Below are 115,343 nucleotides of genomic sequence, written 5' to 3'. Positions count from 1 at the left end.
CCCACTGCGTCTCGTGGCCGATGCGTTCCTGCTCGGCCGTCACGTCGAAGTCGAACCCTTCGGTGTCTGACAAGTGGTTGATCAACCAACCATCAATCGCCGATCAACCACCAGTCAACCACGAACCGGCGGCTCCGGTTCGAGCGCCGCGCCGCCGAGGATCGTGTTGGCGTCGGCGCGCGCGTTGTCGAGCTGCACGACGCTCGCCTGGCGCGCGGCCAGCGCATCGTGATGCTCGATTGCCGTGAGAATCGCCTTGTGGCGCGGCAGCGAAAGGGCGTGCGTATTCGGATGCCGGCTCGTGAGCTTGATCGATTCCGAAAGCGCGAGAGAGAGCATATTGCCGATATACGCGAGCATGTCGTTATGCGTGGCCGCCATGATCGCGCGGTGAAATTCCAGATCGGGTTCGAGCAGTTCGGCCGCGGTGCGCGCGCGCTCCATGCGCGCGTAAGCGGCGCGGATACGCGCGACGTCTTCCTCGCTGCCCGAGATGGCGGCGAGTGCGGCGGCGGCGGGCTCGATGATCTGGCGCACGGTCATGAGCGACTGGAAAAACGCGCCTTCGGGAATGCTGTTGACGGTCCAGTAGAGCACGTCCGGATCGAGCATGTGCCACTCTTCGCGCGGGCGCACCACGCTGCCCACGCGCGGCTTGGACACGACAAGGCCCTTGGCCACGAGCACGCGCGTCGCCTCGCGCAGCACCGGGCGGCTCACGCCGTACGCTTCGCAAAGCGTGGGCTCGGGCGGCAAGCGCTGGCCCGGCGCGAGCCGGCCTCCGACGATTTGCATGCCCAGTTCCTGCACGATGCGCCCGTGCATGCTCTTGCGATTCTGCAGATTGCGATAATTCATTTTTTCCCGGCTGGTGCGGCCTCGCCGGTTACCCCCTCGTTTGTGGTCAGTGCGCGCCGTTGGAGCGCATCGCGCGGTACTCCCGCCGCACGATGTCCATCAACTCCGGCACCGACGTTTGTGCGCTGCGCTGCTCGAACGTCACGCGGCCGCGCTGCATGAGCATGATGCGGTCGGCAATATCGAGTGTCTGCGCATAGTTGTGCATGATCATAATAATTGAGAGTCCCCCTTTTTCCTTGAGGCGCAACACGAGATCAATGATGAGTGCAGCCTCGCGCGCGCCCATCGCGGCGAGCGGTTCGTCGAGCAGCAGGATCTTCGCGTCGGAATGGACCGCGCGCGCCACCGCGATGGCCTGGCGCTGGCCGCCCGAAAGCCGCTCCACGGGCAGATCGACCGAAGGCACATGCACGCCGATATCGTCGAGACACTGCGCTGCGAGTTCGCGCATGCGGGCATGATCGAGCAGACGGAACGGGCCGCGCCGCACGATTTCGCGGTTCAGGAACATGTTGTGATAAATGCTGAGCGAATTCGCAAGCGCGAGATCCTGATACACGCATTCGATGCCGAGCGCGCGCGCGTGATCGACGGAGCGCAGCAGCATTTCCTGGCCATTCACGTAGAGCGTGCCGCCCGTCTGCTGATGAAACCCGGTGAGGATTTTCACGAGCGTGGACTTGCCCGCGCCGTTATCGCCGAGGATGCCGAGAATCTCGCCTTGGCCGAGCGTAAACGACACGCCGTCGAGCGCCGTTACCGCGCCGAAGCGTTTGACGAGCTGGTCGCCGCGCATCGCAAGCGCAGCGCTTCCCGCCGCGTTTGCCGATGCATTTGCCGACGCATTAGCCGACGCATTAGCCGACTCATTAGCCGACGCATTAGCCGACGCATTAGCCGACGCATTAGCCGACGCATTGGCAGACGCATTGGCAGACGCATTGGCAGACGCTGCGTCGGGTTGCCGCTCGACCGGCTCGACCATTAGCTGCTCCCTTTGCGCCGGATCCGTCCGACGTGAATGTTGAAGACCATTGCGGCGAGAATGGCGGCGCCGAGGATGATGTTGAACGTGAACGCGTTGATGCCGATGAGCGTGAAGCCGTCGTTGAGAATGCCGAGCACCGCCGCGCCGATCAGACCGCCGATGATCGTGCCCGAGCCGCCCGTGAGCGGCGTGCCGCCGATCACGGCGGCGGCGATGGCGAGAAAGGTGATCTGATTACCGCCGGCCTGCGGATCGATGGAGGTGATGCGAAAGCCTTCGAGAATGCCGGTGAGGCCCGCGAGCATCGCGGCGATGATGAAGTTGCCGAGCCGCAGCCGGCTCACGTGAATGCCGGCTTCGCTCGCGCCGAGCGGATTCGCGCCCGCCGCCTGTGTATGCAGCCCCCAGCGCGTGTGGCGCAGCAGGACATGCATGGCGATCGCGAGCCCGAAGGTCCAGAGTATTTCGCTGTAGCCCCATGCGCCCATGACGTTCGCGAAGGCCGTCGACCCGGGCGCCTCGACCGGCGTGCCGCGCGAGACCGTGAGCGTGATCCCGTTGACCAGAAAGAGCGTGCCGAGCGTCGTCACGAACGAGGGCAGACGCAACCACACGGTGACCGCGCCGTTCACGAAGCCGACGAGCGCCGCCGCGGCGAGCCCCGCGATCAGCGCGAGCCACATGGGTGCGCCCGCATCGTTCGCGAACACCATCATAAACGGCGCGAAGGCGAACACCATGCCCGCCGAAAGATCGATATCGCCGCCGATCATCAGCATGATTTCGCCGAATGCGATGATCGCGACCGGCGCGACGAATTGCGAGAGATTGACGAGACTCGCATTCGTCAGAAGGAAATCATGATTGGCGAACTCGAAGTACGCGGCGAGCAGCACCGCGACCAGCAGAATGCGCAGCTCCGCTGACCAGTGTGCGAGCAGGAGCCCGCGCGGCCGCGCGGGCCGCGCCGGGACTTCGACTTTGCGGGGTTCGTCCACAGCACCCATCACGATTTGATCGGGCCTCTCATTTGAAGGATCTGCGCCTTGGTGCTCTTGCCTTCATAGCGCGTCGACGTGTTGAGGTACGGCTCGACCGTGTCCTTCGTCACGAATTTCAGGCCCGTGTTGACGTTCGCCGGTCCCACGAGACCACCCGATGCAAGCGTCACGAACGCCTGCATCACCGTATAGAAGCCCTGTACGTACGGCTGCTGGTCGATGGTGAAGTCGAGGAAGCCTTCGTGGATGAGCTGGACGGTGGTCGGCAGCAGGTCGAAGCCGCCGCCGTGCACGCCCTTCGCGGGCAGGTTCTGTTCCTTCATCACCTCCGCGACGCCCTGCGTGCTGCCCGCGTCGACCGCGAACATGCCCTTCAGATCCTGGTGGCCGAGATAAAACGCCTTGATCTTCGAGAGTTCCTCGTTGACGGTCGCGCCCGTCGCCACGGTCTGGATGTCGATCTTTTTGCCCGACTTCTTGATCGCGTCGGATGCGCCGTCAAGACGCGGCTGGATGTTCAACTGACCCGGCGTCGCGATGAAGAGGCCGACAAGGCCGCTGTCGATGAGGCTCACGATGCGCTCGCCCATCTGATAGCCGGAGAGATACAGGTCCTGGCCGATATACGAGAGACGCGGGTTGCTCTTGCCGCGCGGTGCATCGGCGTTGTAGGCGAACACGGGAATGCCCGCGTCGAGCGCCGCCTGGATCGGCTTGTCGAACGCGGTGGGGTCGACGATGGGGACCGCAATCGCGTCGGCCTTGGCGGCAATCGCGGCGTTCACCGCGCGCACCATTTCGCCCGCGTCCGAGGTGGCCGAACCGGTCCACTGATAATCCATGCCGAGCAGCCCGCACGCGTCCTGAATGCCGTATTGCGTAGGCACGAAGAACGGATTCGTCGTGACGTGGTTCACGAATACGATCTTCCACTTCTTGTGCGCGGGGAATGGCGCCTCGGCAGCCTGTGCCGTCGAAATCAATCCGCCCGTGCCTGGCGTGCCGAGCAGCGAAAGCGCCGCGCCGAGTCCCGCGCCCTGCAACAGGCCGCGTCGGCCCGCACTGACGTTGTCCTGCTGGTTTTGCCCGCCTTCCCGTTCTTGCGCCATGTCTTCCTCCGGTTGTTTTCGTGGATCCAGTGCATGCACATTCACGACGGCACCGGGCGGCGCGCTGGCGTCCCTGGAGACGCCGCGGATTGAAGTATGTGGAGACCGTGCCGGACGGTACGTCGAAGATGGTAATGCAGCGTTTTCACGGGGCCTAATGCAGGTATACCCGTAATAAGTCGGACTATTGTCTGGCGCGGCAGGACCGCTTTGCGGGCGCCATACGCACCATACGTGCCATGTGCGTCGCACGGCACGCATGCCGTGGGCCGCCGATGCGCGAGCGGACCAGCCGCGCCGATCCGTATGGCCAATGGTGCGGCGACGTAGCTCATGCGCGTGGTGGCGCCGAAGCGAGCTTCGCCTGGTCGAGCGGCGCGGCGTTGCGCGTTCGCGTGCCGCGGTTCATGGGCGCGCCCATGCCGGTCCCCGCCGACTTGCGCCGCGCCGCGTGCCGCTCGGTCGCGCGTTGAAGCAGACAAAACGCGCAGAGCAGCGCGCCGATCACGATGCGCGTCCACCACGAACTAAGCGTGCCGTCGAACGTGATGAGCGTCTGGATCGTCCCGAGAATCCCCACGCCGAACACGGAGCCGATCACATAGCCCACGCCGCCCGTGAGCAGCGTGCCGCCGATCACGGTGGCGGCGATGGCGTCGAGTTCCATGCCCTGCGCCTGCAGTCCGTAGCCCGAAAGCACGTAGAGCGTGAATACGATGCCGCCAAGCGCGGAGCAGAAGCCCGAAAGCGCGTAGACGCCGATCTTCGTGCGCGCGACGGGCAGACCCATGAGCAGCGCGGAGCGCTCGTTGCCGCCGATTGCGTAGACGTTGCGGCCGAAACGCGTGAAGTGGGCGATGACGATGCCCGCCGCGAGCATGGCGAGCGCGATCAGCGCGCCGGTGTTCAGCGAGCCGCTGCCGATGGGGATGCTGAACTCCGAGAGCGCATGAAAATCCGCGCGGTTGATCTGGATGGACTGCGTGGTGATCAGAAAACAGGTGCCGCGCGCGAGGAACATGCCCGCGAGCGTGATGATGAACGGCTGCAGCCGGAAATAGTGGATCAGTGCGCCCATGCCGGCGCCGTAGAGCGCGCCGCAGGCGAGCACGATCGGCACGATGACGGCCACGGGCCAGTGCAGCCGCTCGGACATCACGGCGCAGAGGATCGTGGCGAGCGCAACGACCGCGCCCACCGAAAGATCGATGCCGCCCGAGATGATGACAAACGTCATGCCGATGGCGACGATCAGCAAGAACGCGTTATCGACCAGCAATCCGAACAGCACCTGCAGCGAGAAGAATCCGGTGTACATCACCGAGCCGAAGCCGAACAGGGCGACGAACAGCAGCACCGTGACGGCGATGGGCAGCACGCGCGGATCGGCGAAGCGCGCGGCGCTGCGGCGGCAGGCGGCGAGCGGTGCGAAGGGCGGGGAGAAGCGGCTCATGCGGTCGGTTCCTCTCTTTCTCAGGCACGCGCACGCGCTCGCGTGCGGCGTACATTGGCGGCCCGCCGCAGTTGCCGCGCGGCAAACGCACGGGCCGCCTGCGACTGGATCAGCGTCACGAGCAGCACGACGACGGCCTTGACGACGAGCGTGGCCTCGGGCGGCACGCCGATCGAATAGGTCGTATACGTGAGCGTCTGGATGATGAGTGCGCCGAGCACCGTGCCCGCGAGGCTGAAGCGCCCGCCCGCGAGCGAGGTGCCGCCGAGCGTAACGGCGAGGATCGCGTCCAGTTCGAGCAGCAGGCCCGCGTTGTTGCCGTCGGCGCTGCGCACATTCGAGCTGATGAGGACGCCTGCGATAGCGGCAGTCAGGCCGCAGAACGCGTAGGTGCCGAACACCACGGCCTGCGACGACAGACCGGCGAGCCGGGCCGCCACCGGATTCACGCCGATCGAACGGATGAAGAGTCCGAGCGCGGTCTGGTTGACGATGAGCGCGGTGACAATCGTGACGGCGAGCGTGATCCACACGTCGCACGGCACGAGCGCGAAGTAACCGCCGCCCGCGAACAGATAACCGGGCGCGCCGATGGGAATGATCTGCCCGTCCGTGAGCAGTTGCGCGACGCCGCGCCCGGCCACCATCAGGATCAAGGTGGCGATGATCGGCTGCATGCCGACGAACGCCACGAGCAGACCATTCCACATGCCCGCGAGCAGGCCCACGGCGAGCGCTGCGCCGAAGGCGGCGGGCACGTGCGACGGATCGTCGGCGAGCACGGTCGCAGCGGCCGCGCCTGCGATGGCCACCACGGCGCCCACCGAAATGTCGATGCCGCGCGTGGCGATCACGAGCGTCATCCCGAGCGACACGACGACGAGCGGCGCGGCGTTCATCAGAATGTCGATGGGCGCGCCGAACAGGTGCCCGGAGAGCAGCGTGATCGACAGGAAATTCGCGCGGTGATCGACGTCGATGGCGAACAGGCACACGAGCGTCGCCACCGGCCACATGAGCGGATGCCGGAACAGCGCGGACAGACGCATCATCGGCGGCCTCCGGCGATCAGGTCGTAGACCTCGTCTTCGGAGCGGCCGTGACCGTTCAGCTCGGCCACCTTGCGGCGGTCGCGCAGCACGGCGATGCGGTCGCTCACGCGAACCACTTCACCGATCTCCGACGAGATGAACAGAATGCCGAGCCCCCTCGCGCACAGCGCGCGCACGCGATCCATGATTTCGAACTTCGCGGCGACGTCGATGCCGCGCGTGGGCTCGTCGAGTATCAGCAGCTTAGGCTCCGTCGCGAGCCAGCGGGCGAGCAGCACCTTCTGCTGATTGCCGCCCGAAAGCAGGCCGATGGGCTGCTCGGCGTCGCGCGCCTTGATGCCGAGTTGCGCGATGTATGCGTTGGCGAGTTCGCGTTGCCGCGCGCGGCTGATCATGCGCCACCAGCCGCGTCGCGCCTGCAGCGCGAGCACGATGTTCTCGCGGATCGACAGGTCCGCGATGACGCCTTCCTTCTTGCGGTCCTCGGGGCCGTACGCCATGCCGTGGCGCACCGCATCGCGCGGCGAGGACAGCTTTACCGTTGCGCCGTCAATCGACACGTCGCCCGTGTCTGCGCGCTCCGCGCCGAACAACAGGCGCGCGGTTTCCGTGCGCCCGGAGCCGAGCAGTCCCGCGAGACCGAGTATCTGGCCAGGCTGCACGTCGAGGTCGAGCGGATTGAGCACGCCGCGGCGCGCCACGCCGCGCGCGCGCAGATAAGGCGCGGCCGGTGCGCCCGGTGCACCCGTCGCCGGGGGCGCTTGCGTTTCGACCGGTTCGAGCCGTTCGCGCGCAAGCTGCTGGCCGACCATTTTCGCGACCAGCGTTTGCACGGGCAGATCGGCGGCCGGATATTCGCCTTCGCGCTCGCCGTTGCACATGACCGTGATGCGATCGGAGATCGCGTAGGTCTGTTCGAGAAAGTGCGTGACGAACAGAATCGCGATGCCCGCGTCCCTCAGTTTTCGCAGGACGTCGAAGAGCCGCGTGACTTCGCTGTCGTCGAGGCTCGAAGTCGGTTCGTCGAGGATCAGGATGCGCGCATCCACCGACATGGCGCGTGCAATCGCCACCATTTGCTGCATTGCGATGGGATACGTGTCGAGCGATTGCGTGACGTCGAGCGCGAGATTCAGTTCGGCGAGCGCTTCCTCCGCGCGGCGGTGGATCGACTTCCAGTCGATCAGGCCGCGCCGCCGCGGCTGGCGCCCCGCGAAGATGTTTTCCGCGACCGAGAGATTCGGGCAGAGATTGACCTCCTGATAGAGCGTCTGAATCCCGGCCGCTTCTGCTTCGAGCGGCGTCGAGAAGTGCACCGGCGCGCCAGCAAGCCGGATTTCTCCTGCTTCGGGCTGGTGCACGCCGGTCAGGACGTTGATGAGGGTCGATTTACCGGCGCCGTTCTGACCCATCAAGGTGTGGATCTCGCCGGGAAAGAGCCGGAAATCGACGTTCACGAGCGCGTGCACGCCTGGAAACGTGCGCGACAGCCCGTGGGTTTCAAGAATCGGAGAGGCGCTCATAAAGTGACCGGTACGCAAGAGCGGGTGGCACGCGCGAGGCGTGTCACCCGCTCTTGCGCGGATTTCAGTACTTGCGCGACGGCAGCACCTGCGCCGCCACGTTCATCGGGAACACCGTCTCGTTCGTCACGATGCGTTTGGGCAACTGCTTGCCCGCCACGACGTCCTTCACGGCGGACATCAATTGCGGCCCGAGCAGCGGGCTGCATTCGACGTCGACGTTCATCTTGCCCGCCATCATCGCTTCGAAGCCGCCCTTGGTCGCGTCGAACGACACCACGCTGATGTCCTTGCCCGGCTTCAAACCGGCTTCCTCCATCGCCTGGATCGCGCCGAGCGCCATGTCGTCGTTATGCGCGTAGACGACGTTGATCTTGTTGCCGTAGGTCTTGGCGAACGCCTCCATCACCTGCTTGCCGCCCGCGAGCGTGAAGTCGCCGCTCTGCGATGCGATGATCTTGAACTTCGGATCGTTCCTGATCACTTCCATGAGACCCGCATGGCGATCGTTGGCAGGTGCGGAGCCCACCGTGCCCTGAAGCTCGACGATGTTGACCGGACCGGCGTCGTTCTTGTAGTGCTCTTCAAGCCAGTGGCCGCCGCGATGGCCTTCCTCCATGAAGTCGGAGCCGATCATCGTCACGTAAAGCGAAGTTTCCTTCACGTCGATGTTGCGGTCGGTGAGGATCACCGGAATATGCGCGCGCTTTGCTTCCTGCAACACCGGCTCCCAGCCCGATTCGACCACGGGCGAGAACGCGATCACGTCCACTTTCTGCGCGATATATGATCGGATCGCCTTGATCTGGTTTTCCTGCTTTTGCTGGGCGTCCGAGAATTTGAGGTTGATACCGGCGTCTTTTGCCGCCTGCTTGACGGACACCGTATTGGCAGTCCGCCACGCGCTTTCGGCGCCGACCTGGGCGAAGCCCAGTGTGATCTGCTTGTCTTCGGCGTGGCCGGGGCCCGCCGCGAATGCGAACGCGGCCGCCATGAGTCCGCCCGCGACCATGCGAGTTGCCAGTTTCATGCGTGTCTCCAATGTAGCTTGCGTTGTATTCGTTTAATTCAGGGCGCTACACCCATCGTCCAACACGGTGGACACTGTCACGAGCATGGCGCGCCTTTGAGACTGCCGGCATCACTACCGAGGTAAATAGTCAAACCATATACACGGAATATTGCGGTTTCGATCCGCGTTTACCCGGTCATTTCCGTATATATAGTCATGCTATTTATAGTACATCGTCACCAAAAAGGTACTGCTATGAACGCGCATACGAAGAAGCTTCGCTCGGCCGCGTGGTTCGGTACGGTCGACAAGAACGGCTTCATGTATCGAAGCTGGATGAAGAACCAGGGAATCCCCGATCACGAGTTCGACGGCCGGCCGATCATCGGCATCTGCAATACCTGGTCCGAACTCACGCCTTGCAACGCGCACTTTCGCCAGCTCGCCGACCGCGTGAAGCGCGGCGTCTACGAAGCCGGAGGATTTCCCGTCGAATTTCCCGTGTTCTCCAACGGAGAATCGAATCTGCGGCCGACCGCGATGTTCACGCGCAATCTCGCCTCGATGGACGTCGAAGAAGCGATCCGGGGTAATCCGATCGACGCCGTCGTGCTGCTCGCGGGCTGCGACAAGACCACGCCCGCACTGCTGATGGGCGCCGCGAGCTGCGACGTGCCCGCAATCGTCGTGAGCGGCGGGCCGATGCTCAACGGCAAGCACGAAGGGCGCGATATCGGCTCGGGCACCGTGGTCTGGCAGCTGAGCGAGCAGGTGAAAGCCGGGCGCATCTCGATTCACGAATTCATGTCGGCGGAAGCGGGCATGTCGCGTTCGGCGGGCACCTGCAACACGATGGGCACCGCGTCGACCATGGCCTGCATGGCCGAGGCGCTCGGCGTGACGCTGCCGCACAACGCGGCGATTCCCGCCGTCGATGCGCGCCGTTATGTGCTCGCGCAACTTTCCGGCACGCGCATTGTCGAGATGGCGCTGGAGGATCTGCGCCTCTCGAAGCTGCTCACACGCGAGGCGTTCGAGAACGCGATCCGCACGAACGCGGCCATCGGCGGCTCGACCAACGCGGCCATTCACCTGAAGGCGATTGCGGGGCGTATTGGCGTGCCGCTCGAACTCGACGACTGGACCCGCATTGGGCGCGGCACGCCGACCATCGTCGATCTGCAGCCCTCGGGCCGGTTTCTGATGGAAGAGTTTTACTACGCGGGCGGCCTGCCCGCCGTGTTGCGCCGGCTTGGCGAGGCCGGGCTGCTGCCGCATCCGGATGCGCTCACCGCAAACGGCAAATCGCTCTGGGAGAACGTGCGGGAAGCGCCCATTTACGACGCGGAAGTGGTCCGGCCGCTCGACAAGCCGCTCGTGCACGACGGCGGGCTGCGCGTGCTGCGCGGCAACCTCGCGCCGAACGGCGCGGTGCTGAAGCCATCGGCGGCGACGGCCTCGCTGCTCAAGCATCGCGGACCTGCCGTGGTGTTCGAGGATTTCGACGACTACAAGCGGCGCATTGCCGATCCCGGTCTCGACGTCACGCCCGACTCGGTGCTCGTGCTGAAGAACTGCGGACCGAAGGGTTATCCGGGCATGGCCGAGGTCGGCAACATGGGCTTGCCGCCGAAACTGCTCGAAGCGGGCGTGACCGACATGGTGCGCATTTCGGATGCGCGCATGAGCGGTACGGCGTATGGGACCGTGGTGCTGCACGTCGCGCCGGAAGCGCGCGCGGGCGGACCGCTTGCGGTCGTGCGCGACGGCGACTGGATCGAGCTGGACTGCGACGTGGGAACGCTGCATGTCGAGATCGGCGACGACGAGATTCGCGCGCGTCTCGCCCAGTGGGCGAAGACGCAGGAGGATGTGCCCGTCGAGCGTGGCGGCTATCGCAGTCTCTACATCGACCACGTGCTGCAAGCCGATGAAGGCTGCGACTTCGATTTCCTTGTCGGCTGCCGCGGCGCCGACGTGCCGCGGCATTCGCATTGAAGCGGGCTGCGGCCCGTATCGACGCCATCCGAATCAGGAGGATGCAGCGTGAGCGCACCGGACCAGCCGATCCGGCAGGTGCTCGATAACGACAAAGCCGCGGTACTCGCCAAGGACGTCGATGCGTTCGTCGCGCTCTACGACCGGAACGTGCTGGTGTTCGACAAGTGGCGCGTGTGGTCGTACGACGGCATCGCGGCGTGGCATTGCGCGCGATTTCAAGGGCGATGTGAAGGTGAACAAAACGAAAATGGCCCGCACTGTCTGCGGGCCATTTCGGGGCGCGGGCGCCGGGTCGAAACCACCGGGATACCCACGTCAGAGCGCTTCGAAGCGCAACGGCGATTCATCAGCTCAATAGCTTACTGGGCTGCCTGGCCTTGCTCCGACGAACCGTTTGCCACGCCGCCGACTGCAGCGTTTTCAGCAGCGACGCGGGCTTCGGCAGCCTGAATGTTTGCCGGATAGTCATACGGGTTCGCACGCGACGGGTTGTAGCCTGCCTTTTCGATCTGAATCAGTTCTGCACGCACTTGCGCGCGGGTCATCGGCTGGTTCGACTGGGCGAAAACAGCAACCGGAGCGGCAAGCGTAGCGGCGATAACAACAGCTTGAACGAGCGATTTCATGACTACTACCTCCAAGATTTGTCTTTTTCGGCTGCCGAAAGGGTTATATGCAGCACTGAGGCAAGTGTAGGAGTCTGTAGGATTAGGGTAAATACCTAAAACACGAATTCACTGTTCTCCGGGCGTAAACAATCCGGGCTGAACAGGGCTACCGACCATTGAATTTGACGCGATCCGCAGCAATACGGCCGGTGAGGCGGAACCTCCGGCGCATGCGGCTCGCGCGTGCGGGCGCCACGGGCACAGAAGCCGCGGTTTCGATGTTTTCGTATGATGATTGAGCCGGCCAGAGTGGCCGGCTTGCGCGTCTGGGAGACGGCGAGGCGCACACCGGCCGGAGCCGGTGCGGCCTGCGACGAGCGACCGGGTTGGCGTCAGGGATTGCGGCGATGGGCCGTCGCAGAGGCCAAGGCGGCCCAGGCGCGACGCGTCACTTCACGGTCTGGACGACTTCGAAACCTTCGAACTCCGGATGACCGAGATACAGCGTGCGGCTCGTGCTACCGGCGTTACGATGCGCCGCGCGAAAGGCATCCGAGCGGGTCCAGTCCTCGAACGCCGTGCGGCTCGCCCACACGGTATGGCTCGCATAAAGCACGTGGTCGTCGCGCTGCGGGCCTTTGAGCAGATGAAATTCGACGAAGCCGGGTACGTCCTTGAGATGCGTGTCCCGGTTGAGCCACACGTCCTCGAAGGCGGCTTGCTCATCCGGCGCAACCTTGAAGCGATTCATGGCGATATACATACCGTGGTCCTCTTCTATTTCGATGTCGGTTCAATGTCGGCTCGATGCGCCGCGCGCGCTCGCGCCGAACGGACTTCGATTATAGGCGCGCCGTGCCTGGCTTGAGCCAGCGAGCCGACCATCTCGCCGACCTTCGCCGCCGGAGCGCCACGCCCCATGCGCGCTCAGTCGCACTCAGTTCGTCGTGCACGCCGTCTGCGGCGTCTGAGCGGCTGCGGTGGTAGCCCCGGCCGCCCCGGTCACCTCGACCGGCACGCGGCGTGCAAGCGCGCACATGAGTTCATAGCCGATCGTGCCCGACGCCTCGGCCACTTCGTCCACCTTCACCTGATCGCCCCAGAGTTCGACGGTCGAGCCAATGGCCGCTTGCGGGCACGGCGTGAGATCGACGGTCAGCATGTCCATGGAAACGCGCCCGACGATGCGCGTGCGCACGCCATCGACGGCAATCGGCGTGCCGCTCGGCGCGTGGCGCGGATAGCCGTCCGCGTAGCCGCATGCGACCACGCCGATTCGCATCGGCTGGTCGGCCCGGAACGTGCGTCCGTAGCCGACGGTTTCTTGCGGCGCGAGCGTCTGCACGCCGATGATGCGGCTCGTGAGCGTCATCGCCGCGCGCAGGCCGAAGTCCGCAACATCGCGCGCGACGCCCGTGGGCGAAGCGCCGTAGAGGATCGTGCCGGGCCGCACCCAGTCGCGGTGGGCGCGGGGGTGCCAGAGCACGCCAGCCGAATTCGAGAGCGACTGCTCGCCGGGCATGCCCTGCGTGGCGGCGTCGAATTCATCGAGCTGCCAGTCGATGGCGCCGTCATCGGCCGTGGCGAAGTGGTTCATGAGCCCTACCGAGCCGACCGACGGCAGCGCCGATGCGCGCTCCCACGCGTCGCGAAACACCTGCGGACGAAAGCCGAGCCGGTTCATGCCGGAGTTCATCTTCAGCATGATGTCGATGGGCCGGCGCGGCCTGGCCGCTGCGAGCAGTTGCAACTGCTCGTTGCAGTGGACGGCGACGGTGAGGCGATGATTGTCGGCGAGTTCGACGTCGACAGGCTCGAAGATGCCTTCGAGCAGCAAGATCGGCTTCGTCCAGCCGAGTTCGCGCACGCGCACCGCTTCGTCGAGATCGAGCAGGGCGATGCCGTCCGCCTGCGCGAGCGCGGGGTAAATGCGCTCGATGCCGTGACCGTAGGCGTTGGCCTTGACGACGGTCCAGACGCGGGACGTCGGCGTCATCTGCTTGATGAGTCCAACGTTGTGGCGGACGGCTTCGGGGTGAATACGGGCGGTAATGGGACGCGGCATGACGGTTCGTGATTCGGAGATGATTGGCCTGCGCCGCCCGTTTCGCAGGCAGCGCACTTAGCTTGGGCTAGTGGATTGTGCAATCATATTGATCTTCTGGTGGTTATATTTAATGTATTTGAACAAATTTTTGGACGAATAAACTGCCTCGGTACGTGCGGACGAGAAATTGTCTCAGCGCGCCACGAGCGGCGTGCGTGCCGCGCTGCCGCCGCCCAGCATCGTGCCGCGGCAGCCCGGCGTGCCGCATCGGCACGCGTACATCAGGCGCGTTTCGTCGCTCGCGTCGCTTTCGAGTTCCAGCGCGTAATCGATGAAGAGTTCCTCGCCCGCACGGATATCGCAGATCGCGTCGATGAATACGCGATCGCCAATTTCGATGGTTTCGCAATTCGCCGCGCACGCGTGATTGAGCCAGCGCGCGCCGTTGCCGCCGCGTCCGCCATCGATCACGCGGCCGTTGGAAAGTCCGAACAGAAACGTATGCGCGCAGTCGGCGCGCGACTGCCAGTGGCGCGCCGCCTCGCGCCAGGTGGTTACCTTGCCCCGGTATTCGAAGATCCGTTCGCCCGCGCGCAGCGCGCACAGGGCAAAGACGCCCCGGCCATGCACAGGGGAGTGTCGCACTGAAACTCGTCTCATGATGATCGCGCTCGTCTGGATGGCGCGCAGTATAGGCGTCCAATATTCGCGCGGTGTGAATGTCGCGTGACGCCGCTTTTGTTGGACGATTGAATCTGGGCACGTACAATCGGCCATTCATCGAACGCGATGCGGCATCTTAGCGATGCTAACGATTACTGCAAAAAATCGCGCCTTAAGCGTCATTCGCTTGACGCGCGATTTACGCTTGATTCACGCGTGGCCGGCTTGCAAGACGTAAGCCGATCGCCCCACTCACCACCCTCGCGGGAGCAGACTTTGACACAGCGCCTCAACGAATTCGGGCAACCCATTGGCGAGCCGGTTGCTGGCTGGACACCGCGCGCGCGGCCCGTCGATGTCACCCTGACCGGAACCTGGTGCCGCCTCGAACCGCTCGACGCGGCGCGCCACGCGGACGAGCTGGATCGCGCCTTTCGCGCCGCGCCGGATCAGCGGGCCTGGACCTATCTTTCTGCCGGCCCGTTCGACACCGTCGAGGATTACCGCCGCTACGCCGAAAGGGCGGCGCGCAGCACGGATCCCAAGCACTATGCGGTGATCGACCTCAAGACGGGCCGAGCGGTCGGCACGCTGGCGCTGATGCGGCAGGACCCGGCCAATGGCGTGATCGAAGTCGGCAGTGTGACGTTCTCGCCGCAGCTTCAGCAGACGCCGCTTTCCACCGAGGCGCAGTACCTGCTCATGGCCTACGCGTTCGATACGCTCGGTTATCGACGCTACGAGTGGAAATGCGACAGCCTCAACGCACCTTCGCGCAAGGCGGCGGAGCGTCTGGGCTTTCGCTTCGAGGGGGTTTTCCGCCAGGCCGTGATCGTCAAGGGGCGCACGCGCGACACGGCGTGGTTCTCGATCATCGATACGGAATGGGCGCCGCTCAAGCGTGCGTTCGCGGCGTGGCTGGCGCCGGAAAACTTCGATGAGCACGGGCGGCAGCGCGTGTCGCTCGCCACGCTCCGGGGAGCGTGACGTTCCACATGACGTGCGGCGGGCGGCCCGTGCCGCGCGCGCCGCACCGGCCGCCCGCCGCTACCCGCCGATCAGCTTCAGCCCCGCCGGTAGCGACTCGCCGAACATACGCCCCGTATCGGCGTCGTCGAGCGACACCACTTCGCGGACCATCGCGATCCACGCAGGCGGTGCGTTCGCCGATTCGAGCCGCCGGATGACGGCGTCGCGCACCGCTTGCGGCAGATCCCGCGAGCGGTCGCCGGTCATGCTGGCGATCTGCACGGCGGCGAACATCGCGGGCTCGACCTTGCGCCAGTTCACCGCGAGGATGACGTCGAGCCAGCGCGCCGCCACCTCGGGCGGCACGACACCGTGCGCGCTGCCGTAGAACGGCTGGCGCGCACCGATCCGGCCGACGGCCCACCAGCTTTGCGGGTTTGCCGAGGGCTGCTGAAGCCGCGCGAGCAGTCCCTCGCCAATCTCGATCTTGCGCTCGACCGCAATGTGTTCGAGCGAGGCGTACAACCGGACCATGTCGGCCTGGCTCAGCTTCGCCGGATCGAACGGCAGTTTGTGGCGCTTGGCGCGCGCCGCGGCTTCGAGCCAGTCCATCGCTTCGAGCGCCTGCTGCTGCGCCGATTCGGCGAGCCCGCCCGCCGCGCGCCGCCACAGCGTCCACCACTCCGACCACACCTGGCTATCGTTGACGTGCTGAATGCCGTCGTCGAAGAGCGTCCATAGCTGCTCGACGCGCCACGCGTCGAGCGGATAGCCGAAGCCGGGCCGCACGCAGTAGCCCGCGAGATTCAGCCAGAGCCGTTCATGATCGGCGGAACGCCTGCGCCGGCCCGCGCGTTCCCACAGCGCACCGAACAGTTCGCGCAGCAGCGCGCTATCCCAGTCCTCGCGTGGTCCGAGGCGCTGTTCGAGTTGCGCGCGCAGACGTTTCACTTCCTTCGGATCGACGCTCGCCGAGCGCGGCCCGAATACCCGATCGATGAGTCCGATAGCTTCGTCGAGCAGCGGATGACGCTGCGCTGTTTCCGCTTTGTCGCCAGTCTCACCGCCGTTCTCGCTACGCCGAAGCTGGAATTCCAGCAGCCACCGTTGCGAAGGATCGTCGGTGGCGATGCAATGCACTTCCAGCGTGCCGAGTTCCGTAAGCGATGTCGTGAGCCTGACTTCGCGCTCGCCCGGCGCGTCTGCGCCCGCGCGCTGCACGACGGTCGCGAGCGGCGGCAGGCGCACGAAGTCGCCGCTCGACAGATCGGCAAGCTCGCCGGGCTGCCATGCCGTATCGGCGACGGTGGAGACCAGATGGAACTGCACGGGGTGCCCGAGCCGCAGGGCGAACACGCGGTCGTCGAGATGGATCTCGTGCGCTTCCTGTGTGCCCCGCGGCAGGAGGCAGACGCCGCGCGGTGTCGCGTTTGCGTCGTCGAGCACGAGGAAGTAGCTGCGCGGCGAGCCGCCGCCGATGCGCGGCGCCTCGCCCGAGCGGGCCAGCGCATAGGCGACCGCGCCGCGCGCCACGGCAACGTCCGGCTGGTCGTTTTGCAGGATGTGCAGAGCGTGCCCGCGCCAGTTGCCGAGCGTGTCGGCGAGGCGCGCGGAAAGCGCCTGTGCGCGAAAGACGCCGCCGTTCAGGAGCAGCGTATCGGGCACCGGCACGGACTGTGCCTGTGCGTCGCCCGACGCGTCGCCGGATGTGTTGCCCTCGGCTTGTCCCAACGCTTCGCGCGACGGCGCCGCGAAGCGGTCCAGAAACGCCGCGATGTGCCGCGTGATCGCCGGATCGGCGGCATAGGGCAAGCCGAATTCGACCAGCGCCGCACGCGAGCGGCGCGGCAATTCGCGCGCGCTGGTCTGCGGAAAGAAGCCGTCGACGACCACCTGCTCGACTTCTTCGCGGCGCAGGTGCGTCGTGCGCGCGCCGCCCACGAGCCGCGCGCCCGCGCCGAGCAGCGTGATCGGGACGCTGGCGGGCGCCGCTGCGTCGAGCAATTGTTCCTTCGCGGCGCGGCATCGTTCGACCAGTTGCGACAGACTTGCCGCCGACAGCCGCGTCTCGCCCGATTGCGCCGCGGCAAGACGCGCCTCCACGAGATGCGCGAGCGCGAGATCCATGTTGTCGCCGCCGAGCATCAGATGGTTGCCCACGCCGATGCGCGTCAACTGCGGCTTGCCGTCCTCCACCTGCACCTTGATGAGCGTGAGGTCGGTCGTGCCGCCGCCCACGTCGCAGACCAGCACGAGGCGCGTGCTGGCGAGTTCGGCGTCGAGCGTCGCGCGATGGTGGAACAGCCAGTCGTAGAACGCGGCCTGCGGTTCTTCGAGCAGGCGCAGCGCGGGCAGCCCGGCGAGCCGCGCGGCTTCGAGCGTCAGCGCGCGCGCGCCGTCGTCGAACGAGGCGGGCACGGTGAGGACCACATCCTGCTGTTCGAGCGGCGCATGCGGGAAACGCCGGTTCCACGCGGCGCGCACGTGCGCCAGGTAGCTGGCGCTGGCGGCGACGGGCGAGACCTTCTGCGCGTCATCGGGCGCGCCCCACGGCAGGATCGGCGCGAGACGGTCGACCGACGCGTGCGAGAGCCAGCTCTTCGCGCTGCTCACGAGCCGCCCCGGCACCTGCGCGCCGAGCGTGCGCGCGAACTGGCCGATCACGGCCAGCGGCGCTTCAGTGGCATCGGCGCTATCGGCGGGATTGGCGGGATCGGCCGTAGCGGCGTCGCTCCACGGCAGGCGCAGATCGTCTGCCGCCAGTTCGCCCGTCGCCGGGTGATAGCGCGCGGACGGCAACAGCGGCCGCGCGTGCACTTCGCCCGGACCCACGAGCTGATCGACGTCGAAGACGCGGATCTGCCCGCCGCCCGCCTTGCTGTCCGCCTCGACGTACGCCACGACGGTGTTGCTCGTCCCGAGGTCGATGCCGACGAGGTATGACTTCATCGGACTCAAGCGTTGACGCCGCCGCGCACGTCGAATTCGACTTTCCAGCGCTCGTTGGTGCCGCTCGATACGGCTTCGAGTTCGAGCGTGCCCGCTTCGGTCACGCGCGCGTGCAGCTTCACCGGCACGACTTCGCCGGCTGTGCGGCCTTCGGGCGGCAGCGTGGCCTGGATTTCCTCGAGTTCCTGCAGTTCGTCGGGCGACCAGTAGTCGAGCATCGTGCCGACCTGATCCTGCCGACGCACCGACGATCCGAAGAAGCGGAAGTGCACAGGCTCGCCGACCACGAGGCCGAATTCCTGCGGCGGCAGCGCGGCGTCCGTGCCTTCTTCCATGCCGAAGGGCGCGACGCACAGCGCCGAAACCGGCGGTTCGAGACCGGGGACGGCAGGCATGGCCGATTCGATTGCGATGTAGTACGCGCGCGCCGTGCCGCCGCGAATGCGCACGCCTTTGCCGCGCTTCACGTAGCCGTAGTACGCGGCGCCGCGTGCGACGGCGAGATCGAGGTCGGCGCCGCCGAGCAGACGTGCGGGTGCCGCGCCCTCGGCGGCGAGCCAGCCGTTGAGCACGCCGAGAATGCGCTCGGTCAGCAGGTCGGACTTGAACACGCCGCCGTTGAACAGCACGGCGGTCGGATGGAGGAAGCTCGCGCCCGGCGCGGCGGACACGCCGCCGAGTCCGGCGAATTCGGCGAGCGCGGCGACCTGCCTGCCGAGGAAGGCAGCGAGGTGCCGCGTGATGCCCGCGTCCTGCGCGTACGGCAGGCCGAGCTGCGTGAGGCCGGCACGCGTGCGGCTCACGGGCCGCGCTGCGGCGTCGGCCTGCGGGAAGAAGCCTTCGAGAATGGTTTGCGTGAGTTCGTCGCGGGTCAGCTCGGTGCGGATCGAGCCGCCGATCAGCTTCGAGCCGCGGCTCGGCACGACGAGCGGCACGGCGCTCGCGGCGGGGTCGCTCAGCAGCGTTTCCTTGGCGGCGCGGCACGCGTAGGTCAGCGCACGCAATTGCCACGGATCGGCCTGCGTGCCCTGCGCCGCGAGCTTGCGCGCGACGACATGCGCGAGTGCGAGGTCCATGTTGTCGCCGCCCAGCAGAATGTGTTCGCCCACGGCGACGCGATGCAGTTCGAGATTGCCTTCGCGCTCGATGACGGCGATCAGCGAGAGGTCGGTCGTGCCGCCGCCCACGTCGACGACCAGAATGATGTCGCCCACCTTCACTTCTTTGCGCCACGCGCCGCCGCTCTTCTGGATCCAGCTATAGAGCGCGGCCTGCGGCTCCTCCAGCAGCGTCATGCGCGCATAGCCGGCCGCCTGCGCGGCCTCGGCGGTCAGTTCGCGCGCGGCGGGATCGAACGAGGCCGGAATCGTGACGGTGACGTCCTGGTCGCCGAACGGCGCGTCGGGATGCGCGTGGTCCCACGCTTCGCGCAAATGCGTGAGGTAGCGCACCGAGCTTTCGAGCGGCGAAACGCGCGCGACTTCGGGCGGCGCATCGCTCGGCAGGATGGCCGCGCGACGATCCACGCCGGGATGGCACAGCCAGCTCTTGGCGCTCGACACGAGGCGGATCGGCGTGCCCGCGCCGCGGCTGCGCGCGAGTTCGCCCACGGCATAGTCGCGGCTCGCGGTCCACGGCAGGCTCAGGTCGCCGGGCGTGAGTTCGCCCGGATGCGGCAGATAGAGAAACGACGGCAGCAGATTCGGCGATTCGAGCGTGCCGGGCGCGGTGAGCTGCGCGACCGGCAGCACGCCCTGGCTGGCCTTGTCGCCGTCACTCGCGGCGAGATCGACGTAGGACAGCGCGCAGTGCGTCGTGCCGAGATCGATACCGATGGAATAGCGCGGGTCGCTCATAGCTCCACCTCCGCCGGGGCGATCACGGTCACGTCGTGGGTCTTGACGAGCTTCGGCAGGCGGACATCGGCGACGCGCCAGCCGCGGTGCGCGATGCTGCCGTTAAACGGCGCCTTGCCGACGACGTTGCCGGTGAGGCGGACCGCACCGGCGTCGAAGCCTTCGGCGAGCGTGATGCGGCTGCCTTCGGCTTCGTTGCGCACGGGCTCGATCGTGAAGTGCTCGCGCAGCGTCGTGCGGCAGCCTTCGTGAACGAGGCGGGCTGCGGCGCCGATATCGGCATCGGAATAGCCCGCGATGTTCTCTTCGACGAAATCGACGAAGCGCGCGTTGCGCTGGAGCAGGCCCAGCAGTTGAAGGGCCGAATCAGGGCTCGCTGCCTCGATGGCGGGCGCGGGCTGCACGGGGGCGGGCGCAGGTTGCACGGCGGCGGGCGCCGCAACGGGTGCAGCAACGGGCGCTGCGGCGGATTCCGGCAGCGGTGCGCCTTCGCGCAGGCGGCGGACATTGGCGGCGAGGCTGCTGTCGCCGAGAATGGCGAAAAACGAGCCGACGGCGACGGAAAGCCGGCCGACGAACGAAAGATTCGAATCGGTCATGAAAAACTGCTCCTGGAGGCTCGCCTGAAGGGCGAGCAGGCCGGCCGGGGCTCGATGCGAGCCATGCAGGCGGCGGCCAGCGTGGAAAATCCGGGCCCGGTGAGGGCTCAAAACTGCTATTTTGCCTTGTTGCGGCCGCAAGCCGGGCAAAATCCGGCCGCGATGCCCGGCGACGGCGCTTTTGCGCGCGTGCCGCCGTTGGCCATTCCCGTGTGATCTGCTCGCCTGGTAACGATTTGGCGACCGCGTTGTTGACGCCTGGTTGACACCTGGTTGACGACGCGTTTTTGTCGACGCATGGTGAACCCTTCACGCCGCCGTGCAGACATTGTCCTGCCACGGTCGAGCGACGCCGCCTGGCGGATTCCGGGCTGCCGAATATATAACGGAGTGCGAATCAAAATAGCGCGCAGGCTGCGGTGAACGCAGCCTGCGCGCCTGCTTCGAGGAACTTCTGGAAAGGGGGCGTCGAGCGCCGTTGCGGGCGTTACGCCTTCTTCACATAGGCATTGCACCAGCCGGTGCTGTCGACGAGCTTGCCGCCGAAGATCGGGCAAGGCCCGGTCGCTGCACCCGCCTTACCCTGAAACAACTGGCAGTTCGAGCACGACTGGCCGGCCTGAAACTTGGGGTACTTTGCCTTGTCCACCTGCGCGGCATGGGTCCGGTAGCCCATCGCCTGGGCCTGGGGATCGCTCTCGGAGAGCGCCGGGGCGTCGGCGCGCGCCTCCTCGGTGAGGATCGACGACGAAGCGAGCGTGGCGGCGATAGCAATGAACTTACGACGTGAGCATGGCATCACAAGACTCCCTCTAATGGAGCGCGCCTTGGGGAAAGGATCGCGCGAGTTGGTGTTTGGGTCGAATGTTGCAGTAACGAGCCTAAAACTTGCTGCAGGCTGCCGCAAGAAATTTTGCAACGTTTTCGAATTGGCTGGCGCGCAACTGCACTTCATCGCACCTTGCCGCACCGCTCCGCACGTCGCCGCATGTCACCCCAACGCCCGGCCATGTCACTCGTCCATCATGCGGGCCTTGACCTTCTTGCCCTTCACCTTGCCTGCATTGAGCTTGCGCAAGGCGTCGCGGGCGACGCTGCGCTCGACGGCCACATAGGTCGAAAAGTCCGTCACGTTGATTTTGCCGATCTGCTCGCCCTTGAAACCCGCTTCGCCGGTCAGCGCGCCCAGCACGTCGCCGGGGCGGATCTTCTCCTTGCGGCCACCCAGAATCTGCAGCGTTTCCATCGGCGGCAGCAAGGGTGCGTCGCTCGCGGGCTTGAGCGAGGCGAGCGGCTGCCATTCGACTTCGCGCTTGAGGGCCGCCTCGATGCCGCCCACGCGCCCCATTTCGTCCATGCTCGCGAGGCTCAGCGCCCAGCCGTCCTGATCGGCGCGGCCCGTGCGGCCGATGCGGTGCACGTAGGTCTCGGGGTCGGGCGTCACGTCCACGTTGATCACCGCTTCGAGCTGCGCGATGTCGAGGCCGCGCGCGGCGACGTCGGTGGCGACGAGCACCGAGCAACTGCGGTTGGCAAACTGGATCAGCACCTGGTCGCGCTCGCGCTGGTCGAGTTCGCCGTGCAGCGCGAGCGCGTGAAAGCCCTGTGCGCGCAGCACGTCGAGCAGATCGCGGCACTGCTGTTTGGTATTGCAGAAGGCGAGCGTGCTGACCGGACGATAGTGATTGAGCAGCATGCCGACCGCGTGCAGGCGTTCGTCCTCGGCGACTTCGTAGAAGCGCTGGCGAATCTTGCTATCGTCGTGATGTTCCTCGAACCGGAGTTCCCTGGGATTACGAAGAAATCGCTGGCTCAATTTCGTAATGCCTTCCGGCAAGGTCGCTGAAAAGAGCAGCGTTTGACGCTCTTTCGGACATTGGCTCACCACCTTGGCGATGTCGTCGAAGAAACCCATGTCGAGCATGCGGTCCGCTTCGTCGAGCACGAGGGTGTTCAGCGCGTCGAGCCCAAGGCTCGCGCGCTCCAGGTGGTCCATGATGCGCCCCGGCGTGCCGACGACGATGTGCGCGCCGTGTTCGAGGCTCGCCGTCTGCGGCCGCATGGGCGTGCCGCCGCATAGCGTGAGGACCTTGATGTTTTCCTCGGCGCGCGCGAGACGGCGGATTTCCTGCGTGACCTGGTCGGCCAGCTCGCGCGTGGGGCAGAGGATCATGGCCTGCACAACGAGACGGCGCACGTCGAGCCGCGAGAGCAGTGCGAGCGAAAACGCCGCCGTCTTGCCGCTGCCGGTTTTCGACTGTGCAATCAGGTCGTGCCCGGCCAGCGTGACAGGCAGGCTTTCGGCCTGGATGGGCGTCATGTCGACATAGCCGAGGCGCGTGAGGTTCTCGATCATGGCGGGCGCAAGCGGGAGCGCGCTGAAGGGCGTGGCAGTGGTTGGGTTCGTCATACGGGTCTCGCGCCAGATGGCTGGAGGCAACGCGGCTTGTCGGCCGGTGTCGCGTCGGGGAGAAAGGTGGATCGGGAGGCGAAGGAAGATCGCGCGTGCCGCGATTCTAGCGGAAGCGTGCGCGCTTTCGCCGAATCTGCGCCGAAACGTACGACGAATCGTGCATGAAGGGGATCGCGGCTTTGACGGTACACACGTGCGACGTCGACGCAAATGCCGTTGGCCGTTGCGGCCTCATGGTGCCGCGAGACGGCTTAGCCAACCGATGGCACAATGGGTGCGTCCTCCACCTTCCAGGCTCCGGCACGAAAAAAAACATGCGCGAAGGCGACGTATCAAGCGTGGCAACGAAGCAGATGGCCGGAAAGGGGGCGCGTTTTGTGGAACGCGTCTATCGCCTGCGTGTCGTGGGACTTGGGCTGGGATTTTTCTGCGTCGCATCGGTGCTGGTCCAGCAGGAGCGCGGCTTCGTGCTGTGGGCGCTGCTGGTTTTTCAAGGCTTCCTGTGGCCGCACGTGGCGCGCCGCACCGCGCTTGCCTGTAACGTGCCGTATCGCGGCGAGCGCGTGAACCTCATGATTGACGCAGTGTCCGGCGGCTTCTGGGTCGCCGCGATGCGTTTTAACGTGTTGCCGTGCGTGCTGATTCTCACGATGCTCAGCATGGACAACATTGCGGCGGGCGGCCTGGGCTTTTTCGCGCGCGGCATCCTCGCGCATCTGGCCGGTCTTGCCGCCGGGCTGCTCATACTCGGCTTCGCGTTCGAGCCGATGTCGCGCATGCCGACCATCCTCGCCTGCCTGCCGTTTCTCGTCGTTTATCCCATCGCACTCGGCTGGTCCACTTATCGTACTTCCCGCAAGCTTGCCGAGCAGGCGCATGCGCTCGACCGCCTGAGCCGTACCGACGGCCTCACCGGACTCCTCAATCGCCGCAGTTGGGAGGGCGTTTTAGCGGGCGAATTCGAGCGCAGCCGCGCGCGCCGCTACGCGTCGTCGCTGCTGCTCGTCGATCTCGATCACTTCAAGCGCGTGAACGACACGCACGGCCATCCGGCGGGCGATGTCGTATTGCAGACGTTCGCCACCACGTTGCGCGCGCACTTTCGCGAGTGCGACCAGATCGGCCGATACGGCGGCGAAGAGTTCGGCGTGGTGCTGCCGGGCGCGACGCTGACCGAGGCGCGCGCGCGTGCCGAACAGCTCGTGGCGACGGTGCGCGAGCTGGCGTTGCGGGCGGATGCGGGGTGTCCGTGCACGATCAGCGTGGGCGTGGCGCAATGCGACCTCGTCATGCGCGATCACATCGCGTGGCTGCAGAAGGCCGACGCGAGTCTCTATGACGCGAAACTCGGCGGGCGCGATCGCGTCGTGGTTGCCGAGGTGATGACCGTGGACGCCGACTGAGCGCGCTACTCAGTCTTTGCAGTCTCTGCGGTCCCTGCGGCTGCGTGCGCCGCAGGGGGTCGCCTGGCCAGCCGATTGCCGCGCTGGCGGCTATTTCAGCTAAACCGTGAGGGCGGCGCGCACTGGCGATCCGAGGCAGCCGATTCCAGCCAGGGTCGCTTCGACAGCCGCGTCGAGCGGCGTGTGCGGCTCGCTGCCGAGTGTTGCGACAAGACGCGCGTTATCGAGCCGGAGCGGCTCGCGCCACAGGTAGCGCATTTCGAGCAGTTCGCGCAGCGTCGTCACGAAGGGCGCGGCGGCGTACACGAGCGGCCACGGGAAGTGGCGCTGCGTCACTTTCAGGCCGTGGCGCTCTGCGACGCGGAGAATCGCTGCGGCCATCTGCGTGCCGTCGGCATCCCAGTGACCACCAAAGTGAAACAGCGCGAAGGGCGGCAGCGTTGCACGCCGCCCGATCAATTCGACCATCGTCCGCGCGACGTCCGGCAAATATGCCCACTGATGCCCGACTCCGGGCTGGCCCGGCACGCTGACTTTGCGCACCGGCTTGCCCGCCTCGACGAGTCCCTGCGAGAACCAGCTATTGCTCGTCACCCGCGCGCCGAAGAAATCGCCCGCGCGCACGACGATCGTTCTCACGCCGCGCGCGGTGGCGGCCTGCAAGCGCCGCTCCATCTCGACGCGAATCGCGCCCTTGCGCGTGCGCGGCTGCTGCGGTGCGTCTTCACGCACTAACGGCAACGCGTCCGGCCCGTAGTTGTAGACGGTGCCGGGCAGCACGATGGTTGCGCCCGCATCTGTAGCTGCCGCGATCGTGTTGTCGAGCATGGGCAGCACGAGTTCGGCCCAGCGGCGGTAGCCGGGCGGGTTCACGGCGTGGACGATTACTGCGCACCCGCGCGCGGCACGCACGACCGCGTCGCGGTCCATGGCGTCGCCCTCGCACCATTCGATGCCGTCGCCTGCCGTGGCCGCATTCGCGGGATGCCGATGCAACGCGCGCACATGCCACCCGGCTTCGCGCAACTGGCGGGCGACTTCGCCGCCGATGCCACCGGTTGCGCCGAGTATCAGCGCGTGCTTGTCGGTCATATGAAAGGAAGTGGGGGCCATACGGATTCTCCGGTTCGAACATTGCGACGGATTCATTCTGCGCGGGTGTGGGCTAAGAGAAAATTGGTTAATTTGCTCGACTGGCTATACATTTTTGTATGACAACGAGCCTTGACGTGCTTGCCGGTACGTAAGGCACGAGAGACGCGGGCGGGGACGATGGGTACTTTGGGAAAGGGATGTCATGAGCGACAGGGAACCGAACTGGGAGTGGTACCGGAGCTTTCTGCACGTTCTGCAGACGGGTTCGCTTTCAGCAGCCGGGCGCACGCTGGGCCTGACGCAGCCGACGGTCGGCCGGCACATCGACAGCCTCGAAGCCGCGCTGGGGCTGAAGCTTTTCACCCGCTCGTTCGACGGTTACGCGCCGACCGACGCGGCACACGAGTTGACGCCATACGCTGTCGGCCTTGCCACGACCGCAGCCGCGTTGCGCCGGGTGGCCAGCAGTCACGGATCGGGGGTTCGGGGCACGGTGCGGCTGACCGCGAGCGAGGTGATCGGCGTCGAGGTTCTGCCTCCGATCCTGGCGGCGCTGCACGACACATACCCGGAATTGACCGTCGAACTGGTGCTGTCGAGTCGGGCGGACGATCTGGTGCGGCGTGAAGCGGACATTGCCGTGCGTATGTTCCGGCCCGTGCAGGAGGCGCTGGTGGCGCGACGCATTGGCGGAATCGAGGTGGGTTTGCACGCGCACGAACGCTATCTGGCACGGCACGGCGTGCCAAAGTCGATGAGCGATTTGTCGCGCCACGCAGTGATCGGGTTCGACCAGGAAACCGAATTTATCCGGTCGGCACAGGAAAAATTAAAGACGTTCACACGCGAGCGTTTCGCATTTCGAGCCGACAGCGACCTCGCGCAACTGGGCGCGATACGCGCCGGATTCGGTATCGGCGCATGTCAATCGCCGCTGGCGGCACGAGACAAGCGGCTCGTGCGGGTTCTGCAGGGCGAATTCTCACTGACGATGGATACGTGGATCGCCATGCACGAAGACTTGCGCGGCAGCGCTCGCTGCGCCGTGACATTTGCCGCGCTTGTCTCGGGTCTGAACGCGTATCTGTCGGGCGCATAGAGAGAGCGTACGTGTTGCTTGCGTTGGCACACGCCTTCGGCTCATGACCCACGGGATCGTCGAGCTTGCGCCACCAGCGGCGCAACGACGCAGAAAGGCTGCGAAGCCCTGTGGGCGGCGGGTTGGCTCGTGTGTCGGGGCCGTCGTGACGCGCATCGCTGCGGCGCAGTACGGCTTGCTTGACGCAGATCAACGCGGCCGGCGCGGGTAGTTCGATGATGAGCATGTCGAATCACCGGATTGCGCGAGATTCGCTCATTCTGGAATGTGCAAAAAGGCCGGAAAGGAGGTCAACGATGTATCAGAAGATCCTGGTGGCAGTGGACGGCAGCGACACATCGAAGCATGCGCTGGCAGAGGCGCTGCGTGTCGCGCGCCTCACTGGTGGAAGCATCCGCGTGGCGCTTGTCATCGATGTCGTGGCGCCCTTTGGGTTCGGCATGACGTATGTGCCCGCGGAGCTGATCTCGGGGTTTCGCGAAGACGCCCTGAAGCGTCTCGAAGCGGCGCGTTCGCAAGTCGAGGCGGCGGGTGTGCGGTGCGATACGGAACTGCTCGAGTTGCACGAACTCGCCGACGACATCGCAGGTTGCCTCGTGCGCGACGCCGAGCGTTATGGTGCGGATCTGGCGGTGCTGGGCACGCATGGCCGCCGCGGCGTGCGGCGTGCCGTGGTCGGCAGCGTGGCCGAGAGCTTCGTGCGACAGGCGAGTTGTCCCGTGCTGCTGGTGCGCGGCGCGGAGCCGGAGGCTGAGCCCGACTAGACCTCGCATCAGTAACTCAGTGCCTGTGAAGGACAGGCGAGCCGGCGTCGAACGGGTTGCGACGTGCGCGCGTCTTGCGGCTCGCCCAAGCTCCCCCACGCTCAATCCGGCGCGGAATCGACATCCGCGACCGCCGCCTGGCGCGCGGGCCGACGCACGGCCCGCACCTTGCCGCTGTCACCGCCGCCGCAGTAGAAACGGTCGCCGCCATCGGATTCGAGTCCCGACACGCCGGTTCCCTCGGGCATCGCGAGCTGTTCGAGCACTTCGCCCGTGCCCGGGTCGATGTGGCGCAACTCGCTTTCGTGGTTCTCCCACGTGCCGTGCCACAGTTCGCCGTCCACCCAGGTCACGCCCGTGACGAAACGATTGGATTCGATGGTGCGCAGGATCGCACCGGTCTGCGGATCGATCTGGTGGATCTTGCGCTCGTGATAGCGCCCCACCCACAGGCTGCCTTCCGCCCAGGCGAGCCCGGAATTGTCGCCGCCTGCGGGAGACGGGATCGTCGCGACGATGCGCCCGCTCGCGGGGTCGATCTTCTGGATGCTCGCGCCGTCGATCTGGTACAGATGCTGGCCGTCGAAGGCCGTGCCCGCGTGCGAGGGCGCCGCGATCGAGCGCACGGGTTCGCCGCTGGCCGGATCGAAGGCGCTCACCTTGTCGCCGGATGCGAACCAGACGTGCTGGCCGTCATACGTGACGCCGTGAACGTTCTCGCTGTCAGCGAAGGGGCCATATTCGCGGACGATTTCGGCGGGCATCGGTTTCATGTTTGCTCCTGGTCGGTCGGGAAGGCGGTGGGGAGTAACAAGGCTGTCGCGAATCCGGGCATGGGCGGCGTGGTCCAGCGGCGCGCGCGGGCACGGCCGAACGATTGAACATTGTTCGCGGCGGCGAGCGTATCCAGTGCGCGCTGGACGGTGCGCTGGCTCGCGCCCAGCGCGAGGGCGAGCGAGGAACTCGACCAAGACTCGCCGTCAGCGAGCAGCGCGAGCACGGCCGCATGCGGCTCTTCGACCGGGCGCGCGAGCACCACGACTTCGCGTGCGGTATGGGGCGCGAGCGTGAAGCCGTGCGTGGTGGCGTGAATACCGGCGAGCGGGCGCAGCGCCGTGCGCAGGCGGCCCATTTCGACGCGCAGGCGCGCGCGGTGCGATTCGTCGGCGTGCCGCGTGCGAAAGGCGCGCTCGATGAGCGCATCGCGCGGCACGTCGGCGGGCCATGCTTCGGCCAGCGCGCGGGCGAGCACGAACAGCACGGGGCGGCGCGTGAGCGCGATCACGGTGCCGGCTTCGCGCACGGCATGGCGGCATGCGTCGACGACGAATGTCTTCGACATCAGCAGCGCTTCGACTTCGTCGAGCCGCATCGGGCGCTGTATGCCGCCCGCCAGTAGTCGTGCCGCGGGCGCGTTCAGCACGCCACGCGCTGTGTCGATTTCGGCGGCCAGTGCGGGGATGCCCGCGCGGCGAGCGGCCTCCACGGCGCGCGCGAGCGCGCTGCGGGCCACCTGGGTCTGGATGCGGCGCATCGCGATGCCGGCAATGGCCAATTCGTGAACGGCGCGCAGGGCGGGGGGTAAATCGGAGGGTTCGATCGCGGCGATTCGGTCCTCGGCGTCGTCGAGGCGGCCGATCAGAACGAGACGCCGAATTTCCACTTGCCGCGCGTGCGCGGCGTTCGTCCAGTCGCCGTGGGTTTCGAGCGCCGTGCACGCGGCGTCGAGCGCGCGCTGAGGCCAGCTTAGGTCGCGCGAAGCGAGGGCGATTTCGGCTTCGGCGACCACGCAGCGCGCGCGGGCCACGGGCGCTTTGGGACCGAATGCGCGCGCCGCTTCGCGCACGAGCGCTCTTGCGCGTTCGAAGTCGCCGAGCTGCGCCATCGCGATGCCGCGCAGTGCGAGCGCGGGCGCGTCGTCGCGCAGTGCGACGCGGTTCAGCGCGCCGAGCGGATCACCGGCCGCGAGCGCGCGCGCGGCAGCCGAGATCAGCGTATCCATTCGAATCCCGCCACACTTGTCACTCCCTGCGTCGGAAGCCGGCAACTAATCTAGCACACGAGTACCGGCGCGCTTGACCGTATCGCGAGCCGGACCCTCGACGATACCCCTCTCAAGGAGGCAAGCATGGGCACGATGCACAAAACCGGAACGCGCGAAGAATGGCTGGCGGCGCGCCTTGAACTCTTGAGCGCCGAAAAGGCGCTGACACACCGCAGCGACGAAGTTGCACAGCAACGTCAGGCGCTGCCGTGGGTGCGTCTCGACAAGACATATCGCTTCGACACCGACGAAGGGCAAGCAACGCTCGCGGATCTCTTCAAGGGCCGCTCGCAATTGCTCGTCTATCACTTCATGTTCGGGCCGGATTACGCGGCGGGCTGCCCGTCGTGCTCGGCGATTGCGGACGGCTTCGACGGCTTCGTCGTTCACCTCGCGAATCACGATGTCACGCTGATGGCTGTCTCGCGCGCGCCGCTCGCCAGGCTGCACGCGTACCGGCAGCGCATGGGATGGACTTTTCCCTGGGCGTCCTCGCTCGACGGCGACTTCAATTTCGACTTCAACGTGTCGTTCACCGAAGCGCAGCAGCGCGACGACAGCGTGGAATACAACTACCAGCGCGGCGGACATGCGATGGATGCGCAGCCCGCCCCCGAACCCGTCGCGCAGTTCGCGGCTACCTGCGGAACCGATGCGTCCACCTATGCGCGCGAGCGGCCCGGAATCAGTGTGTTCGCGATGGAGGACGGCGCGGTCTATCACACGTATTCGGCCTATGCGCGCGGCGTCGATGGCTTGTGGGGCATGTATCAGTGGCTCGACCGTGCGCCGCTCGGGCGCAACGAAGCGGGCGTCTGGTGGCGCCGCCACGACGAATACGGCGCGCGCTGAGTTTGCGTCGACGTTGTGCCGAAGTTGCGTTGAAAACATTGAAGCAGCATTGAAGCCGCATCGAGGTGAGCCATGCGTGCCCCGCCTGTCCCCGTAACCGGCGTGCGCCAGCAGCGGCGTGTGCGGGCCGTCGCCTGGATTGCCATCGCCGCGCTGCTCTTTTGCGCGGCCACGACGCTGACGATTGCAGCCTGCGCGTCGATGTCGTCGAAAGGCGGCATGCCAATGCCGGGCGGCTGGACGATGTCGATGGCGTGGGCACGCATGTGCGGACAAACCTGGCGCGGCGCGGCGGCTTCGTTTCTCGGCATGTGGTCCGCGATGACGGTCGCGATGATGTTACCGGCGCTCATGCTCGCGCTCTGGCGCTGCCGCGCCGCGGCGGCGTGTGCCGCTGCGGCGCAGGCGGAGTGGTTCGCGGTGCGGGTGGGCGCGGGCTACTTTGCTGTGTGGATCGCGCTCGGTGTTGTGGTGTATCCGCTGGGTGTTGCGCTCGCCATGCTGGAGATGCGCTGTCCCGTGCTGGCGCGCGCGGTGCCCTTCGCGATGGGCCTGGTCGTGCTGCTCGCGGGTGCGTTTCAGTTGAGTGCTTCGAAGGCGCGTTATCTCGCGTGCTGCCGTGCGGCGGCACCGCGACATCTCGCCTGGCGCGAGGGCGTACGGCTCGGCTGGCATTGCATCGGCTGCTGCGCGGGGATCACGGCAATGGTGCTCGTCATGGGCGTCATGGATTTGCGCGTCATGGCGTTCGCCGCCGCTGCCATCACGGCCGAACGCCTCGTGCGTAACGGTGAGCGCGTGGCGCGGATCGTCGGCTTCGTCGTCATGGCCGTGGGCGCGGTGCTGCTTGCGCAGGCGAGTGGCGTTGCGTGATGTTTGCAATTTCGCGCGCTGCGCTCGCGTACTCCGCGCGCGTCATGGACGCGTATGCGCAGAAGTCGGCGTGATGCGTGCGGCGCAGCGAAGCCCGGAAAGATCCGGCAGAGGGGCTGCGCCGAGCAGCCGCGATCGCCTTTCCTGGTCCGTAAGGTCGCTTCGACCTTCTTTCAAACATCTCTTTCAAACATCGTTAAGCAATTGCGTTTGAATCATCCTGTCACGCATTCGCAAAAGACAGGATACAAACTCACTTCAGCCGATGTAAGTCGTTGTTTATCGAACGCTCTACGGCCATTTCGCCGGAGCGTTTTGAGAAAAATCAGCAGAGATACCAGTTACCCAGGTCTTTAATCTGGATTTGCGTCAATAAAAGTGCAGAAAGAGCGCCGGGACTTTCCCTGATGGCGTACGCCACGGCAAGCCCCATCCTCTGTGTGGTGTTCGGTGTTCGGTGTGCATTCGGTGTGCATATAGAAGCTCGGATCAAGTCACGGTGTCGCCGCGTCCCTGACGCATCCGATGTGGCGACAAGGCAAGCCATGGAACCACCAACGGAAGTGAGGAGGCGGCACTATGCGCAATAACCAGCCCGTAACCCAGCAGGAATATGCCCTCTCAGGCGACAGGACACTTGTTTCCGTGACCGATCTGAAGGGGCGCATTACTTACTGCAATCAAGCTTTTACCGAAACCAGCGGTTTTACACGCGAAGAGCTTTTAGGGCAGCCGCACAACATCATCCGGCATCCTGATCCGCCATCCGAAGTTTTTCGCGACATGTGGGCAACATTGCAGGGCGGTCTGCCATGGAGCGGGATGGTCAAGAACAGGCGCAAGAATGGCGACCATTACTGGGTTCATGCTCACGCTACGCCAATGACCGATGGCCCGAACGTGACCGGGTATCTTTCCGTGCGCTGCGTCGCTTCGCGAGCCGCAATAGAAGCTGCCGAGCAGCTCTACGCAGTCATGCGCGAAGAGGCGCGAACCGGACGATTGATCCATGTCCTTCACCGGGGGGCGGTCGTGCATCGGGGCTGGATGAGACGTGCCGGGCGCGCCGTCAATCCGGGCGGTGCAGGCAAACTCTTTCTCGCGCAGTTGCCGGTTCTCGGCGCGGTTGTGGGGGCGGTCAAGGCTGGGTTACCGCTCTGGGTCACAGGTATCGTTGCGGTTTTGTTTCTCGCCGCGTCCTCCTATCTGATCCAGGTGCTCACGACCCGTCCGCTACGCGGCCTCGTCGTCGATGCAAACCGTCTGGCTGCAGGGGACCTCTCGCACGTGGTGACGACCGGAGGGAAAGACGTGGTGGGTTCGTTACAGCAGGCGCTTAGACAGATGTCCCTTAACCTGCGCACGGTTGTGGGGGATGTTCGTGACGAGATCGATCGTCTCGGCGTTGAGGTCGCGCAGATTGCGAGCGGCAACGCCGACCTTTCCGAGCGTACGGAGTCGCAGGCCGCCAGCCTCGAACAGACCGCCGCCTCAATGGACCAGATTACCGGCACGGTGCAACAGAGCGCGGAGGCGGCGCAGATTGGGACGCGTCTCGCACACGACACGTCGCACGTCACTGTGCTGGGCAATGAGGCAGTCAAAGCGGTGGCGGAAACGATGGAGGGCATCGCCGATACGTCAAGGCAGATTGGCGAGATGGCCGGGCTGATCGAAGGCATTGCCTTTCAGACCAACATCCTCGCGCTGAATGCGGCGATCGAGGCCGCGAGAGCCGGGACGGCGGGCCGCGGGTTCGCTGTCGTTGCCGCAGAAGTGCGGGGGCTCGCGCAGCGCACCGCGAGCGCAACGAAGGAGATCAAGCACGTCTTGTCGGAATCGGCACAACGGGTCACGCTCGGCCGCGAACGTACTGATGACGCGCGCGAACGGATGAAGGATGTGCTGGGCGCAGTGGAAAAGGTCGCCACCGCCCTTGACGGGATCAGCACGGCGGCGGATGAGCAGCGCACCGGGGTGACGCAGGTCGGTACCGCCGTCTCGCAGATGGACACCTTGACGCAACAAAACGCAGCGATGGTGGAAGAACTGGCGGCGGCGGCTGAAACGCTAAAGGGCCGTGCTGAGGAAGTCAGCAATTCGATGCGCCTCTTTCGCCTCGTGCGCGGGGAATTTTCCCTTTCGCAACTTGATGCGGTCGGGCAACGCCGGGCGGGACGGATGCTGGCGGGGTGATGCTTTTGCCTGACGCTTCGCCGTTTTGGGCGCGCTTTTCTCGCCGCGCGGGAGCAGCTTCATGATTGCCGCCAGCTACGCCCGTGCGTTTTCACGACGCCCGCCGCTCCGGCACGGCCAATCGCCATGCGCGAAAACGCGAAATGGGCCTGGCCGTGCCAGCGCGCTCAGGCGGCTGCGACGACGTCGATGCGCAAGGCTGCGCCGCCCGCAGCGATATCGAGCAGGCGATCGACATTGGGATGCGCGCCCGGACGGTTACGCGCGTCCGCAGTGTGCTCGCCGAACACGGCGAGGCCATGTTCGGCGGCACGGGCGTCGAGCGTGCCGAACGCCTGCTTCAGATAGTGGTAGACGGCAAGCGATCCCTGCTTGCCCGGCTTGTTTTCGATAGTCGCCACCACCGCTCCCCGATCGTCGACGAGATCGATACGTTCGATTCCGTCGATGGAAGGAAGCTGCGCCAGGTTGTCCTTGAAGAGGTTGCCCGCTTGAATCACTCGAATCACTTGAAATACTCCGTTGAACGGAAATGCCGCAGGGCGCGCAGCGCGCTGCGGCAGATCGAATAGAAGAAGGAAGTTCCCGCGCGGAGGATACCGCGCTTTACACCCGCTTTACACCAACGGTTGCGAGATTTGCTCGGTCTTGTATGCGCGCACAACGGCCGGGCGTTCAAGCATGCGCTGGAGATAAGCGCCGATTCGCGGCCATGTCCGCGCCGGACGCTGAAGACCGCGCGTCCACCGGCAGAGCATCAGCGCATACGGATCGAGCGCGGAATAGGTTTCGCCGAGCAGCCACGGGCCGCCTGACGTTTCCAGTTGCGCTTCGAGCTGATCGAGCAGCGTGACGATCTTCGCTTCGGCCCGTGCCTGCACTTGCCGGGCGCCATCGGCGTTGTCCGCGTCGACCCAGCGTTCCGGATAGAAGTAGGCGATCAACGTGCTTTGCAGCGTGTTCGTGAGCCACATGAGCCACTTGTAGAACTCGGCGCGTTGCGGCGTGCCCAGTACGGGAGCGAGCGCGCTGCCGGGATGCGTATCGGCGAGATGCAGACAGATCGCAGCCGATTCGTAGAGCACGAAGTCGCCGTCGGCGAGCACGGGAATCAGGCCGTTCGGATTCAGCTTCAGATAGTCCGCGGATTTGTGCTCGTTACGCTCACGATCGACGAGCTTCAACTGGAAAGGCTGCCCGATCTCTTCGAGCAGAATATGCGGGGCCATGCTTGCATTGCCGGGGTAATAGAACAGCGTGTTCATTGTGTCTCGACAGTGGTTGGGTGAATCCGGTCAGAAAAAACGTGCGCCTATTATTGCAGGAACGTTCGTGCAACGTATTCCGTTGCGTGCGCACGCGGGTTCGTTTATGCGCAATCCGCCTGCAGTCTTCGACGCGGCCAGCGCACACTCATCCCGACTGAACCGCATCGCCCGCGGCGGCGACAGGCGGCACGGCGCGCACGTAGCGTGCGAACTCATCGGCCGGCATGGCCTTCGCGTAGAGCCAGCCCTGTGCATAGCCCACGTTGTGGGTTCTGAGCCAGCGCGCCTGGGTTTCGGTTTCGACGCCTTCTGCAACCGTCAGAAGGTTGAGGCTCTGCGCCATCGCGACGATGTGCGGGAGGATGGCGTTGACTTCCGCGCCGGTCACAAGCGCGTGTATGAACACCTTGTCGATCTTGATGCCGTCGACGGGCAGTTCCTGGAGATAGGCGAGACTCGAAAAGCCGGTGCCGAAGTCGTCGATGAGAATGTGAAATCCCGCCGTGCGGTAGCGCTCGAGCACGGGCGCGAAGCGTTTGGCGTCGAGAAACGCGCGCTCGACGGCCTCGAACCAGATCTGATCCGGATGCACGTCGTATTTGACGAGGCAGGCCTCCAGGGTTTCCATCATGCGCGAGGTTTCGAGATCGTCGCGGGTGAGATTGATCGAGACGTGCAGATCGCGGCGCTGCGCGAGCAGGTTGCCCGCGCCTTCGAACACGGAGCGGATCACCTGATCGGTGATCGGCTGGATCAGTCCGACCGATTCCGCCATCGGAATGAACGAGTCCGGCGCGATGATGGTGCCGTCCGCGAGCTGCCAGCGCACGAGCGCTTCCGCGCCGATGCAGCGCCCGCTGTCGAGTGCGACGATCGGCTGGAACCAGACGACGAACTGGCGGCGCCGGATCCCTTCGAGGAGCGAGTTGCGCGGCGTGCGCAGTTCGCGCCGCCAGGTCAGGATGAACCAGGTGGCGAGGCCGCCGATGACGAGCGCGGGCACGATGAACGCACTCATTTGCCGGAACCAGTTGGGACGAATGCGCTGCTCCGGTTCGTACGCGACGATGGCGAGCGGATAGCGGTGCGAGCGCTCGACCACGTAGTAGCGGCCGCCCGCGTAGCCCGTGGTCAGATCGCGCTGGACCGCGCCGCGAACAAGGCTCTCGCTGGTTCGCGGCCAGCGGGTGATGACCGTTGCGTCCTGCGTCTCCACCACGCCGAGTTCGAGCGTGTCGTTGAGCGGCACGATATCGACGTAGAAGCGCGGGTCGATCACGACGAGATTGTTGCCGTAACGGATATTGAGCATGCTCTGCTTCGCACCGCGCCGGCCCACTTCCGAATGCCACGCGGAGAAACCGTAGGCATCGGTCCATTCGGGCGGCGGTATGTTGCCGCCGCCCGTTGCGCTGAGTGTCGAGCAGCGTAGCGTCTGGCCGTCCGTGTATCCCACGTCGCGGAGATAGCGGTGCGTCTCTTCGGTCTGCTTGAGCAGATGCAGGTGGTCGTCGGTGCACGGGGGATTGCCGTAACGCGCGACTTCGCGCAGCGCCGATTCGGCTTCGTCGGTCACGCGTTCCGCGCGCAGCAGCGCGCGCTCGGAATAAGAGTCGACCTGCTGGCGTTGACGCTGTTCGATGACAGCATCCGTAGCGTAGATGGCGATGCCCAGTACCGCCGTGACAGTCAGCGCGACGAGGCAGAACGTTGTCAACACGGTCGATCTGTTATCCATCGGGGACGGAGGGACTCTCGTGATTGCGACGATCAGGATGCCTTGCGCTTCGCGTGTGTGGGCTACGCGATTCGCCACGATGCTGGCCGCTTTCCGGCCGTGCGCCGCCCCGCGACAGACAGGTGCGTTTTGCCGTCGATGGCGTAAAAGTGCTGCGCGTCAATTGCGCAGCGTCGTGCGCAGAGAGCGGTGTTGCCGCGCCCGTTATGGCCTGCCCGTGTGGCGTGGAGCAGCGGGGCGCAAAGCACTCGAAGAGGATAGCATCGCGCGCGGCAGGCGTTGCGTGCGCTGGCGCGCGCGGCGTTCGCAAATGGTCAGCCGCGTGCCGGTTAAGGCATCGCCGCCCGCTATGGTTTTACCCGCTGTACGCTGCGTGCGTCAGAACGTTTCCCAGTCTTGCTCCGCACTGGCCGCACTGGCCGGAAGTTCCGGTTCCCGCTGACGCACGGGGGCTGCGCTCGCACGCGGCTTCACTTTCGGTTCGCGCGGCGCAGCCGGTTTTGCAGGCTTGGGCGCGGCGGCAACCGGCGTCTCGCGCGTCGCGCCGATCCGGAACGCTGAGATCACGTCGCGCAAGCCGTGCGATTGCGTGGCCATCGCCTGGGCCGCCGCCGACGCTTCCTCCACCAGTGCCGCATTCTGCTGCGTCATCTCGTCCATCTGTGAGACGGCCTTGTTGACCTGCTCGATGCCCGAGTGCTGCTCTTCGGAAGCGGCGGCGATTTCGCCCATGAGGTCCGCCACGCGTCTCGCGGACACGACGACTTCGTCGATGGTCGTGCCCGCCTCGTCGACGAGCTTCGAGCCTTCCGCCACCTGCGTGACCGACTGGCCGATCAGTTCCTTGATTTCCTTCGCGGCACTGGCGCTGCGCTGCGCGAGCGTGCGCACTTCGGCGGCGACGACGGCGAAGCCGCGTCCCTGGTCTCCCGCGCGCGCCGCTTCCACGGCGGCATTGAGCGCGAGGATGTTGGTCTGGAACGCGATGCTGTCGATTACGCCGATGATCTGCTCGACGCGTTCGGACGTGGTCGAAATATCGTGCATCGTCGCCACGACGCGGCGCACGGCGTCGCCGCCGCGCGCGGCGACCTGGGACGCGTTGACCGCGAGCGTGTTGCCCTGGCGCGCGTTGTCGCTGTTGTGTTTCACCGTTGCGGTCAGTTGCTCCATGCTCGCCGCCGTTTCTTCGAGCGAGGCGGCCTGTTCTTCGGTGCGCGACGAAAGGTCGAGATTCCCGGTTGCGATTTCGCTGGCGCCCGTCGTGATCGATTCGGCGGACTGCTGGATGCGCCGCACCGCTTCCACGAGTTGCCGCTGCATCTGGCTCATCGCGTACAGGAGGCTGCTGGAGTCGCCGTTCCTGACCTTGACCTGCGTGGTGAGATCGCCCGCGGCGATGCGCGTGCAGATTGCGGTGGCGTAGCCCGGTTCGCCGCCGAGGCTTGCGCGGATGCTGCGGATCAGCCAGACCATGCCGAGCGTGACCGCCACGCCAATCAGCGTCATGAGCACGAGGTTACGGATCAACGTGCTGAAGAGTGCGTCGTCGATGTCGTCGACATAGAGGCCAGTGAAGAGGTGCCAGTCGTACTCGGGCACGAAAACGGAGTAGGTGATCTTGCCGACCGGCTGGCTGTGGCCCGGCTTCGGCCACACGTAGCGGGTGAGGTGATTGCCGCCGGGCGACGAGCTTTTCACGATCTCGACGGCAACGTGGCTGCCGCGTGCGTCCAGCATGCCGGACTGGTCCTTGTTCTCGAGTTCGGGCTTGGGCGGAACGAGCACGGCCCAGGCTCGCGAATCGTAAGCGCCGAAGTAACCGCTTTGATCGGCGCCGTAACGTATGTTGCGCAAGGCCGCGATGGTCAGACGCTTTGCGTCGTCGGCGGAAATCTGGCCGGACGTGGCCTGCTTCTGGAAGAACGCGACCACGCCCATCGCCGTGTCGACCTGCTGCGCGAGCATCTCTTCGCGATCGCTCAGCATGTTCTGCCGCGTCATGACCGCGTTCGCGACAATCATGACGACGAGCGAGATCCACAGCAGGGCGATGATGCACCACGCCTTCTTGTTCAACGATACACGGTTCACTTTTGGAATTCCCGGTCTCTCTCGTGTTGCTGCACTGTCCCAACACGCAATCCAGGCAGGCGGGACTGCCTCCCCGCTCTGTTTATCGGACGATCCGGGGCAATCTGAACCCTCGCGGGGCAAATCCGCGCTGGCAGGTCGCGTTGATGTGCGTGGGGGCGGGATATGCGCACGGGCGGCCAGCGCAGGCGTGCCCATGCCAGTCCGTGAGCCCTGAGATCATCTGGTTTTATCGTTCACGGAGGCGTCTTGCCGCGCCGGTAGGATCGGCGCGATGGCAAGGGCGGCGCCTGTCGACCCGCCCGCCGCTTCGAGGATTGGCAATGCAGACGGTCGTAATCACCGATTGGCAGCAGTTCATGGCGCTCACGATGCAGCTCGAAGGCTGGGCCTTTCGGGGGCAGCAAAACGAGGCCTGGCGGCTCGAAAGCTCGCTTTCGCGCTACATGCGCGACTATGTGCTGGACCGCAGCCAGTGGCGCGTGCGCGAGGAGCGGGCGATCCGCATCTTCCGGCGCAAGGCGCACAACTTTCTCGCGCATCCCGACCTGCTCAAGGACGATCTGCGCTGCCTCGCGCTGATGCAGCACCACGGCGCGCCGACGCGCCTGCTCGATTTCACGAAAAGCCCCTTCGTCGCCGCGTTCTTCGCGCTTGAACGCGCGACCGGCGATGCGGCCGTGTTCGCGCTGAATACGCCCGCGCTGTGGAATAACCGGGCGGTGCCGAAGGCCAACCCGACGCTTACGCGCGACATGATCGATCCCCGCGTGCAGGACAATTTCGACCGGTACTATTTTTCGAACCGTCACGAGATCGTGTGGTTCGGCGAACCCACGGAAATGGACGACCGGCTCGTCGCGCAGTCGGGCACGTTCGTGGTGCCGGGCGTCATCGACAAGTCGCTGCAGGCCATTCTCGACGGCTACGAAAGCAACGAGGAACTCCTGCACAAGATCGTGCTGCCCGAACGCATTCGCGTCGACGCGATGAAGTGGCTCTACCGGATGAACATCACCAATGCATCGCTGCTTCCGGGGCTCGACGGTCTGGCGCGCTCGATTGCGGTCGAACTGGAAATCGTCTGGCCGGGCCTGATGCCGTCTCCGTGACGTTCGCGGCGCGCCAGCCGCACCGGTCTCGCATTAGCCGCGCTGGTGCTAGCGGTTCGCGCTGAAAATGCCATCGAGCTGCGGGCCGCGCGCGGCGCCTTCGAAGCCGTCGAAGCGGCCCTCGGCCAGCAGCTGCGCGGTGCGCATGAAAGCGCCCCATGCCACGCGCGCCAATGCGCCGCCGACGCTCACGCGCCGCACGCCGAGCGCCGCGAGATCCGCAAGCGTGAACTCCGATACCGAACCTACCAGCACGTTGACCGGCTTCGGCGCGACTGCGCCGACCACGGCGGCGATCTGTTCGCGCGTCCGGATGCCCGGCGCGTAAAGGCAATCGGCGCCCGCGTCCGCGTAGGCCACGAGGCGCCGGATGGCGTCGTCGAGATCGGCCTTGCCCGCGAAGAAATTCTCGGCGCGTGCGACGAGCAGCGTGTCGCCGCCGTGTGCGTCGATGGCGCGCCGCGCCGCCTTGATCCGTTCGACGGCCACTTCGACCGGAAAGAGCGGCGCGGCCGGGTTGCCGGTCGAGTCCTCGATGGACAGGCCCGCAACGCCCGTTTCCACCGCCAGGCACACGCTTTGCTCCACTTCATCGGGGTTCGCGCCGAAACCGCTTTCGAAATCGGCGTTTACAGGCAGGTCCGTCGCGCTCACGATTGCGCGTAGATGGGCAAGCACCGCCTCGCGGCCGACGGTGTTGTCGGCGTGGCCCGTGGACCAGGCGAAGCCGGAACTGGTGGTGGCGAGCGCCTTGAAGCCGAGGTTCTGCAAATAGCGGGCGCTGCCCACATCCCACGGATTCGGCAGCATGAAGCAGCCGGACGCGTGCAGCGCGCGAAACGCCGCGCGCTTTTCGCCTGTGGTTTGAGGCATGGCATGTCTCCTGATCGAACAAGGGGGCGGCAAGCGTGAGTGCCGCACGCTCGCCAGCATAAACGGGGAAGTCGTTTCGCGCGGTCGGCGTGACATGGTGCGGTGCGATGAAAGCGGCGCGAGCTCACACCAGCATGGAGGGACATGAAATGTTTGCTATCGCAGATGCTGGCGCCGAAACCTGATTGAAGTTAATCCGGTACGTAACTATCCAATCGTTCAGATCTACCTTTCTTTTTGGGGTAAGAAATGACTGATGAATCATCGGGGGTGATGCCCCTATCCGCGGAAGACGCCCAACGTCAGTTGCGCCGCGCTGTTATTGCCAGCACGATCGGCACGACGATCGAGTGGTACGACTTCTTCCTCTACAGCATCGTAACGGGCCTCGTTTTCGCGAAACTGTACTTTCCTGAATCGGATCCGCTCGTCGGCACGCTGCAGGCGTTTCTGATTTACGCGGTCGGTTTTATTGCGCGGCCGGTCGGTGCGGCGATTTTCGGCCACTACGGCGATCGCGTCGGCCGCAAGGCCACGCTGATCGTGACGCTGCTCACGATGGGGCTCGCCACGTTCGCCGTGGCGTTCGTTCCGACCTATGCCTCGATCGGCATCTGGGGCGCCGTGATTCTCACCGTGCTGCGCTTCATCCAGGGCGTGGGCGTGGGCGGCGAGTGGGGCGGCTCGGTGCTGATGTCCATGGAGTGGGCGCGAACCAATTCGCACCGCGGCTTCGTGGCTTCCTGGCCGCAGTTCGGCGTGCCGGCGGGACTCTTCATCGCCAACCTGGCGGTTCTGGCGATGAGCGAAATCTCCGGTAGCGCGTTCCTCACCTGGGGATGGCGCGTGCCGTTCTTCATGAGCATCGTGCTGGTCGCAATCGGCCTCTACATCCGCTTGAACATCCTGGAGACGCCGATCTTCGCGAAGCTGCTCGCCGAGCGCAAGATCGAAAAGACGCCGATGCTCGAAGTGATTCGCCGCCAGCCGAAAGACATTCTGTATTCGGCGCTCGCACGCATGGCCGAACAGGCGCCGTTCTACATCTTTACCGCCTTCGTCTTTACTTATGGCGTGACGAACCTCGGCGTATCGCGGAACCTCCTGCTGATCGCGGTGCTCGTGGCTTCCGTCGTGGAATTCGGCACGATTCCGTTTTTCGGCCACCTGTCCGACCGGATCGGGCGCAAGCGGATGTACATGATCGGCGCCGTGGTGGTAGGCGTATTCGGCTTCCTCTACTTCGCGATGGTCGACACCAGAAATCCGATGTGGATCTTCGCGGCGATCGTGCTTTCGCTGGTGCCGCACTCGATGCTGTACGGTCCGCAGGCGGCCTTTATCGCCGAATCGTTCACGGGGCGGCTGCGCTACAGCGGCGCATCGCTCGGCTATCAACTGGCTTCCGTTATTGCCGGCGGTCCCGCGCCATTGATCGCGACGGCGCTCTTCGCTTACTACCGCTCCGGCTATGCGATTGCGGCGTACATCCTCGTGTGTGCCGTGGTCAGCCTCTTTGCCGCGTGGCGCATGGGCGACTACACGAACAAGGATATTTCGCGCGAATACGATGAAGCGCATGCGTTGCCCGATGGCGGACACGCTTCACGGCCCGCATGAGCTATCGGTTTGCGGCACGGGTTGGCGGCACGGCAGATCAATGCGCCAGGCAACTGGCGCATTGACTGATTCGGTGCGCCCACATGCGGGTTGCATGATGCAGGCAACGCTTGCGGCTCGACTGCGCTGCGCACGCATGCAGCCGCTATCGCGACAAACTTGAGAACCGTCAATTCCGCTCCTTTCCAGCCCATGCGCCGCGCATCGTTTCACGCTTCGACGTGCCTTATGAGCCATACACTGACGCGCGCGTTCCCAGCTTCCTTCGGCCACGGCATGGCGATCGAGCGAGTCTTTCTTCGTCCTGGCAGGCCGCGCGACGGACTTGCGCGCAGCGCAACGCGCGGCATCCCGGGTGAAGCTATCCACGCGTGACGTCTGCAAAAACGTACGCACGGCTGCACTGCGCGGTATTTCGTCATCCCGTCGCGAAGCCGGCCGAAATGGTTGCGCAAGGACAAGATCGCCCGGGGTGAAATTAAAAAATCGCGATCTGCGCAGCGCGTGTCTATTTGAATAATTCGCGCAATTGCCGGACTGGCAGGGCCTGGCGTGTTTTTGTGGCTAATAAAACCATTGTATGAGTAAGGGAATGCGCCGGGTGCCTGATTTTTTTGAGTGGCCTAAAACCCTTTTATCGTCGCGGGAATATGTGCGGCATTCTGCTGCATAACCGGGATTGAGAAATTGATGGCAATCAAAGATATATATAACCGGAGGGTTTAGTCTCTTTCATGTAACGAAGCCGTAATTAACAGGTTGCATTGATGTAGCTGAAATAGCGAAAGACATTATTTCATTCTGCCGAGGAGTGGCTATCTGAAAATCGGTTTGCTACTGCCCGCATTGAATGAGATTAGCTTTGGGTTCTCGGTTCATTATGGTTGCGCATCTCAAACCCGGCTTTAACGGGTGACAGGTATCTTTTGCCTGCGTCGCTATTCCCCGGATAGCTCGCATCGGCCGCGCAGGGAAGCCAGTCCTTGATCCGCTCGTGCGGCACCCGTTGCCGCAGGGGGAGTTGCGGGCGTGAACGGGAGAATCGTCTTCAGGTAATGAGTTCAGCCTGGTTTTGGCGGGAAATTCAGAACGAAATTCGGATAAGAATACACACAACAGGCTCTGTTTAGCAGCGCCGTGGATTGCTGGAAAAGGGAACGTTAGCTGCCGTCGGGGGATTTTCGGCGCCAATTTATTCCTGGCGCATCACAGATCCCGGTAGCGAGAGCAAATATGGAGAATGCTCATGAAGCGAAAAATTTTTAATGCGTTGGCCGTTGCCGGTTTGCTGGCCGGTTTCTCTTATCCGGCGTTTTCCGCGACCGCGGTGCCCGGTGATCTGGGTGCCCCGCAGGGTGCGCCGATTCAGGCTGTGCTGACCAGCCCGCCGAACGTGCCGCCTCCGATCGACCGTAAGTATCCGGCGCGCGTGATCGTCAATCTCGACATCAAGGAAGTCAAAAAGGAAATCGCGGACGGCGTGACGTACGACTTCTGGACGTTTGGCGGCACCGTGCCGGGCAGCTTTATCCGCGTGCGCCAGGGCGACACGGTTGAACTGCACCTGACGAATCCGCCGGATTCGCATATGCCGCACAACATCGACCTTCACGCAGTGACCGGTCCTGGCGGCGGCGCGCCGCTGACGCTGACGTCGCCGGGCCACGAGGGTGTGTTCACGTTCAAGGCGCTGAACTCCGGCCTGTTCGTTTACCACTGCGCGGCAACGCCGGTCGGCATGCACATCGCCAACGGCATGTATGGCCTGATCGAAGTGGATCCGCCGGAAGGCCTGCCGAAGGTCGATCACGAATACTACGTGATGCAGGGCGATTTCTACACGGCCGGCAAGTATCACGATCAAGGCATGCAGGGCTTCGACATGGAGAAGGCCCTCGACGAGCGTCCGACCTACGTGCTGTTCAACGGCCGTGAAGGCGCGCTCACGGGCGATAACGCCCTGAAGGCCAAGGTCGGCGACAGCGTGCGTCTGTTCATCGGCAATGGCGGTCCCAATCTGGTGTCGAGCTTCCACGTGATCGGGGCGATCTTCGACCGCGTGTGGGACGGCTCGCTCAAGCACTACGAAGAGAATGTGCAGACCACGCTGATTCCTGCGGGTAGCGCCAAGGTCGTCCAGTTCAATACGCCGGTGCCGGGCACGTTCCTGCTGGTCGATCACTCGATCTTCCGCACGTTCAACAAGGGCGCGCTGGGGATGCTGAAGGTGGACGGTGCGCCGGCGCCGGAAGTCTACGCACCGGGCCCGGTTACGGCGATGGCGAAGGCAAAGACGGCACCGGCAGCACCGGCGGCAGCGGCCGCAGCGTCGGGTGCAGCCGTGCAGTCGAGCACGGCAGCGCCGGCACACGACACGAGCACGCATGCGCAAGCGGCAGGCAAGCCGGCCGATCTCGTCGCAACGGGCAAGCACGTGTTCGAGGGCATCTGCGCCGCGTGTCACCAGGCAACGGGCGGTGGCATTCCGACCGTGTTCCCGCCGCTCGCGAAGTCCGACTTCCTCGCGGCCGATCCGAAGCGTGCGATCCACATCGTGCTGAACGGTCTGAACGGGAAGGTCACAGTGAATGGCGAGCACTTCGATTCGTCGATGCCGCCGCTCGGTCCGCAACTGACCGACCAGGAAATCGCCGGCGCGCTGACGTACGTGCTGAACAGCTGGGGCAATCCGGGCGGACACGTGAGCCCGGAAGAAGTGGCAGCAGCGCGCGCGCCGACCTCGGCACACTGACGCTGCAATTTACCGGAGTGGAGTTCAACGATGCGATCTCCCAGGCTGTTGGCCGCCGCACTCTTACTGGCAGCTTCGTGTGCGTATGCCGATGGGCAATACGCCTTCGTGCCGGGGGGATTGTTTCATAGCGCGATTGCGCAAGAGGGCAATGCGACCGACGCCGTGGAGGTAGCGCCCTTTCGCATGCGCACGAAGCTCGTAACCAACGCGGAGTTCCTCGCTTTCGTCAAGCAGGACCCGGGTTGGAGCCGGGATCGCGTCGCTCCCCTGTTCGCCTCTTCGGGGTATTTGTCTCACTGGGCCGGGTCGTCGAGACTCGGCGACAACGCGCCAGCCGATCAGCCGGTGACGAAAGTCAGCTGGTTTGCTGCGCGCGCCTTTTGTGCTTCCGAACACGCGCGTCTGCCCGACTGGATCGAATGGGAATACGCTGCCGCAGCGGACGCACACCATCGTGACGCTCGCGCCGACGTTATCCGCAAGGCACGCATTCTTGCGGCTCTGACCGCCAGTTTCAGCAGCGCACAGACCAAAGCCGACAACAGCAGCGCGCCGAACACATACGGGCTGTACGGCATGCATTCGCTGGTGGGCGAATGGGTGAACGACTATGCGGCATTGTTCGTGAATGCCGACACACGCACCCCGGGTGGAACCGGACAACTGCAGCTTTGTGGCGGTGCGGCGCTCGCGTTTGTCGATCGCACCGATTACGCGTTGCTGATGCGCGTCGCGGCTCTCGCCGCGCTTGCACCCGCCGATAGCGCCAATGTGGGCTTCCGGTGCGTCAAGGACGTCGGTGACGGAGAAAAAATATGAAGTACATCCGCGTTGTCTGTCGCGTGCTCTACGCACTATGTTTGCCTTATATGCTCGGCTCATGCCTGCTCGCCAGCTCGCCGGCCATTGCGGCAGCGCCTGCCGCGCAGCTTCCGGGCGATTCGCTGTACCGAACCCCGCTCGTATTGCAGGACCAGCAAGGGCGCAAGTTCGATCTCGCGTCAGTGCGCGGAAAGCCGGTCATCGTCAGCATGTTCTACGCGTCCTGCACCTCGGCGTGCCCGTTGACGGTCGACACGATCGATCAGACGCGCCGCGCTGTCGATGCAGCCGGTCGCACCGCGCCTCCCGTTCTGATGATCAGCTTCGATCCCGAACACGACGACGTGGTCAATCTCGCGGCCATGGCGAAGGCGCATCAACTCGATCCGGCGTACTGGCGTCTGACGCGTCCGGCGTCCGGCGACGTGATGGCGTTTGCCGCCACGCTCGGTATTGCCTACCGTCACCGCGCGGGCGGCGATATCAGCCACAACGCCGTGATTGCACTGCTGGACGAGAACGGGCGGGTCATTGCGCAAACAACGGTTGTCGGCGCACTCGATCCGGCGTTTGTCGATGCGGTGAAAGCACAAGTCGCGAAGCACTGAGGGATACGGGCGGTCAAGCCGACCACGGATCAACCCGAAGACGCCTTTAACGCAGTCGCAGATATTCAAAGATACGTGGCGAGCAGTGCCACGATCGTTGCCGCAAGTGCCAGCAATAGCGCCGCGAGCCAGAGCGAAGCGCGCGCCGGTGCGGCGATTGTCGAGGGCAGCCGCTTGCGGCCCGTGAGCATCGGGCCCAGCAGATTGTGGCCTTTCGCGAGCGCGTAGACACCGATCGCGCAAAGATGCAGCACCACCGCGGCGAGCAGAACATACCAGCCATAAGCGTGCAGCGCCGAGATCGCGTTCGCGATGCGTGCCGGAACGATCTCGCTGAGCGGCCCCTCGTCGGCGATATCGTTGTAGACGTAAATGCCGCTCAGCGTCTCGATCAGCAAAAGCGCGAGCAGCAGCAGAACCATCCAGGCCCCTGCGGGATTGTGCCCAACCTGGATGTCCGGCTCGCGCCTGAAGAGATGCCGCAGATGCCGGAACGCCGCCGCTGGCGTTGAGACGAAACTGCTGAACCGCGAAGTCTCGCTCCCGACACAACCCCACATCAGCCGGAACAGCACGAGCCCAAGCAGCGTTTCGCCAAAACGCACGTGCAGGTTGATCCAGTTAAAACGCTCGGTGATCCAGGCGCCTGCCACGAGCGCGACGGTCAGCCAGTGAAAGAGGCGCGTCGGGAAGTCCCAGACGCGCACCGGGCGTTCGCGAACGGCATTGGCTCGATTCGATTCCATGGGCAGGAGAGAGATCGGCGCGGGGTGCCGCTCCTCCTGAGTACGAGTCTAGCGAATCCGTTTTCGCATGTCGCGGGCGCGGTACGACGTGGTGCGCCGCAGTGCGCGTCGAGCGTGCTGCCCTGCAACATTAACGGCCATGCGCTTGCGAAGCGCCGCGTCGATGCGGAATTCACGCGCATGGCGCGTGAAAGCACGGAGTGATTAATCGCGCGTTTCAGGTCATCATCGGTAATGCTTCGATGAGAACGTATCCGAGCAATACGCCGATGGCGGCCCCGATGAGCCGTGGATGCCAGCGCTCCAGATGGAGCGCGGTAATGAGCGTGCCGATCAGGATTGCGCCGAGCAATGCGAACGCAACGAGAAGGTAGGTGATCTCGAATCCACTGGTGATGAGCATACGGCCTCCCTGATGACGCCGTGATCGCAGTGACAACACACGTTTCAACTATATCACGCTGTGATACAACGCCTATAATCGGAACAGACAGTTCGCGACATGTGTCGTTGCAGGCCGCGCACGCGTCGGACCTCACGCAACGCAAAGCGGGGGAGGAGAAAATGTCTTCTTTCAGCCGGATTCTGCTGTGCTACGACGCCTCGCGGGAAGGGCGCCGGGCGTTACGCGAAGGGGCGCAGCTTGCGCTCGAGTGCCACGCGCAAACGCACTTGCTGGCCGTACTCGATAACGCGCCGGTGCAGTGGGCGATGGCGGATGTGACATTGGCGGTGCCGCTGGATTCGGCGGAAGACGCGGCCCGCGAGATTTTGCGCGAGGGCGTCGCGCGCTTGACCGCGATGGGGCTCGATGCGCAAGGCCATTTTGTGGTTGGGCGGCCGATCGACGAGATTGCGCGCTATTGCGAAATGTTGAAACCCGATGTCGTCGTGCTCGGGCATCATCGCCGCGGCGCATTGGCCCGCTGGTGGGAAGGGCGCGACGACCGCCTGTTGCTGGACCGCGTGTCGTGCAACGTGCTGGTGGTGACCGCGCCAGAACCAGAACCGGCGCCCGCGTAAGCCGGGCGCTACGCGAGGATCAAGCTTCCAGTCCGAACGGTGTTCGACGCGTTTTGCGGCGGTGCCGCGCGGCGGCATTCGCGGTGCGGCACGCGCATGCCTGCGGGCGTTGTGATGCGTCGCTGCCAAGATCGGCAAAAAGTCCGCCACGATTGGCCCGCCCGGCTGCCTCGTCCGGCAGCAATACCGCCGTCAAAAAGGTCAAACAGACCCCGGCGAAAACTGCGAGCACGGACATCACAATCGCTTCAAACATTCGTTGCCCCGCTTGTAAAATGGCGACACGCAGGCTGGGCGCCTGCCGTTGTCATGTGTTCACCCCGCGTTTACACCAGACCATTCTGTGCATCCCGATGGCGGGTGTCCAAGACGATATTGCAATCGTCCCGATAAGTGACCCTTATGGAGGACCGGATCTCGATGCTGCGCCCCCTTCGATACGTGGTAACCGTCGCAGAACTGAAGAACTTCACGCGCGCCGCCGAGGTGCTGCACGTTTCCCAACCCGCGTTGTCGCAGCAGATCCGGCAACTGGAGAGCGAACTGGGCGGCCCGCTTTTCGACCGTACTGGCCGCACGGTGAGCCTTACCGATTTTGGCCGCGAATACGTCAAGCACGCAAAGCAGGCGCTGGCGCAGCTTGAAGCCGGCCGGCGCGCGCTGCACGAAGTGCGCGACCTCACACGCGGTCTGCTGCGCCTCGCCTACACGCCGACTTTCTCTGAATACCTGATCGATCCCGCGCTGCAAAAATTTCGCGCGGCGCATCCGGCTGTCGCCATCGAACTCGCGGAGAAGCCGCTGGAAGAAATCGAGGGCGGGCTCCTGCGCGACGAACTCGATCTCGGCATCGGCTTTACGGATGTGCGCTCGGAAGAAATTCACGCGCAACCTCTGTTCGCGGAGCGCATCGCGCTCGTGGTGTCGAAACACCACGATCTCGCGCGGCGGAAAGGGCCCATTCCCGCTGCCGAACTCGCCGCGACGCCCATGACGCTGCTCAGCCCGGATTTCGTCGTGCGCCAGTTCGCCGACACATGGTTGCGCGTGCATCAGACCCGGCCACCGGTCATGGTGCAGTCGAACTCGCTGGGTACGGTGCTCAAGCTCGTGAAGCAAGGCACGCTTGCGTCGATCCTGCCCTCGGCGGTGATGCGGGAACACGACGGGCTTGTCAGCCTGGCCGTCTCGCCCGCACTGCCGCAACGGACGGTGGCGCTGCTCTCGCGTCGCAACGCGTATACGACGCTGGCCGCGAAGGCGTTTTCGGCCATGCTGATCGAACTGGTCGAAAGCGAAGGCTACGCGCCACGGTAGGCGGGCGCATCACGTCACGTCACGTCACGCTTGCGCGAGAATTTGCCGGATCGCCTGCTCGAAGGTTTCCACGGGTTGCCCGCCGCTCACGAGATAGCGCTCGTTGAAGATGACCGCGGGCACCGACTGAATACCCATCGACTGAACTTCCTCTTCTTGTGCGCGAACCTCGTCGGCATAGGCTCCGCTCTCAAGGACCTCGCGCGCCTGCGCGCCGTCGAGCCCGACCGATTGCGCGGCTTCCACCAGCACGTCATGGTTGCCCGGATCCTTCCCGTTCGAATGATAGGCGCGCAGCAGCGCCAGCTTCAGCGGCACTTGCTGGCCCGCGAGACCGGCCCAATGCAGCACGCGATGCGCGTCGAACGTGTTGTAAGTATGGTTGCGCGGTCCGAAATCGAAGCCCACGTCTTTACCGCGCGCGCGGATCATGGCCTGGTTTTCGGCAATCTGCTCGGGCGTAAGCCCGTACTTCTTGCTGATGTAATCGACGAGCGATTCGCCTGCCGGTCCCATCTGCGGGTTCAGCTCGAACGGGTGCACGACGATCTGCGCGTCGACCTCGTCGCCGATGCGTTGCAGCGCGAGTTGAAGCGAAGAAAGGCCAATCGCACACCACGGGCAGGTGATATCGGAGACAAAATCGATCTTGAGCGGCTGCGTCATTGCGTTCCTCATGTAAATGACGGGTTGCGTGCCGGGAAAAGTGGAACGCAACGATGGCGCACAGCGTAGCGCGAAACGCCGCGCTCTGCAGAGCCGCGACCGGGCCGTCAGTTTACGAAGCAGATTGCGATCATTTTCGTCGTGCCGTGGTGCTCGTCTGCGTGCTGGCGGCTGCCACGCAGATGATCTGGAAATCCGGCCTGCTCTAAGGCACGAAGACACGGCAACGTAAAGTCGCCTTCAACCGTATGAAGGCAATTGCCAGGCGAAGCGTCAAGCCGGATCGTACCGATTGCGCGCGCAACGGGCATTCCTGCGGCTTACACCCTCTCGAGCGCAACCATCTCCCTGACCACCACCAGCAGCACCGCGAGACTCGCCCCGCCCGTGGCGCGAAGATCCGCGAGGAGCTGGCCGTAGCGCGCGAGCGCGGTTTCGCGGCAGTCGCACCAGGCTTTGACGATCGCATCGGGCGTCGACGATTCCGGCGACTGCGCAAGCGCACTCGTCGTCAGCGCGCGCTTGAGCCGTGCGACCTCGGCCAGTGCAGCCGCGCGCGCCATCATGTCCCAATGCGTCGGCGTCGGCAGTGATGCCGCACGTTCGCTGATCCAGCCGTAGTTAAGCTGCGTGCCGAGCGCGAAGTACACCCCGGCGACGAGATCCAGACTCCGGTTGCAGGCTGCGGCGACCTCGGCGATATCGAGCAGCGCTGCCGAAATGTCGCCACTCGCCACGCGCGCGGCCAGCCCGCTTTCGACACCCGCATCGACCAGCGTGCGCTGGCGTGCCGTGAGCGCTTCGATATCCGTGGCATGCAGCAACTGCGGCAGTTGCGGTGCAAGCCGTTGCGCCGCGTCGCGACAACGCGCGAGCAGATCGCTCACGCTGCCGTTACTGCCGTTACCCACAGCGCCCGATTGCAGGTGCCGCAGGAACCACAGCGCCGCGCGTTCGAGCAGCCGCGCGACGTCGACGAACATGCGCGCCTGCACGTCGTCGGCGACACGGTTGTCGAGCGCGTCGATATCGCGCCAGACTTCGTTGAGATCGAACACGTCGCGCGCGAGGATGCAGGCCCGCACGATGTCGCCGGGTTTTGCGTCGGTTTCCTCCATGATGCGATGCACGAACGCACAGCCCACGCGATTGATGAGCGCATTGGTCAGATGCGTCGCGAGAATTTCGCGGCGCAGCGGATGGCGGCGCATCGGTTCGCTGAAGCGCTGTTGCAGCGGCTTCGGGAAGTAATCGACCAGCATTTCCGCCACGAGCGGATCTTCGGGAATATCCGAGTCGAGCAGGGCGTCGTACAGCCACATCTTGCTGTAGGCGAGCAGCACTGCGCGTTCCGGCGACGTGAGGCCGAGCTTCGCGGCCTGGCGCTCCGCAATCTCTTCGTCGGTGGGCAGAAACTCGATCACGCGGTTCAGGCGGCCCGCACGTTCGAGCGCGCGGATCAACCGTGCTTCGGCATCGAGCATCTGCACGGCGTAACGGCCCGCAATCGAAAGCGCCTGGGTCTGGTAGTAGTTGTCGCGCAGCACGAGCAGGCCGACTTCGTCGGTCATTTCCGCGAGCAGCGCGTTGCGCTGCTTTTCGGTCATTTCGCCGTCCGCGACCACGAGTCCGAGAAGAATCTTGATGTTGACTTCGTGGTCCGAGCAATCGACACCGGCTGAATTGTCGATGGCGTCCGTATTGATGCGGCCGCCGCGCAACGCGAATTCGATTCGCCCGAATTGCGTGGCGCCGAGATTGCCGCCTTCGCCGACGACCTTGCAGCGCAGGTCGGCACCGTTGACGCGCACGGCGTCGCTGGCGCGGTCGCCCACCTGCGCGTTCGTTTCGTGCGCCGCCTTCACGTATGTGCCGATTCCGCCGTTGTAAAGCAGATCGACGGGCGCGAGCAGGATCGCGCGAATCAGCTCGTTCGGCGTGAGCGCCTTCGCATCGATGCCGAGCGCGGCCTGAACTTCGTGCGAGAGCGGAATGGTTTTCACCGTGCGCGCGTAGACGCCGCCGCCCGCGGAAATTTTCGCGGTGTCATAGTCGGCCCAGCTCGAACGCTCCAGCGCGAAAATGCGCTGGCGTTCCGCGAGGCTCGTGGCCGGATCGGGATTCGGGTCGAGGAACACGTGCCGGTGATCGAACGCGGCGACCAGCCGGATGTGCGGCGAAAGCAGCATGCCGTTGCCGAATACGTCGCCCGACATGTCGCCGATGCCGACCACCGTGAAATCGGTTGCCTGCGTATCGACGCCCATTTCGCGGAAATGCCGCTTCACGGATTCCCAGGCGCCGCGCGCCGTGATCGCCATCTTCTTGTGGTCGTAGCCGACCGAGCCGCCCGAGGCGAACGCATCGTCGAGCCAGAAGCCGTATTCGTGCGAGATCGCGTTTGCGTAATCGGAAAAGGTGGCCGTGCCCTTGTCGGCTGCGACGACGAGATAGGGATCGTCGGAGTCGCGGCGCACGACATCGGCTGGCGGCACGACGGCGTTATTCGCGAGATTGTCGGTGAGGTCGAGCAGGCCGCGCAGGAAAGTCTGATAGCACGCGATACCTTCGCGCATCCACGCTTCGCGATCCGAGGGCAATGGCGGCTGCTTCACGACGAAGCCGCCCTTCGAGCCGACCGGCACGATGACCACATTCTTCACCATCTGCGCCTTCATCAACCCGAGCACTTCCGTGCGGAAGTCTTCGCGCCGGTCGGACCAGCGCAGGCCGCCGCGTGCGACGCGACCGCCACGCAGGTGCACGCCTTCGACGCGCGGCGAATACACCCAGATTTCGAACATCGGCTTCGGTTCCGGCAGGCCGGGCACTTTCGCCGGATCGAACTTGAACGAGAGATAGGACTTGGGCTGGCGGTTGGCGTCGCGCAGGAAATAGTTGGTGCGCACCGTCGCGTTAATGACGCCGAGGAATTGCCGCAGAATGCGGTCTTCGTCGAGGTTGGGCACCTGGTCGAGCGCGCTTTCGATGGCCTGCAACAGGCTTTCGGCCTGCGTGTTGCGCGCCTCGCCCGCAACCGGATCGAAGCGCGTCATAAAGAGTTCGACAAACTGCCGCGCGATGTCCGGATTGCCGGTGATCGCGCGCTCGATGTACGCGTCGCTGAAAGTTGAGCCCACTTGCCGCAGATATTTCGCGTACGCCCGCAGTATCGTGACTTCGCGCGCGCTGAGATTCGCGCGCAGGACGAGCCGGTTGTAATTGTCGTTTTCGATGGTGCCGTTCCACACCTGGTCGAACGCCTCTTCGAACAGATCCTTCACGCGGTCGATATCGAATTCGGCGTCGTCGGCCAGTTCGAGCCCGAAATCGTGGACCCACGCAGGCGCGCAATCGGGCGCCTGAATCAGATAAGGCCGCTCTTCGTCTACACGCACGCCAAGATGTTCGAGCATCGGCAGGCTGCGCGAGAGTGCGATTGGCTCGCCCGCGCGATAGACCTTGAAGCGGAACTGGCGCACCCCGGATTCGATGGGACGATAGAGATTCATCGCGAGACGAGGCGTGCCTTGAACGCGCTCGATCAGTTCGATGTCGCGCACGGCGGTGCGCGCCGGATAGTCGTCGCGATAGCCCGCGGGAAACGAGTCCGCGTAGCGGTGCAGCAGCCGGTTGCCCTGTTCTTCGCCGAATGCGTCGAGCAGCGTATCGGCGAGATCGTCCTGCCAGCGGCGTGTTGCCTGCACGAGCCGTGCTTCGAGTTCGCGCGTGTCGACATCGGGCATTGTGCCCGGCTCGGCATGCACGACGAAATGAATTCGCGCGATGGTCGATTCGGACAACAGCGGTGTGAATTCCGCGGACACGCCATTGAACGCCTGCATGAGCAGGCGCGCGATGCGTCGGCGTATATCGGTGTTGTACTTGTCGCGCGAGACGAACACGAGGCACGACACGAACCGGTCGAAGCGGTCGCGCCGCACGAAAAGCCGCGTGCGCTGATGTTCCTGGAGGCGCAGCACGCCGAGCGCGTCGTCGTAGAGCTGGTCTTCGTCGGCCACGAACAGTTCGTCGCGCGGCCACGTATCGAGCACCGTCACGAGCGATTTGCCGAGATGCCCTTTAGGCAGAAAACCCGCGCGCTGCACGATGTTCGCGCACTTGCGGCGCACGATCGGAATCTCGGCGCTGGACACCCTGTAGGCCGTCGACGTGTAGAGCCCGAGAAAGCGCCGCTCGCCGGTCACTTTGCCGTCGGGGCCCATGAGCTTCACGCCCACGTAGTCCAGGTAGCCGGGCCGGTGAACCGTTGCGCGCGAATTCGCTTTCGTCAGGAAGATCGGCCACGCACCCGTGATGATTTCGGCGGCGGCGTGCGGCAACGGCGTGATGTCGGGCGTCCCGGGCGGGCGCCGCGCGCCGCGCAGGATGCCGAGGCCCGATTCGTCCATGCCGCGCAGGCCGAAGCCGGTATCGAGCGAGACGAGCGCATAGTCGCGTTGCCCGAGGAACGTGAAATGGTCGGCCACCATCCATTCGAGGAATGCGCGCGCCTCGATGTCCTCCGCGGTTTTCTCGCGGGCCTTCATGAGCTTGATCGTGTCGCGTGCGATGTCGAGGAGCTTCGGCCAATCCTCGACCGATGCACGCACATCGTCCAGAACTTGCGCGATATCGTTGCGCAGCGTGTCGAGTTTTACCGCGTCTCCGCAGCGATCGACTTCGAAGTGAATGAAAGAGGCGAGTTGCGACTGGGCTTCGTCGCCGGTTGCACTACCCGCGCCGCCCGCGCTGACGCGGCCAATGCCGCCGTCCTTGTCGCGCCAGATGCGGAACACCGGATGCAGGGCCGAATGGAGAACGAGGCCGAGCCGATTGACGGCCATGGTGACCGAGTCGACGAGAAACGGCATGTCGTCGTTGACGATTTCGATGACCGTGTGGTCCGAATGCCAGCCGTGCTGTTCGAGGATCGGGTTGTAGACGCGCAGACGTTCGCTGCCCGGTACGAAACGTTGCGCTGTCTGCCAGTGCGCCATGGCGGCGCCATAAAGGTCGGCGATGCTGCGGCTCTTGAGATCGTCGACGTCGGCAAAATCGTAATAGTGCTGGAGAAACGGCTCGACGATCTGGAACGCGGGCTCCGGTAATCGTCCACGCGCGAAATCAACGAGATCAACAAGCAGGTGCGTGACGACTTCCTCGTGCTTCGCGTGCATGGCGCTCTCCTCGGCGGGTGACCATCATTGCATCGATAGTGGGCCATTATGCGCCCGTTGCGTGAATGGACCGTGCAACGTAAGCAGGACAACCTGCTCTGCAATCACGAGCTGGTGCGCTTAGACGGCCACCACAGCGATTGCGCGCGCCAGTTGGAAGTCTCGCCCGAATGGCATAAAAGCGCTCCCAGGTCGTCCGTCTTGTTCGTTTCGGATGTAAAGCTTTGTAGCTTTGCTCGCGTATTCTGCATGAACTGCCGATACTCGCGCGGCTGGCAGGGACGCCAATCCGGAAGTCAACCCGGAAGTCAACCCAAACGCAAACCGGCGCTTCCTTGCATTACCCTGACAACCATCGCGATTTAATTATTGCACCGCAGCAAAATGATGCCTACACTGGATACGTTGAGTGGTCGTTCCGAATGTTTTTGAAAGGAGAGCGTGACATGACGACTCGATCTCCACCGCATCAATCAAACCCGATGCTACATGTCTTCGAACAAGAAGGTGGATGGCATTGGGGTATCACAATCCCCAGGCCGGCTGGCAGTGGCTTCAAGGTAATCGCATACAGCAAGACGACATTCGCCGGCGAAAGTGAGGCCAGACGAGACGGTAACCACGCACTCGATAGTCTCCCTGGTATGGGAGGATTCTCGTTCGTGAGTTAATGCGTGGACGGATCGTTCGATCCCGCTGAATCGATGCGCTTGCCATGCGGCAGTATCCCGGCCGATTGGATGTTCTCGCTGTTTTTGTGCTCGACGTATCACGTAACGAGAAGAGACAAAACGATGATCGAGCGAGCCGATATCGCAATGCGGCGGAAACGTTATGCGATGTATCGCCTTGGTCTGGCGATGGATCGGCTGATGAAGGCCGATGGCGAGTGCGAACGCGTCATGGCTACGCGCTGGGTGAATGCCTGGGGACGAGCAATCGGCGAGCGGTGGTTCGCGAGACGCGCGTACGGAAGCGATCGGCATCCCGCTGCGCATCGCCCGATGAGGTAATGGGACCAAAATGCGGAGAGATGGACCCGTTACACCGCACCGGTCCACCCTCCGCTTATCCGCGCATCTGATTTTGTGCGGATAACGCTCCTGTTACGACCCTACCGTCACGAACACCGGGTTCGAATAGAACCACAGGTTATTGTAGTTTCGCGCGTTGATCGCATTGAAGCGCGCGTCATTTTGAGTCACGTCGGTTTTCTGGTCGGGTAGCGGATTGCCATTCTCCGTTGCGCCCGGCACATTCATGCCCAGGTTCGTGCCGCGCAACCGGAAGTATTGATTCGTCGTCGCCACATACTTGTACGTGATTGTGTTGTAGCCATCCTTGTCGAGTTTCCAGTCGGCAGCCGTGAACGTCGCAATCACCCGCGTCGAATCGTTCGTATCCTTGCTGTAGTTCGGCGTGCCAGGCGCGGCGCGCGGCGTGACGTCACCGGCAATCAGATCAATATGGTCCACGGTTGGGCGAGCGTTGACGCTGATGCCGCTGTCAATCGGATACTGATAATTATTGCGATCCGGGCTCTTGAAGCGGATCGTGATCGATACCGTATCTCCCGCCTTCGCCTTCAGCTCACCGCCCATATCGGTAGTGGTAGTGTCGCCGCCGATATGAAAGTCGAGTGCATTGATCAAGTCGCCGTACACGGAAAACATCTTGCCTGAGCGCAGACCTTCCAGTACCCCTTTCACGCCCGTGTACTTGTCGTCTACCCAGATATAGGTTCGAGCATACTCACCGGGAAAGTAACTGCTGCTGTAAGGGCCACGAATCTTGAAGTGGTGATCGGAATTGCCCACGTTCCAGAAGCGGCGGCCGTCACCGAGCAACGCATCCCAAACGCCTCCCACTTGCGCCACTGTGTAGTCCACGCCGCCATAGACACGGTTTTTCCGATTTGCATCGACATAAGCCGTGGTATAGCTGCCGCGATCAGGCTCCATCTGCCCGCCAATCATGCCTTCCATGGCAAACACGATGTTCGGTGCAACGTCATTGAACGCGCGATAGTCGGCCGCCGACCATTTGCCGTTATTGCGCGAAGGGTGGTTGATCAATGCATAACTCGTGTCCGGGTAGTTGTCGCGCAGCCACGTGATGGCCTTGACTGCATCCTCGTGAGTGGTGAAGGCGCGCGTACCGGCGGCATCCCAGCGGGCGACATCGTCTGAGTCGAACTGACTGGCCACGCGGTTGGTGAAGTAGTACTCGAATTGTTTGGCCGCATCGAGAGACGTGCTCAGTGGCGAACCGGTGAAGATGCCCACGTTAATATGATCGTGCGTGGGCATATCCCATTCGAATGTCGAGAAGATCAACTTGTTGGCGTAGCGGCCGCCGGCCTGCATTTCGCGTACAGCCGGAATCTCGTATTGCGCCATCGCCAAAGAGAAGGGTAGCGGACCGTTGATGAGGTCAACGCCATCGTGGTCGCGCTTTGACAGACGAAGATGGTTCGAGAGGGCCATCCAGTCGAGGTCGTAGCGGAGCAGCGCTTCATCCAGAACGACCGACAGCTTGTCCTGCGCATCGTCCGACTCCACGGTATGGACGTGAAAATCACCCTTCGTCCATTTGCCTGTGATTTCAGGCGCTGGTGCGGGCGGCGCCGTGGGTTTCGACTCGACAGGTCTATTGTTGTTGGTGTCGCTGCAGCCATAAGACAGGGCGATGATAAAAGCCGCCATGGCGGTCATCGTCAACTTGCGAGAATTCGTCATATTTCAAATGTCTGTAATTGCTGGTGCCGAAGAGGTGGTATTCGTGGAAGCCCAAGAGCGTGCGTCTACCAGCAGGGGCAGCGCCATCACCGGGTTCGACAAGTAACAATGAACTACTAAGTGACAAGCCGATGCCCGCCTTTTCTGTAGGGCAAGGATGCCATCTTGCTACTTGCGCGTGAACACTTTGCGATCCTCACGAATTTCAAAGCCGCAATTATGCGTAAGGAAAATGACATCTTTCTGACTCGGTGCGTGACACATCTCGTGGTGACCTCAAAGTGAGCCGGGTTTGGCCCGCGCCAGCTTGCCCGTCACCGACTCCGCACGCCCCTCGTTCGCAAAGTATTCCTTATCTTTCGTTCTGCTTTCACTGTCGAGTCACACTTGTTCCTTAACATCCGAGCTTCCTGAAAACCTTCGCGACGGGGGAGTAGAAAACATGGAGCGAGCCAAACTGGCGGCGCTGCTTAGTTCTTGCGTCTTTGCACTTGCTGGATGCAACGGCAGCGATGAACGGACCAGCACCGTACCCGACGTACCCGATACTGCGCCGACTGCCGCGCGCAACGTGATCTTTTTCCTCGGCGACGGCATGGGCATCACGACCCTGACGGCTGCTCGCATTTACGCCGTTGGCGAAAGCGGCGATCTCACGATCGATACGCTGCCTGAGTCCGCGTTCGTGAAGACCTATTCCAACGATGCGCAGGTGACCGACAGTGCGCCGTCGATGTCCGCCTATATGACAGGCGTCAAGTCCAACAATGAAGTCATCGCGATGTCGACCGATACGGTGGCGATCGAGCCGACTGGCGGCGTCGGCAACTGCGGTGCGAACAACGGCAAACCCGCGACGACGCTGCTCGAAATCGCCAAGGCGAAGGGGTTGGCCACGGGCGTTGTGACGACCACGCGCGTCACGCACGCGACGCCCGCCGCGACGTACGCGCACGTATGTCATCGCGACGCCGAGAACGACATTGCGGCATCGCTCGTGCCGGGCGGTGCGGGCTTTAACGGCGCGCTGGGCGACGGCGTCGACGTGGTGCTCGGCGGCGGCAAGAAATTCTTCGTCCCGAAGGACGCCGACGGCAAGCGCGGCGACGGGCGCAACCTGGTCAACGAGCTGAAGGCGAAGGGCTACGCGTTCGCGCAGAACCGTGACGACCTCCTTGGCGCGGATGCGATCAAGAGTGGAAAGCTGGTTGGCCTTTTTGACTCGGATCACATGAGCTACGACCTCGATCGCAACGCGGTGAAGGAGCCGAGCCTGTCCGAGATGACGACGCGTGCGCTCGACGTGCTGCAAAAGAACTCGAAGGGCTATTTCCTGATGGTCGAAGGCGGCCGGATCGACCATGCGTTGCACAACACCAATGCGAAGCGCGCGCTGCAGGACACGGTCGCGTTCGACGACGCGATCAAGGCGGCGCTCGACAAGGTGCGCAAGACCGATCCCGACCTGAAGAACACGCTGATCGTCGTCACGGCCGATCACGATCACACGCTGGTGCTGAACGGTTATTCGGCGCGCACCGGCAGGACCGAGGCGGGCAAGCCGGGGGTGCTGGGCGTGGTGCACAACTATCGGGACGGCGCGATTTCGAAGGACGCGGACGGCGCACCGTACACGATCATCGGCTTCGGCAATGGCGAGAAGCGCGTGCAGGGCAGCCGCAAGGGCACCGAGCTTACCGACGAGGTGGCGGGCGCCAACGATTATCACCAGGAGGCGGCTATCCGGATGCCACCTAACAACGAAACGCACGGCGGCACGGATGTCTTCCTCGGTGCGATCGGCCGCGGCGCGGACACGTTCCACGGCGTGATCGAGAACACCAGGGTCTTCGAACTGGTGCGCAAGGCGGTGCAGCTATGAGCGCCGACAACACGGGTACAGGGGGATACATGATGTCGACCATCAAGTGCATTGCGGCGGCGTTGGCCGTCGCGGGTTTCGCATGCGGCCCGGTGCAGGCAGCGGGCCAGGCGAAGAACGTAATTTTCTTTCTCGGTGACGGCATGGGGCCGACAGTCGTGACGGCGAGCCGGATCTACAAGGTCGGTGAGTCGGGACAACTGACGATGGAGACGCTGAAGCGCACCGCGCGCGTCAAAACCTTCTCGAACGATGCGCAGACAACCGACAGCGCGCCGTCCATGTCTGCGTACATGACCGGCGTGAAGATGAACAACGAAGTGCTGTCGATGTCGCCCGACACAATCGCCGTTGCGCCGGGCAAAGACGCCAACAACAACAACGGGGGTGTCAACAACTGCGCGCCGGACAACGGCAAGCCGGTCGAGACGATACTGGAACTGGCGAAGAAGCAAGGCAAGGTGATCGGTGCGATCACAACGACAGAGCTTACGCACGCGACGCCCGCCGCGACCTACTCGCATATCTGCCATCGCGATGCGATGTACGACATCGCCGCACAGGCTGTGCCGGGCAGTGCCGGCTACAACACGGCGCTCGGCGACGGCGTCGACGTGCTGATGGGTGGCGGCCGCAACTACTGGACGCCGTACGTCGTGAATACGGGCAACAAGGAGACGGACAACGAGCGCGGGCGCGCGGACGGCCGCAACCTGCTCAACGAAATGACCGCGAAGGGCTACACGGTCGTGGCCACCAAGGATGAACTCGCGCAGGCGGACACCGGCAAGCTGATCGGTCTGTTCAGTAAGGAGAGCCATCTCCAGTATGACATGGATCGGGTCGCGAGCAAGAAGGGCGAAGGGACGACGCAACCGAGCCTGGCCGAGATGACGTCAAAGGCGATCGACGTGCTGTCGAATAACCCGAAGGGATACTTCCTGATGGTCGAAGGCGGCCGGATCGATCATGCGCTTCACGGCACCAACGCGAAACGGGCGCTTGACGACACGGTGGCGTTCGACGAAGCGATCCGCGTTGCGCTAGCGAAGGTTGACCTGTCCAACACGTTGATTGTCGTGACCGCCGACCACGACCACACGATGACGATCAACGGCTATTCGGGGCGCGGCAATTCGATTCTCGACATCAGCCGCAGCTATCGCGACGGCCAGCCGAGCAAGGATGCCGATGGCAATACGTACACGACACTGGTATTCGGCAACGGCAAGAATCGACCGGAAGTGCGGACGTCCGTCGATTCAGCCGAGGCGCGGAGCGACGGCTATCTCCAGGAGGTCGGTATCCGGATGGGTGGCGAGACGCACGGCGGCGGCGACGTCATGCTGTTTGCCGATGGCGCGGAAGCGAATACGTTCAAGGGCACGATCGACAATACGAAGGTGTTCGATCTCATGCGGTCCGCTCTCGGTCTTTGAGCCTCTCGATTTCTAGACGGACGGAGGATCGATGAGACCCACCATCTTTTGCGTGCTTGCCTGCGCATTCGCCGCGTCCCCGGCGCTTGCGGCAGCGGATCTCGACGCCGTGGTACTGCATGAAAGCCGCGTGGTCACGGCTGAAGGCGTAACGCGTACCACGACGTATCGGGAACGGATGGTTCGGCGCGACGGTCACGTGTGGGTCGAGCGTGTGCTGCCCGTCGCGGCGGCGGGCGGCGGTCGTGGTGGCCATGACGACCATGACCATGACCACGGTCATGTGCGCAAGGACCCGCTGCGCGCCGGTGTGCAACCGGTTGCCGCACATGCCGCCCAGGCGAATCACGCTGGCCACGAGCACTTCAACTTCCAGGCGGCCGCGCGGCACGTCACCTACGACGGCAAGACGGCGCACATCGAGTACGTGGATGCGGCGAACCGGACGGTCGTCAGTGTGCCGCCCGCCGAGTACGAATCCACGGGTTTCGACGGCTCGTGGGACAACGCGTACTACGTCACGCCGCCATCGCAGTTGAAGCGGCTCGCGGCAGCGAAGCGCGGTGCGACGGCCGGCACGCGCTGGTACGAGCAGGCGGTCGATAAACGCGGCGTGAACCGCATCCTGTGGAGCGACAAGCTGCAGGCGCCGTTGTCGGTCGAGTATCGGAGTGCGGATGGCCGCGTGATGCGCAAGCTGACGTTGACGCAAGTTCCAGCCTCGCGGAACAAGCCGTTGCCGTGGCAAACGCTCGCCGACTATCAGCGCAAGGAATATGCCGACTACCTGGATTGACCGTATGCGCGGTTGGGCCGCGATCGGTTTCCGCAAGCTGGTCGAGTAGTTCGCGCAGATATCACCTTCACGCAACCGGATGAATCTCTCGATTCATCCGGTTCGTCTCGCTCGTACGGCGTACTTGCCTGACTCGACATGTCTTGATCGAGCGCCAATCGAGTCTCGGGCGTGCCTGAACCGACCTTGAATGGCGTCACGCGGCGCGCAGCGCGCACCCGCCGTCGACCTCGACATCCTCCAAAGTTTTTTCTCTTGCCTTAACCCAATCAACCAGATCACCACCTCATGAAAAACGAAGGCGTTCCCGCAGCAGGACCTGTTATCACCGACGACATAAGTGTGTCGGACGCCCGCAGGCGAAGCCTGCTTAAAGCAGGCGTCGGCGCTACGCTACTGCCGATTGGCGGCAGTATGCTGCTGTCCGCTTGCGGCGGCGAACTCGGCGCACCAGGCGCCGCCACCCAGCCGGATACGTCGGGGCTCGTCTCCAGCTTCGCGCTGGCCGTGCTGCCCGACACGCAGTTCTATGCCCGCTATGCCACGGTCGCCGAGAACCGGCAGTTCACACGCAAATACGGTAGCGAGCCGTTCCGTGCCCAGACCCAATGGGTGGCGAGCAACGCCTCTGCACTGAATATCCCGTTCCTGATCCATCTGGGCGATGTGGTTGACCAGGTGGGCAAAGAAGCGCAGTGGATGGTGGCACACAGTGCGATGCAGGTGCTGGAGAGTGCCAAAGTGCCGTACTCGATCCTCGCCGGTAACCACGACGTCATTCGCGACCGCGACTACGTCGACGCCAGCAGTCAGCAAAGCGCCACCGACGCGCAGCGCGACCTTACCAAGGAACCGTACCTGCAGTGGTTCGGCACTGCGCGCGCGAAGCGCCAGGCCACCTTCGGCGGGCGCGATCCCAGCGGCTTCCACGAGTATCACGTGTTCACCGCGGAAGGGCAGAAGTTCCTGGTGCTGTCGCTGTCATGGCGCATTTCCGACGATGGTCTCGCGTGGGCCAACAAGGTCATCCGCGACAACCCCACGCTGCCCGTGATCCTGGTGAATCACCAACTCCTCAACATCGGCAAGGATGGCATCAGCCCGCTTGAGGTGCCCTACGGGAAGATGCTGTGGGACGAGCTGATCAACAACAACGATCAGATCTTCATGACGCTGAACGGCCACTACCACGGCGCCGCGCGACTCACCAAAACCAATGCGTACGGCAACGCGGTCGAACAGATGGTGGTGGACTATCAGATGGCCTACCAGGGCGGCAACGGCCTGATGCGCCTGTACGAGCTCGATCTGACCAACAACGAGATCAAGTGCTTGTCCTTTTCGCCGTGGGTGCCGCAGAAACCTGCGGACACGCTGAACGCCTTCGACCAGGCGGTGTTGACCGCACCGAACGAGCAGTTCGTCATCAAAATGGATTTTGCGAAGCGCTTTGCGCGCTTCAACAAGGACTTCCAGGCCGGCAAACGTTCGCATACCTCGCTGGTGGACAAGGCGAGCGCCATGATCCTGGCCAACTACAAGGACCCGGAGCTTGCGGCGCAGAGGCCCGCCGCCGACCCGGAAGACTATCCGCACGTTGTCGGCACGCTGGCGCACTGGCGCTTCTTTGGCGGCGCGGTGGGCCAGGCCGTCAAGGTGGGCGAGACCGTCATCGACAAGGGTGAGAGTGGCCAGAACGCGATCCGCCGCGCTGCGCTCAACGTCGATGGCGTGACCGATGCGCAGCTTGACGATCTCGTCTGGTCCGATGACCGCCACCACCTGTCGGCCGTGCCGGGTTCCGTGCAGTTCCGCAACACGGACAAGATCAAGATCAGGGACGAGGACACGGGCAAGGACAAGGAAGTACCGCGCATGAGCTACTTTCTGACCGACGCCGCAGCGCCGATCAATGCAGAAAACCTGGCCAATGGCTACACCGTCGAAGCCATCGTCAAAATCGACAAGGACTGGAATGCCGGTCAGCACGCATGGATGAACATCATGACGCGCGATGGCGCGCGCGGCGGCCTGCCTGGCTTCAAGGGTGACGATCCGGAATCGTCGCCGATGCTGTTCGCCGTTTCAAGCCTGCGCGAGATCCAGTGGGAAGTCGTGCCCGCGCAGAGTGGTAATCGCACGCCCAAGACCAACTGGTCGGGGGAAATCATCGCCGACAAGTGGGTGCATATCGCTATCGTCGGCGACAACAGCGCGAACGAAACCATCCTCTACGTCGAAGGCGCCCCGGTGCTGCGCAATGCAAGCGACGCCCCCGGCGTGGATACGCTGGGCGCCGCGATGCCCTGGGTCATCGGTGGGGGCTCATGGGACGGCGACCGTGCGGACGGTTTCTTCGGCAACATCAGCGAGATTCGCGTGGTCGGCAAACCGCTGACGCCGGAGCAGTGGCTCACCGCACGGCGTAGTTGACGTATTTTCGGGCGCCTGGCCGTCGAATGGAATCTCTTTGGTAGACGGCCGGGCGCATTTAAGGCATGGCCTGTGGGCGTGCGCGGTTCTCGCGTTTAGTCGAGTGGGAGATGAAATTGTTGAACTATAGAGCTTTGCGGATTGGCGCAATTGCTGCGCTACTCGGGGCAGGCATCGCCGCCTGCGGCGGTGTCGACGACAATCAAACTGCGCTGCAACCCCCAGCGCTGCAACCCCCAGCGCCGCAACCCCCAGCGCCGCAACCCCCAGCGCCGCAACCCCCAGAGCCAGTCACGGTTTCCGTGATTGGATTGAACGATTTTCACGGCAATTTGATGCCGCCGTCGGGTGGCGTGGTCATGAAAGACCCGGCGAATCCTAAGGGAACCAGCGTGTCGGCTGGCGGTGCTGCCTACCTGGCGACATTGATCAACAGCCTGAAAGCGCAAAATCCGGGCAATACTTTGGTCGTTGCTGCCGGAGACATGATTGGTGCGTCGCCGCTGATCTCGGGGATATTTCACGATGAGCCGACCATCGATGTATTGGGAAAGCTCGGGTTGGACATTTCCGCGGTAGGCAATCACGAGTTCGATAAGGGCCGAGACGAAATACTACGCATGCAGAACGGCGGGTGTTTTCCGAAGTCGACCGACGGTTCGACCGGCGTGGTTGGCGTCGACACCTGTATGGATAGCGGTCGCTTTAGCGGGGCGAAATTCCATTACCTGGCTGCTAACGTAGTCGATGAGTCGACTGGCAAGCCCTTGTTTCCCGCATATGAAGTTCGTACGGTAGGCGGTGTGAAGATCGGCTTCATTGGTTTGACGCTGGAAGAAACGCCTACGGTGGTGACAGCCTCTGGCGTGGCGGGCCTGCGATTCCTGGATGAAATCACAACCGTCAATAACCTTGTTCCAGAACTCAAGAAGCAGGGTGTTTCTGCCATCGTGGTGTTGCTCCACAAGGGCGGTCGTACCGTGGCTACCGTAGTCAACGACAAGACTTGCTCCGGGTTGAACGGCGACATCGTTGGAATAGTCGACAAGCTCGATCCGGCGGTTGATGTCGTCATCAGTGGCCATACTCATCAAGAATATGTCTGCACAAGCAATGGGAAGCTGCTGACGCAAACCGGATCGTATGGGCGAATCGCAACAAAAGTCGATTTGACTATCGATCCAGTCACCAGAACTGTCCTCAAGAAGGATGCCAATAACATCGTCGCAGTCAACGATGTCGGAATACTGTCTGGTGGGACCCTTCCGGACGGTGTCGTTCCTTTGGCTAAAGACAGTGAAATCGACGCGCTCGTGCAGAACTACGAAAAACTGACTGCCCCGTTGGCTGGAAAGGTGGTCGGCAAAATCTCTGCACCTCTTAAAAAAACATACAATAACGCGGGCGAGTCGAAGCTTGGCGATGTTATAGCGGATGCCTTCCTGTTTGGTACGTCAGACGCTTCGTTCGACAAACCGGCACAAATCGCCTTCACCAACAGTGGCGGTCTCCGTAGCGACTTGAAAGAACTGGACGTGACTTTAGGCGAGTTGTATGCCGTTCTGCCGTTCAGCAATAACGCCGTTTTGATGGATTTGACAGGAAATCAATTGCGGAGATTGTTAGAGCAGCAGTGGGAGAAGCCGAACTATCCAAATAATAATGGTCGCGTCCTCCAGGTTTCGGATGGATTCACCTATACCTGGGACAACAGTCGGCCACAGGCTGAATCTGGAATGGGTGACCGCGTCGTCGCCGGGTCGATGAAGTTGAATGGTTCGCCGATCGAAATGAATAAAATCTATCGCGTGGCCGTCAATAATTTCATTGCAACCGGTGGCAGCGGTTTCACTGTGCTATTAGAAGGCGCCAACCTGCAGCAAGGTGGGATCGACCTGGACATTGCGACCGCTTATTTCAAGGCCAAAGGCGTCGTCGCTAAACCTGCGTTGAATAGAATTACACGCGTAAATTAGCCCGATATGCGGTAAGTCCTAACGTTCAGGGGCGGCTCAATGCCGCCCCTGAACGCTGGAGGAATCTGTATTTTCCCTGTGGTGTTTTAGTCCGAGTGCCGGTGGCGACCTGACCCGTCGTGCCAGTTTAAGTGCCGGGTTGCAGCATTCGATGCACCGCATCCAGCGTTCGACGACGTATCCAGCCGCTCGGCAGCCTGATCACCCACCAGTAGGGCGTCATTCGCCTGCGGGTGTGCGAGTCTGGACAATGAACGAAGGTTTCAGTGCGCAGCGTGCGCAAGCCGTCTGGCCGGTCAAGCACGAGAAACCGCAATACCAGTTTCGCGTTGCCCGGTGTGACGAAGCGAGAGAACGCATCTGCGTCGTGTAGCGTTGCGAGTTGCATACCGACCCGCCAGAATTGTCCCGCGAGCCCGAGCGTCAGCTCGCGCTGCGTGCGGCGCAACGGCGTAAACGTCGAGAATCCGAATCGTTCCGTTCCCTCCGAATCATCGCGTCCACACAGTCGCGCGGGCAACTGACGCACCGCGAGTAGCGCGCGCGTCACGCGGTCGTCTTGCATTTCGATGGCTTCGACCGCCGCGATGATCTCTGCCGGCGTGGCGCATAAAGGTCGCGAGTCGTGTCGTTCGTGAAAGGAGTAAGACGGCAGAAACTCCGTGCCGGGCGGGCCCTCATCTGTCGTTCTGTCGATCATGTCGCAGGTTTATTGTTGGCGTCGGGAGGAAGCCGGACTAAAGGAATCAGGGCACCGGCTGCGCGCAACAGTATGCGCTTTCTGATGCTGCTTCAGATATCGCGCTACAAAAAAAGACCGCCCCGGGGAGGGGCGGCAAACTCCATGAGTACGCACTCGTAGCCAGCCAGAATGGGAGGTATCTGGCTGCTGTCTCAGTATAGGTGGGCGCGAACATTGGCTGCATGGGACTAGTCCGAAAAACGAAGTGGTAAGCACACTGACGGTGCTGAAAGTGCCGCGGGCGTTGCGGAACCCGCACTCATCTCGCCGCAACTATTGATCGATAGTTCTCCGTATCGTATCGTGCGACACGTTCGGACTTCCTCAAAAGGGTAGGCCGATTATGTCGTTTATTGGGGTGAAGAATGCGAATCGGAATTTCGGCGCTGAGTCGCGCGGGCCAGAGCATCTGGCAAAACGGGCTCGGTCAGAATGTAATTTTTTTCGCGCAATTGCTGCTGCGTTTGCCATTTGTGCAATCCGTCGTGCTGATCGACGTCGGAAGCGAGCGCAAGCTGCCATGCGATCTTGAACGCTTTGCGGCGGGCGTTCGCATCCTGACGCAGCAAGAGGCAACCGACGAGGTCGACGTGATCGTCGAAATGGCCGGTGCGCTCGACAACGAATGGCTCGACCTGATGCGCGCGCGCGGTCGCAAGGTCGTCTATTACTGCTGCGGCCAGCCCTACGTGGCGCTGGTCGAGTCGGCGGTGTTCGAGCGGCAGGTGAGCACAACGCGCCCGGATCGCTGCGATGAGGTGTGGCTGCTTCCGAAGGACCACCTCATGCAACCCATGATGCGCACCATGCACCGTTGTCCCGTGCATGTCGTGCCATTCATCTGGCATGCGGGTTTTCTCGACGTTCGTATAGCCGAAGCGGCCGGCTACGGTGTGCGATACGGCTACGACTCCGGCCGGGAAGCGCGCGAAAAACTCGGCGGCGGCCTGCGCGTGGCGATTTTCGAGCCCAATATTTCTGTCGTGAAGGCGTCGAGTATTCCAATGTTGATTTGCGACGAGGCTTATCGCGCCGACCGCAGCAGTGTGAGCGCGATGCACGCGCTGAACACGTTTCACATGAAGGACCATCGGACCATGCTGTATCTGGCGAATTCGCTCGACCTCGTGCGCGAGCATCGGGCTACGTTTCACGGTCGCCACGACATCGTCGGCTTCATGGGGCAGCATGCGGACGCGGTGGTCGCGCATCAGTGGGGCAACGATCAGAACTACAGCTATCTCGACGCGCTCTACGGCGACTATCCCCTGATACACAATTCGCCCTGGCTTGCGGATGCGGGCTACTACTATCCGGGCTTCGACGCGCTTGCGGGCGCGTCACAACTGCTGGAAGCCGTCCGCCATCACGATGCGAGGATCGACGATTACCGGGCGCGTTCGCGGGCGGTCTTCGAAGCCGTCAATCCGTTCAACGAGGCCAATCTGGAGGGTTACGCCACGCGTCTGCAGGCGCTGGCGGGCAACAAGGCGTGGGGGAACGCGGCGTGAATGACAATGCAAAAACGGCGCGCACCGTGGGGTGCGACCTGAAGGTCGGCGTTTCGCTCTTCGTGCGCAAGGGGGAACAATCGTTGTGGGAAAACGGCATCTTCCAGAATTGCCTCTTCCTCGTCATGTTGCTGCAACGATTGCCGCAAGTGAGTGAGGTCTATCTCGTGGTCGGCGGCGGCGACGGCGATCTGGACGATGCGCGACGCTTCGTCGAAGAATCGCCCGCGCCGATGATCGATATGAGCGACGCCGCCAACCGGCTCGACCTGATGATCGAGATGAGTGCGCAGCTCGACCGCGAGTGGATCGCGCGATTTCGCGAACGCGGCGGCCGGGTTGTGTCGATGCGTGTCGGCAACGATTACGTGATCGACATCGAACGCATGATCTTCGACAAGCCTCATGCGCTGCTGATCAGCGGTGCGGCGTACGACGAAATCTGGACGCTGCCGGAGTACGAACACAGTTGCAAGCCGTACTTCCGAAGCGCAATGCGCGCCCCCGTTCGCATCGTGCCGCATCTGTGGAGCCCGTTGGTTCTGGACCGGGCGGCGGCGAAGCTGGACGCGGACACGCCGTTCGGCTATCGGCCGGGCCGCCGCCGCTGGCGGGTCGGCATATTCGAGCCGAATATCTGCATGGTCAAGACGGGGCCGTTACCGATGCTGTGCTGCGAGGTGGCGCACCGCGCAAACGCCGACATACTCGAGCACGTGTGGGTGTACAACGCGATGAAGCTCAAGGAGCATGGCGGGTTTGGCGTATTTGCACGGAGTCTCGACATCGTGCGCCACGGCCTGGCTTCGTTCGAAGGCCGGTTCCCGTTCTATCAGGTGATGGCATCCTATGTGGATGCTGTCGTGACGCATCAATGGGAAAACGCGCAAAACTATGTGTATTACGAGGCGTTGCACGGGGGTTATCCGTTGATTCACAACTCTCATCTGATCGCGGATTGCGGCTATCGCTATCGCGATTTCGACTGCGAAGAGGGTGGACGGGCGCTTCTGGACGCGTTCGCGCAACACGACCGTAATCTCGATGCCTATCGGCGCAAGTCGCAAGCGTTCCTCGCGACGCTTTATCCCGATCATGAGGCCAACCTGCAAGCGTACGGGCAGGCCATCGGGGCATTATTCGACAACGGAAACAGAGCATGACAGGGCCGCATCGCACGTCGTTCGGGTAAGTCATCGGAGTGAGGCGTTTCCGGACAGAAAGGGATAGCGCAGGCGGTAATGTTCTTCGAAGAAGTCAAACAGGAGAACTGATGGCAAACCACGAGTTTGTCAGCGACTTGTTATGAGATTGTAATGTTTGGGTTGTTGGGTTACCATCTGCCGAACGTTGCATGGGTGGCCGGAATGCCACCTGATCCGATATCCCACGCGTTGTTTCGGAGGTTTCGACTCGCACATTGAGTGTGCACTCCCGATCCCGGCCGCGTGCGTCTCTTCTTCGGACAATGATTGGGACAAGGTCCTGAAACCGGATTAGGCGATTACATTTTCGTTGTCCGAAAGTTTCCTCTCCAGAGCCGGAACCATGAAAATCGACGTCATTCTTGCTGACGACCATCCCGCGTTGCTGGCCGGCGTCAGATATACGCTGGAGTCCACCCGAGGAATCGACGTGATCGGTACGGCGGGGAGTTCGACGGAACTGATCGACCTGCTCGACGACGTCACTTGCGACGTGCTTGTGACCGACTTCTCCATGCCCAACGGCGAGCACCGCGACGGCATCGCGCTTTTGTCGTATCTGCGGCGTCAGTGGCCCGATCTGAAGATTGTCGTGCTCACGATGATCGACAACCCCGGAATCGTGCGTGAAGTCGCGAAGCTCGGCGTGCAGTCGTACATCCGCAAATCTGACAGTCTGGAAAATCTCGTCATGGCGGTTCATGCCGTGTTCAACCACATGATCTACTTTCCCGGCGCGGCTTCGCGGTCGGAGGAATCGCTGCGGCCGCTCAGTGGCGGCGCACAGAATCAGGTGGCGCTGTCGAAGCGGGAGAAAGAAGTCGTGCAGATGTACGTGGCGGGTGTATCGATCAGCGAAATCGCGCAGCGATTGAATCGTGCGGTACAGACGGTCAGCACGCAAAAGCAGATGGCGATGAAGAAACTCGGCATTGCCCGCGACGCGGAATTGTTTCGCTACGCGTGGGAGTGCGGCCTCATTGTCGATGGCCGCCCCGGAAGTGATCTGTGAGAAGACCAGGACATGTCCTGGCTGCTGAGTGCTGGCTTTAGTATCGGTCTGATATCGAAGGGCTGGCCTCATTGCAATACTGGCCCGATCGCATCGTTGGCGGCATTGTCGGCCTGGCGCGTCATCTGCCTGAATCGAATGGCAATATTCCACAGCTGGCGCGCCGCGCGGCAAGCGTCCATCCCTGGAGCAAACATTGAACAGGCGAGGTCACTTGATTTACAGCGAATTTAGCGCGTACCGATTCCCTGGTCCGGTCCGACTGGAGCAGCTGTTATGAAGCGCCAGCGCATTGGCATCACCATCGGCCTGCTCAGGCCCGACGAAACGCTCTGGAATAACGGCATCAAGCAAAATGCCGTGTTTCTCGCCGACGCCTTGCGTCATTGCCCGAGCGTGGCGAGCGTCGTGCTCGTCAACACCACGTCCGTGCCGTTGACATCGGCGCTGCCGTGGGATCTGTCGCGTCATCCGACGCTCGACTTCAACGATGCGAAAGACCAGCTTGACCTCGTCATCGAACTCGGCGGACAGGTGGATAGCGCGCGCACCGAATATCTCAAGGCGCGCGGGGTGCGGCTCGTGTCCTATTGCTGCGGCTTCGAGTACATCCACGCGGCCGAAGCGATGATATTCGGCAAATCGCTCTGGGGCGGCAACCTGTTCGTCAACGACCGGTACGACGATCTATGGGTCATTCCGCAGGTGGCGGGTAACAGCCAGAGCTATCTGGAGGTCATGCGGCGACAGAGCGGGCGCGTTGTCCCGTTCGTGTGGAGCCCGGAATTTATCGAGGCCCGCTGCCGTGAATTTCCGCACAACGGCATTTATCGCCCGCACGTTGGCTCTCGCCGGCTCACGGTGATGGAGCCCAATATCGACGTCGTCAAATTTTGCCTCTATCCGATCCTGATCGCCGAACTGGTCTATCGCGAGCGACCCGGCGCCATCGATCTCGTGCAGGTCGCCAATGCTTTGTCGCTGGCGCAGGGGCACGTCGATTTCATCGCGCTGATGAATCAGCTCGATATCGTGCGCGAGCATAAAGCGGTGTTTACCGGCCATCACGACACGCCGACGTTTCTTGCGCAGAATACCGACATCGTGATTTCTCACCAGATGGAAAACCCGCTGAACTACTTCTATCTTGAGGTGTGCTGGCAGGGTTACCCGCTCGTCCATAATGCGTCGCTGTGTCCGGATCTGGGCTACTACTACGAGGGCAACAACGCGCAACGCGGTGCGGCGCGCCTCATCGAAGCCATCGACTATCACGATCTCCATGCGGAGAGTTACCGTACCTGGCAGCGCCGCCTGATTGGCCGCTATGCGCCCGGTAATCGGGCGGTCGTGCGCACCTATCAGGCGCTGCTCGATCAACTGTTGAGCCGTCCGGTGCGCGGCGCGAGCACCAGGCAGAAATAGGCCGGGCAAACGGCGGAGCAGGCGGTTGCGATGCGGGCTGCACGTTCGGGTGTACGTGTTTAGACTTGCGTCAGTTGCCGAAGCAAGAAACGAGGGAACATGAGCATGCCTTTCACGCCTTTGGGACGTCTGCGACGCTACCAGGACTTACTGCTTCTGGGCGGCGGTGTCGTGATTACCCTGGTGGCGTTCCTGATGTTCGCAGTCACATGCGTTTACGCGATACGTCAGTTCGTCGCGGCCGAGCGTCAAAATCTTGCGGAGGACAGAGGCCAGGTCGTGACGCTTGTGCAGGCCGTGGAAACGTCGCTGCGCCGTACCGTCAGCCTTTTCGAACTGTCATGGCCGACCTTGCCGCAAAACGACGGATCGGCCTACGCGGCATTCCTGCGCAACTGCAACCAGCTTTCCATCAAGAGTCCCACGACATCGAGCGACGTCTATTTCGCCGCCTCCACGAAAGCCCTCGACGATCCATCCCTCGTGCGCCGCTATCTCGCGCTCGCACAATTGTTCGCGCTGAGCAACGCGTCGTCGTCGGTCGCCAACAATTTGGACATCTCCGGGTATATCTACAGTCCGCATGACGAGCTGATCATCATGCCGGCATCCGTCGTGCCGCTTGCGACACGTCCTCAAGTCGCCGAACTCATCGAGACGCTCAAGGTCGACCTCTCCAGGCTCACGCCATCCGCCGAACAGCGTCCGGGCGGCTTCCGGCGCGCTGTGTACTGGCTGCCGCCGTTCACCGATCCGCTGACCGGCGGCACGCGCGTACGGCTCGTCTCGCAGGCGAGCAGCCAGGGCGAGCCGTTCGCGGTAATCGCCATCGAATATGATCCGCAAACCTTTCTACGCGCGGTGTCCACGCGTGGGGAGGGCACTTACCTGATCGCCGGACCCGCCGGGCATATTATTGCGAGCCGCGACAACCCGAGCTCCGCCGAGGCTCAGGAGCAAGGGTGGCGGCAACTGCGGCATCCGGCGTTTCTTGGCGGCGATGTGGGTTACGGCGGCGGGAAATTCGTGATCAAGGAGCCGATTGGAGGCACGGACTGGACACTGCTTCACGTGTTTTCATGGGATGACGTCGCCGCCGGCATCGCGCCGCAGGCGCGCACGGCGGCAGTGGCGATGGCCGTGATCCTCGGCGTCGTGTGGGCGCTGCTGCTGAGTTTTCGCAGCCGCGTCTTCGCCCCCTTGCTGCGCCGCTCGGAGCGCGTATTCGAAAGCGAGAACCTGAGCCGCACGGTGGTCCAGACCGTTCCGGTCGGTCTCGCGCTCATATCGCGCAAGTCCCGCGAGTGGCTGCTGGATAGCCCGGTCATACAGGAACTCGGGTCGCGGATCGAGCGCGGAGAGGCGGCTCTTGCGGATGCGCTGGTCGCGTGCTACGACGCGTTCGAGCGCGATCATCCAGCGGGCGGGCCGGTTGGCGTGCTGCGCCAGGACGTCGTTCTTCCCACGCAAGGCGGCGGCCACGTCGAGCTGGCTTGCAGCGCCTCGCAAGCGCGCTATAAGGGCATTGACGTGCTGGTTGCGGTCTTCATCGACGTGACGGAGCGGCGGCGTCTGCAGCGCGAACTCAATGCGGCGCTGGAGGCCGCGGATTCGGCGAATCAGGCCAAGTCGGCCTTTCTCGCCGCGATGAGTCACGAAATCCGCACGCCGCTCAATGCGATCCTCGGCAACCTCGAACTGCTTGCGCACTCGCCCTTGACGAGTGTGCAGCACGACCGGCTCGCCACTGTGCGCGGCGCTTCCGCTGGCTTGCTCGCGGTGATCAGCGATGTTCTCGATTTTTCGAAGATCGAAGCCGGTGAAATGACGCTCGAACAAATCGAGTTCAACGTGCTGGAGCAGATCGAATGCGTGCTGGGGATTTTCGAGCCGCTCGCGCGGGCGCGTGGACTCGGCCTCTATGCGCGCATCGATATCGCCGCCGGGCAGACCATGTGGGGCGATCCGACGCGCGTGGGGCAGGTTCTCAATAATTTGCTGAGCAACGCGATCAAATTCACCGAATACGGGTCCGTTACGGTGGTCGTGAGCCTCGAGACGGCCAGCGACGGCAAGCAACAGTTGGTTCTGGCGATTGTCGATACCGGCATCGGCATTTCACCGCAGCATCAGGAACAGCTTTTTACAGCGTTTTCGCAGCTTGACGCTTCGATTAACCGGCGCTTCGGCGGCACAGGACTTGGGCTCGCGTTATGCCAGCGGCTCGTTCACGCCATGCACGGGCGCATCGATGTATCGAGCACACCCGACGTCGGCAGCCGCTTCACGGTGTATCTGCCGCTTGGCGACGCAATCGCGTTGCGCAGCGACCCACGCATCGTCGACGGGGCACGCGTACTGTTCCTGAGTTCGGCGCGGGAATGGTGCGAGTTTGCGGTTCCCCATCTCGAACACTGGGGCGCGCAGGTAAATGTGCACCGGCATCCGGCGACCATCGAGGAGTCGGATCTCGAAGCCGCCGCCGTGCTGGTGATCTGGGGCGCGCGCGAGCAGTGGGGAGCCGACGATGAGAACCGCCTCGTCGAAGACGCGGCATGGGTAGTCGACGGCTATCCGGGCGGTCCGGCGAACGCCATTTGTACGGGCAAGATCGTGAGCGTGTCGTGCCTGAGTCTGAGCGGACTCGCGGCGAGCATGCGTGCGACTTTGCTGGGTGAGCCGTTGCCAGGCCCATCGGCTGCGACGGCCGGCGCGATGCGCGCGGATACGGTAGCGTCCTCGCGCGGTTTGAAAGTGCTGGTGGCCGAGGACAACGCAGCGAACCGTATGCTGCTGGCGGAGCAGCTTACGTCGCTCGGCTGCCGCGTCGCGACCGCGGCGAACGGCCGGCAGGCGCTCGAACGGCTCGACGACGACGACTGGGACGTTCTGCTGACCGACTTGAACATGCCGGGCATGAGCGGCTACCAGTTGGCCGAGACTGTGCGCGCACGCAAGCCCGCTTTACCGATCGTGGCGATCACGGCGCACGCCACGAAGGAAGAGCGGCAACGCTGCGAGGCGGCCGGCATGACCCAGGTGATGACCAAGCCGATTTCGCGGCAGCAACTCAACGACGTGATGGGCGCGATTGCCGAGGAGCGGGGCGTGAAGCTGATCAGCGTGTCCAACTCGGACGAAGCGAAATTTCGTGGCCGCACCATGCCGAAACAACTCTGGGAGACGTTCATCAAGTCGACGGCGGAAGCGGTATCGACCATGGAAGCCGCTCGGGCGGCGGGCGACGTGGACGCCGTCCTGGCGCAGCTTCACTCGATACGCGGCGCACTGGCGGTGTTCGGTCAGGCGTCACTGGCGGCGGATTGCGCGCGGGTGGAAGCGGTAATCAATCGGGATACGAGCGCGCCATTGCCGGACGATCTGGACGTGCTTACGCGTTCCCTGCGGGAAATGCTCGATGCCGATGCGTAGTCGTCGTTGAGCGGGTTTATGCGAGGAGCGCGTTGTCGTGCGCCATCATCAGCGTCCGCATGCTCTGCCACATTCCGTAATAGTGCACGATGAAGCTATCCGGGCGGCGAAACAGCCAAGGCGTGTTGAAGCAGACCATGTCTGATATCGCTTCATCCTGCAGCGCGCCGCTTTCTCTCATCGCGTTGATGAACTGAAGCTGATCGCCGTCGCTCGCATAGACTCTCGATTTATCGGGCAACGCCGAAATGCTCGCCATGAGCTCTTGCAACATCGCATCGTTGCGCGCCGTGCGCCGGAAACCCATCACACCCGAGTTAAAAGGCCACTGGCCGACATCGTGTGCGAGCAGGTAATCGCGGCCCTCGAGCAACGGTTCCAGTTTTTGCTGCTGATCGGCGATCAGCACGTCGGCATCGAGCCAGATGACCCACTCGTGATGTTGCAGATAACCGTGTAACAACCACGGCTTGAACCAGTTGCCGGATGCGTTCAAGCCGATTTCGCGCGGAATATCGCGGTGTACGTAAAACGTATAACCCTGCGTCTCGCAGTAGCGACGGAAATTGCCCTCCGCAATGCGAGCGTAGCTTTCAATGTTGGGTGTATAGAGGGTGACTACCGCAAGTGCTTTGCCAGGGTTGTACGCACTACGATCCGCCGTTTCATTCGAGGAATCCGCAGCATAGTGCGGAAATGAAAACATGGGTAACCCGGCTGCCCGCGTGTGGTTTATGTGCGCGATGAGTGCATCCCTGAAGCGTGGCGTAGTGCCTTTCCGTTCCGGCGAATGCGGCGCATCGTCAATGCTGATGGCGAACGTCGGCACCCGGCTCCATAGGGGATCATAGTTGTATCCGGTCGGCATGACCGGGCACATTCCGTTGAATAACGTCATGTAGTGTTCAGATTCGAAACCGGCGAATACGGCGGCCTCGGAGGGGAGCCGGTCGGTGAAGTCGATTCTGCATCGCTTCACGATCTGCAACACGGTCTCGCGTACGGCATTCGTGTTCCGCCAGATCTGGACGTCGATTTGCGGCAAGGCGTGCGTGGATGCGCGTACCAGAAGCACGTCGCGATCGGCCATGAACTGCTCCAGTGCGATCGGCTCGATGATCGCTGCATCTTCGCTGAGTAAAAGGATGAGTTCGTTGCGGTCCGCGCGTCGCAGCGTATTCAGGAGCGTTTCGTAGCGGTAGAGTGCGCGCAACGGAAGCGCCTGAGGCATTTCCGAAGCGTCGATTATCTCGTGGCGATAGCCGCGCACCCGCGCGTAGTGTCGATGATTTGCAAGACTGGGCGCGGCGCGGTGCCGAAAGTGGCTGAGCACGATCATGGCAGACGGGCCGTGCGTTCATGCGGAGTTTCGGATAATGTCCAGCCCGCCGACGATCGAGATGGGATGGTTCGGATCCGTGTTGGCGCGTAACCCATAGCGTAGACTTCTCCACATAAAAAGATTGCGGGTGCCTGGATAGATTCGGTTAACTAAATAATGTAGATGTTTTTCCAGCCGGATTGACGGCGCGAGATGGTGATCTTACCTTGGCGTGCGCCGATTCCTGATGATCGCGTACACCTTCACCTGGCGCATCCTGTCGTCAACCGGCAGGTTCATCGTGAGCGTCACGCTTTGCCCGACAGTGAGGAAGCGCTGAAATGAATTGCCGTTCCAGATGTGCGAGGACTAGTGCGAGGACTACGCGTGGTCGAGCCCATATCGTTGGCTCGATGCGGTTCGGCGGCTTTCAGCGGAGGGGGGGATTACCGATTGGCGATGTCGATGCCGAAGGGAAGGAGCGGTGCGTGAGAAATCACCGCTCCTGTGAAATCAATTGCTGCTGGCCTTTCGTCGCGCTGACAGCACTGCCGTCAAAAGCGTAACCATGAACACCAACAAGGCAACGGCAGCCGCTTCACTACCCAAACGTCTCACGTTGAAGTCGCCCGCCAATACGCCGATTACCCGCAGCCCAACTGCTGTATGCAAAAGACCAAGCGGCAGATAAAAGAGCGGGCTGTAGCGCACACGCAAGCCGGTGATCGCGGGCAGGACGATCGGCGCGTGGCCGAACACCATCGAGAATACGAAGCCGAGCGTCAGCGCGTGCAGCGCCGCGTCGTGCCAGGGATGTCCGGCCGCGAACGCGCCATCCATTCCCAGCAAGCCGCTTACGCCGAGCCAGCCGTAGCCGGATAGCAGCGCGACGGCGATGAATCGCGTCAGGCCGCGCTGACGCACTGTGTGGCGAGCGATATCGTATCGAGCGAGCCAAAACAGCAACAGGACGCAGCTCGCGGCAAAGATGCGAAGACCGAGGTCCGGTTGCCAGAGCGCGATGACGAGTCCCGCCAGCAACAGCGTGACGCAGCCATAGAAAAGGTAATGCGTTGCGGGCCGCATGGGCCGCATGCGCGTCAGTTCGAGTCGTTCGGCGACGATCGTCAGCACGAGAAACGCAAGCCAGTAGGGCACGGCGGCCAACGGATCGCCGAAAACGATCCAGGCGAGATTGCCTGCGCTCCAGCAGACCGTTGCAATCGCAAGGACCGCGAGGTGCAGTGCAAGCTGCTTGCGCAGCACGACAATGCTGCCCGCGAACAGGACGGCTCCAGCGATCAGCAGTGCGGCTTGTGCGAGCGGAACCGGTGCGCCGGCCAGCAGGAGTACGCCCGCAAGCGCGGCTGCGGCCGGTGCGGAAAAGCACCACGCGGAACCGATTGCGACGGCGCGCTCGAGACTAATGGCGGCGCCAAAGAATACGGGGATCATCAGGACGCCATGCCACGCTGCTCTGGAGACGGCGTGAGCTGGCAACGGTACGCCCAGTCGGGCGAGTCCGGCGGCAAGGCCGCAAAGGAGCGATGCGACGATGGCCGCACCGAGCAATGCGCGGACTGCGAATCGCAGAGGGGAAGGGCGGGGGCGCTTCGTCTGGTTCGTCCGTTGTCCGGAGACCGTGGAAGCGGCAGAGTGTGTCATTCGTCCGGCCATCCCAGCACCTGGCGAGCTGCGTCGTTCATCATGTCGGGGTTCCATGGCGGCTCCCAGACAAGCTCGATATCGAGTTCTGTACCAGGAGGTATGAGTGCATCGAGAACTTCATTGACGTCGTCCATGATGACCTGGCCCATCGGGCAGGCGGGCGAAGTCATCGTCATCTCGATACGCAGTACATCGGGGCGTACATCCACGCGATAAACAAGCCCGAGGTCAACGATGTTGACGCCAACCTCAGGATCGATCACATACCGCAGGGCCGCAAGGACTTCGTTTTCAGCTTGCGACAGCGGTGTGTTTGTAGTGTTGGTCGTCATGGCTGTTTCTCCTGCCAACCGTTAAAAACCGCTGGTCGACATGTGCCGACCAGCGGTTCGTTCTTGCTATTGCTACTACTACTGCGATTAAACGCGGTGCTTCATTTGCTTGCTGACTGCAGCCTGCGATGCGGTCGGCTTGCCGCGGCCGAGCAGACGCAGTGCAAACCAGCCGAGGTACAGAACGCCTGCAGCGAACACCAGGTCGCCCGGCACACGTGCCCAGACCAGCGACGTCATGACCGGCGAGTGAATAACCTCAGCCGAACGTGCATACCAGAGACCCTTGTGGACAGCTTCGTACGCTTCGTAGATACCCGACGGCAGGATCGAGATGAACACCATCATGGCCAGACCGATGTTCAGCAACCAGAATGCCGGCTTGAGCAGCGAGTCATCCCATGCGTCACGCGAGGTCAGACCACGCAGGCAGAACAGCATCAGGCCGATACCGAGCATGCCGTACACACCGAACAGTGCAGCATGGCCGTGCGCCGGGGTCATGTTCAGACCTTGCACATAGTACAGCGAAATCGGCGGGTTGATCGAGAAGCCCAGCAGACCCGCGCCAATCGTGTTCCACACACCGACTGCCACGAAGCAGATGATCATCCACTTGTAGTTCTGAACCCACGGAGCAGCCTGGGTGCGACGATACGTGTGCCAGCCTTCCAGACCGATAAGTGCGAGCGGCACAACTTCGAACGCGGAGAACGCGGCGCCGAAAGCGATGATTGCCGTCGACGTACCCGTGAAGTACAGGTGGTGCAGCGTACCGAGAATCCCGCCGAAGAGGAACACGATCGTTTCCATCACGATTGCGCGATTCGCGCTTTCGATACCGATCAGACCAAGTCGCGAGAAGATCAGCGCGATAACAGCCGTGGCGAACACTTCGAAGAAGCCTTCAACCCACAGGTGCACCAGCCACCATCTCCAGTACTCGATCATCGAGTAGCTGGTGTGTTGACCCCAGGCGAGCGACGATGCGTAGAACAGGCCGATACAGGTTGCCGACAGGAACACCATGGCGATCAGGCTGCGGCCCTTCGTCTTCGGATCCTTGAGCGCCGGCAACAGACCACGGCCGAGCAGGAACACCCAGAACAGCAGACCGACGAACAGCAGCAACTGCCAGATCCGGCCCATGGCCGTATAGGCGAGACCCTGATTGCCGAGCCAGAAGGCGAACGACGTGCCGCGGTGCTGCAGCGAGCCGAGCCAGCCGCAGGCCGTCGAGCCCACGACGATGAAGAGCAGCGCATAGAACAGAACATCGACGCCGAGCTTCTGCATGACCGGTTCACGACCACCGAGCAGCGGGGCGATGTAGAGACCCGTCGCAAGCCACGCGGTAGCGATCCAGAGAACGCCGAACTGCGTGTGGATGGTACGGCTCACAACCCACGGAAGAACTTCAGCAACCGGAACACCGAAGACGCTGTGACCTTCAACGGCGTAGTGGGCGCTCAGCGAGCCCATGGCGACCTGTGCGAGCAGGAGACCGATCACGACGTAGAAGTACTTCTTCGTCGCGCGCATCGAGGGCGTCGCCTTGACGTTGAACAGCGGATCTTCGCCCGGCGTGGCGGGTTCTTGCGATTCGCTTTCGCCATGCGCGGCGTGATACCAGATCATGCCGGCGATACCAGCGATCATCAGGATCACGGACGCAACCGACCACATGCCGTTGGCGATCGTCGGCGTGTTGTCGACGAGCGGCTCATGCGGCCAGTTGTTGGTATACGTTTGACCCACTTGTCCCGGACGCTCGGTCGTGGCAGCCCACGACGACCAGAAGAAGAAGGCGGCAAGTGCGGTCCGATCATTTGCACCGGGCACCGAGTTGGCGTTCATCGCATAGTCGTCGCGCAGCTTGTCGAACGAGGGATCCGTTCCAAACAGCGATTCATAGTGCTTGGCGATGTCGAGGATTACGCTCGCACGCTGATCGGTCACCGTGACGTGGCCGGTTGCGGCGTCGTAGCGGTTGGCGCGCATTTCGTGCTTCAGGCGTGCGTCGAGCGCGCCTTGCTGATCCACGGTCAGTGCGTCATACGACTGGTGGAACTCCTTCTGAGCCCACGACTCGCGCAACGCAACTGCCTCGCGGTGCAGCCAGTCGGCAGACCAGTCCGGAGCAACGTAGCTGCCGTGACCCCAGACCGTGCCGACCTGCTGGCCGCCGGCTGCCAGCCAAACCTGCTGGCCGCGCTGGATTTGATCACCCGTGAACAAAACGTTGCCGTTTTCACTCACGACTTGGCTCGGGATGGGAGGCTGAGCCAGATAGATATCCCTGCCCAGCCAGAGCAGGGTGCCGAATGACAGCAGGCAGATAAGCCCGAGCCATTTCCATAAGCGACGTGTTGAGTGCATAGTCCTCTTTCCGCTGTTTGAAGGGATTGGATCGCAGGAAAGTTGTGTTCGTCCGTAGCGGCCTGCGATGTCGTTAAACATGTACGTCGAATGCATGTTTAACGACATGATAAGACGTAGACGCGTTATATGCAAAGGAACCGTTCATCCCCGGCACTGCCCCGCAGACAGCAAAAATTAAATAAAACAAATGGTTACGGTCGCCTGGATGGTTGACTGCGCACCGGCTGTGCCAATTCGCCACATGGCTTTATAAAGTTTCGTGCCCAGAACCCTGCGCAAGCACATTCCCGGCAGCGCGTCTTTAAGGCATCAGCCGGGCGTTGGAGTGGAGCATCGGCAAGCGGCTGCTGGCGGGAGTGGCCTTCGCTAACCTCAGGTCAGACAATCGACGCCCGCAAGCGATTGATGTGAACAATACGAACAAGGTTATAGGCGGAATTCACGCTCGCGTCTGCTATTCTCTTCAGGCGCCGCATACTTCGACTTCGGCGGAACGCACTAGCGGATGCAGCAAAACATGGAACCTGAAGCGCGTGAAATAGTGCTCGATGTTTGCGGACTGCAACCACCCGAGCCGATGGAGCAGATCATGTCGGCGCTGGGCACACTCGAGCATGGGTGGCATCTGCGTGTCATCATCGATCGCCAGCCTTTTCCCCTCTACTCAATACTTGAGCGAAGCGGTTACGAACACAGTACGCGTGCGTTCGACGCTCATCGCTTTGAAATTCGCATCTGGCGGAATGCCTGATGCGGCGTGCGCTATCGCTCGACAGTTCGCCGTCTTTGTCGGCGCCGCTCCGATTTTTCATTAGTGCGCCAATCTACGTCTTGATCGCGGGTGGCCTGCTGCTTTGGAGCGGGCCGCTTGCGCTGGCGTCGCGCTGGTCGCCATTCGCGCTCGCGCTCACGCACCTCTTTACGCTAGGCGCGTTGGGTAACGCGATGCTCGGCGCGCTCGTCCAGATTCTGCCCGTCGCGACGGGCATACATGTTTACCGCCCCGTCGTCACCGCCACCGTAGTGCATGCTTTGCTTACGATCGGCGCGCTCTCGCTTTCCACGGCTTTTGTTTTGTCGGTCCCGGCGCTTTTCGCCTTGAGCGCCGTTGTGCTCGTCGGCGCTTTTCTCTGGTTCCTCACAGCGTTCGTCGTCGGTTTCTTTCTGAGCCGTAAAAACCGCCAGAAAGGTTCCGAGGATGTCCTGCTGTCGACGCGGCTTGCCCTCGGCTCGCTCTTCGTTACCGTTGTCGTCGGCGGTATGCTCGCGGGTGCGATGTCGGGTGCTTACACGCTTCCACTGCAGCGCTTTACCCATATTCATGTTGTCTGGGGATTGTCAGGCTGGATCGGGCTCCTCGTGGCGGGCATTGCCTACCAGGTTATCCCGATGTTTCTCGTGACCGAGCCGTATCCGCTTGCATTCACGCGGTGGTTCGCCCCGGGTGTATTCGGCCTGGTTCTAGTACTGTCGCTCGCGGCCGGCTTCTTGCCGGATGATCGCGCAACTGTCGTGCAACCGCTCGTCGGCAATACGCTGGGTGCGGCATTCACGGCGCTGGGCGGCATGACGCTCTATCTGCTGGCAACGCGCAAGCGTGCGCAGGCAGACGCCACGACGCTGTTCTGGCGTCTTTCCATGGCGAGTCTCGTCTGTTGCTGGCCTGCGTGGTTTCTCGCAGCCAATACCGGTCGCGCAGCCTGGTTCGTGACGTTCGGTGTACTCGTGCTGGTGGGTTTTGCGTGGTCCGCCGTCAACGGCATGCTCTACAAGATCCTGCCGTTCCTGCTTTGGTACCACTTGCAGGCGTCGTTGCCGATGCCGATGAACATCGTGCCAAAAGTAAAGGACATCATTGAGGACCGCACGGGGAAACGGCAATTCGCCGCTCACCTCGTTGCAGTGCTGCTACTCGTCGCGGCAAGTCAATGGCCGGCGCCGCTCGCACGCGTAGCGAGCCTTGCGTTGATCGTATCGGCGGTATGGCTGGGCGTGGTTATCGTGAACGCGCTCAAGTGCTATCGGCGCGTCAGCCTTCTTATCGAATCGAAATTTGCCAAGCCGGCTGCAGATGCACGGCGCCCGGAATAGGGATGCCGTAACCGGATCGCCTGCCTGGAAATGATTTCCGGCAGGCTGTTTCTCTTTCAGTTTGCTTTCTATTAAAGGCAGTCCGGCAAGTGTTCGTGCCGCAGCCGCGCGCGAAGAAATATGAACGGAAACTCACGAAGGCGCGCATTCGCTCGACGTAACGAGTCAATGGCAAGCGAGAGCGGATTCACATTCCCGTATCGCGCCAAGGCCTGTGCAAACCGGACGATTTCGTGGCGTTCTACCTTTCGGTCCGGCTCTGTTCGCAGCGATTCGAGTGTGCGCGATATCCCGTTTTTCGGCATGAAGCCAAAGGCGAGACACAGCATGTGAATCGCGTCATAGAGATCGGCATTGAGACCGATCATGTCCGAGCGAGGATCGACTGGCGCGCGTCTGGCCGCTCGCGAGCGCACGAACGGATCGAAAATGGGCAACAGAGGTCTGCCGAACCCGCGCAGTATCTTTTCCGCGCAGTGATTTTCCGCGAAGAACGTAACCGCCGCGCCGCCTTCGCGTGGCAGCGCCTCAAGGTAGTAGTAGCTCCCGTCGTCGGAAACAGGGCCGCACGGCAGCTGCTGCCCGGGCATGTTTCTGAAGTGAGCGAGTGGTGTAACGTAGTGCGTCTCCCAAACGCCACGGACATGGGGTTGATCGTGTAGCCGTCGCATTGTCGTTTACTCGAAAGTCCGTCGCACGCATATAAAATTAGAATTGCGACGGTTTTTAGTATTGCTATGTGTTTTTGTTGGCCTGCCGTTCTTCAACGGTGAACGGCCGCCGAACTACCACCTGCCGTTACTGGAACTCGACCAGTTCAACCCGATACTTACCCGCGCGTGAGCGGCACCAGTGGAATAACCGTTGGCGCCCCTGAAAGCAGGCGTGCCAGAGTCTGTGGCTCAATCGCAAGATCCGCCAACGTATATTCGTCAAGAACGGCCATGTATGCGCGCGATGCACGCTCCAGCATGCCGCGCAAACCGCAAGCCGGTGTGATGGTGCATTTGTTTTCCGCGGCATTGAAGCATTCGACGATGCGGAAGTCCGGTTCAGTCGCACGCACGACGGAGCCAATGGTAATTTCGTTGGGCGGGAGCCCCAGACGCATGCCTCCCATACGGCCTCTCGTCGTGCTCAGATAACCGGCGCGGCCGAGCGTATGAACGATCTTGCCAAGGTGGCCGCGCGCAATGCCCAGTGAGTCGGTCAACTCCTGAATCGTGGCGAGTTCCTCGCCGCGTGCTGCGACGTAGGTCAGAACCCGCAGGCTGTAATCGGTAAAATCAGTCAGTCTCATGAATCACCTTATGAAAGCGTCCTGTTTGCAACAGTTTTCGTGTGTTTGAACAGACAGGTTGGGCTGTATTTCCATGTCCGCGTAGCCACTGTGCTCCCATGGAAATGGACTGCCTCGCGCCTTGCTCCCTTCTCGAGCCAAAATTTCTACGACTCGCTCAGGTTTAGCGATTCACTGCTCCTACGTGAGTTGCCATCACATTCGATTGCTGCACAGTATTTCGGTATCCATGCCGTGCAGAAAAGAAATCGATTCAATCGCGCGAACCACGAGTACGGAAGTGGTCAATGAACTTCACCCGCGCAATCGCGTTGTTCGCGATCGGCGCAGGTTTCCTGCTAGACACAACACAACTGGAATCTGCCTTCCCTTGTTCTTGCGTTCAGGGGAAGTACACGTTTACCCCAGCTTGCTTACGAGGCGCCGGATACGGTCAGTCTGCCTACTGGCGATGAGCCGATCTGGCGCTTTCAATATCTTTGTTGCCGACTTAGCTGCCGCAACCTGCGCCGCCAGCGCCGCAACCGCAGCCGGAGCCCGAAGACGACGACTGGCTGGACGTCGCGGCTTCCTCGCCGGTGACGGCGATCACCATATCGATGACGACGCCTTGTGCGCCACGCTCGACGTACTGGATGCGCACCTGATTGCCATAACGCTGCTGGATCTGATTCAGCAGCGGCAGGGGATCGTGGTCATTGATGAAGCGCATCGTGTCGCCTTGCTCGAGCGATTCGAGGGCACCAAAAATCGCAGCGTGGCGGAAGCGCTTTGCAATGCCTCGGGCATCGAACTGGAATACGTTGAGCTGGGTGACGGTCATGGGGACTCCGGTGAAAAAAATAGTGCTTATTGGTGCACTGCGTAAAAAATAGTGACTGCGTTACGGATGTTGGGGGCGGGTTTCGCGAAACGGAACTGCTTCAAGATGCCGCAGGGCCGGTGCTGCATGGCTGCCCTGTGTCAATTTGGCCTGAGACACGCCGGTGGTCGGCGTGCCGATGGCGCATCTACGGTCTTGTAAAGCATCGAGTTGCAGGAAAGTGCCCATCCGGTGGTCTGATGGAAGCCATATTAAAACATTCATCAAGCGTACATGTTAACCTGGATCATAGATTACAAGTGCATTCGTTGCAAACAGTAAGGTGGGACAGATGCTCGCAGTGGCGCGCGAGCGTGACGAACCGAGGAATCCGGTTGCTTCTGTGGCGCAGGCTTTATAGGGGTCTGAATGGTGCGGATGCATCTATCGAGTCATGCGCGCGTTTTGCGGACGCATCGCGCGCACCTCCGCTAAACCCTGCCGCTTTCATATCACCCCCAGCAGCTCTTTTAACTGCACCGCACGGGAGCGGCTTACCGGCACCACACTTCGTTCAACGTCATCCATCACGAGATTCAGATTTTCGTCGGCTTTAACCAGTTCGACGGCGAACGGCAAGCTCACGATATGGCTGCGGTGCACGCGCAGGTAGACGCTGCTGTCCAGACGCAATTCCAGATCCGCAAGCGACAGGTTAGACAAATAGCGGTCGTCGCGCGTAACGATCGTCGTGTAGTGGCCGTCGCCCTGGAAGCGCACGACATTCTTCAGGTCGATCAGAATCACGCGATTCTTGCGAAATACCGGAATCTTGAAGAGACGCCGCGGCGGCGTTGTCATCCCGGTGAGCACGCCCGGTGAGGGTTCCGTCGCGAGATCGGTGAGATCGTAATAGAACATGCAGGTGCCGCACGAGCCGTGCGGGCCCGACATGTGCGACGCCTTGATCATGAGGACGTGATCGGCGACGCCGATCAACACCGCGGGCAGCGGCGAATCTGCTTCGCGACCGCTCGCGTCGCCGGACTGCAGCAGATCACGCAGTTTGGCGCGGCTTCGGGCCGGGTGTAACCGCACGACGTCCATGCCGAACAGCGTGTCGCGATCCATGCCGGGCGACTGCTCGTCTACGGTGCCGAGAATCCGCAGCGCGACGTCGTTAAATGCACTGACGCGTCCTTCTGCATCGAGCCATACCACGCCCGGACTGAACTGCTCCAGCCGGTGCTGGAATGTCACGGCGTCGCGTGTGTCGGGAGTGGACAGGGTGTGAGGGGGCGGCTTCATCCAGGATTCTCCCTGATGCGCCCGCTGCTTTGTGCATGGCGTCATCCGTGCGGGAGGCGGTGCTTCCGTTTTATGTCGTTTCCTCTTTTCAGGCAAGTTTTCCGGCCTTTGGCGAAGGCCCGCAACCGCTCGCGAATTCACATTGAATTGCTGCATTGCATTGTGAAATCCTCGACTTCATGCGGATAACAACAAGGAGTCTGATGTGATTCCTCGACCCTTCGAATATCACGCACCTCGAACCTTGCACGAGGCACTCGCATTGCTCGGCGAGCATGGCGAGACGGCGAAACTGCTCGCGGGCGGCCACAGCCTGTTGCCAATGATGAAGCTGCGTTTCGCGCAACCCGATCATCTGATCGATCTCGGCGGGCTTGCCGAACTCAAAGGCATCCGCGAAGAGAACGGCGCGCTGTGGATCGGCGCAATGACGACCGAAAACGAACTGATCTGGTCTGAACTGGTGCAGGCGCGTTGCCCGCTGCTCGTCGAGGGCGCGAGGCAGATTGCCGATCCTCAGGTTCGTTATCGCGGCACGCTGGGCGGCGATCTTTCGCACGGCGATCCCGCCAACGACCATCCCGCGCTGATGATCGCCCTCGATGCTTCGTTCGTCCTGCAAGGCGCGGACGGCGAGCGCGTGGTGTCTGCCGACGGTTTCTTTGTCGGCGCCTACGTGACGCTGCTGTCCCCCGGGGAGATCATGACCGGCATCCGTATTCCGGTTCCCGTGGCCAACACCGGCTATTGCTACGCGAAGCTCAAGCGCAAGACCGGCGACTTCGCCACTGCCGCGGCCGCCGTGACGTTGCGCGTCGCGGACGGCAACGTCGAGCACGTTCGCATTGCTCTGACGAATGTCGGCGACACGGTGATCCGTGCGGTGGATGCCGAGCGGGCGATGACCGGCAAGCCATTCGACGCACATGCGCTCGACGAAGCCGCCCGGCTCGCGATGGCGGCATGCAATCCAGCGCCCGATCTGCGCGGCGACGCCGACTACAAGCGCGCGATGGCAGGCGAGATGACCCGCAGGGCGCTCAACACTTCATACGAGCGTGCGGCTGGCGCGACACGACCCTGAGCGGCGAGGAGATCACAACATGGCCAGCAAGACGATGGTGTCGTTCACGCTCAATGGCGGCGAAGTCGATGTCGTCGTCGAGCCGCGGGAGCTGCTCATTCACACGCTGCGCGAGAAATGCCGGCACACGGGGCCGCACATTGGCTGCGAAACATCGCATTGCGGGGCATGCACGGTCGATTTCAACGGCATGTCCGTGAAATCGTGCACGCTGTTGACCGTGCAGGCGCAAGGCGCGGATATCCGCACGGTCGAAGGGCTCGCGCAAGGCGGTGTATTGCATGCGCTGCAGGAGGGATTCATGCAGGAACACGGCCTGCAATGCGGCTTTTGCACGCCAGGCATGTTGATGCGTGCGTACCGCCTGCTACAGGAGAATTCCGATCCGGATGAAGCCGAGATTCGCTACTGGATGGCCGGGAACCTGTGCCGCTGCACGGGTTATCAGAACATCGTGAAGGCCGTGCAATACGCGGCGCGCAAATTGCGCGGCGAAGCGGTCGAAAGCTCGCATCCGCTGATCGCGGCGGATTCGGTGCACGCGCAATGACCACCGGGAGAAACGTCATGGGCGATCAAGACGCCAATCTCGACCGGCTTGCAGCGCTGGAAGGCATGGGCTGCTCGCGCAAGCGCCGCGAGGATCCGCGTTTCATTCAGGGCAAGGGTACGTACGTAGACGACATCGTCATGCCGGGCATGTTGTTCGGCGCGATGGTGCGCAGTCCGTATGCGCATGCGCGCGTAAAGCGCATCGACAAATCGCGCGCGCTAGCGCATCCGGGCGTGCACGCGGTGCTGAGCGCCGACGATCTGAAGCCGCTCAAGCTGCACTGGATGCCCACGCTTGCAGGCGATGTCCAGGCCGTGCTCGCTGACGAAAAAGTCTGCTTCCAGAATCAGGAGGTGGCGTTCGTCGTTGCCGACGACCGCTATGTGGCCGCCGATGCAGCCGAGCTTGTCGAAGTCGAATATGAGGAGCTGCCGGCGCTTGTCGATCCGATGCGCTCGCTCGAACCCGATGCGCCCGTGATCCGCGAGGATATCCGCGACAGGAACACCGGCGCGCATGGTGCGCGCAGACATCCCAATCATATTTTCACGTGGACGATGGGCGACCGCGACAAGACTGACCGCGTGTTCGAAAGCGCCGACGTCACGGTGAAGCAGGACATTCTGTATCCGCGCGTGCATCCCTGTCCGCTCGAAACATGCGGCTGCGTCGCATCGTACGACAAGGTGCGCGGCGATCTCACGGTCTACATCACATCGCAGGCGCCGCACGTCGTGCGTACGGTCGTCGGGCTTTTGTCTTCGATTCCGGAATCGAAAATCCGCATTATTTCGCCCGATATCGGCGGCGGTTTCGGCAACAAGGTGGGCGTGTATCCGGGCTACGTGACTTCGATCGTCGCGTCGATCGTGCTCGGGCGTCCCGTGAAATGGATCGAGTCGCGCAGCGAAAACCTCTCCACCACCGCGTTTGCGCGCGACTATCACATGACCGGTGAACTCGCCGCCGACAAGGATGGACACATCAAGGCACTGCGCGTGCATGCGGTGGCCGACCATGGCGCGTTCGATGCGTGCGCCGATCCGACGAAATGGCCCGCCGGCATGTTCCATGTCTGCACGGGTTCGTACGCGATTCCGAATGCGTTCGTTTCGGTCGACGGCGTCTACACGAACAAGTTTCCGGGTGGCGTTGCTTATCGCTGCTCGTTTCGCGTGACGGAGGCGGTGTACGTGATCGAGCGGATGATCGACGTGCTCGCGCAAAAACTCGGCATCGACAAGGCCGAGATTCGTCTGCGCAACTTCATCCGCAAGGATCAGTTTCCGTACGCCACGCCGCTTGGCCTCGAATACGATTCCGGCGACTACGAGACCGCGTTCAGGAAGGTGCTCGCCGCGGTCGATTACGACGCGTTGCGCGCGGAGCAGGCGCAGCGCCGCGCCGATCCGGACGCGGAGTGGCTGATGGGCATCGGTGTCGTGAACTTCACGGAGATCGTCGGAGCGGGGCCGTCGAAGATGTGCGACATCCTCGGCGTCGGCATGTTCGACTCGTGCGAGATCCGCGTGCATCCGGACGGCTCGGCCATCGCGCGCATGGGCACGATCACGCAGGGCCAGGGGCATCAGACCACCTATGCGCAGATCATCGCCTCGGAGGCCGGGATTCCGGCATCGCAGATCGCGGTCGAGGAAGGCGACACGTCTACTGCGCCGTACGGGCTCGGCACGTACGGTTCGCGTTCGACGCCGGTGGCAGGCGCGGCGGTCGCCCGCGCCTCGCGCAAGATTCGCGAGAAAGCGCGCAGGATTGCGGCGCACCTGCTCGAAGCGAGTCCCGACGACGTGGAGTTCGATCTGGACCGCTTCGTCCTGAAGGGCTCGCCGGATCAGTTCAAGACGGTGAAAGAGGTGGCCTGGGCTGCGTATAACGACGTGCCCGAAGGGATGGAAATGGGCCTTGAAGCGGTGGACTATTACGATCCGCCGAATTTCACGTTCCCGTTTGGCGCGTACGTGTGCGTGCTCGACGTGAACCGCTACACCGGCGAGATCCGCGTGCGGCGTTTCTACGCCCTCGACGACTGCGGCACGCGCATCAACCCGATGATCATCGAAGGCCAGATTCACGGCGGATTAACGGAGGGCTTCGCGGTTGCGCTCGGCCAGGCGTTGCCTTACGACGAATCGGGCAATCTGCTCGGCGCGACGCTGCTCGACTATTTCGTGCCGACGGCAATGGAAACGCCGCATTGGGAAACCGACTTCACCGTGACGCCGTCACCGCATCATCCGATCGGTGCGAAAGGTGTCGCCGAATCGCCGCACGTGGGCTCGATTCCGTGTTTCACGGCGGCTGTCGTCGATGCATTCGCGCATCTCGGCGTCACGCACATGGACATGCCGCACAGCGCGTACCGCGTGTGGCAGCAATGCCGCGAACTCGGTCTGACGCGGCCCGTTTAAAGCGATTTGCGGCACGCGGGAGGGACGTAAATGAAAGTCGTACTCGACAAGGCTTTCCCGCTTGCTGCGGGTGCGGACCTTGCCTGGCAATTGATGCAGGATATCGAAGCCGTGGCGGGTTGCATGCCGGGCGCGAAAATCACCGAGCGCGTTGACGACACGCATTACAAAGGCACGATCACGGTGAAGCTCGGGCCTGCGACGATGGCGTTTAAAGGCGACATCGAAGTGCTGGCGCTCGATGTCGCCACGCGCAGCCTGCACCTGCTTGGCAAGGGCACGGATTCGACCGGCAGCTCGGCGGCAACGATGGATCTCTCGGCCGCTGTGCAGCCCGAGGGTGAGACATCCACGCTCGCGGGCAAGAGCGAGGTTACGATGAGCGGCAAGGCGGCCGCAATCGGCGGCAGACTCATGGGACCGGTGTCGGAGCAACTGCTCAAGCAGTTCGTCGCGAACTTCGCGGCGCGGCTCGACGCGATGAAGGCGCAGCAAGCCGCATCCGGCGCGACGGATGCGAATGCCTCGACAGCATCGGCTGCACAAGCGACATCGCCCGCACAACCCGCCGAACTCAACGGGTTCGCGTTCTTCTGGGCGATGATTCGCGACTGGCTGCGCGGGCGTTTCTCGCACAAGGCGCCCGGGCGTTGAGTCGCATCATGGCGCCGACCGACCGCATGCCTGATGTCGTCACCCTGCAGGCGAGGCTCGCGAATCACGGCTTCATCGCCGAGCGCAGTTTCGCAGCCGCGCTGCTACTGACGATGGAAATGCGCCGCCCGCTGCTGCTCGAGGGCGAGGCGGGCGTCGGTAAAACCGAAGTGGCGAAAGCGCTTGCCCGCTTGCTCGACGCACCGCTGATCCGGCTGCAATGCTATGAGGGACTCGACGCGCACACAGCGCTTTACGAGTGGAATTACGCGCATCAACTTCTGGCGATCAAGTTGTTCGAGCAAGATGCGCGACCGCTGCGCGACAAGGAGCAGGACATCTTCTCGGAGCGCTATTTGCTCAAGCGCCCGCTGCTCGAAGCGATCACGACAACGCCCGCGCCCGTGTTGCTGATCGACGAGATCGACCGTACCGACGAAGCCTTCGAAGCCTATTTGCTCGAGTTGCTTTCGGATTTCCAGATCTCGATTCCCGAACTCGGCGTGATCCAGGCGACCGAACGGCCCTACGTGATCCTCACCTCGAACGGCACACGCGAAATCTCGGATGCGCTGCGCCGCCGCTGTCTCTATCAATACGTCGACTATCCGTCGTTTCAGCGCGAACTGATGATCGTGCGCATCCGTGTCCCCGAAGCGCCGGAAGCGCTCGCGCGCCAGGTCGTCGAATTCGTTCACGCGGTGCGGCAGATGGCGTTGCGCCGCAAGCCCGGTCTCGCCGAGACGCTCGACTGGGTGGCGGCGCTGCTGCGCCTTGGCGTGAGCGCGCTCGATGAGGACGGCATCGAGCGCGTCATGGATTCCCTCGCCGCACTCGTGAAAACGCGCGAGGATCAGGCCGGGCTCACGCGGCCTGTCGTCGAAAAGCTGGTGGCATCATGTTGAGCGGTCACGACCGCGCTGCTCAAACGCACGCTCCCGATCTCGCCGATGCGCTCCTCAAGCGCTATGCCGGCTTCGCGGGATGGTTGCGCGCGAACGCATTTTGCGTGACGAGCGCCGACGTTGCCGATTCAATGGAGATCGCCCGGCGCATGGGCCAGTTCGACCGCGATCTGCTGCGCTGGAACCTGCGTGCGCTGCTGTGCTCGCGTGCGCAGGACTGGCGGCGTTTCGACGATCTGTTCGACGCGTACTTCCTTGCGCCGAACCGGCATGACTTCGCTGAAGTGCGCGCGGGCGGCGCAGGGCCGCTCACGCGCGACGAGACAGGGCACACGCCGCCCGACGCAGGCGAGGGCACGCCGGTCTCTCTTGCGGGACGCGGCGGCGCACCGGGCGAGGGCGCGACGGCTGACGAAGGCGCCACGCAGGCCGATTCGCTCGCGCTCGCGGACTTCCGCCATCTGAACGATCGCACCGAGCTGTTCGCCATCGATGCCGCGATTCGCCGCTTCGCGCTACGCCTGCGCGGCATCGAAACGCGCCGCGAGCAGCGTGCGAACGAAGGACGCGTCATCGACTTGCGCTGGACGATCCGCCGCAGCGTATCGCGCGGCGGCCTGCCGATCGACATCGGCTGGCGGCGCAAGCGGCGACAGCGCCCACGTATCGTGCTGATGCTCGACGTGAGCCGCTCGATGAGTCTCTACAGCTTCTTCCTGCTGCGGCTTGCGCGTGTGCTCGGCGAGCACTTGCCCGACGTGCACAGCTTCGTCTTCCATACGCAGCTTGTCCGCGTCGACGCGGCGCTGCGCGATCCCGATCCGCAGCGCGCGCAGGAACGTCTGCATCTGATTTCCGAGGGCTGGGCTGGCGGCACGCGCATCGGCGAGAGTCTCGCCGCATTCAACCAGCTTTACGCGCCGCGCCTGCTGCATGCGCGCACGGCGGTCGTGATCGTCAGCGATGGCTATGACGCGGGCGATCCGGCGCTGCTCGGCGAATCGCTTGCCGCAATCCGGCGGCGCTGTCATTCGCTGGTATGGCTCAATCCGCTCGCCGGACGCCCGGGGTTCGCGCCGGTCAGCGCGGGCATGCAGGCGGCGCTGCCGCACCTCGATCTGTTCGCGGGCGTGCGCGATCTTGCAAGCCTCGAACGCGTTTTTCCTCACATTCTCGGTGCGCTGCAATGAATGCCGACACTACCGAAACCGTCACGAGCACAGAAGGCCTGCTGATGCTCGAACAGCAACTGATCGCTGCGGGCGCACCGTTCGCCGTCGCGACCGTGATTCGCGTCTCGCCGCCAACTTCGACGCAGGTTGGTGCGCAAGCGCTGGTGGAAGGCAACGGAACTTTGCATGGATGGATCGGCGGCGGTTGTTCGCAGGCAATCGTGATCGAGGCTGCGCGCCAGGCGATGCGCGCCGGTCAGCCGAGGCGCGTGCGCATCGGCAACGAACCCTCCGCGCACGATCCCGACGTCGAAGCGCACGCCATGCCGTGCGCGAGCAACGGCGCGATGGAGTTGTTCATCCAGCCGACCGTTCCGGCGCCGCTCGTGGTCGTGTTCGGTGCGACGCCTGCCGCTCAAGAGGCCTGCGTGCTCGCGCAACGCGTGGGATTTCGCACGTGTGTCGCGGCCGACATCGTGCGTGAGGGCGCGTCGCGCTACGACGCCGCGGCGCTCGACCGGGCGGGCGCGTCGTTCGCGCTGATCGCGACACAAGGCGACGGCGACGAGGATGCGCTCGAAGCGGCATTGCGCAGCGGCGCAGCGGCGGTGCTCCTCGTCGCGAGCCGCCGCAAGGCCGGGCGGCTGTGCGAGACGATGCGCCTGCGCGGCATCGACGACGCAAGACTGGCCGCACTGCATGCGCCAGCGGGGCCTGCGATTCACGCGCACACGCCGCAGGAGATTGCGCTTGGCGCGGTGGCCGGGCTCGTCGCGTTGCGGCACGAACTGGCGCAAGCCGCGGCGCTCGCGCGCCAAGGCGAGGTCGCCACGGAAGCCGTGCCGCCGCTGCCGCCGTGCGAGGCAATCGGTGCGACCGGAGCCGATGCGGGGCGCTACGTCAATCCGGTGTGCGGCATGAGCATCGAGATCGCGAAGGCATTGCACGTGGTCGACTATGCCGGTCAAAAGGTGTATTTCTGCTGTGACTGCTGCAAGTCCGAATTCGAGCGTGCGCCCGAGCGCTACCTTGCTGCCGCGTCGCAACGTTCCGATTAACGACATGAGCGGGGCCGATAAAAATAATGGATAGCCTATTGTTTTCAGCTGTCGTTCTGGCCGCGGGTTTTTCCTCCCGTATGGAAGGCCGCCACAAGCTGTTGCTGCCACTGGGTGGCGAGCCGGCTGTGCGGCGCGTCGTTCGCGCTATCGTCGCCGCACAACCTCAGGAAGTCGTGGTGGTGACCGGATTCAACGCGCCCGCCGTATGCGAGGCGCTGGACGGCCTCGATGTGCGCTTCCAGAACAACGCGCACTACTGCGAAGGGCAGATGACTTCGGTGGCGACTGGCGTGGGCGCGCTGCAGAAACCGTGCGATGCGGTGATGATCTGCCTTGCCGACCAGGTGCTGATCGAGACCGCCGATTATCGGGATCTGGTCAAGGCCTTTGCCTTGCTGCCGTACGGCTCGATCCTGGTGCCGATGTTCAGGGGCACGCGCGGTAATCCGGTTATTTTCGCGGCGAGCTATGCAGCGGAGATCGTGAGCGGCGCTTTGAATCCCGGTTGCCGCAAGCTGATCGCCGAACATGGCGACAAAGTCTCTATCCATGAAGCGTCCGATGACCGCTTCTGCGCGGATATGGATACGCCCGCCGATTACGCGCGCATGGTGGCGCGGATCGGACCCGAGGCGGGCTAATCGACGTGCGCGGGCGCGACGCCCGTCGTGCCCGTTACCCGGGAGACGCCTCAAGCCACAGGTTGATCCCGATGGTGTCGTTGCGAACGCAATTGACGCCGGTCATGCCCGATTCGCCGTGGCGTGAAAGATCGCGGGCAATATTTGGCCGCATTTCAGCCGGAAAGCGGGATCGAAGCGCATCACGGTGCGTTTATGACCATACCGTCGGGAAGGAATATGTAATTTGTGTGGCGAGATGGGCCACATATCCTCATTTAGATGCATGCCGCCATGATGAACGTCAATATTTACGTGCGCAAACCGCTGCGCAAACGGCGTTTCCAGGGAAGAATGCCGAAAAAACTATCATCTTGATCATGCTTTACGGACCAAAAGACATGTCACTCAAACCGCCTTTGGAACCAGACGATCTTCCTCTCGTATGCACGGGTTACAGCGATATGGACGCGAAGCGGATGATGCAGAATGTCGCGGGAGCGCTTGCCGCAGTCGCCGTGGCAGTCGTCGTGGCTTCGGGGCCGCTCATCGTCGCAACGGGCGCGCCGCTTTTTGCAGGCTTTTTCGCTGCTAAAGGCGTCGGGACTATCTGGGGCTGGATGGACGATCTTTGAGGCTCTCCAGGCTGATGATATTGGCGAAGTACCGGACGCCTCGCGCATTACCAGAATCGACGGCCGGAAATATCACGTCGTGCCAACGGCACAAATGAGCGGATGCGAAGGAACGTCGTTGCGGTTGATCGCAACGGACGAGAAACCCGCTTCAATCAAGCTATTCGTCAGCTTCTCGGGCCTGAATGCGTCGTAGGGCGGCCGCTCCTTGTCACGCACCGTGATGGCTACCAGGCCGCCGCGCTTGACGACACGATATAACTCGCTCAATCCACGTGCGGGCGCGGGCCAGAAGTAAATACAGTTGATCGAATAGACCTTGTCGAACGAATTGTCCGCGAACTGCAGATGATCGGCCGAACCGAGGGTGAGACGTGCGTGAAAAGCTGAGATAGAAGCGCAAGCTTGCAGAAGGCCGATGACTTGCCGTCCAGTCTTTGCACATAATGGCGCCATGACTGCAGCCGGAGTCTCCACGGCATGAACCTCCATCGTCTCGATCTCGTTTCGCTTTCGCTTTTCGCGCTCGTCGTTCGCTGCGGCAGTATCAGCAAGGGCGCCGAGCTTGCACACCTGGCCGTCGGCGCGGCAAGCAGGCGCATCGCGGATCTCGAAACGGCGATCGGCACCGCGTTATTCGATCGCCATTCCCGTGGCATTACGCTGACCGCAGCCGGTGAGGCGCTCATGCGCCACGCGCAGCGCATCCTGAACGACGTCGACGTGATGACGGCCGACATGTCCGAATATGCGGCGGGCGTCGTGGGCGTGGTGCGGCTCTGGGCGAACACGTCGGCCGTGACGCAGTTTTTGCCGAAGGACATTGCCGCGTTCAACGCCGCGCGGCCGGAAATACGGATCGAACTCGAAGAGCAAAACAGCGAACAGGTCGCCTTGGCCGTGGTGGATGGCGCGGCGGATTTCGGCATCATGGCCGACCAGATGCCGACGTTCGGCCTTCAAACCCTGCCATACCGGCGCGACCGGCTGGTTCTCGTTGTTCCCACTGGCCATCCGTTGACGCAGCGCGATTCGGTTTCTTTCGTCGACGCGCTGGAATTCGACTTCGTCAGCCTCTCCCGCACCACCTCGCTCGCACGGCGCCTTCACGCCGCCACCGCGTTCACGGGCAGTCAGCTCAAGCTGCGCATCCAGGTGCGCAGCTTCGATGCGATGTGCCTGATGGTGGCTGCCGGACTCGGCATCGCCGTGCTGCCCGATGCCGCCGTGCGCCCGCACCTTCGCTCGATGGGCCTGCGCAAGATCAGCCTCACGGAAGACTGGGCCGTGCGCGAGCTGCTGATCTGCGCGCGCGACCTCAGTGCGCTGCCGAAGTCCGCGCGGTTGCTCGTCAGGCATTTGACGGGCGACGCGCAAGCTACGCTCACGACATCCTGATTTACCCTGGGTTCTGTCGAGCTTTCGCATTTCGCGAAAGCTCGATTCCGCACTGTTGCATTCCGTGTGCGTGACCGTGCGTGGAGAATGCATCCACACCAACCGAAACTCTCCCTCGATTTTTTCCGGACGGGGCTCAAGGATGCGGTCTGCAGTCTTCTCCGTCTTTCGCCCTACATCGAGGAGTTCTCCCCATGAGCGGCCAGCCTTCCTTTGCGGCAACGCCTTCCGCGCTCAAGGGCGTGCGTGTGATCGAAATGGGGCAGTTGATCGCGGGCCCGTTCGCGGGCAAGACGCTCGGCGAATTCGGCGCCGAGGTCATCAAGATCGAGCCGCCCGGCGCGGGCGACCCGCTGCGCAACTGGCGTCTGATGAAGGAAGGCACCTCCGTCTGGTGGCAGGTGCAGTCGCGCAACAAGCGTTCGCTGGCGCTCGATCTGCGCGAAGCGCAAGGGCAGGACATTGCGCGCAAGCTGATTGCCGAAGCAGACGTGCTCATCGAGAACTTCCGTCCCGGCACGCTCGAAGGCTGGGGCATGGGTTACGAGCAACTGGCCGCGCTGAACCCCGGGCTCATCATGCTGCGCATCTCCGGGTACGGTCAGACCGGGCCGTATCGCGATCTGCCGGGCTTCGGCTCGATTGGCGAGGCGATGGGCGGGCTGCGTCATCTGACCGGCGAGCCAGGGCGCGTGCCGGTGCGCTGCGGCATTTCCATCGGCGATACGCTTGCCGCACTGCATGGTGTGATCGGCGTGCTGACCGCGCTCTATCACCGCGATGCGAATGACGGCCAGGGGCAGGTCATCGACGTTGCGTTGCACGAGGCCGTCTTCAACGTGATGGAAAGCCTGATTCCGGAGTACAGCGCGTTCGGCGCGGTGCGCGAAGCCGCCGGTAGCGCGCTGCCCGGCATTGCACCGTCCAACGCGTATCGCTGCGCCGACGGCTTTGTGCTCATCGCGGGCAACGGCGACAGCATCTTCAAGCGGCTGATGACGGCGATCGGCCGCAGCGATCTCGCCGACGATCCCACGCTCGCCAACAACGCCGGTCGTGTGGCGCGCGTCGACGAACTGGACCGCGCCATCGAAGCCTGGACCGCACCGCGTTCGAGCGCGGACGTGCTCGCCGCGCTCAGCGCCGCGCGCGTGCCGACGGGCAAGTGCTACACGGCCCGCGATATCGCCGAGGACCCGCATTTCCGCGCGCGGGACATGATCCTGAGGCAGACCACGCGCGACGGCTACGACATCGACGTGCCGGGCATCGTGCCGAAGCTTGCGGGCACACCTGGTTCCGTGCGCACGTCGGCGCCGAAGCTCGGCGACGATACGGACGCGATCTTGCGCGAGATGGGGCTGGCGGACAGCCAGATTGCCGAACTGCGCGCGAAGGGAGCTATCGCATGACGATCTGGAACGGTGAACAGCGGCGTGTCCATATGCAGGAAGTCGGCACGCGTGACGGCTTTCAGGCAGAAAAGACCTTCGTCGCGACGGACGAAAAGATCGCGTTGATCAACGCGCTGTCGCATACCGGGGTCTCGAAGATCGAAGTGACGGCGTTTGTCTCGCCGCAGGCGATTCCGGCCTTGCGCGATGCAGAAGTCGTGCTCGGCGAGATCGAGCGCGTGCCCGGCGTCGTCTATACGGCGCTCGTGCCCAACGTGCGCGGCGCCGAACGCGCGATCGAGGCACGCGCGGACGAGTTGAACCTCGTGATGTCGGCCACCGTGAGCCACAACGTAGCCAATCTGCGCATGACGCGCGAACAGTCTTTCCGGGGTTTAAAACAGGTTGCCGCGCTCGCGCGCGATGCGGGGATTGCGGTCAACATCTCGCTCTCGTGCGCCTTCGGATGCCCGATGGAAGGCGACGTTCCAGACGCCGAGGTTTTGGTGTGGGTGCAACGTTTTATCGAGGAAGCGGGCGCGCACGGCGTGACGCTGTGCGACACAACCGGGATGGCGTATCCGCAGCAGGTCGAAAGACTCACGGCGCAGTGCATCGCGCGCTGGCCGGAAACCGAATTCACGCTGCATTTCCACAATACGCGCGGCATGGGACTCGCGAATGTGCTCGCAGCGATCGATGCGGGCGCAACCCGTTTCGACGCGTCGCTCGGCGGCATCGGCGGCTGCCCCTATGCACCGGGCGCGAGCGGTAACGTCTGTAGCGAAGAAATCGTGCACGCACTCGAACTCATGGGCTACGACACGGGCGTCGATCTGGGCGCGCTTCTCGAAGCATCGAAGCGCCTGCCCGCGCTGATCGGGCATGACACGCCCGGCCAGATCGCAAAGGCGGGGCGGCGGCTCGATCTGCATCCCCGGCCCGCCGATTTCGACGCAATCCTCGCGCGGGCCATCGAGCGCGAAGCCGCTTCTCGCCCGCAGGGCTGACGTGCTTTTTTTATAAAAAAACATCGAACATCAATCAGGAGACGACATCATGCAAACCACCTCTGGCGCTCAGCCGCCGCATTCCGCCGCAAGCGTGCATAGCGTAAATAACGGCACGACCTCACACGGTTAAAAGCCGAAGCGGGCAGCGCCCGCTCGATCCTGCGGCAAGCATTCGCTTATCTGGGTTTAAACGAAGTGCCTCGCCGTATTGGCTCCGATAAGCTGCATGCTGTGTCGCGTTTCAGTGCCTGCCGATACGGCGCGTGGCGATCCGCGTTGCCTTGCGAGCGCGCGCCGCATCGGTCATCCATCGCATTCATATCTCACAACATGTAATGAGGCATCACGATGTCCATTGAAAAATCCGCGGAAATCGCCGCCCGCTTCGACCGGCTGCCGCCGTCGCGCACCGTCTGGTCGATGGTGATCCTGCTCTCGCTCGGCGGCGTGTTCGAGTTCTACGATCTGTTCTTCACGGGCTATGTCGCGCCGGGCATGGTGCATTCGGGGCTCTTCACGCCCGAATCGCTCGGCTTCTTCTCGGCGCTCGGGCCGCTCAAGGTGGCTGGTTTCGGCACCTTCGTGTTTTCGACGTTCGCCGGGCTGTGGGTCGGCGCGCTCGTGTTCGGCCAGGTGGCGGACCGCTTCGGGCGCCGCATCATCTTTACGTGGTCGCTGATCTGGTACATCGCGTGCACGGCCATCATGGCGTTCCAGACGACCGGGCAAGCGCTGAATATCTGGCGCTTCGTGGCCGGTATCGGTATTGGCATCGAACTCGTCACGATCGACACGTATATCTGCGAGTTGATCCCGAATGCCGAGCGCGGGCGAGCCTATGCGGTCAACCAGCTCATTACGTTCAGCGTGGTGCCCGTGGTGGCGTTTCTCGCGTTCATTTTGAAGAACACGCACCCAATCGGCCTCGATTACTGGCGCGTCGTGATTCTCATCGGCTCGGTGGGTGCGATCGTCGTGTGGTTTCTGCGCCGCAGCATTCCGGAAAGCCCGCGCTGGCTCGCGCGCCACGGTCGCGTCGAAGAAGCGGAGCGCATCGTCGCGGAGATCGAGCGCCGTGTCGCCGCCGAAAAAAGGATCACGCTGCCGCCGCCCGGGCCCGTCAAGGTCGAGAAGGGCGGCCATGGCTCGCTCATCGAAGTGCTGCGTCCGCCCTATCTGCGGCGCACGGTTCTCCTCTCGATCTTCAACATGGCGCAGGTGATCGGCTTTTACGGATTCGCGGCGTGGGTGCCGACACTGCTGATCAGCCGCGGCGTGCACGTGACGGAGAGCCTTGGCTACGCGTTCGTGATTGCAATCGCCAACCCGTTCGGGCCGCTGCTTGGCGTATGGTTCGCGGACAAGGTCGAACGCAAGACGCAGATCGTCGGCGGCCTCGCGATCATGGCGGTCGTGATCGCGCTCTTCTCGCAGGCCTCGGAGCCTTCGGTTCTGATCGTGCTCGGCGTGATCTTCACGCTGGCGGCGAACGTGATGTCTTACGCCTACCACGGCTACCAGGCCGAGCTTTATCCCACCCGCGTGCGTGCTCGCGCAGTCGGCTTCGTGTATTCGTGGAGCCGGATTGCGGCGGCGTTCGCTGGCCTCGCAATCGGCATCCTGTTGCATCACTATGGCGTGCCGGGCGTGGCGGTTTTCATCGGGATGGCGATGGTCGTCGGGATCGTGATGACGCTGCTCGGACCGAATACTCGCGGCCTCGCACTCGAAGAGATCAGCCACTGAGCGCGTAAAAGCGCGACGCATGCCGCCCATTCATGTGGCGGCATGCGGCGGCAGTTTTTTCTCCGGATATCGTACGATCCGCAGTCGGTGGAGCGCCGGTTTCCGATTAGCCTTCTTGTGCGGTAACGGCGTAGCGCGGCGCGGGCACATTGCTCGACAGGTGCCCCGACATGTTCCGGCGCGCGGCCTCGTAAGCTTCCCATTCCTCCACGGCATGCAGCGACGGGATCGTCACCACCTCGCCGCGATCGAAGCCGGTCAGCGCGGCGTCGACCATGGCTTCAGCCGGCATGACGATTTCCTGCGGCAGATGTTCGAGCGGCAGGCCGCCGGTTTGCCAGAAATCGGTCGCCGTTGCGCCGGGCAGGACGGCCTGGATCTGAACGCCCTTGTCGGCGAGTTCGTGATGCAGCGACTGGCTGAAGGCCAAAACGAACGCCTTGCTGCCGCCATAAACGCCGTTGAGAATCTCCGGCGCGATCCCGACAATCGACGAGATGTTGATGACGGCACCCTTGCCGCGCGCGACGAATCCCGGAACCGCTGCATAGGTGAGACGCATGAGCGCTGCGACGTTCAGGTCGATCATCTGGCTCATCGCATCGACGTCGCTTTCGAGCAGCGGACGGTGCGTGCCGACACCGGCGTTGTTGACCAGCAGCGTGATGCTCGCGTCACGCTTCAAGGTTGCTTCAACGGCGAGGACGGCGTTCCGGTCGGTCAGATCGGCTTCGACGATCTCGACGTTCTGGTGCGTTTCGTCGGTGATGCGGCGCGCGAGGGCGGCGAGGCGCGCGCGATTGCGGGCAACGAGAATCAGGTCGTAGCCGCGCCGCGCCAGCCGGTCCGCGTAAATCGCGCCAATGCCAGACGATGCGCCGGTAATGAGTGCCGTACCTTGGTGAGCTTGCGTCATGATGTAACTCCCTTTCAGAGGTCTTCACGGATTGCGTGAAGCTATTCTGGCCTCGTTTGACGGTGGCTGAAATGACGTATATGGTCATGATTTAGGTCATTCCTCCACGGGAGGCGGACGTGCACCGCATCGGCTTTCTTTTAAGCGACGGCTTCCAGATCATGGCGCTCGCGACCCAGACCGTTTTCGAGTGCGCGAACATGGTCGCGGGCGAGCCCTTCTACAAGCTCGATAATTTTTCGGCCGAAGGCGGCGACGTGCGTTCGTCGCTTGGCATGACCGTGGGCACGCGGCCGTTGCGAACGCGCGTTGCGGCCGACACGTGGATGGTGGCGGGCGTCAACGATCCGCTTACGTCGCCTGCACCTGCGGACGTGCTCGCGTTTCTGCGCAAGGCGGCTGGACGCAGCCGCCGCATCGCGGGCATCTGCACGGGCGGGTTCGTGCTGGCCGAAGCCGGGTTGCTCGCGCAACGGCGTGCCACCACGCATTGGGCTTTCGCGCGAGATTTGCAGAAACGCTTTCCGGACATTCGCGTGGAAGACGACCGCATCTACATTGTGGACGGCCCGATCTGGACTTCCGCCGGGATGACCGCGGGCCTCGACCTCGCACTGGCGATGGTGGAGAAGGATCTCGGCGCTGAAGCGGCGCGCTCGGTGGCGCACAAGCTCGTCATGAATCAGCGGCGCTCGGGCGGGCAGTCGCAGCACTCTGAAATGCTGGATCTTGCGCCGAAATCGGACCGTATCCAGGACGCGTTGAACTATGCGCGCAAGAACCTGAACCGGGCGCTGAGCGTCGAGGAACTGGCGGAGGCGGTGCACCTGAGTCCGCGCCAGTTCAGCCGGGTATTCACGCTTGAAACGGGCAAATCGCCCGCCAAGGCGATAGAAGGGCTACGGCTTGAAGCGGCACGTCTGATGATCGAACAAAGCCGGCATCCACTCGATGTGATCGCAACGGAAACCGGCTTTCGCGATCGCCGCCACATGCGTGAAGCCTTTCTGCGTGGATTTGGTCGGCCGCCGCAGGCGGTGCGGCGCGACGTGCGGGAGTCCGATTAATCCTCACGCGTCGCGCTTTACGTAGATCTGATGCGGATGCGCGCCCCTCAGGCCGCAGCGCTTTCAAGCGCCGGGTAATCCGTGAGCCCCTTCGCGCCGCCGCCGAACAGCGTCTCGCGATGATGTTGCGCGAGCGGCGCGCCAACGCGCAGACGCTGCACCAGATCCGGATTGGCGACGAACGGGCGGCCGAAAGCGATGAGATCGGCCCAGCCTGCTTCGATAGCTTCGCGCGCGCGTTCGCCGGTATATCTGCCCGCATAGATCAGCACGCCGGGATAGGCCGCGCGCAGCTTGCGCTTGAAGTCGGGCGCCATATGCGGGGCGTCGTCCCAGTCGGCTTCCGCGATATGAATGTAGGCCACGCCGATGTTGCCGAGCAAGCTCGCTGCCGCGAGATAGGTCGTTTCCGGATCGGCATCTTCGCAGCCGTTGAGCGTGGTGAGCGGCGCGAGCCGGATGCCGACGCGGCGCGCGTCGCCCGTGCCGTCGACCAGTGCGCGCGCAACCTCGTCGAGAAAGCGCAGACGGTTTTCGAGCGATCCGCCGTAGGCGTCGGTGCGCGTGTTCGCGCCGGAATCGATGAACTGATTGACGAGATAGCCATTGGCAGCGTGCAATTCGACGCCGTCAAAACCGGCCTCGATTGCACTGCGCGCGGCCACGCGGTACTGGTTCACGATTTTGCCGATTTCATCCACGGTGAGCGCGCGCGGTTCGGAGGCCTGCACGAAACCCGGCACGCTGTCTTCCGCGCTGGCGATGAACACCTTCACGCCTTCGGCCTGAAGCGGCGAAGACGATACCGGTTGCTGGCCGCCCAGCAGGCTCGTATGGCTCAACCGGCCAACGTGCCAGAGCTGCGCGAAGATGCGGCCGCCTTTGGCATGAACCGCATCTGTGACCTTGCGCCATCCTTCGATCTGGCCAGATGTGTGAATGCCGGGTGTCCACGCGTAACCCTTGCCGAGCGGCGCGATATACGTACCCTCGCTCACGATGAGCCCGGCGTCAGCGCGCTGGGCATAGTATTCGGCCATCAGGTCGTTGGCCTCGTCGCCGGGCTGGCTTGCGCGCGAGCGCGTCATCGGCGGCATCACGATGCGGTTGGGCAGCGTCAGCGCGCCGAGCTGGAGTGGCTGGAAAAGCGGATCACGGTTCATGCTGTGTTTCCTGATCGGGTTTGCGGCGGGTTTGAGCGGGTTTGCAGCTTCATTGCCGCGAACGTTCAAAGCGAATTTCGCTGGATTAGTCCCACTGCGGCGCAAGACCGTCGGGGCTCACCTCGCGGCCACCGCGTTCGAGCGACGCGATCCGCGCCATGTCTTCGTCGGTCAGCTTCAGGGTCTGCGCGAGCAGGTTGCTGGCCAGGTTTTCGCGCTTCGTCGACGAAGGAATGACCGAATAACCGAGGCGCAGCGCCCATGCGAGTGCCACCTGAGCCGGTGTGGCGTTGCGCTGTCCGGCGATCTCGCGGATCACCGGATCGCCGAGCACCAAGCCGTACGCCAGCGTCATGTACGACGTGACGTGAATACCTTCGCGCTGGAGGAATTCGACGAGCTTGCGGTTTTGCAGATACGGGCTGAGTTCGATCTGGTTGGTTGCGATGTTCTCTTTGCCGACCACCGCAATGGCTTGCTTCGTCAGTTCGATATTGAAGTTGGACACGCCGATTTGCTTCGTGAGGCCTTGCGACTTCGCCTCGGCGAGCGCACTCATGAACTCTTCAAGCGAGACGCCGTTGTTCGGTGCGGGCCAGTGAATGAGCGTGAGGTCCACTTCGTCGGTGCGCAGCTTTTTCAGGCTTTCCTTGAGGCTCGGCACCAGCTTTTCACGCGCGTAGTTGTCGACCCAGATTTTGGTCGTGAGGAAGAGTTCCTCGCGTGCGATGCCGGATGCGGCGATCGCCTCGCCGACTTCGGCTTCGTTGCCGTAAATCTGCGCGGTGTCGATGGCGCGGTAGCCAGCTTCGAGACCGTTGCGCACCGAATCGATGACAACCTGGCCTTGCAGACGGAACGTGCCGAGGCCGAATGCGGGGATATTGCTCATGAGGTTCTCCGGGGCAGGGAAGGAAAGGAGATGTCGATGGAGGAATTGTGCTGAATCGGATCTATGCGAAAAAGACCGATAAACGCTAAATACAATTGAATAAAAATCAAATATTGGTCGACGAAAGGTCGCGTGCCGAACTGTGTTGCGGATACCGGCGCTGCAGGGCGATCTGCAGGAACACCAGCGCGAGGCCCGATGCGGCGATCAGCGCGCCGACGATGGGCACCGCGGCATAACTCAAGCCCGCGGAAATCGCGGCGCCGCCGGATGCCGCGCCCACCGCATTGCCGAGATTGAACGCGCCCACGTTGACCGAAGACGCGAGCCCTGGCGCTTCGGCGGCAGCACGCATGACGCGCATCTGCAAGGGCGGCACAACGGCGAATGTGGCGATGCCCCAAACCACGACGGCGATTGCGGTACCTGGATGCGTCCTTGCCAGCAGCGGGAAGGCGAGCATGATGGCGACGAGCAGGATCAGGAAGACGATCAGGCTGCCGTTGAGCGAGCGGTCCGCGAGCCGGCCGCCCGCGACGTTGCCGATCGAAAAGCCCACGCCCACGAGCACGAGCATGGCGGTCACGAAAGCGGGTGATGCACCCGCGATGTGTTCGAGGGTCGGTGCGATATACGTGTAGAGCGTGAACATCGCGCCAGCGCCGAGCACGGTCGTGGCCATTGCCATCAACACCACAGGGCGCGTGAGTACCGTCAACTCGCCGCGCACGTGCGGAACCTTGCCCGGTTCGCCCTTCGGGAGCGCGACGCGCAGAATCAGCATCGTGAGCACCCCAAGCGCCGCGGTCGCGGCGAACGACATGCGCCAGCCGATCGTCTGGCCGAGCCACGTCGCGGCGGGCACACCGCCTATGTTGGCGATCGTCAGGCCCATGAACATGGTGGCGACCGCGCTCGCCTGCTTGTGACGGGGCACGACGCTCGCCGCGACAAGCGAGCCGAGCCCGAAGAACGCGCCGTGATTGAGGCTCGTGACGAGGCGCGCGAGCAGCAGCGTCGTGTAGTTCGGCGACATTGCCGAGAGCAGATTGCCAATGGTGAAGATGCTCATCAGCGCGATGAGCGATGTTCTGCGCGACCAGCCCGAAAAGGCGAGCGTCATCAGCGGCGCGCCGATCATGACGCCAATGGCGTAGGCCGTAATCAGCATGCCGGCCGTCGGGATGGAAACATGCACGCCCTGGGCGATGACCGGCAGCAGCCCCATGGGCGAAAACTCGGTGGTGCCGATGCTGAATGCGCCCATGGCGAGTGCCAGCAACGAAAGCCATGCGCTGCCGGGTTGACCCGACTGATCCGGCTTCGATAGTTGCGCCGCGTTCATGCCGTTTTCTCCGTCATGTCTCGATGGAAAAGGGGAGGGACTTCAGTGGCGATTTCGCTGAACGCCTCGACCGGTTTTTCGAGTGAAGCGGACATGATCGAATCGCTTTCAGGGCTTGATGCTCAGACTGCACGCAGAGTGCCTTCGAGCCGGTAGAAGTCGAGCGACGGCGCGGTGAAGAACGATCGCGACGTGCCGGCCGCGAAGTCGTCGATATGCACGACGGTCGCCCGGTTGGCTTCCTGCCACGAGATCGCGTAGATCTCGCCGCCGACGTGCTGCCACGTATAGGCGACTTCGCCCTTTGCGCCCGTGAAATCGCCTTCGGTGATCTCGTAGCGCATGTGGATGCCGTCCTCGGCATAGGCGTTGATCGCCGTGAGGCCGTCGTAGCGCACTTCGAAGGACTTGCCTGCGAACGGCGGGCGTTGCCGGGTAGGGTGGTTCGATGCGTTCATGCTGGCGATCTCCTGCTAACGGGGAAAAGGTTGACTGTGCGGGGTTCACTGAGCGACTTCCACGATTTCGGCCGTGCGCTCGGGCAGACCTTCGCGCCGGTCGAGACGGCCGCTCAGCGCGGTGAGCGCGAATGCGCCGAGCGTCACGACCGCGGCGATCCACGGCGTATGGCCGATGCCGATGTGCGCAACGATCAGCCCGCCGAGCGACGAACCGCCCGCCACGCCGAGATTGAATGCGGCGATGTTGAAGCCCGATGCGACGTCGGCGGCCTCGGGTGCGAAATGACGCGCCTGCTTGACGACGTACACCTGCAGCGCGGGCACGTTGCCGAACGCGACTGCGCCCCAGCAGAGCATGGTGATCACAGCGAGCCACCGGTTATGTACCGTGAACGTCAGGGCGAACAGCACGGCGGCGAGCAGCAGGAAGATGAGTTTGAGCGCCCGCACCGGGCCCGCACGGTCGGCGAGTTTGCCGCCCCACATGTTGCCGACCGCGACGGACACGCCATAGGCGACCAGCACGATGCTGACTTCGGAGGGCGCAAAACCCGCAATCTGTTCGAGCAACGGCGCCATGAACGTGAAGGCGATGAGCGAGCCGCCGTAACCCACCGCAGTCATGGCATAAACCAGCGCGAGACGCGGCTCGCCGAGCACACGGAACTGCTGGAGCAGTCCTGCGGGACGCGTATGCGCGAGTTGACGCGGAACGAAGGCCACGGCGCCGGCAAACGCGATCAAGCCAAAGCAGGCGACGATAAAAAACGTGGCGCGCCAGCCGAAGTGCTGACCGATCAAGGTGCCAAGCGGAATACCGGCGACGAAGGCGACCGTCATGCCGCTGAACATGGTTGCGATTGCGCTAGCCGCTTTGTCGCGCGGAACGAGCGTCGTGGCGATGACCGAGCCCACGGAGAAAAAGACGCCATGTGCGAGGCCGGTCAGGATGCGGGCCACGATCAACGACTCGTAACTCGGCGCGCGCCACGCGACGAGATTGCCGACGGTGAAGAGCGCCATCAGTCCCGCGAGCAGCAGCTTGCGCGGCACGCGCCCGGTCAGCGCGGTGAGCACGGGTGCGGCGACCGCCACGCTGAGCGCATAGAGGCTCACGAGCAGACCGGCAGAGGGCAGGCTGACGCCGAGATCGGACGAAATCGTCGGTATCAGACCCACGATGACGAACTCGGTCGTGCCGATGGCAAAAGCGCTGATGGTGAGCGCGAGGAGGGCGAGGGGCATGACGTGCTGTCCTGGCTTCGATGAAGACGGGACGGAGTGTGCGCCCTTTACTTTTGCCGAAAAAGTCGCTTATAAAGGAAATTGTTTTGATTTGAAATCAAAAATGAAAATCACACTGGATGAGCTGCAGGCGTTTGTGAGCGTTGTCGATACCGGCTCCATCACGGCAGCCGCGCAGCAACTCGGTCTGACTATCTCCGCGACGAGCCGCACCTTGGGAAGGCTGGAGGACAAGCTCAAGACCACGCTGCTGCGCCGGACGACACGCCGTCTGGAGTTGACCGAGGAAGGGCGCGCGTTCCTTGGCGACGCGCGCGCGATCATCGCATCGGTGGAAGGCGCGGAGGAGCAGATGGCGGCACGTCGCGAGCGGCCATCCGGGCGGCTGCGCGTGGATGCCGCCACGCCCTTTATGCTGCATGTGATCGTGCCGCTCGTGCAGGGCTACCGCGAGCGCTTTCCGCAAGTCGAGCTGGAGCTCAACAGCAACGAAGGGATCATCGATCTGCTGGAGCGTCGTACCGATGTCGCCGTGCGGATCGGCAGGCTGAAAGACTCCACGTTGCATGGCAAGCCGATAGGCCGCAGCCGCCTGCGTATTCTCGCGAGCCCCGCGTATCTGGAAGCCCATGGTCATCCGAAACGCGTGGAAGACCTTTCGAAACACACGCTGCTCGGATTCAATCAGCCTGAGGCGCTCAACGTCTGGCCGATAGCGGGGCCGGACAACGAGTCGTATCGCATCGCCCCGGCTATCTGGTCATCGAGTGGAGAGACGTTGCGTCAGCTTGCGCTGGCGGGCGCGGGCATCGTCTGCCTGTCCGACTTCATGACGGTGCGCGATCGCCGCGATGGCGCGCTTGTGCCGCTTTTTGCCCGCCAGACGCAGGATGTGCGGCAGCCAATCAACGCGGTCTATTATCGGAACACCGCGATTTCCACGCGGATTGCGTCCTTCGTCGACTATCTGCGCGAAGCGGTGCGCGGAACGGAGTTCGAACGGTAAAGCCGCAGTCGCGCTTTACCGTCGCGCTTACGTTTTCTTATTGACTTGGCGCTGTGCCAACCACCTGCCTTTCAAACGGGGCAGGTGGTTTTATTTAGTTGCAGCCTTGGGCCACTCCCTCTATCTCAGTGCGATGGCCATTCCGATTGCAGCCATTGCACGTCGATGCGAAATCTAAACCTGCGGGAGCATGACTCGGCTCGCTTTATGCTGCGCTCAGGCTTTCGCGGCTTGCTCTTTCGCGAGCAGACGTTGAGCCTGCAGGTCGCCGCGTCCAGCTTCCTGCGCGGTTTGCACCGAGGTTTCCGCTGCTTCAGCGCGCGCAGCGAGCAGGGCTTGTGCTGCGGCACTGATCTTGACCGTATACGAAGCTTGCGGCGCCGACGACTGTGCCGACGATGTCGTGCTGCTCGTCTTCGAGGCCGATGCAGGCTGCGCAGACTTTGCAGCCTGTTGTGCCTGCGTGCTCACACCCGTTGCAACCGAACTGATCTGCTGGGTATTGACTGCTTGTACTGACACGATGTTTTCTCCTTGTGAGACGTCGTCATACGACGACATCACGTTTAACGGCCACGTCTATCGCATCCTTTATATCTATATTTTTTGTAACGATCCCGTTTCTTAAGCATCCGTTAAGTAATCGCTTTTATTGGCTCCGCGCTCGGCGCTGCCGAGCACGGCTTGCGAGATCCGGAAGCCCGCCACCGCATCCTTCATCTGCCGGGTCTGCTGATGCAGCGACATCGCGGCTGCCGCGGCTTCCTCGACCAGCGCCGCGTTCTGCTGGGTCATCTGGTCCATCTGCGCAATCGCCTGATTGACCTGCTCGATGCCGGTGCTCTGTTCGCGCGACGATTCGCTGATGTCGCCGATCATCTGTGCGAGCCGCGAGATCGATTCGGATACTTCGCGCATCGCGTCGCCCGCATGTTCGACGCGTTCCGAGCCGCCGCGCACCTGATCGACCGAATCGTCGATCAACGCCTTGATCTCCTTCGCGGCGTTCGCGCTGCGCTGCGCGAGCGCGCGCACTTCGCCTGCGACCACCGCGAAACCACGGCCCTGGTCGCCTGCGCGCGCGGCTTCGACCGCCGCGTTCAGCGCAAGGATGTTGGTCTGAAACGCGATGCCGTCGATCAGGCCGATGATTTCGGCGATCTTGTTCGAGCTTTGCGCGATTGCCTGCATCCGCTCGACGACGTCGTTGACCACCGCGCTGCCGCGCGAGGTCGCGTCGAGTGCGCCGTTCGCGAGTTCGCGTGCCTCGTCGGCATGCTGCGCGTTGCGGCGCACGGTGCCCGTCATCTCGGCCATGCTCGCGGACGTCTGTTCGAGCGATGCGGCCTGGTTTTCGGTGCGCGCGGATAGATCGGTATTCCCGGTCGCGATCTCGTCCGCGCCGATGTGGATCGAATCGGCCGATTCGCGCACCGTCTGCACCGTGCGCGCGACGCTGCTTTGCATGTGTGCGAGACCGCGCATCAGATGGCCGATTTCGCTCGCGCCGTGTGCGACGACCGGCTCGTCCAGATGTCCGCGCGCGATGCGTTCGAAGTGGCGGCCCGCTTCCTCGAGCGGCGCGACGACGCCGCGCTTGAGCGACAGGTAAACGCTCGCCGCGAGCACGACCAGCACGACCAGAATGCCGATGCCAACGCCGCGAAAGACCGCGAGACGGCTGTCGATCGAATCGAGCGAGGCGCGGCTCGCAGCCGTGCTGAACTGCACGAACGTGTGCAGGTCGTTCAGGTACGCGTCCTGAAGCGACTGCGTGGGCTGGTCGAGGAACGCCTGAATATTGTTGGCGTCGAGGTACTGCGTCAGTTCGGCGAGCGCGTCGTGATAGGCGCGATAGGTCTTCGCGATAGCATCCATGCGCGCGCGGTTCTCGTCGTTGACGGGCGGTGTGTTCGCGAACTTCGCAAACGACTGATCGGCGAGCTGCAATTGCTCGCGCGCGTGGTTGACGATGTCGGCTGGCTCGGTGCCGCCGCGCACCATCCGCGTGCCCGCGCGCGACGTGTTGATGCGCGCGTCCATCAAATGCTGGGTCGTTTCGTTAATCGCGGTTTCCTGGCGGAGCGCGACGCGCGTCAGATCGCCGACGTCGTCGTGCGTGCGCACGAGCGACCAGAAACCCAGGCCGGCGGTGACGAGTTGCAATACGCAGAAAGCGGCGAGCACGCATAGCATACCGACGGCCACTTGGATTTTGCTGAACATTACAAATACCTGACTTAAGGGGGTGCGGGGGAGCGAACGGGGCAATGGAGACAATGTGTCTACCCGTCGTTTACGGCGCTGGAAGCCAGGGCTTGAGGCTGGGCGGGTGCGAATCGCGAAGCGACAATTCAAAAATTCGAGGTGTCGCTTATTTCGTGAGCTGTCATTTACGGTAAATAAACCACGGCTATCTGGCCGGAGCACAGGCGGCCGATTCGCGTAGCGGTGGGATCGTTGCCTGCTGCAACGTCTGGATCGCTCCGTCCGTGATGAATGGCACGATGCCGTCGGCGGAAATGCGCGCGGCAGTCTCGCGCGCGCACGCGGCATCGTCCGGCGCGCAATAGTCGATCGAAATCACCGGCAGGCCATAACGCGCCTTCACCGTGTGCGCCATGGCCAGCAGCCAGTCTCGGTCCGCCTGGGGCACGTCGACATAGCGCGAATGCGCCTGATCCCAGCCGCGATAGAGCGATTCGAACGCAACGGCGCTCACGTCGTCGTGGATCTGCGGCAGCAATTCGAAGCCGCGATTGAGGATCAACTTTGCGGCAGGGTGGCTCGTCTTGATCGCATGGATGACACGGACGATGCCTTCGCGCTGGCGTTCGCGTTCGGCGTCGGTCGACGTCACGAGCTGATACGAATCGAGCGTGTCGAGAAAGAAGCCGCGATAGCCGCGCGCCCATAGCGGATCGATGACGTGGCGCACGAAGAACGCTGGCCAGCCTGCACGGCTTTGATCGACCACGTGCGACGCCCAGTTCCGGTTGCGGCCTTTCAGCCAGTCTTTCGGCAATTGCGCGAAGTACGGCCGCTGCGGGGTCATCTCTCCGACGCTCGCATAGGCAAACCACTGCGTGCAGGGCAGCGGGTGCTCGTTCGGCTGGAATCCGCTGTCCGGTTCGAGGACCGCGATGTCGTAGTGGGCGAGCAGCGCGGCGGGCGGCGTCGTGCCGTAGTAGAACGCCACGCGCAGATCCGGCGCGGGTGTGTCGCCGTCGGTGCCCGCGTGCGCGGCGGACGCCACGCCACATGCGTACAACACGGCAGAGATCAACCGTGCGCCGCGTGAGAGAAGGCGTCGTGCGGACCGCTGGTTATGAGCCTTGTCGAGGCTGTGATTCATGTGAACAGGCCCTTGCGTACCGGCATTCCGGCTTGAATGATGTTTGCCTGCTGAACGTTCATTGGAGCATGTACGTTTCGTATTCGAGGGTGGCGAACCTGGCGTCGAGCGCGCGTATGGCGAGGATCGTCGCGATCAGCAGCGCCGCCGCGAACCCGTAACCATACGCGGCTGGCCCGAGCCGGATCGACACCATCGTCAAGACCGCATTGAGCACGATGAAGAAGGTGGCGAGCCGCAGCACGTCGCGGCGCGTGTCGAGATAGAACATGACGTTGAAGAGGCCGAGTAACAGCACCTGCAGGCTCGCGGCGATGACGTCGACGAGCAGCAGCGGCAGGTACAGCGACGAGATGTGCAGCGCGCCGAGGAGCAGCGCGCCGAACGCGAGCATTAGCAGGACCACGACGATCTGAACCTTGACGATTTCGGCGAGACCGGTGCGCACGCTGCGCACCATCATGTCGCGCATCGCGTTGATGCGCTGCAGTGTGGCGCCGGTGCGCACCGCGTCGTAGAACGCGTCGTAGTAACCGGCGAAGTCGGCTTCGATGCGCACGAGGAACGCCGCCATGGCCGGCATCACGCACACGTAAGCGAGAAAAACCGGAATGTCGTAGATGACCGACGCGTGGAACCAGCCCACCACGCGCGTGCCGGTGACGTCCGAGAACCAGAAGACGAACTTGTCGATCCACACGCCGAGATTGAACATCAGTCCGACCCAGGCGAGGCTCGGATACATGAGCCGGCGATTGAACACTTCGAACGAGATGTAGCGCGAACCCGGATACTGGCGGTGCACGATGGTCGAAAGGCACAGGAACAGCAACGCGTGGCCCGCGACGAAACCGCCGAGCAAGCCGGTCAGACCGTAATGGTTCAGTCCGAGCGCAAGTCCGACCACGGCGCTGTAGCCGATCGCGAACGACCACAGCACCTGCCGGTACTGCTTGATGCTCGAAAGGAAAATCACGGCGATCCAGATATTGCTCGCGATCACGAAGCCCGCGATCATCAGCAGCCGGTAGGCGAGCGGCGTTGCGTCGAAGCCGAAGCTCATCGCGAGGATGCCGATCGTGCCCGACACGGCCGAGCAGACGAGCTGGATCGCGCGGTAATTCGGCAGCACGAGGTCGTCGCGTTGCTCGTAGAGCCGGTCCGAGACGAAGCGCGTGAACGACAGTTGCAGCGGTCCCGTCACGATCAGGCTGAACGCGATCATGTAGGTCACCGACACCTGAAACTGTGTGATGAGCACAGTCGGTATCACGACGGTAAAACTCAGCGTGCCGATGATCAGAATGCCGAAGCATGAGAGGATCATCGGCCCCGAGCTGATGAGGCCCGCGTAGAGATAGGCGCGCGCGACGCCGGTCAGCGTATCGCGGGCCATCAGCTTGCGCAGTTCGAATCCGATACCGGCCATCAGCGACTCCGGTTGAATAATGCACGCAGCGCGGCGAGCGTGCCGCCGCGCGTCGTTGCGTGTGCAAGGGTTTGCGTTTTCGCGTGGAACGGGCAGCCGCGCGCGGCGTGGCCCGGCTGCGGCGACGCCGCGCCTGCCGAAGATCCGTCGTGCCCGCGCTCCGGTTGCGCGCTGGCGCGCGCGTAAATGGCTTCGTAGCGCTCGATCATCTGGCTGCGCCGGTAATAACGTTGCGCGCGCGCCATTCCGGCACGTTGTGCGGCAAGCCAGCGTGGCTCGTCGGTCAGCAGGTCGATTGCCGCACTCGCGAGCCCGGCGGGATTGGCGATCTGCACGACTGCTCCGGCTGAGCCGAGCGCGCGATCTTCCGGATCGGCGCCTTCGATCAGCTCGCGGCATGCGCCGACGTCGGTCGTGATCGAGGGCACGCCCGCAGCGAAGCCTTCCAGCACCACGAGGGGCAGGGCCTCGCTGATCGAGCTGAGCGCGAGCACGTCGATCTCGGGCAGGACTTCGTCGATGCGCCGGAAGCCGAGGAACTTCAGGTTGCGTTCCAGCCCGAGGCTTTGCGCGAGCGCGTGGCATTCGTGCGCGTAGTCCGGATCTTCGTCCTCGGGGCCGACGATCCAGCCTTCGATGTCGGGCATCGCGCGCGCGGCGATGAAAATGGCGCGGATGAACGTCTTGATGTCCTTGATCGGCACGACCCGGCCAATCAGCGCGACTACGTGCCGCGTGCGCGCCGTGCGCCGT

At 63.1% G+C, this 115,343-nt stretch carries 96 protein-coding genes and 2 pseudogenes (2 of these 98 cut by a window edge); 46 read left to right on the top strand and 52 right to left on the bottom strand.

Features of this window, described 5'->3' with window-relative positions:
• Window positions 1–70: pseudogene (locus ACFPTO_RS25165) on the top strand (gfo/Idh/MocA family oxidoreductase) (its annotated part extends 218 nt beyond the left edge of the window); the annotation flags it as partial.
• 44 nt (window positions 71–114) lie between these two features.
• Here the strand turns inward: ACFPTO_RS25165 and ACFPTO_RS01120 are convergent.
• From ACFPTO_RS01120 to ACFPTO_RS01085, 8 genes are all read right to left on the bottom strand, one after another.
• Complete coding sequence (locus ACFPTO_RS01120) at window positions 115–858, bottom strand: FadR/GntR family transcriptional regulator (protein ID WP_377708812.1); 744 nt, start codon at window positions 856–858, stop codon at window positions 115–117.
• A 46-nt stretch (window positions 859–904) separates the two neighbouring features.
• Window positions 905–1,657 carry an ATP-binding cassette domain-containing protein gene (locus ACFPTO_RS01115; protein ID WP_377708851.1) on the bottom strand — a complete coding sequence of 251 codons (753 nt, stop codon included), beginning with the start codon at window positions 1,655–1,657 and terminating at the stop codon, window positions 905–907.
• Between the two features lie 188 nt (window positions 1,658–1,845).
• On the bottom strand, window positions 1,846–2,856 hold the full coding sequence (locus ACFPTO_RS01110; protein WP_377708849.1) for an ABC transporter permease: 1,011 nt from the start codon (window positions 2,854–2,856) through the stop codon (window positions 1,846–1,848).
• Window positions 2,856–3,959 carry a sugar ABC transporter substrate-binding protein gene (locus tag ACFPTO_RS01105; RefSeq protein ID WP_377708811.1) on the bottom strand — a complete coding sequence of 368 codons (1,104 nt, stop codon included), beginning with the start codon at window positions 3,957–3,959 and terminating at the stop codon, window positions 2,856–2,858. Before ACFPTO_RS01105 ends, ACFPTO_RS01110 begins: the two co-directional genes overlap by 1 nt.
• Window positions 3,960–4,290: 331 nt before the next feature.
• Window positions 4,291–5,412 (bottom strand): galactofuranose ABC transporter, permease protein YjfF, encoded by a 1,122-nt coding sequence (yjfF, locus tag ACFPTO_RS01100; RefSeq protein ID WP_377708809.1) that lies wholly within the window; start codon window positions 5,410–5,412, stop codon window positions 4,291–4,293.
• Between the two features lie 20 nt (window positions 5,413–5,432).
• On the bottom strand, window positions 5,433–6,464 hold the full coding sequence (locus ACFPTO_RS01095; protein WP_377708807.1) for an ABC transporter permease: 1,032 nt from the start codon (window positions 6,462–6,464) through the stop codon (window positions 5,433–5,435).
• Window positions 6,461–7,987, bottom strand: a complete 1,527-nt coding sequence (locus ACFPTO_RS01090) for a sugar ABC transporter ATP-binding protein (protein WP_377708806.1) — start codon at window positions 7,985–7,987, stop codon at window positions 6,461–6,463. Before ACFPTO_RS01090 ends, ACFPTO_RS01095 begins: the two co-directional genes overlap by 4 nt.
• A gap of 64 nt (window positions 7,988–8,051) precedes the next feature.
• Window positions 8,052–8,999 carry an ABC transporter substrate-binding protein gene (locus ACFPTO_RS01085; RefSeq protein ID WP_377708847.1) on the bottom strand — a complete coding sequence of 316 codons (948 nt, stop codon included), beginning with the start codon at window positions 8,997–8,999 and terminating at the stop codon, window positions 8,052–8,054.
• A gap of 255 nt (window positions 9,000–9,254) precedes the next feature.
• Between ACFPTO_RS01085 and ACFPTO_RS01080 the strand changes: the two genes are divergently transcribed.
• Window positions 9,255–10,997: an IlvD/Edd family dehydratase gene (locus tag ACFPTO_RS01080; RefSeq protein ID WP_377708804.1), complete on the top strand. Its 1,743-nt coding sequence runs from the start codon at window positions 9,255–9,257 to the stop codon at window positions 10,995–10,997.
• A gap of 362 nt (window positions 10,998–11,359) precedes the next feature.
• Here ACFPTO_RS01080 and ACFPTO_RS01075 read toward each other — a convergent pair whose 3' ends face one another.
• From ACFPTO_RS01075 to ACFPTO_RS01060, 4 genes are all read right to left on the bottom strand, one after another.
• The gene (locus tag ACFPTO_RS01075; protein ID WP_377708802.1) at window positions 11,360–11,626 is read right to left on the bottom strand and encodes a DUF4148 domain-containing protein; all 267 of its coding nucleotides are present in this window, start codon (window positions 11,624–11,626) and stop codon (window positions 11,360–11,362) included.
• Window positions 11,627–12,056: 430 nt separating this feature from the next.
• The gene (locus ACFPTO_RS01070; protein WP_377708800.1) at window positions 12,057–12,371 is read right to left on the bottom strand and encodes an antibiotic biosynthesis monooxygenase family protein; all 315 of its coding nucleotides are present in this window, start codon (window positions 12,369–12,371) and stop codon (window positions 12,057–12,059) included.
• A gap of 174 nt (window positions 12,372–12,545) precedes the next feature.
• The gene (gene alr / locus ACFPTO_RS01065) at window positions 12,546–13,673 is read right to left on the bottom strand and encodes an alanine racemase (RefSeq protein ID WP_377708798.1); all 1,128 of its coding nucleotides are present in this window, start codon (window positions 13,671–13,673) and stop codon (window positions 12,546–12,548) included.
• Window positions 13,674–13,847: 174 nt separating this feature from the next.
• Entirely contained in the window at window positions 13,848–14,315 is a 468-nt protein-coding gene (locus ACFPTO_RS01060; RefSeq protein ID WP_377708796.1) for an SET domain-containing protein, read from the bottom strand.
• A gap of 219 nt (window positions 14,316–14,534) precedes the next feature.
• On the opposite strand from ACFPTO_RS01060, the gene ACFPTO_RS01055 reads away from it, so the two are divergent.
• On the top strand, window positions 14,535–15,305 hold the full coding sequence (locus tag ACFPTO_RS01055; protein WP_377708794.1) for a GNAT family N-acetyltransferase: 771 nt from the start codon (window positions 14,535–14,537) through the stop codon (window positions 15,303–15,305).
• A 60-nt stretch (window positions 15,306–15,365) separates the two neighbouring features.
• On the opposite strand, the gene ACFPTO_RS01050 is transcribed toward ACFPTO_RS01055, so the two are convergent.
• From ACFPTO_RS01050 to dbpA, 5 genes are all read right to left on the bottom strand, one after another.
• Complete coding sequence (locus ACFPTO_RS01050; RefSeq protein WP_377708793.1) at window positions 15,366–18,236, bottom strand: Hsp70 family protein; 2,871 nt, start codon at window positions 18,234–18,236, stop codon at window positions 15,366–15,368.
• A 5-nt stretch (window positions 18,237–18,241) separates the two neighbouring features.
• Window positions 18,242–20,092 (bottom strand): Hsp70 family protein, encoded by a 1,851-nt coding sequence (locus tag ACFPTO_RS01045; protein ID WP_377708792.1) that lies wholly within the window; start codon window positions 20,090–20,092, stop codon window positions 18,242–18,244.
• Complete coding sequence (locus ACFPTO_RS01040; protein WP_377708791.1) at window positions 20,089–20,691, bottom strand: DUF2760 domain-containing protein; 603 nt, start codon at window positions 20,689–20,691, stop codon at window positions 20,089–20,091. The genes ACFPTO_RS01045 and ACFPTO_RS01040 overlap by 4 nt, the downstream gene beginning before the upstream one ends.
• Before the next feature lie 487 nt (window positions 20,692–21,178).
• On the bottom strand, window positions 21,179–21,490 hold the full coding sequence (locus ACFPTO_RS01035) for a high-potential iron-sulfur protein (protein WP_377708789.1): 312 nt from the start codon (window positions 21,488–21,490) through the stop codon (window positions 21,179–21,181).
• A 213-nt stretch (window positions 21,491–21,703) separates the two neighbouring features.
• Window positions 21,704–23,101, bottom strand: a complete 1,398-nt coding sequence (gene dbpA / locus ACFPTO_RS01030) for an ATP-dependent RNA helicase DbpA (RefSeq protein WP_377708787.1) — start codon at window positions 23,099–23,101, stop codon at window positions 21,704–21,706.
• Between the two features lie 317 nt (window positions 23,102–23,418).
• Between dbpA and ACFPTO_RS01025 the strand changes: the two genes are divergently transcribed.
• On the top strand, window positions 23,419–24,507 hold the full coding sequence (locus ACFPTO_RS01025) for a diguanylate cyclase (protein ID WP_377708785.1): 1,089 nt from the start codon (window positions 23,419–23,421) through the stop codon (window positions 24,505–24,507).
• 99 nt (window positions 24,508–24,606) lie between these two features.
• Here the strand turns inward: ACFPTO_RS01025 and ACFPTO_RS01020 are convergent, their stop codons facing one another.
• Window positions 24,607–25,620: an NAD-dependent epimerase/dehydratase family protein gene (locus ACFPTO_RS01020; RefSeq protein ID WP_377708783.1), complete on the bottom strand. Its 1,014-nt coding sequence runs from the start codon at window positions 25,618–25,620 to the stop codon at window positions 24,607–24,609.
• 184 nt (window positions 25,621–25,804) lie between these two features.
• On the opposite strand from ACFPTO_RS01020, the gene ACFPTO_RS01015 reads away from it, so the two are divergent.
• Together ACFPTO_RS01015 and ACFPTO_RS01010 are read left to right on the top strand one after the other, a co-directional pair.
• A complete protein-coding gene (locus ACFPTO_RS01015) occupies window positions 25,805–26,701 on the top strand; it encodes a LysR family transcriptional regulator (protein ID WP_377708781.1) in 897 nt (298 codons plus the stop codon).
• Window positions 26,702–26,997: 296 nt separating this feature from the next.
• On the top strand, window positions 26,998–27,465 hold the full coding sequence (locus tag ACFPTO_RS01010; RefSeq protein WP_377708779.1) for a universal stress protein: 468 nt from the start codon (window positions 26,998–27,000) through the stop codon (window positions 27,463–27,465).
• A 101-nt stretch (window positions 27,466–27,566) separates the two neighbouring features.
• Here the strand turns inward: ACFPTO_RS01010 and ACFPTO_RS01005 are convergent, their stop codons facing one another.
• Both ACFPTO_RS01005 and ACFPTO_RS01000 read right to left on the bottom strand, forming a co-directional pair.
• On the bottom strand, window positions 27,567–28,238 hold the full coding sequence (locus tag ACFPTO_RS01005; protein ID WP_377708778.1) for a Vgb family protein: 672 nt from the start codon (window positions 28,236–28,238) through the stop codon (window positions 27,567–27,569).
• Window positions 28,235–29,467 (bottom strand): helix-turn-helix domain-containing protein, encoded by a 1,233-nt coding sequence (locus ACFPTO_RS01000; protein ID WP_377708777.1) that lies wholly within the window; start codon window positions 29,465–29,467, stop codon window positions 28,235–28,237. The genes ACFPTO_RS01005 and ACFPTO_RS01000 overlap by 4 nt, the downstream gene beginning before the upstream one ends.
• Before the next feature lie 126 nt (window positions 29,468–29,593).
• Here ACFPTO_RS01000 and ACFPTO_RS00995 point away from each other — a divergent pair, with 126 nt between their 5' ends.
• From ACFPTO_RS00995 to ACFPTO_RS00985, 3 genes are all read left to right on the top strand, one after another.
• Window positions 29,594–30,361, top strand: a complete 768-nt coding sequence (locus ACFPTO_RS00995; protein WP_377708776.1) for a DUF899 domain-containing protein — start codon at window positions 29,594–29,596, stop codon at window positions 30,359–30,361.
• A 72-nt stretch (window positions 30,362–30,433) separates the two neighbouring features.
• On the top strand, window positions 30,434–31,234 hold the full coding sequence (locus ACFPTO_RS00990; RefSeq protein ID WP_377708774.1) for a copper chaperone: 801 nt from the start codon (window positions 30,434–30,436) through the stop codon (window positions 31,232–31,234).
• 579 nt (window positions 31,235–31,813) lie between these two features.
• Window positions 31,814–33,430, top strand: a complete 1,617-nt coding sequence (locus ACFPTO_RS00985) for a methyl-accepting chemotaxis protein (protein WP_377708773.1) — start codon at window positions 31,814–31,816, stop codon at window positions 33,428–33,430.
• Window positions 33,431–33,597: 167 nt separating this feature from the next.
• On the opposite strand, the gene ACFPTO_RS00980 is transcribed toward ACFPTO_RS00985, so the two are convergent.
• The 4 genes from ACFPTO_RS00980 to ACFPTO_RS00965 all read right to left on the bottom strand — a co-directional run bounded on the left by ACFPTO_RS00980 (window position 33,598) and on the right by ACFPTO_RS00965 (window position 38,530).
• Window positions 33,598–33,930 (bottom strand): DUF2322 family protein, encoded by a 333-nt coding sequence (locus tag ACFPTO_RS00980; RefSeq protein ID WP_377708846.1) that lies wholly within the window; start codon window positions 33,928–33,930, stop codon window positions 33,598–33,600.
• A gap of 117 nt (window positions 33,931–34,047) precedes the next feature.
• Window positions 34,048–34,695, bottom strand: coding sequence for a glutathione S-transferase family protein (locus tag ACFPTO_RS00975; protein ID WP_377708771.1), 648 nt, complete (start codon window positions 34,693–34,695; stop codon window positions 34,048–34,050).
• A gap of 148 nt (window positions 34,696–34,843) precedes the next feature.
• Complete coding sequence (locus ACFPTO_RS00970) at window positions 34,844–36,418, bottom strand: EAL domain-containing protein (RefSeq protein WP_377708770.1); 1,575 nt, start codon at window positions 36,416–36,418, stop codon at window positions 34,844–34,846.
• A gap of 396 nt (window positions 36,419–36,814) precedes the next feature.
• Window positions 36,815–38,530, bottom strand: a complete 1,716-nt coding sequence (locus ACFPTO_RS00965; protein ID WP_377708768.1) for a methyl-accepting chemotaxis protein — start codon at window positions 38,528–38,530, stop codon at window positions 36,815–36,817.
• A gap of 323 nt (window positions 38,531–38,853) precedes the next feature.
• On the opposite strand from ACFPTO_RS00965, the gene ACFPTO_RS00960 reads away from it, so the two are divergent.
• Window positions 38,854–39,642: an FRG domain-containing protein gene (locus ACFPTO_RS00960; RefSeq protein ID WP_377708767.1), complete on the top strand. Its 789-nt coding sequence runs from the start codon at window positions 38,854–38,856 to the stop codon at window positions 39,640–39,642.
• Between the two features lie 48 nt (window positions 39,643–39,690).
• Here the strand turns inward: ACFPTO_RS00960 and ACFPTO_RS00955 are convergent, their stop codons facing one another.
• Entirely contained in the window at window positions 39,691–40,515 is an 825-nt protein-coding gene (locus tag ACFPTO_RS00955) for an isocitrate lyase/PEP mutase family protein (RefSeq protein WP_377708766.1), read from the bottom strand.
• 249 nt (window positions 40,516–40,764) lie between these two features.
• On the opposite strand from ACFPTO_RS00955, the gene ACFPTO_RS00950 reads away from it, so the two are divergent.
• From ACFPTO_RS00950 to ACFPTO_RS00935, 4 genes are all read left to right on the top strand, one after another.
• Window positions 40,765–42,135, top strand: coding sequence for an MFS transporter (locus tag ACFPTO_RS00950; RefSeq protein WP_377708764.1), 1,371 nt, complete (start codon window positions 40,765–40,767; stop codon window positions 42,133–42,135).
• Window positions 42,136–43,375: 1,240 nt separating this feature from the next.
• A complete protein-coding gene (gene nirK, locus ACFPTO_RS00945; RefSeq protein ID WP_377708762.1) occupies window positions 43,376–44,887 on the top strand; it encodes a copper-containing nitrite reductase in 1,512 nt (503 codons plus the stop codon).
• Window positions 44,888–44,917: 30 nt separating this feature from the next.
• Complete coding sequence (locus tag ACFPTO_RS00940) at window positions 44,918–45,709, top strand: formylglycine-generating enzyme family protein (RefSeq protein ID WP_377708761.1); 792 nt, start codon at window positions 44,918–44,920, stop codon at window positions 45,707–45,709.
• Window positions 45,706–46,320 carry an SCO family protein gene (locus tag ACFPTO_RS00935; protein WP_377708760.1) on the top strand — a complete coding sequence of 205 codons (615 nt, stop codon included), beginning with the start codon at window positions 45,706–45,708 and terminating at the stop codon, window positions 46,318–46,320. The genes ACFPTO_RS00940 and ACFPTO_RS00935 overlap by 4 nt, the downstream gene beginning before the upstream one ends.
• A gap of 65 nt (window positions 46,321–46,385) precedes the next feature.
• Here ACFPTO_RS00935 and ACFPTO_RS00930 read toward each other — a convergent pair whose 3' ends face one another.
• On the bottom strand, window positions 46,386–47,066 hold the full coding sequence (locus tag ACFPTO_RS00930) for a cytochrome b/b6 domain-containing protein (protein WP_377708758.1): 681 nt from the start codon (window positions 47,064–47,066) through the stop codon (window positions 46,386–46,388).
• A 217-nt stretch (window positions 47,067–47,283) separates the two neighbouring features.
• Window positions 47,284–47,469 (bottom strand): hypothetical protein, encoded by a 186-nt coding sequence (locus tag ACFPTO_RS00925; RefSeq protein ID WP_377708757.1) that lies wholly within the window; start codon window positions 47,467–47,469, stop codon window positions 47,284–47,286.
• Between the two features lie 101 nt (window positions 47,470–47,570).
• Between ACFPTO_RS00925 and ACFPTO_RS00920 the strand changes: the two genes are divergently transcribed.
• Window positions 47,571–48,089 carry a universal stress protein gene (locus ACFPTO_RS00920; protein ID WP_377708756.1) on the top strand — a complete coding sequence of 173 codons (519 nt, stop codon included), beginning with the start codon at window positions 47,571–47,573 and terminating at the stop codon, window positions 48,087–48,089.
• A gap of 19 nt (window positions 48,090–48,108) precedes the next feature.
• On the opposite strand, the gene ACFPTO_RS00915 is transcribed toward ACFPTO_RS00920, so the two are convergent.
• Window positions 48,109–48,345 carry a hypothetical protein gene (locus tag ACFPTO_RS00915; RefSeq protein WP_377708754.1) on the bottom strand — a complete coding sequence of 79 codons (237 nt, stop codon included), beginning with the start codon at window positions 48,343–48,345 and terminating at the stop codon, window positions 48,109–48,111.
• 164 nt (window positions 48,346–48,509) lie between these two features.
• On the opposite strand from ACFPTO_RS00915, the gene cynR reads away from it, so the two are divergent.
• Entirely contained in the window at window positions 48,510–49,406 is an 897-nt protein-coding gene (gene cynR, locus ACFPTO_RS00910; protein WP_377708752.1) for a transcriptional regulator CynR, read from the top strand.
• Window positions 49,407–49,430: 24 nt separating this feature from the next.
• On the opposite strand, the gene ACFPTO_RS00905 is transcribed toward cynR, so the two are convergent.
• Window positions 49,431–50,072 (bottom strand): DsbA family oxidoreductase, encoded by a 642-nt coding sequence (locus ACFPTO_RS00905; RefSeq protein WP_377708751.1) that lies wholly within the window; start codon window positions 50,070–50,072, stop codon window positions 49,431–49,433.
• Between the two features lie 53 nt (window positions 50,073–50,125).
• On the opposite strand from ACFPTO_RS00905, the gene ACFPTO_RS00900 reads away from it, so the two are divergent.
• On the top strand, window positions 50,126–50,281 hold the full coding sequence (locus ACFPTO_RS00900; RefSeq protein ID WP_377708750.1) for a hypothetical protein: 156 nt from the start codon (window positions 50,126–50,128) through the stop codon (window positions 50,279–50,281).
• Window positions 50,282–50,392: 111 nt separating this feature from the next.
• On the opposite strand, the gene ACFPTO_RS00895 is transcribed toward ACFPTO_RS00900, so the two are convergent.
• Window positions 50,393–55,252 carry an NAD-glutamate dehydrogenase gene (locus tag ACFPTO_RS00895; RefSeq protein ID WP_377708749.1) on the bottom strand — a complete coding sequence of 1,620 codons (4,860 nt, stop codon included), beginning with the start codon at window positions 55,250–55,252 and terminating at the stop codon, window positions 50,393–50,395.
• A gap of 674 nt (window positions 55,253–55,926) precedes the next feature.
• Between ACFPTO_RS00895 and ACFPTO_RS00890 the strand changes: the two genes are divergently transcribed.
• Complete coding sequence (locus ACFPTO_RS00890) at window positions 55,927–56,265, top strand: hypothetical protein (RefSeq protein ID WP_377708747.1); 339 nt, start codon at window positions 55,927–55,929, stop codon at window positions 56,263–56,265.
• A gap of 93 nt (window positions 56,266–56,358) precedes the next feature.
• Here the strand turns inward: ACFPTO_RS00890 and ACFPTO_RS00885 are convergent, their stop codons facing one another.
• On the bottom strand, window positions 56,359–57,966 hold the full coding sequence (locus ACFPTO_RS00885; RefSeq protein ID WP_377708745.1) for a CehA/McbA family metallohydrolase domain-containing protein: 1,608 nt from the start codon (window positions 57,964–57,966) through the stop codon (window positions 56,359–56,361).
• Here ACFPTO_RS00885 and ACFPTO_RS00880 point away from each other — a divergent pair.
• The 6 genes from ACFPTO_RS00880 to ACFPTO_RS00855 all read left to right on the top strand — a co-directional run bounded on the left by ACFPTO_RS00880 (window position 57,956) and on the right by ACFPTO_RS00855 (window position 66,516).
• A complete protein-coding gene (locus ACFPTO_RS00880) occupies window positions 57,956–58,096 on the top strand; it encodes a hypothetical protein (protein ID WP_377708744.1) in 141 nt (46 codons plus the stop codon). The two genes, ACFPTO_RS00885 and ACFPTO_RS00880, sit on opposite strands and share 11 nt — an antisense overlap.
• A 336-nt stretch (window positions 58,097–58,432) precedes the next feature.
• Entirely contained in the window at window positions 58,433–59,872 is a 1,440-nt protein-coding gene (locus ACFPTO_RS00875) for an alkaline phosphatase (protein ID WP_377708743.1), read from the top strand.
• A gap of 32 nt (window positions 59,873–59,904) precedes the next feature.
• The gene (locus ACFPTO_RS00870) at window positions 59,905–61,311 is read left to right on the top strand and encodes an alkaline phosphatase (RefSeq protein WP_377708844.1); all 1,407 of its coding nucleotides are present in this window, start codon (window positions 59,905–59,907) and stop codon (window positions 61,309–61,311) included.
• A 31-nt stretch (window positions 61,312–61,342) separates the two neighbouring features.
• Window positions 61,343–62,107 carry a hypothetical protein gene (locus ACFPTO_RS00865; RefSeq protein ID WP_377708742.1) on the top strand — a complete coding sequence of 255 codons (765 nt, stop codon included), beginning with the start codon at window positions 61,343–61,345 and terminating at the stop codon, window positions 62,105–62,107.
• A gap of 288 nt (window positions 62,108–62,395) precedes the next feature.
• Window positions 62,396–64,540 (top strand): LamG-like jellyroll fold domain-containing protein, encoded by a 2,145-nt coding sequence (locus tag ACFPTO_RS00860; protein ID WP_377708740.1) that lies wholly within the window; start codon window positions 62,396–62,398, stop codon window positions 64,538–64,540.
• A gap of 110 nt (window positions 64,541–64,650) precedes the next feature.
• Window positions 64,651–66,516, top strand: a complete 1,866-nt coding sequence (locus ACFPTO_RS00855; RefSeq protein ID WP_377708739.1) for a bifunctional metallophosphatase/5'-nucleotidase — start codon at window positions 64,651–64,653, stop codon at window positions 66,514–66,516.
• A 127-nt stretch (window positions 66,517–66,643) separates the two neighbouring features.
• On the opposite strand, the gene ACFPTO_RS00850 is transcribed toward ACFPTO_RS00855, so the two are convergent.
• Window positions 66,644–67,216 carry a hypothetical protein gene (locus ACFPTO_RS00850; RefSeq protein ID WP_377708737.1) on the bottom strand — a complete coding sequence of 191 codons (573 nt, stop codon included), beginning with the start codon at window positions 67,214–67,216 and terminating at the stop codon, window positions 66,644–66,646.
• Window positions 67,217–67,623: 407 nt separating this feature from the next.
• On the opposite strand from ACFPTO_RS00850, the gene ACFPTO_RS00845 reads away from it, so the two are divergent.
• The 5 genes from ACFPTO_RS00845 to ACFPTO_RS00825 all read left to right on the top strand — a co-directional run bounded on the left by ACFPTO_RS00845 (window position 67,624) and on the right by ACFPTO_RS00825 (window position 75,843).
• The gene (locus ACFPTO_RS00845) at window positions 67,624–68,769 is read left to right on the top strand and encodes a DUF2827 domain-containing protein (RefSeq protein WP_377708735.1); all 1,146 of its coding nucleotides are present in this window, start codon (window positions 67,624–67,626) and stop codon (window positions 68,767–68,769) included.
• Window positions 68,766–69,932: a DUF2827 domain-containing protein gene (locus ACFPTO_RS00840; protein ID WP_377708734.1), complete on the top strand. Its 1,167-nt coding sequence runs from the start codon at window positions 68,766–68,768 to the stop codon at window positions 69,930–69,932. The genes ACFPTO_RS00845 and ACFPTO_RS00840 overlap by 4 nt, the downstream gene beginning before the upstream one ends.
• A 385-nt stretch (window positions 69,933–70,317) precedes the next feature.
• Entirely contained in the window at window positions 70,318–70,986 is a 669-nt protein-coding gene (locus ACFPTO_RS00835; RefSeq protein ID WP_377708733.1) for a response regulator, read from the top strand.
• Between the two features lie 276 nt (window positions 70,987–71,262).
• The gene (locus ACFPTO_RS00830) at window positions 71,263–72,411 is read left to right on the top strand and encodes a DUF2827 domain-containing protein (RefSeq protein ID WP_377708732.1); all 1,149 of its coding nucleotides are present in this window, start codon (window positions 71,263–71,265) and stop codon (window positions 72,409–72,411) included.
• 99 nt (window positions 72,412–72,510) lie between these two features.
• Window positions 72,511–75,843 (top strand): ATP-binding protein, encoded by a 3,333-nt coding sequence (locus tag ACFPTO_RS00825; RefSeq protein WP_377708730.1) that lies wholly within the window; start codon window positions 72,511–72,513, stop codon window positions 75,841–75,843.
• A 16-nt stretch (window positions 75,844–75,859) separates the two neighbouring features.
• Here the strand turns inward: ACFPTO_RS00825 and ACFPTO_RS00820 are convergent, their stop codons facing one another.
• From ACFPTO_RS00820 to ACFPTO_RS00805, 4 genes are all read right to left on the bottom strand, one after another.
• Window positions 75,860–77,182, bottom strand: a complete 1,323-nt coding sequence (locus tag ACFPTO_RS00820; protein WP_377708729.1) for a glycosyltransferase family protein — start codon at window positions 77,180–77,182, stop codon at window positions 75,860–75,862.
• A gap of 495 nt (window positions 77,183–77,677) precedes the next feature.
• Complete coding sequence (locus tag ACFPTO_RS00815; protein ID WP_377708728.1) at window positions 77,678–78,829, bottom strand: hypothetical protein; 1,152 nt, start codon at window positions 78,827–78,829, stop codon at window positions 77,678–77,680.
• Window positions 78,826–79,164, bottom strand: a complete 339-nt coding sequence (locus ACFPTO_RS00810) for a metal-sulfur cluster assembly factor (protein WP_296651000.1) — start codon at window positions 79,162–79,164, stop codon at window positions 78,826–78,828. Before ACFPTO_RS00810 ends, ACFPTO_RS00815 begins: the two co-directional genes overlap by 4 nt.
• Window positions 79,165–79,251: 87 nt before the next feature.
• Entirely contained in the window at window positions 79,252–81,543 is a 2,292-nt protein-coding gene (locus ACFPTO_RS00805; RefSeq protein WP_377708727.1) for a nitric-oxide reductase large subunit, read from the bottom strand.
• Window positions 81,544–82,063: 520 nt separating this feature from the next.
• Here ACFPTO_RS00805 and ACFPTO_RS00800 point away from each other — a divergent pair.
• Entirely contained in the window at window positions 82,064–82,297 is a 234-nt protein-coding gene (locus tag ACFPTO_RS00800) for a DUF2249 domain-containing protein (protein ID WP_293040461.1), read from the top strand.
• The gene (locus ACFPTO_RS00795; protein WP_377708726.1) at window positions 82,297–83,637 is read left to right on the top strand and encodes a hypothetical protein; all 1,341 of its coding nucleotides are present in this window, start codon (window positions 82,297–82,299) and stop codon (window positions 83,635–83,637) included. Before ACFPTO_RS00800 ends, ACFPTO_RS00795 begins: the two co-directional genes overlap by 1 nt.
• A 71-nt stretch (window positions 83,638–83,708) precedes the next feature.
• On the opposite strand, the gene ACFPTO_RS00790 is transcribed toward ACFPTO_RS00795, so the two are convergent.
• From ACFPTO_RS00790 to ACFPTO_RS00775, 4 genes and pseudogenes are all read right to left on the bottom strand, one after another.
• Window positions 83,709–84,227 carry a hypothetical protein gene (locus tag ACFPTO_RS00790; RefSeq protein WP_377708724.1) on the bottom strand — a complete coding sequence of 173 codons (519 nt, stop codon included), beginning with the start codon at window positions 84,225–84,227 and terminating at the stop codon, window positions 83,709–83,711.
• Between the two features lie 239 nt (window positions 84,228–84,466).
• Window positions 84,467–84,937 carry an Rrf2 family transcriptional regulator gene (locus ACFPTO_RS00785; protein ID WP_377708723.1) on the bottom strand — a complete coding sequence of 157 codons (471 nt, stop codon included), beginning with the start codon at window positions 84,935–84,937 and terminating at the stop codon, window positions 84,467–84,469.
• Between the two features lie 586 nt (window positions 84,938–85,523).
• Window positions 85,524–85,760: pseudogene (locus ACFPTO_RS00780) on the bottom strand (DUF2249 domain-containing protein); the annotation flags it as partial.
• A 486-nt stretch (window positions 85,761–86,246) separates the two neighbouring features.
• A complete protein-coding gene (locus tag ACFPTO_RS00775; protein WP_377708722.1) occupies window positions 86,247–87,203 on the bottom strand; it encodes a LytR/AlgR family response regulator transcription factor in 957 nt (318 codons plus the stop codon).
• A 49-nt stretch (window positions 87,204–87,252) separates the two neighbouring features.
• Between ACFPTO_RS00775 and ACFPTO_RS00770 the strand changes: the two genes are divergently transcribed.
• The 9 genes from ACFPTO_RS00770 (at window position 87,253) to ACFPTO_RS00730 (ending at window position 96,160) form a co-directional block, all read left to right on the top strand.
• Complete coding sequence (locus tag ACFPTO_RS00770) at window positions 87,253–88,131, top strand: FAD binding domain-containing protein (protein WP_377708720.1); 879 nt, start codon at window positions 87,253–87,255, stop codon at window positions 88,129–88,131.
• Between the two features lie 19 nt (window positions 88,132–88,150).
• Complete coding sequence (locus tag ACFPTO_RS00765; protein ID WP_377708719.1) at window positions 88,151–88,681, top strand: (2Fe-2S)-binding protein; 531 nt, start codon at window positions 88,151–88,153, stop codon at window positions 88,679–88,681.
• 17 nt (window positions 88,682–88,698) lie between these two features.
• Window positions 88,699–91,113, top strand: a complete 2,415-nt coding sequence (locus ACFPTO_RS00760) for an aerobic carbon-monoxide dehydrogenase large subunit (RefSeq protein ID WP_377708718.1) — start codon at window positions 88,699–88,701, stop codon at window positions 91,111–91,113.
• A 30-nt stretch (window positions 91,114–91,143) separates the two neighbouring features.
• Window positions 91,144–91,767, top strand: coding sequence for an SRPBCC family protein (locus ACFPTO_RS00755; protein ID WP_377708716.1), 624 nt, complete (start codon window positions 91,144–91,146; stop codon window positions 91,765–91,767).
• A gap of 8 nt (window positions 91,768–91,775) precedes the next feature.
• The gene (locus ACFPTO_RS00750) at window positions 91,776–92,672 is read left to right on the top strand and encodes an AAA family ATPase (RefSeq protein WP_377708714.1); all 897 of its coding nucleotides are present in this window, start codon (window positions 91,776–91,778) and stop codon (window positions 92,670–92,672) included.
• Window positions 92,666–93,862: a vWA domain-containing protein gene (locus ACFPTO_RS00745; RefSeq protein WP_377708712.1), complete on the top strand. Its 1,197-nt coding sequence runs from the start codon at window positions 92,666–92,668 to the stop codon at window positions 93,860–93,862. Before ACFPTO_RS00750 ends, ACFPTO_RS00745 begins: the two co-directional genes overlap by 7 nt.
• Window positions 93,859–94,902 carry an XdhC family protein gene (locus ACFPTO_RS00740; protein ID WP_377708711.1) on the top strand — a complete coding sequence of 348 codons (1,044 nt, stop codon included), beginning with the start codon at window positions 93,859–93,861 and terminating at the stop codon, window positions 94,900–94,902. Before ACFPTO_RS00745 ends, ACFPTO_RS00740 begins: the two co-directional genes overlap by 4 nt.
• A 38-nt stretch (window positions 94,903–94,940) precedes the next feature.
• Window positions 94,941–95,546 carry a nucleotidyltransferase family protein gene (locus ACFPTO_RS00735; RefSeq protein ID WP_377708709.1) on the top strand — a complete coding sequence of 202 codons (606 nt, stop codon included), beginning with the start codon at window positions 94,941–94,943 and terminating at the stop codon, window positions 95,544–95,546.
• A gap of 104 nt (window positions 95,547–95,650) precedes the next feature.
• On the top strand, window positions 95,651–96,160 hold the full coding sequence (locus ACFPTO_RS00730) for a hypothetical protein (protein WP_377708708.1): 510 nt from the start codon (window positions 95,651–95,653) through the stop codon (window positions 96,158–96,160).
• Window positions 96,161–96,232: 72 nt separating this feature from the next.
• Here ACFPTO_RS00730 and ACFPTO_RS00725 read toward each other — a convergent pair whose 3' ends face one another.
• Window positions 96,233–96,652: a class I SAM-dependent methyltransferase gene (locus tag ACFPTO_RS00725; protein ID WP_377708706.1), complete on the bottom strand. Its 420-nt coding sequence runs from the start codon at window positions 96,650–96,652 to the stop codon at window positions 96,233–96,235.
• On the opposite strand from ACFPTO_RS00725, the gene ACFPTO_RS00720 reads away from it, so the two are divergent.
• The 4 genes from ACFPTO_RS00720 to ACFPTO_RS00705 all read left to right on the top strand — a co-directional run bounded on the left by ACFPTO_RS00720 (window position 96,641) and on the right by ACFPTO_RS00705 (window position 101,711).
• On the top strand, window positions 96,641–97,558 hold the full coding sequence (locus tag ACFPTO_RS00720; RefSeq protein WP_377708704.1) for a LysR family transcriptional regulator: 918 nt from the start codon (window positions 96,641–96,643) through the stop codon (window positions 97,556–97,558). The genes ACFPTO_RS00725 and ACFPTO_RS00720 overlap by 12 nt on opposite strands.
• 194 nt (window positions 97,559–97,752) lie before the next feature.
• Window positions 97,753–98,970, top strand: coding sequence for a CaiB/BaiF CoA transferase family protein (locus tag ACFPTO_RS00715; RefSeq protein WP_377708703.1), 1,218 nt, complete (start codon window positions 97,753–97,755; stop codon window positions 98,968–98,970).
• Window positions 98,967–99,962 (top strand): hydroxymethylglutaryl-CoA lyase, encoded by a 996-nt coding sequence (locus ACFPTO_RS00710; protein WP_377708701.1) that lies wholly within the window; start codon window positions 98,967–98,969, stop codon window positions 99,960–99,962. Before ACFPTO_RS00715 ends, ACFPTO_RS00710 begins: the two co-directional genes overlap by 4 nt.
• Before the next feature lie 423 nt (window positions 99,963–100,385).
• Complete coding sequence (locus tag ACFPTO_RS00705) at window positions 100,386–101,711, top strand: MFS transporter (protein WP_377708843.1); 1,326 nt, start codon at window positions 100,386–100,388, stop codon at window positions 101,709–101,711.
• A 106-nt stretch (window positions 101,712–101,817) separates the two neighbouring features.
• Here the strand turns inward: ACFPTO_RS00705 and ACFPTO_RS00700 are convergent, their stop codons facing one another.
• Window positions 101,818–102,627: an SDR family NAD(P)-dependent oxidoreductase gene (locus ACFPTO_RS00700; RefSeq protein WP_377708699.1), complete on the bottom strand. Its 810-nt coding sequence runs from the start codon at window positions 102,625–102,627 to the stop codon at window positions 101,818–101,820.
• Between the two features lie 119 nt (window positions 102,628–102,746).
• On the opposite strand from ACFPTO_RS00700, the gene ACFPTO_RS00695 reads away from it, so the two are divergent.
• Window positions 102,747–103,694 (top strand): GlxA family transcriptional regulator, encoded by a 948-nt coding sequence (locus ACFPTO_RS00695; RefSeq protein ID WP_377708698.1) that lies wholly within the window; start codon window positions 102,747–102,749, stop codon window positions 103,692–103,694.
• A gap of 47 nt (window positions 103,695–103,741) precedes the next feature.
• Here ACFPTO_RS00695 and ACFPTO_RS00690 read toward each other — a convergent pair whose 3' ends face one another.
• The 5 genes from ACFPTO_RS00690 to ACFPTO_RS00670 all read right to left on the bottom strand — a co-directional run bounded on the left by ACFPTO_RS00690 (window position 103,742) and on the right by ACFPTO_RS00670 (window position 108,800).
• Window positions 103,742–104,857 carry an alkene reductase gene (locus tag ACFPTO_RS00690; RefSeq protein WP_377708697.1) on the bottom strand — a complete coding sequence of 372 codons (1,116 nt, stop codon included), beginning with the start codon at window positions 104,855–104,857 and terminating at the stop codon, window positions 103,742–103,744.
• Between the two features lie 85 nt (window positions 104,858–104,942).
• Window positions 104,943–105,749 (bottom strand): 2,5-didehydrogluconate reductase DkgB, encoded by an 807-nt coding sequence (gene dkgB, locus ACFPTO_RS00685; RefSeq protein WP_377708695.1) that lies wholly within the window; start codon window positions 105,747–105,749, stop codon window positions 104,943–104,945.
• Between the two features lie 106 nt (window positions 105,750–105,855).
• Window positions 105,856–107,094, bottom strand: a complete 1,239-nt coding sequence (locus ACFPTO_RS00680) for an MFS transporter (protein ID WP_377708694.1) — start codon at window positions 107,092–107,094, stop codon at window positions 105,856–105,858.
• 122 nt (window positions 107,095–107,216) lie between these two features.
• Entirely contained in the window at window positions 107,217–107,552 is a 336-nt protein-coding gene (locus ACFPTO_RS00675; RefSeq protein WP_377708693.1) for a MoaF-related domain-containing protein, read from the bottom strand.
• 45 nt (window positions 107,553–107,597) lie between these two features.
• Window positions 107,598–108,800 (bottom strand): MFS transporter, encoded by a 1,203-nt coding sequence (locus ACFPTO_RS00670; protein WP_377708692.1) that lies wholly within the window; start codon window positions 108,798–108,800, stop codon window positions 107,598–107,600.
• A 103-nt stretch (window positions 108,801–108,903) separates the two neighbouring features.
• Between ACFPTO_RS00670 and ACFPTO_RS00665 the strand changes: the two genes are divergently transcribed.
• A complete protein-coding gene (locus tag ACFPTO_RS00665; protein ID WP_377708842.1) occupies window positions 108,904–109,806 on the top strand; it encodes a LysR substrate-binding domain-containing protein in 903 nt (300 codons plus the stop codon).
• Window positions 109,807–110,022: 216 nt separating this feature from the next.
• On the opposite strand, the gene ACFPTO_RS00660 is transcribed toward ACFPTO_RS00665, so the two are convergent.
• The 5 genes from ACFPTO_RS00660 to pelF form a co-directional block, all read right to left on the bottom strand.
• Complete coding sequence (locus ACFPTO_RS00660; RefSeq protein ID WP_377708691.1) at window positions 110,023–110,328, bottom strand: hypothetical protein; 306 nt, start codon at window positions 110,326–110,328, stop codon at window positions 110,023–110,025.
• A 102-nt stretch (window positions 110,329–110,430) separates the two neighbouring features.
• Window positions 110,431–112,032, bottom strand: a complete 1,602-nt coding sequence (locus ACFPTO_RS00655) for a methyl-accepting chemotaxis protein (RefSeq protein WP_377708690.1) — start codon at window positions 112,030–112,032, stop codon at window positions 110,431–110,433.
• Window positions 112,033–112,219: 187 nt separating this feature from the next.
• On the bottom strand, window positions 112,220–113,080 hold the full coding sequence (locus ACFPTO_RS00650) for an endo alpha-1,4 polygalactosaminidase (protein WP_377708688.1): 861 nt from the start codon (window positions 113,078–113,080) through the stop codon (window positions 112,220–112,222).
• 139 nt (window positions 113,081–113,219) lie between these two features.
• The gene (gene pelG / locus ACFPTO_RS00645) at window positions 113,220–114,590 is read right to left on the bottom strand and encodes an exopolysaccharide Pel transporter PelG (RefSeq protein ID WP_377708686.1); all 1,371 of its coding nucleotides are present in this window, start codon (window positions 114,588–114,590) and stop codon (window positions 113,220–113,222) included.
• Window positions 114,590–115,343, bottom strand: the end of a protein-coding gene (pelF, locus tag ACFPTO_RS00640) for a GT4 family glycosyltransferase PelF (protein WP_377708685.1). Its footprint extends 941 nt past the window's final position; 754 of the gene's 1,695 nt are visible here — the last part of the coding sequence; its start codon lies beyond the right edge, outside the window; it ends in the stop codon at window positions 114,590–114,592. Before pelF ends, pelG begins: the two co-directional genes overlap by 1 nt.

This window comes from Paraburkholderia denitrificans (assembly GCF_042655705.1).
Classification (GTDB): Bacteria; Pseudomonadota; Gammaproteobacteria; order Burkholderiales; family Burkholderiaceae; genus Paraburkholderia; species Paraburkholderia denitrificans.
The sequence above is the reverse complement of the archived record's forward strand: the minus strand, read 5'-3'. Positions and strand labels throughout refer to the sequence as shown.

Bases quoted from the DNA above. Each gene is read 5' to 3' on its own strand.
- ACFPTO_RS00845 (WP_377708735.1), top strand. From the start codon at position 67,624: ATGCGAATCGGAATTTCGGCGCTGAGTCGCGCGGGCCAGAGCATCTGG.
- ACFPTO_RS01050 (WP_377708793.1), bottom strand. From the start codon at position 18,236: ATGAAGTCATACCTCGTCGGCATCGACCTCGGGACGAGCAACACCGTC.
- ACFPTO_RS00860 (WP_377708740.1), top strand. From the start codon at position 62,396: ATGAAAAACGAAGGCGTTCCCGCAGCAGGACCTGTTATCACCGACGAC.
- ACFPTO_RS00900 (WP_377708750.1), top strand. From the start codon at position 50,126: ATGGCGCACAGCGTAGCGCGAAACGCCGCGCTCTGCAGAGCCGCGACC.
- ACFPTO_RS00905 (WP_377708751.1), bottom strand. From the start codon at position 50,072: ATGACGCAGCCGCTCAAGATCGATTTTGTCTCCGATATCACCTGCCCG.
- ACFPTO_RS00715 (WP_377708703.1), top strand. From the start codon at position 97,753: ATGAGCGGCCAGCCTTCCTTTGCGGCAACGCCTTCCGCGCTCAAGGGC.
- ACFPTO_RS00705 (WP_377708843.1), top strand. From the start codon at position 100,386: ATGGTGATCCTGCTCTCGCTCGGCGGCGTGTTCGAGTTCTACGATCTG.
- ACFPTO_RS00805 (WP_377708727.1), bottom strand. From the start codon at position 81,543: ATGCACTCAACACGTCGCTTATGGAAATGGCTCGGGCTTATCTGCCTG.
- ACFPTO_RS00665 (WP_377708842.1), top strand. From the start codon at position 108,904: ATGAAAATCACACTGGATGAGCTGCAGGCGTTTGTGAGCGTTGTCGAT.
- ACFPTO_RS00740 (WP_377708711.1), top strand. From the start codon at position 93,859: ATGAATGCCGACACTACCGAAACCGTCACGAGCACAGAAGGCCTGCTG.
- pelG (WP_377708686.1), bottom strand. From the start codon at position 114,590: ATGGCCGGTATCGGATTCGAACTGCGCAAGCTGATGGCCCGCGATACG.
- ACFPTO_RS01060 (WP_377708796.1), bottom strand. From the start codon at position 14,315: ATGAGACGAGTTTCAGTGCGACACTCCCCTGTGCATGGCCGGGGCGTC.
- ACFPTO_RS01005 (WP_377708778.1), bottom strand. From the start codon at position 28,238: ATGAAACCGATGCCCGCCGAAATCGTCCGCGAATATGGCCCCTTCGCT.
- ACFPTO_RS00675 (WP_377708693.1), bottom strand. From the start codon at position 107,552: ATGAACGCATCGAACCACCCTACCCGGCAACGCCCGCCGTTCGCAGGC.
- ACFPTO_RS00680 (WP_377708694.1), bottom strand. From the start codon at position 107,094: ATGAACGCGGCGCAACTATCGAAGCCGGATCAGTCGGGTCAACCCGGC.
- ACFPTO_RS00825 (WP_377708730.1), top strand. From the start codon at position 72,511: ATGAGCATGCCTTTCACGCCTTTGGGACGTCTGCGACGCTACCAGGAC.
- ACFPTO_RS00995 (WP_377708776.1), top strand. From the start codon at position 29,594: ATGGGCACGATGCACAAAACCGGAACGCGCGAAGAATGGCTGGCGGCG.
- ACFPTO_RS00955 (WP_377708766.1), bottom strand. From the start codon at position 40,515: ATGCCTCAAACCACAGGCGAAAAGCGCGCGGCGTTTCGCGCGCTGCAC.
- ACFPTO_RS00930 (WP_377708758.1), bottom strand. From the start codon at position 47,066: ATGGAATCGAATCGAGCCAATGCCGTTCGCGAACGCCCGGTGCGCGTC.
- ACFPTO_RS00750 (WP_377708714.1), top strand. From the start codon at position 91,776: ATGGCGCCGACCGACCGCATGCCTGATGTCGTCACCCTGCAGGCGAGG.
- ACFPTO_RS00765 (WP_377708719.1), top strand. From the start codon at position 88,151: ATGGCCAGCAAGACGATGGTGTCGTTCACGCTCAATGGCGGCGAAGTC.
- ACFPTO_RS00670 (WP_377708692.1), bottom strand. From the start codon at position 108,800: ATGCCCCTCGCCCTCCTCGCGCTCACCATCAGCGCTTTTGCCATCGGC.
- ACFPTO_RS01090 (WP_377708806.1), bottom strand. From the start codon at position 7,987: ATGAGCGCCTCTCCGATTCTTGAAACCCACGGGCTGTCGCGCACGTTT.
- ACFPTO_RS01095 (WP_377708807.1), bottom strand. From the start codon at position 6,464: ATGATGCGTCTGTCCGCGCTGTTCCGGCATCCGCTCATGTGGCCGGTG.
- ACFPTO_RS00950 (WP_377708764.1), top strand. From the start codon at position 40,765: ATGACTGATGAATCATCGGGGGTGATGCCCCTATCCGCGGAAGACGCC.
- ACFPTO_RS00790 (WP_377708724.1), bottom strand. From the start codon at position 84,227: ATGCCCGGGCAGCAGCTGCCGTGCGGCCCTGTTTCCGACGACGGGAGC.
- ACFPTO_RS00760 (WP_377708718.1), top strand. From the start codon at position 88,699: ATGGGCGATCAAGACGCCAATCTCGACCGGCTTGCAGCGCTGGAAGGC.
- ACFPTO_RS00875 (WP_377708743.1), top strand. From the start codon at position 58,433: ATGGAGCGAGCCAAACTGGCGGCGCTGCTTAGTTCTTGCGTCTTTGCA.
- ACFPTO_RS01070 (WP_377708800.1), bottom strand. From the start codon at position 12,371: ATGTATATCGCCATGAATCGCTTCAAGGTTGCGCCGGATGAGCAAGCC.
- ACFPTO_RS00880 (WP_377708744.1), top strand. From the start codon at position 57,956: ATGGCGGTCATCGTCAACTTGCGAGAATTCGTCATATTTCAAATGTCT.
- ACFPTO_RS00700 (WP_377708699.1), bottom strand. From the start codon at position 102,627: ATGACGCAAGCTCACCAAGGTACGGCACTCATTACCGGCGCATCGTCT.
- ACFPTO_RS00775 (WP_377708722.1), bottom strand. From the start codon at position 87,203: ATGCAGCAATTCAATGTGAATTCGCGAGCGGTTGCGGGCCTTCGCCAA.
- alr (WP_377708798.1), bottom strand. From the start codon at position 13,673: ATGCCGCGTCCCATTACCGCCCGTATTCACCCCGAAGCCGTCCGCCAC.
- ACFPTO_RS01015 (WP_377708781.1), top strand. From the start codon at position 25,805: ATGAGCGACAGGGAACCGAACTGGGAGTGGTACCGGAGCTTTCTGCAC.
- ACFPTO_RS00725 (WP_377708706.1), bottom strand. From the start codon at position 96,652: ATGGAGGTTCATGCCGTGGAGACTCCGGCTGCAGTCATGGCGCCATTA.
- ACFPTO_RS00935 (WP_377708760.1), top strand. From the start codon at position 45,706: ATGAAGTACATCCGCGTTGTCTGTCGCGTGCTCTACGCACTATGTTTG.
- ACFPTO_RS00870 (WP_377708844.1), top strand. From the start codon at position 59,905: ATGTCGACCATCAAGTGCATTGCGGCGGCGTTGGCCGTCGCGGGTTTC.
- ACFPTO_RS01045 (WP_377708792.1), bottom strand. From the start codon at position 20,092: ATGAGCGACCCGCGCTATTCCATCGGTATCGATCTCGGCACGACGCAC.
- ACFPTO_RS00785 (WP_377708723.1), bottom strand. From the start codon at position 84,937: ATGAGACTGACTGATTTTACCGATTACAGCCTGCGGGTTCTGACCTAC.
- ACFPTO_RS01000 (WP_377708777.1), bottom strand. From the start codon at position 29,467: ATGGATACGCTGATCTCGGCTGCCGCGCGCGCGCTCGCGGCCGGTGAT.
- ACFPTO_RS00990 (WP_377708774.1), top strand. From the start codon at position 30,434: ATGCGTGCCCCGCCTGTCCCCGTAACCGGCGTGCGCCAGCAGCGGCGT.
- ACFPTO_RS01085 (WP_377708847.1), bottom strand. From the start codon at position 8,999: ATGGTCGCGGGCGGACTCATGGCGGCCGCGTTCGCATTCGCGGCGGGC.
- ACFPTO_RS00915 (WP_377708754.1), bottom strand. From the start codon at position 48,345: ATGTTTGAAGCGATTGTGATGTCCGTGCTCGCAGTTTTCGCCGGGGTC.
- ACFPTO_RS00960 (WP_377708767.1), top strand. From the start codon at position 38,854: ATGCAGACGGTCGTAATCACCGATTGGCAGCAGTTCATGGCGCTCACG.
- ACFPTO_RS01120 (WP_377708812.1), bottom strand. From the start codon at position 858: ATGAATTATCGCAATCTGCAGAATCGCAAGAGCATGCACGGGCGCATC.
- ACFPTO_RS00925 (WP_377708757.1), bottom strand. From the start codon at position 47,469: ATGCTCATCACCAGTGGATTCGAGATCACCTACCTTCTCGTTGCGTTC.
- ACFPTO_RS00895 (WP_377708749.1), bottom strand. From the start codon at position 55,252: ATGCACGCGAAGCACGAGGAAGTCGTCACGCACCTGCTTGTTGATCTC.
- ACFPTO_RS00855 (WP_377708739.1), top strand. From the start codon at position 64,651: ATGAAATTGTTGAACTATAGAGCTTTGCGGATTGGCGCAATTGCTGCG.
- ACFPTO_RS00820 (WP_377708729.1), bottom strand. From the start codon at position 77,182: ATGATCGTGCTCAGCCACTTTCGGCACCGCGCCGCGCCCAGTCTTGCA.
- ACFPTO_RS01040 (WP_377708791.1), bottom strand. From the start codon at position 20,691: ATGACCGATTCGAATCTTTCGTTCGTCGGCCGGCTTTCCGTCGCCGTC.
- ACFPTO_RS00710 (WP_377708701.1), top strand. From the start codon at position 98,967: ATGACGATCTGGAACGGTGAACAGCGGCGTGTCCATATGCAGGAAGTC.
- dkgB (WP_377708695.1), bottom strand. From the start codon at position 105,749: ATGAGCAATATCCCCGCATTCGGCCTCGGCACGTTCCGTCTGCAAGGC.
- ACFPTO_RS00755 (WP_377708716.1), top strand. From the start codon at position 91,144: ATGAAAGTCGTACTCGACAAGGCTTTCCCGCTTGCTGCGGGTGCGGAC.
- ACFPTO_RS00835 (WP_377708733.1), top strand. From the start codon at position 70,318: ATGAAAATCGACGTCATTCTTGCTGACGACCATCCCGCGTTGCTGGCC.
- ACFPTO_RS00885 (WP_377708745.1), bottom strand. From the start codon at position 57,966: ATGACCGCCATGGCGGCTTTTATCATCGCCCTGTCTTATGGCTGCAGC.
- ACFPTO_RS00810 (WP_296651000.1), bottom strand. From the start codon at position 79,164: ATGACGACCAACACTACAAACACACCGCTGTCGCAAGCTGAAAACGAA.
- ACFPTO_RS00815 (WP_377708728.1), bottom strand. From the start codon at position 78,829: ATGACACACTCTGCCGCTTCCACGGTCTCCGGACAACGGACGAACCAG.
- ACFPTO_RS00745 (WP_377708712.1), top strand. From the start codon at position 92,666: ATGTTGAGCGGTCACGACCGCGCTGCTCAAACGCACGCTCCCGATCTC.
- ACFPTO_RS01025 (WP_377708785.1), top strand. From the start codon at position 23,419: ATGCGCGAAGGCGACGTATCAAGCGTGGCAACGAAGCAGATGGCCGGA.
- ACFPTO_RS01010 (WP_377708779.1), top strand. From the start codon at position 26,998: ATGTATCAGAAGATCCTGGTGGCAGTGGACGGCAGCGACACATCGAAG.
- ACFPTO_RS00655 (WP_377708690.1), bottom strand. From the start codon at position 112,032: ATGTTCAGCAAAATCCAAGTGGCCGTCGGTATGCTATGCGTGCTCGCC.
- ACFPTO_RS01020 (WP_377708783.1), bottom strand. From the start codon at position 25,620: ATGGCCCCCACTTCCTTTCATATGACCGACAAGCACGCGCTGATACTC.
- ACFPTO_RS00800 (WP_293040461.1), top strand. From the start codon at position 82,064: ATGGAACCTGAAGCGCGTGAAATAGTGCTCGATGTTTGCGGACTGCAA.
- ACFPTO_RS01035 (WP_377708789.1), bottom strand. From the start codon at position 21,490: ATGCCATGCTCACGTCGTAAGTTCATTGCTATCGCCGCCACGCTCGCT.
- ACFPTO_RS01115 (WP_377708851.1), bottom strand. From the start codon at position 1,657: ATGCGCGGCGACCAGCTCGTCAAACGCTTCGGCGCGGTAACGGCGCTC.
- ACFPTO_RS00975 (WP_377708771.1), bottom strand. From the start codon at position 34,695: ATGAACACGCTGTTCTATTACCCCGGCAATGCAAGCATGGCCCCGCAT.
- ACFPTO_RS00690 (WP_377708697.1), bottom strand. From the start codon at position 104,857: ATGAACCGTGATCCGCTTTTCCAGCCACTCCAGCTCGGCGCGCTGACG.
- ACFPTO_RS00985 (WP_377708773.1), top strand. From the start codon at position 31,814: ATGCGCAATAACCAGCCCGTAACCCAGCAGGAATATGCCCTCTCAGGC.
- dbpA (WP_377708787.1), bottom strand. From the start codon at position 23,101: ATGACGAACCCAACCACTGCCACGCCCTTCAGCGCGCTCCCGCTTGCG.
- ACFPTO_RS00795 (WP_377708726.1), top strand. From the start codon at position 82,297: ATGCGGCGTGCGCTATCGCTCGACAGTTCGCCGTCTTTGTCGGCGCCG.
- ACFPTO_RS01110 (WP_377708849.1), bottom strand. From the start codon at position 2,856: ATGGGTGCTGTGGACGAACCCCGCAAAGTCGAAGTCCCGGCGCGGCCC.
- ACFPTO_RS00830 (WP_377708732.1), top strand. From the start codon at position 71,263: ATGAAGCGCCAGCGCATTGGCATCACCATCGGCCTGCTCAGGCCCGAC.
- ACFPTO_RS00730 (WP_377708708.1), top strand. From the start codon at position 95,651: ATGCCCGATTCGCCGTGGCGTGAAAGATCGCGGGCAATATTTGGCCGC.
- ACFPTO_RS01105 (WP_377708811.1), bottom strand. From the start codon at position 3,959: ATGGCGCAAGAACGGGAAGGCGGGCAAAACCAGCAGGACAACGTCAGT.
- ACFPTO_RS00720 (WP_377708704.1), top strand. From the start codon at position 96,641: ATGAACCTCCATCGTCTCGATCTCGTTTCGCTTTCGCTTTTCGCGCTC.
- cynR (WP_377708752.1), top strand. From the start codon at position 48,510: ATGCTGCGCCCCCTTCGATACGTGGTAACCGTCGCAGAACTGAAGAAC.
- nirK (WP_377708762.1), top strand. From the start codon at position 43,376: ATGCTCATGAAGCGAAAAATTTTTAATGCGTTGGCCGTTGCCGGTTTG.
- ACFPTO_RS01075 (WP_377708802.1), bottom strand. From the start codon at position 11,626: ATGAAATCGCTCGTTCAAGCTGTTGTTATCGCCGCTACGCTTGCCGCT.
- ACFPTO_RS01080 (WP_377708804.1), top strand. From the start codon at position 9,255: ATGAACGCGCATACGAAGAAGCTTCGCTCGGCCGCGTGGTTCGGTACG.
- ACFPTO_RS00850 (WP_377708737.1), bottom strand. From the start codon at position 67,216: ATGATCGACAGAACGACAGATGAGGGCCCGCCCGGCACGGAGTTTCTG.
- ACFPTO_RS00865 (WP_377708742.1), top strand. From the start codon at position 61,343: ATGAGACCCACCATCTTTTGCGTGCTTGCCTGCGCATTCGCCGCGTCC.
- yjfF (WP_377708809.1), bottom strand. From the start codon at position 5,412: ATGAGCCGCTTCTCCCCGCCCTTCGCACCGCTCGCCGCCTGCCGCCGC.
- ACFPTO_RS00940 (WP_377708761.1), top strand. From the start codon at position 44,918: ATGCGATCTCCCAGGCTGTTGGCCGCCGCACTCTTACTGGCAGCTTCG.